Genomic DNA, 96937 nt, shown 5'->3' with positions numbered 1-96937 from the left:
GGCTACGACGATTGATGGGTGTAGCCGATCAGATCGTAGCTTCTAGATTTAGTTCCATCGATTTAAGCAACAAAGCCCCCGACATCATGCCGCCCACTGCACCAATAAGAACAATAGGCATAGGAACTTCGAGGCCGCGGCCAAGAATTAACGGCTTTAAGAAGTTATCTATTAAACTTGCAGCAAGGAGCAAAACCGTGAAGACAACATTATGAACCGTGCCGCTATCTCCTGCCCACAAAATACCGACGGCAACTAACGCGATAATGGTGACTGGCAGTTGCACAATCGCAAAGATCAACGCAATAAGCGTAAACAATGCTGCGGCAGGTACGCCGGATAACGCCACGACACCACCGAATGCCATTGCCGTTAAGAAAGCGATACCGATGATGCCCACGGCAACTTGTCTGATGGTGGCCGTGGTGAGTTGATGTAAATCTGGCCCTCTCACCTCATCCGTAAAACTAATGAAGATCTTACGTATCGACGTTGCAGCAGGTTGTGCCCAAGCTAGCATGACACCCGCAATGATAATAGCACCGATGAGCATGAATACACTTTTAGCGGCCCCCGTTGCACTATCGACAAACCAACTAAAGAAACCTTTAATTTGAGGCTGGCGTTTCTCGATAAATGTAGGTAAGTCATCCGCAGCTTCATACCAAACAGCATGAACTTTTTCACCAACTAAAGGCCAAGTTTTGACGCTGTCTGCAGGCTTAGCGATGACCAAAGTGCCATCTCGATAAGATTCAAATGCACCGAGTGTTTTCGATGCAAAAGAATTACCCACCATGGCCGTTGGCGTGCCAAGAATCAAGACACCAATGATGGCAATTAGTGTTGCAGCACGAGCCGAGCTTAATCCAAGCTTTCTTTCAATGACGAGTTTGACTGGATAGAGCGCAATGGCAAGCACCAGCGCCCAAAGTAAGATAGGAAGAAATGGTAAAAACGCCCACCAACAGACAATAACGATCAGCGTCGTGACTGAGAATCGAATCAAAGACGTGGTAAACGCTTTGGCCAGTACTTTCTCTAAATTTTCATTTGGATTGCTCAACTGTTTTTCCCTTTGGTTTCGCGCCATATTCTTATTTATCGGTAATCCGATAATCGATGACGCGTGAATAGACCCAACACAGTATTTATCCGCACCTAATGAAAGACCGATGGCTTAGATAGCCGCGGTCTCATAAAACAAGCGCTTATATAAAACCTAGTACACTTCCCCGTACATTCAACGGTTTAGTGAACAAGTTTGTGTTCAGTCACAAAGGGAAAATCAGAGTTATTGCTTATTCCGCTGAGCAAGTCACTTGGTTAAGCATTTCTGCTTCCATGATTGTGTTCGCGATAAGAGACTCGAATATCTCCAACTGCCCTGCTGGTATCAACTGGTTTTGGATTTCGCGTCGCTTATCAGAATCAAACAGGCGCTCTGCTAACCAACCAATGAGGTACATCAATGATAAACAACCTCCCGCCGTTGCAATATTACCCTCAATAACCAAAGGAACATCTTGAACGTCTCCTCCCATGCCCTTTAACACCGCTTTAGCATCTGGGTTGGTTGTGAGCTTTTTACCGTCAAGCAAGCCCAATTCATGCAAGATAAAAGAACCCGCGCAGATAGAGCCAATTAGCTGCCTGTCTGGGTTGAGCTTCATCGCGGACATGAACTCATTATTTTGAAGCGCTGCTGGTATGCCTTTCTTGCCACTCGCGATAAGCACAACGTCTTGCGTTGCAACTTCAGAGATATGACCGTCCGTCTTTACCGTCATACCTAGATGAGAAACATGCTCTGGCTTGGTCCCTAGCACTTTGACTGTCCAACTGTCTTGCGTCCTTCCTAACAGGTCATACATCAAGAAAAAGTCTACGTCTGTGAAATCATCAAACAACACAATCCCAACGGTATACATAAGCCAACCAACCTAACGAATGATAAAATGTGCGAACAGTGTAACGGCAACCTAAGCAAGTCGCGAATCATCAATTAGAAATAAATTCACACATTCGCACCTGCTTATTAAGTTATTGCTAATTAGCGTATTTTTGACATTCAAAGCAGACATAACATCAGTTGTATTGATATCAAACCATGACATTTGAGCACTCAATCACATCGAAAAAATCACCCAAATCAATCGATTTAATTCCTTATTAACTTTTATAAATCCGAACTACTATCAAGTGGAACCCTCGTTCAACATAAATAAGGTTAACAATAATGAAAAAGGCTTTCTCTACACTAAGCATCGCGGTCGCACTGTTTTCTAGTGCCGCATTTGCTGCAGACAGCTACACGCTTGATTCCGATCTATCTTCCCTAAGTTTCGCAACCATCAAAAAGCAATATATTGTTGAGCCCGCGACCATTGACACCCTTTCCGGCACACTCAACAGTGATGGGCAGTTTGATGTGGCTATCGACCTAAACAGCATCAATACAGGCATTCCAATTCGTAATACGCGCCTGAACGAGATCTTCTTTGAATCGGCAAAACATGCGCCAGTAACAGTAACAGGCAAAGTGGATTGGGCATCTCTGGGTGAAGGCTCACACAAAGTAAAAGTACCGGCTGAAGTCACGCTGTTTGGTAAGACGAAATCCGTCGAATTCCCAGTCGTGGTACTCAATGCAGGTAATACGGTAATGGTCAGTTCGAGTGCGCCTGTCATCATCGGTGCTGGCGATTTTGGTATCCCGACTGACAACTTAACGAACCTTGCAGCAACGGTTGGTGGGATTAAGATTTCAGACCGAGTTCCACTTACTTTGAATCTGATCTTTAAAAAGTAGTTAGATAGCCCAAAACGGCCTGATAACGCGAAACAAAGGCTTGGAGGCTCACCAAGCCTTTTTTCTCTCTATAGTATTTCAGCCAACCTTTCCGTTTGGTTTAAGATTGGCTTTGCTTGGATACGTTAAACGCCATGCTTCTTAATACATCATTCTTACTCACGAAGTGGTGTTTCAATGCCGCCGCAACGTGCAACACCACCAGCGTCGCTAATGTGGCACAACCAACTCGATGAACCATAAAGAAAAACTCATTCACTTCGGCATTAGAAATTGGGTTTGGAATAGTAAACAGCCAAAAGAATGGGTACTCGTGCTTAAGCATTAAAAAACCACTGACAAACACAACGAACATCACTAGATAGAGAACGCCATGTGCAAGTTTGGCCATACTTTTCTGAGTGTTTGGAATCGTGTCTGGTAGCTCTGGCGCATTACAAAAAAATGACCACCCCCACCTGACAATCAAGAGCACCGAAGCAATCGTTGCAAATGACATATTGAGCGTAGATAAAACGTGGAACAGTTGCGGCATGTCCATGACGAATAACATCCCGTAGCCTGCAATCGTTGCATAGATAATAATGACTGCCATTATCCAATGTAACCATTTACTAAACGCGTCATAGTGTTGTGACGTATTGCTTTGGCGTTGGGGTGAGTCATTTTTAGGTTTGAATGCCTTATTTTGGGCGTGCGGAATCGCTTTCTGGTGCTGACCAGAATCTAGTTTTGACATATTGTCACCACTGAATTTCAATTGGAATTTGCATGGGAATACGGCGAGCGAGAGGCGTTCCCATGATGAAGATTGAAGAAATAACGGAAGGCATGAGAGCCTTCCGTCGTTCAAGTAGATTACAAGATGAGGTGAGTACTACTTGCTAACACTGATCATGTCGTTAAAGTAGTTTACTTGTTCTGTCGTGCTCAAACCTTGGTTGTTAGAACCTAACGTCCACATAAAGAAACCACCGTAACCGTTATCTTTCTGCCATTTAGCACGGTTTAGGTTGTTCTGACGCGTTTCAACAAAGTTACCACCAGGTGCCCATTGGCTGTTGATCGTGTTACCTAAAACAATCTTCGACTTGTCTCCAATATATTCAGCATAGTTCGCCATCGCCACATCGTAGAGGAAGTTTCGACCAGCGTCGTAGGTCATTACGTTGAAGAAATCGAAGTCGTTCTTGGTTGCTTTCAGCAAATCGATAACTTCACCGTGGTGAGATGAACGACCTGATGGTTCAATGTAAGAACAATTTTCGAACACACTCGCATCCATACACGCAACTGGGTCTGCACCTACATGGTAAGTCGTCAGAGACAGCACTTTCGTATTGCCTACTTTCTCACGGATCAGTTTGATTAGAGCAGTTAGATCTTGGTTCTCTTTATCCGTGATTCGAGCGGCTTTTTCGAAGTCAAAATCTAAGCCATCAATGTGTACGTAGCCTGCTAGCTGGTATTTACTGTAATCACAACTACCATCAGGTTTTGATGCAAGACATTCACCTTCCATCTCTTCTGATGTCAGATTCTTTTTGTACACAGGGAATGGCGTATGTACCAAATCAACCAATCCAGTTGCGACCGCTTCACGGCTTTGTGGCGTGCTGATCGCTGACCAAATGCTTTCGTACGTTTGACCACCAAATGCCACCATCATAGTCACGTTTTCATTGTCATGCTTAAGCGTCGACCAAGCTAGGTACTGCGTTGGCATCCAATCCGGATTGTAATCAGGTGGCGTTAGCATGCCATCAGAGATCGTGATGTTACCGCTCGCGTCCCACTTACCAAATGACAATAGGTAACCGTCACCCTCTGAATTGAACAACTGCTCGTAGTCATTCAAGCCCCATGATGTTAGGTAACTGATAGAGCGATCTGGGTTGTCGACTAAACCACCGCCGCCAGTGCTTTCTTTCACCGTAATGTTAGACGTTGCCGAAGTTTGCTCTTGGCTTGCTGTGTTTACCGCTTTGGCCGTGATCGCGTAAGCGCCCTTCTGTGCACCTAGCCATTCGTATTCGTATGGCGCTTCGGTGTCTTTGAATAGCTCATTACCATTTGCAATAAAGCTTACTGAAGTAATATCTCCCTCGTAGCTCTTCGCGTCTGCTTTGATTGAAATCGCACGACCTTCAAAGTAGCTCGAACCATTAACAGGAGAGGATAGCGAAACCACCAAGTCTTTATCGGTGATCGCCAGAGAAATTGGTGCGGCTTCTGCACTTGCCCCTTGGTCATCGTAAGCGACGACGGTTAGCGTGTATTGACCTTCGTCCTGTGCAGGAACTGTAATAGTGTAGGTATCGCCTTGTGAAGGAGTGCTTGATGTTGCCACCACTTGACCATTCAATTGAACGTCAACGCGAGCAACTTCAGTATCGTCAGTCGCATCGACAATCACATCGAACGCTTGGTTTGGTGCAATTTTTTGTCCATCTTGAGGAGATTGAACATCCACCACTGGAACTGGGTTAGGATCACATTGCCCTACTTCGTCCCACGCGTCTTTCCACGCATCTGGATAATCTGGGTGACCTGTCCCCGGCGTCCAAACTGGGTTTCCACACCAACCGGCTACGGTACATGAATAGATGTTGTCGATATTGGTAACTTCATCACCCACCTTGTATGGCACGCCATCTTCGTATTGAGGAACATCGCCACAACTGGTGCCCGTGTCTGTCACAGTAATGGTTAGGCTCTTACGAGTAATATGTTGTTCGTCATCTTGGGCTTCTGCGCGAAGCGTTGCTGAACCCGCAGTTTGTGCAGTCCAATCACAAGAGAAATCTTGTGTCGTTTTCGCGTCTAACTGACATACTTCAGCATCGTTAGCGAAGAACTTAACCGTCGCTAAGTCATCATCCGCATCGGTAACATTAGCTGAGATCGAAATCGTGTCACCTTTTTGGTGAGAAGAGCCTGCATCTGGCGAGATAAACTCAATCACAGGAGGATTTGGGGCGGTAGATTCTGATTCAACCGTCACTTGTACCGATTGTTCAGTCAGCTTTTCACCGCTCTCATTGAACGCCATGACAGCAATTGAAGCAGCACCAATTTCCGCTGGTAGCCAAGCTTGTTGATACTCAGTCGTTCCTTCTACTACAGGTTGTTCTGCCAGCTTGGTATTGTTGATCCAGAACTCTAGCTTGCTTGCACCTTCACCCTCTACACTCGTGATGATGTCTACATTCGAGCCAGTGTAAACCACAGAGTTTTGTGCCGGCGCTAAGATATCCAATGAGAACTCTGGTGGAGGAACAACTTCACCATCGACTTTCACCACCACGGAATCTTCAAACGCATTGAGATCCTTCAGTTCGCCGCCAAAAGAGATAGTTAACGCCGCCGACTCACCAGATGCCAACTCACTGTCTACCCAAGATCCTGCTGGGAATTTGAGTGTTACAGCGTTCAACACGCCGTCAGCTTGTGTTGTATGAGCGATCTCCCATGATGGGTATGAAAGGTGATTTGATGCCCAACCAATGTCGTTAATTGCGACTGGCAGTACGAACTCAATCACCGCCTCACGCATGTCTGCGCTGTCTGAGCCCGTGTTTTTGATGTCTAACTTATAGGTGCTCCAGTATTCGCTTTCTGATTGTGCAACCGCATCGGTGCTGAACTCCGCCGCCATGGCTTGTGAAATCGGATTCAACAATAAACCAGAACAAAGCATTGTTAACCCTAACGTGCGATAACCAATGGAGTTTGTCTGCGTAGCACTGCTCTTTCTTAGATACATAATTAAGTCCTTAGTCTTATATTAATTATTTAGGTACTGCACAAAGACCTGCAATTAACGGTTCAATTATTTTTTGCAAGCACACTTAATTTATAAATAAAAATAACCAAGGCAAAAATTCCTTCTTACTTCTGGGATAAATATCAAACTTTATCTTTCATAGCGAATAACCACCCCATTTTATAAAACTAATTATTATATCAAGCGGTTTTAATTTCATGTTAAAGAATAAACTTAATTAGCTTATTTTAATTTAATTCACAGTAGCTTTGCCACAATCAAAAGAAAGGCGTTGTTTTTAGAAAATAGACAGCAACTTCTAGAGTTCTAACAGCAAGATAGCAACAAAACCCTCATTTTGCATTCAACACAAAGAACTCGCACTGAGTTAAATAAAACATTAAAAACATTAACTTAACTGTTTTTGATGTGGTATTTTTCGCACAATAAATAAGTAGAAAGTATAATTAAATTAATTTAATAATCAGTACAAATAGTAGGAGTGTAAAAGCGAAGAAAATCAAATAAATCGATTTTCAAAATATTATTTGGAATTAAAGTCACACATTTTTCATGCGCCACAACAAAAATACGAAAGAGAAAAATTAGAGCCTTAATTCTATTCATATTTCATAAAGGCCTTAATAATCCAGTTATCACTTAATGTCGTTAATTTCTGTACAAATAAAAGCCAAAGTTAAGCTGTTTTTATTTTACACCTGTATCACATTGATTTATTTTCGAACTATTATTGGGTATATAGCTCGTTTAAACGAAAAAAGAGAGCCCACAATGTGACTCTCTTTTTCGTGCATGTTGTCTTTAGATGCTATTTAAAGCCGAACTTACCATTGCCGTTCTTCCACTCTGACTTCGGTGGAATCGCTTCAATCGTGTCCCAATGCTCTACAATTTTGCCATTGTCGACACGGAATAAGTCATAGAACGCGACATGTTGGTTCATGAACTGACCTTCGCTCACTGATAACACGAAGTTCCCTTCACCGATAATCAAATGGTTCTTGCTGTATACCATCGGCATGCCCGCTTCCGCTAATTGCTTAAGTGCAACGCCCAAACCACTCAAACCGTCGGCCACCGCAACGTTGTGTTGGATGTAGTCACTGTCTTTATCACCGATGAACTTACTGATCTGAGACATATCCCCTTTCATCAAAATGGTTTGTACAAAATTAGAAACGATCGCTTTGTTCTCGTCCGTTTTGTTTACATCTGTAATTTCTGTTGCACCGTCAAATTGAGTGCGACCACTTGGATTAGGTTTCGCCACGTCTTGTAAGTTATCCCAGTGTTCGACGATCAAACCATCTTCAAAACGGAAAATATCAAAGCCCGCTTTCGGTCCGAAAAAGTCGTATTCCGTGTGCAATGCCACGTATTCGCCATCTTGAATGGTACGAATCACTTTCGCTTTAGCACTGCCTTCTGGCAGCATCTTCAATACTTCGCCAAAGCCCGCTAAACCATCTGCAACCGCAAGATTATGCTGAATGTACTTATTTGGATTGATGTATGAAATCGCGTTTTGGTCGCCCGTTTCAATGCTTGAGATAACCGTGACGGCTTTATCACGATTCGACAATTCATCGGCATTTACAGCGAAAGAAGCACTAGCAAAAACGGTGGATGCGATAACAGAGCTAGCGAAAAAGCGAGTCAATTTGTTCATATTATTTTCCTCTTGTTGGCTTGAGAACAATAATAGGAATGAATCAAAGACTCGTCTGTGTGGATGTGCGTCGGAAAATGGTCAATATCGAACATGAACACAAAAAGGCGTTCATACTCAACATCATAACTGTGGTTCGGCGTACTGCTTCTGGAATTGGCTTGGTGTCATATCAGTTTGATTTTTAAAATATCGAACAAAATTACTCGCATCTTCAAAACCAAAGTCAAAAGCTAACTGCTGTGTCGTAACGTTACTCACCACCAAGCGGCGCTTAATCTCTATTGTGACAAACGCGTCGATCATCTGTTTTGCGGTTAAGTTGGTTGCCAGCTTGCAGATAACATTTAACGTTTTATACGTTGACCCCATCTGCCCCGCATACCAGTTCGCATCACGGATATGTTCATAATTAACCTGGAGCAAATCAAAGAAACGTGCAAGCTTGTAGCTCTGCTCTTTGGTTAACTTATCGTGCCTCTCTTCAGGTCTTAGGCGATGCAGCATTAGAGCGAAAGAAGAGAAAAGATACATGACGATCAATGGGTCGGAATGCTGACTTTCAATTTCCTTGATAACCTCACCAATAAGCAGTTTGGCACTCTGGCAGGTAGCTTCGTCTAAGTTCAATAATGGTGAACGAGCTTGGTTTAAGTGCGTTGGTGTGTAGTTAGGTAAACGCATGTTGGCATGCACTTGGTCTAAAAACGCTTGGGTGAAAATGATCACTTTACCGAAGGGCTTGTTGGACAAATCGAAAGCTTGCACCTGCTCGCGACGAACAAAGAGGATGCTGCCAGATTCAAACGGATACTGCTTAAAATCCACCATGTGCACACCACTGCCTTTTTCGATGTAAACCATCATAAAGAAGGTAATGCGATGCGGTTTTTGAGGTGAGTGGCTTTTGTACTCTTGGCCATGCAAGCTTTCTAGATCGAAGATTTCAATCTCTGCTTGATTCGATTTTTTATGGTCAAAGCCTACGGTTGGTATTTGCATTCACCCTCCACTCGTTACTACTTGTATTTTGGTCAATTTCAGCAGGAATGCGAATCGAACTGTATCACATCGCGCAACCAAGATAGCGTTTGAGGTGGTGAATGTCTGTCTAATCTCCCTAAACCAACACGCTGCTTAAAATAAGCCAGTTCATAAAACACATGGCTCTTAAAACACAAAGGCAAGCCGAAGCCTGCCTTTGTTCATTGATCTATGCAAAGAGTCTAAGACGTCTTTTTACCCTCGCTCGCTTTTGCGTTGCTTGCATTTTGCTCGGTAGCAACCATGTCATCAAACTCAGAAACTCGTGCTAAGAACGCAGGTTTGTCTTTGTTTGGGATCGAACTCGCCAACGGCAAATCGGCTGTCATCGAATCTACGGCACGGTTGCGCACCAGTACCTCGAAGTGCAAGTGTGGACCTGTTAGACGGCCTGTCGCTCCCGAAAGCGCAATCTTTTGTCCACGCTTAACGTGGTCGCCTTTCTTGACCAAGAAACGGCTCAAGTGCAGATAACGAGTTTTGTACACACTGTTGTGCTCAATCACCAAGTATTTGCCTGCGTAAGGGTGGTTACGAACAGCAATCACTTTGCCATCACCCGTTGAGTAAACTGGCGAACCCACAGGCGTCGCGAAATCGGTACCGTTATGCGGTTGAATGCGGCCTGTTACTGGGTGTCTTCGGTTCGGGTTAAACGGAGACGTAATACGTCGGAATTGTTTGTCGATTGGATAGCGGTTAAAGGCTTGCTCTAAGCTGTTTCCATCACGGTCATAGAAACGACCGTCTTCAGCCAAAAACGCTTCTACATCTTTACCACGCATCTTGATGGCAATGCCCTGCACTTCTGTATTGCCTGTTAAATGGTCATCAACGTACTGACGACGCACCAACACATGGAAGCTATCACCAGCACGCAGTTCGCGGGCAAAATTCACTTTGTCACGAAGTACACGCGTAATGTTGGCAATCTGGGTGGTGGTTAGTCCTTGTCGGTGCGCAGAAGATGAGAAACTACCGTTGATCTCACCAGAGTACATTTCCTCACGCCATTCTCCAGGCTCTTCAACAAAGTCATAAGCGAATGTGCCATCGTCGTTCTGCGTGTAAATCGAGCGTTCGACAAGGCTTTCGTGGAAGATCACTTGCTGTAGTGTCTTGGTGTCTCTATCAACGACAAACTCAAGGTGGTCACCAGGTTTGATGGTGTCGAGTTTCAAGGAGGTTAAATCGGCTTCAAGAAGCTTTTGCGTGGTGTCGTATGGGACGCCCCATGAGGAGAAGATCGTGCTAAGTGTGTCACCTACTTTAACGAAGTAGTGAATACGTGCAATGTTGTCGTGATCTTGGTTTGCCTCTTCGGCGTTTGGTGCCGTGTCGCCTGTCTGAGCCTCGTGTACGTGAGTGCCCTCTAGCTCGGAATAAGGCGTGACCTTAATGGTGATTTCTTCTGGTTTCGTTTCTGCTTGATAGGTGAGATAGGCTGCAAGAGAGAATGCGGTAGCAGCGACAGCAATGAGTGAATAACGAACAAACTTCATAGTACTTGGGATAATCGGAAACAGTAATTGTTATGTTATAACATCTGAATCTCAAAATTTAAACATTGCGTATTTGAGAACTTTGTTTCTAAGCTTTTCTAGTCTCGCTAAGCGCCTATTTTGCTTAAATAAACCTTACTGTAAAAAAGGGTAAATTCCTCTTACCCTCTCTATGATTGCGTTATCCCGGTTTAGTTCACTCTACTAATCGTAACTTCTATGAATTCTATATCAACTGCCGATCTTTTAAGCGTTCGAGAATAAAATTCACACGTTGTTCGACACTCATCTTCGGCACTTCTATCAGTTCATAACCATATTGATGATATGCCTCTACCATGGCTTGATAAGTCCTGACGGCTTCAGCAAAGTCTTGTTTTCTTTCTTCATCATTAGCAAAAATGGCTTCCCAAGGTGGAAAGATAAAGACAGGGCTGGCGTAACGGATACGCTGACACGCATCCATTAATGCTTGTGGAATGGGTAAGTTTTCTAATTGGCTATAACCGTATGAATCCACAATACAACGGTCAAAGAAGACAAGCTCATTGAGTTCTTCGTAGGATTGATGGTGGTTTTTCTCTTCACGTACCATCTCATCACGAAAGGCTATTTTGTCTTTCCACGGTAAAGCATCACTACCCAGAGCAACTTGCTGTTTGATCACTTTGCGCCCCACTTCTGGCGCGCAAATGTAACCAAGCTCGATCAGCTTTTTTATTACAGAGGTTTTGCCCGCACCTGGGCCACCTGTAAATACGATTAGGTTGTTCATGTAGACCTCGATTGTTGAAGCATAATGTTCGCCTTCCGCCCTTTTTATGTCGGTCTTTGGTTATTCTCGAATCGGTGTTGTAGAAGAAGTTTGATCTCTGAAAGAAGCCAGTTAATCAATGGGGTATCTTGAGTTTGATAGAGGTAATAGGCGTACACATCCATATTTTGCTTGGGTAAGCCTGTGCTGGAATTAACCGTAGGATGAATAGCGACGATATCGTCTGGAAGTGTCGTCATGACACTCGCGACTGGGAAGAAGGCATCAGAATGTCGGATGGCATTAAAGTTAACCTCCGGCGAATCCGATTTCAACAAAATATCCGGAACATGACCGGCTTTTAACATGGTCTGCTCTGCCGTTTCGTGTCTTGTTTGCCAATCTGGAGTACGAATCAACACCATTGGATACTTAGCTAAATCATGAATGGTAACAACATCAAGTTGAGTGAGCGGATGCCCTTGCCTGACACAAAACATAAAGTGGTTCTTGGGCATCAACTCTTGTTTGATCTGTTTGGAATACCCTTCTGGACCGTAATCCAAAGCGACGTGGATTTTTCGAGATAGCAAAGCCGATTCTACTTGTGAACGCCAATCCATAATCTCAAATCTTGCGTTTGGAGCTTTCTCTCGCAAGGTGGAGAACAGATCCACACCAATTGCATTCGTCAGTGCATTGGTCAAACTAATAGAGACCTTTCCTTGATATTTAGAAGGATCAAATGCCGCTTCTAAGGCCAACAGTCCATCAATCTGCTCGACCAATTCAGGAAGACGGCGCTCTAATTCATAACAACGCTCTGTAGGCACTAATCCATAACGCTCACGCACGAACAATGCGTCATCAAAGGTTTCCCTTAATCGACTGAGCGCGTGGCTTACCGCCGATTGACTAAGGTTCAAACGTTCTGCTGCCTGCTTAGTATTTCTGGTTTCGAGCAGCACTCGTAATACTTTGAGTAGGTTGTAGTCAAACATACGCCATCTCTTTCATTACTCTTTGCATTAGATATTAATACAGTTAATTTCTAACATTCAACAGCTTCACTTCTGAACATATCTCGTTCTGCCTAATATGGGGTCAACGCTTCCTTAATCCTGAAAGGTCCTATTATGAAAAAGACGTCACTAGCACTGACCATGGCTCTGATTTCTTCGGCTGCTTTTGCTGCTGATTTGCCAACGACACAACAAGTGATCGACAGCATCGATTCCTCTAACTGGGCAGTAAATCCGCTTGATTACGGCATGACAGCAATGGAATACCAGCGCAAAGAAGCCGATTTGTTCGCACAAAAGATGCTAAGCCGTGGTGAGTTGAACCAGTTCATCCACTTCCCTGGCCTATCTCAAGCGGGTGATACTTGGGTAGTAACGCCGAATGTCGACAACGTCTATTCCCTTGCGGTTATTGATGCGCGCAAAGGCTTCAAGATTGAAATCCCAGACATGGGTGACCGTTTTGTCTCGCTTCACATCCAAGACCAAAACCATACTTTTGTTCAGTACACTTGGACACCGGGTGTGTATGAATACAAAGCGGGTGATATTGAGACCGACTACGTGTTTATTGGCGTCCGTGTAGGAACCGACGCAACAGCCGATGACTTGGCGTACATCAAGAACGAAATTCAACCCAAGATGAAGATTGAGTCAAACTCAGCCGTTCCATACGCCACTGACACCAAAGAGGAAGACATCGCTGAGCTGCGTTCTGCCCTACTTAAACAATGGGGTAAGTTACCTGACATGTACGACACGGTGCAATTCGATATTCATGATGTTTCTAATTGGGAGAAATGGACCTACACCATTGCTGGTTCTTGGGGTCTGAGCCCTGAATCGACGGCAATGTATGCTTCTTGGGCTCCTGAAAACACCAAGGCGAATGAATGTTACACCGCAACGTTTAACCATGTTCCGGCGAAAGCCTTCAGCTCGCTAACCATGTACAACTCAGACAACTACTTGATGACAAACGACCACAATATTGTGAGCACAAACCGCAAAGACTTTAAGAGTAACGAAGACGGCAGCTTTACGATCATTTTTGGTGGGGAACAATGTCATGCCATCGCAGACGAAAAAGGCGTGAACTACGCGAAAACACCAGTAGATGGATGGCGCGCACAGCTTCGAGCTTACGTGCCAGATGTGGAGAAGATGAAACACTACCAGTTACCAAAACTAGAAAAACTGTAGTGAGAACACTTTAGACAATTTCAATTAATAGTTTTTAAGGACAAGTTAACGCTTGTCCTTTTTTTTGTTGCTTGTCCCTTCTTTTTTAGCGCAACACAAATAATGGCATCAATGGCTAAGCACTTTCATGTTGGAACTCAAATATGCATCTAAGTGCATTATTTGGCCATTAATTAATGGAGAATTAAACGTAGTCACAAAAGAATGGAATGGCTGGCGAAAATGCCAGCGTTCTACTCGATTGTTGTGTTTTTCAAGATCTCCGAGTGATTAACCAAGCACTCTTATGTATCTAACAGTCATTGACTCGCGCGGATGACTCCAAGTCCGCGCCGTTTTTTTGTCTGATAAACCAAAATCGGACATCCAAAGCAACAAACGTAAATATCCTTACTAAAAACACTGTTTCTGTAATTTTATTTCAGAATTATCGAAACCATCATAAGGATAATTCGAACTAATCTTAATTCATGCAACTTCAGTTACATTTGCTTTCTTTTACTCACTTCTAGCGACTATTGGCGGCATTTTGAGACAATTTCCTACACTCCTTTCTTTGTCTTAATTGATATAAATCATGGTTAGAAGAAAACAGAATTACCTGTATTTCACGATACATGAATCCAAACTGCCCGATTTTTCGTAACTAAATTACAGATAGACACGATTTTTTAGCACGGCACGTTTTTGAGGAACCAAGATGTTAGATACCCTCATGTTGTCGCGGATCCAGTTCGCGGCCAATATCAGCTTTCATATTCTCTTCCCTACCATCACGATCGCACTGGCGTGGATGTTGGTGTTTTTCAAATGGAGATATATCCGCACTCAAGCCCCCGTTTGGCTTGATGTTTATTACTTCTGGGTCAAAGTCTTTGCATTGACCTTCGCCCTAGGCGTGGTGTCTGGCATCACCATGAGTTTCCAGTTTGGTACCAACTGGCCAGGCTTTATGGAACGAGTCGGAAACGTAGCAGGACCATTGCTCGGATACGAAGTGATGACTGCCTTCTTTATGGAAGCCACCTTCCTTGGCGTGATGCTTTTTGGACGAGGACGAGTACCGGAGTGGGTTCATACTCTCGCCACCGTTCTGGTTGCTGTTGGGACAAGTATGTCGGCATTTTGGATTCTGGTGCTTAACAGCTGGATGCACACACCAAGTGGCTATGAAGTGATTGACGGAATTGTGCATGTAACCAGTTGGAAGGAAGTTATTTTCAATCCTTCTTTACCTTACCGTCTTCTGCACACGCTATTAGCATCGGCGCTGACTGCCAGCTTTTTGATTGCGGGTATCTCGGCTTATCAAATAATGAAAAAGCCAGATCACCGCTCAGCCAAACTTGGCCTAAAAGTCGCGCTGTTTGCTGCGGCTGGATTCATCCCAATTCAAATCTTTGTCGGTGACCTTCACGGGTTAAATACGCTTGAACATCAACCTGCAAAAATTGCAGCAATAGAAGGCGTGTGGGAGACCGAGCAAGGCGCGCCTCTTCTTCTGTTTGCGATGCCAAATGAAGAAACTCGCAGCAATGATTTTGAAGTGGGCATCCCGAAGTTAGCGAGTTTGATTCTTACTCATGATTTAGAAGGCGAAATCCAAGGACTTAACGAGTTTGCACCTGATCACCCGCCAGTGAAGCCCTTGTTCTTTGGTTTCCGCGTGATGGTCGGTGTGGGTGTTCTTATGCTGCTGGTTAGCTGGTATGGCGCGGTGAAGCTGGCTCGCAAAAAAGCGCTACCTAAACCTTACCTGTACACGGTATTAGCCATGACGTTCTCTGGTTGGATAGCCACACTTGCGGGTTGGTATGTTACTGAGATTGGTCGACAACCTTGGTTGGTCAGCGGGGTACTACGTACATCAGATGCGGTCACCACGGTCGCGAGCAGTAGCGTGATGACTTCGCTCATAATGTATTTGGCCATTTACGCTGCACTGCTGGTTGCGTACATCCATACCCTGTTCTTTTTGGCGCGCAAAGACGTTACAGCCCATGAAGTCCCACTGACACAACAAGAGGCCTAATCATGCTCGACTATCTACCAGAAATTTATCTTCTGCTGCTTGGCTTCTCGGTCTTTATGTATGCCGTGCTCGACGGCTACGACCTTGGCGTCGGTATCCTTTTACCGAGCGACAATGAAGCGCAACGTGACAGAATGATAGCGTCTATTGGCCCTTTCTGGGACGCAAACGAAACGTGGTTGGTGTTAGCCGTTGGTATTCTGCTGATTGCCTTTCCTACCGCTCATAGCTTGATTTTGACTGAGCTTTATATGCCGACCGCCATCATGCTGATCGCTCTGATCATGCGTGGCGTGGCGTTCGACTTCCGCGCCAAAGCGAACTCGGATCATAAACCTCATTGGGATTGGTGTTTTAGAATTGGCTCGTTAGTCACTGCTCTGACTCAGGGTTACATGGTCGGTCGTTACATCATGGGTTTTGAGCAATCAACCGAAGCATTTGGCTTTGCATGGTTAAGCGCACTTTGTGTAACAGCGGCGTACGTTTACATTGGTGGCGCATGGTTGGTACTAAAAACGGAAGGTGATTTACAGATACGTTCGGCCCGTTGGTCTCGTCGTGCTGGTTGGTTGGCGGCTTTGGGAATCTTAGTCGTGAGCGTTGTAAACCCGATTGTAAATCAACAAGTCGCCCTGCGTTGGTTCAGCTTCCCAGAAGTCTTGTTGCTTGCACCCATTCCGTTGATTGTGCTGGCAACTATCTTCCTCGTTGATCGCTATTTGCGTCAGGTTCCAATGGTGAATGATCTGGGTGTGCGCTGGCCTTTCTTTGGTGTCACCGTCATTTTCGCCTTGAGCTTTCTCGGTCTTGCGTACAGCTTCTTCCCAGAAGTTGTGCCGGGGTTGATGACCGCACAAGAAGCTGCGTCATCGCCTGCGACACTAATCATTGTGGGTTACGGTGTGATGATTGTTATGCCGATGATATTGCTTTACACCTTCATGGTGTACCGAATTTTCAAGGGCAAAGCGACAGAGCTCAGCTACAAATAACGACCATAGTAGACATGCCGCTGATCTAGCGGCGTTTTAACAACACCCTTTCAAGCTTTGATAGCTCAACGATTAACTGGTGATCTCATGAAACGCTGATTACGTAAGATAAGCCTCTGAAAAGCAGACAATATTGGCTGCTTTTTGATTATACTCAAGTAACCTCAAAATTCTTGGGAAATAACGCTAGGACTTTAGTTCTTAAGTTTCACTTAATGAATAACACTCTCTGGCTTAAAATGACGACGGAATTACAGATATTACGAGGGACCGTATGACCCGCTTCTCTTCATTGACAGTTGCGCACCACCACTTGAAAAACCGCGTTGTTGTGCCACCAATGGCATCTCAAACCTCCACTACCGAAGGTCTCGCAACTTCAAACACCATAAAACACTACGGCAAACTGGCACAATCCGGTGCAGGTCTTGTTATGGTTGAATACAGTTTTGTCGATTTTTCTGGACGAAGTGAACCAAACCAATTGGGCGCGCACAGTGATGACTGCGTGGAAGGAATGAAAGCGATCGCCCAAGTGATCCACGATCACGGCGCAAAAGCAGGCTTTCAAATCACGCATTGCGGTGGCAAAGCAACGTTAGAAACCTGTCCAAATTTAATGGGGCCTTCCGGAATAACCGTACCCGCTTACGACCGTGTGTTACCGCAACCGAGAGCGATGACGTTGGAAGACATGCTTATTTGGCGTAAGCAGTTCATCGATGCAGCGCTTCGTGCCGACAAAGCCGGTTTTGATTTTGTTGAACTGCACTGCGCACACGGCTATGGATTAAACCAAGTTCTCTCCCCAGTCACGAACCAACGTGATGACCTATACGGTGGTTCATTAGAGAACCGCTCTCGTTTAGTGGTCGAGATCATCGAAGCAATCAAAGCCAAGAGCAATATTGGCATGATGGTGCGCATTCCAGGTCAGGACCTTTACCCAGAAGGATTAACGCAAGAAGACATGGTGAAAGTGTGTAAGTTATTCATTAACGCTGGCTTGGATTTGATTAACGTCTCATCGGGTATTGGTGGTTGGAACCGTCCTAAAGACCGCCGCGGCGAAGGCTTTTTAGTCTCAGAATCCGCTTTTCTAAAACAAGCTGACTTGGGTATCCCAATCATTGGTGTGGGTGGTATCGAGAGTGCCGAATACCTCGACCAAGCGGTCAACAACGGTTGGCTCGATTTGGCTGCCGTCGGTCGTGCCATATTGAAAGATCCCCTCGCCTTTAATCAGCAGATCATGCAAAAAGAGGTCAGTGCTTAACAGTAATTCAACACGTGGAGGCTCTTTTTTATCTCAAATCTTGGGCATGTCCCCAGCTCCAATCAACGTGGCTGAATGAAGTATAGCTCGTTGAAACGTTATCTTTCTTATGCCGCGCGGAGTGAACTTTTAATGATAGGAAGTGGTTCAAGTCGTCAATAAAGAATTGAAATTAAGTATTTGTTTTTCATCCACTCAGGCTCAATAATCAATTATGCCTTACAGAATTGGATTGGAAAGAATCGTGACGCCACCAAATACGCTTCAACTGCTATTAGTCGAAGACAATCTAGAGCTAGCAGAAACAACCGTTGAACACTTTGAACTCGAAGGTGTTGAATGTGATCACGTACCTAACGGTATTGCTGCTCTCGATTTGATTGCTAAAACACATTACCACGTGGTGATTCTTGACCTCAACTTGCCTCGACTCTCTGGTTTGGAGGTATGTCAAAAGTTACGGGAACAAGGTAACGATGTCCCCGTTATTATGCTGACAGCAAGAGATACGCTGAACGATAAGATCATCGGTTTTGAGACTGGCGCAGACGATTATTTAACTAAACCGTTCGCATTCGAAGAGTTGTTTATGCGCGTCAAGGTACTGTCTCGTCGACGCAGTGGCGAGGTAAATCTGCTCCAGCTAAAAGATCTACAAATGAACGTCAAAGAGCGCAACGTAAAGCGTGCCAATGATGAAATTAAACTCTCACCTACGGGTTATCGTATTTTGGAAGTACTACTTAGAGCGACACCCAATCCAATCAGTCGTGAAGAGTTAATCCAGAAGGTATGGGGAGATGAACAACCGGACACCAACAGCTTAAAAGTGCACATGTTCAAATTAAGGCATGCACTCGATGATAATTACGAAGAGAAGCTACTCCAAACCATCAAAAACTTTGGGTTCGTCTTAAAGTAACCTCTCAGACACTTAGCAAGCATCAGTCAGTAATCTTACTTCCGGAGTACTGATGTTTTGGTACATCACTTGGCATTGGACGTTGATGCTTTTCTTATCCAAATCAGAAGTGAAGAAAATATAGATTTGGTTGTTTGGCGTACTTTGTCAGTAAACAGATCGGCTGCGTGTCGATCTCTCTGAAACGTCGTCACAGAAACCACATCGGTTTCCATTATTCAACTCTATGGCGTCTTTCTGTGAATTCAAAAATCGAGGGTAACAGCCACCGAAAAATATGAAGAATCACAATCGCGATAACGAACTCGTTTAAGGTAAACCCTTTGCTATCGTCTTAATTCTCTTATGCAAACGTCACTTTCACGACTCTACCGTTGGCTAATACTTGTTCATCATATTGCCAGTAGTACTTGTCACAAATCTTTTTAATCAGTAATAGACCCAAACCAAAACCGGTTGTTTCGTGGGTCAGATTTGTTTTTGCATCAGTGTTGATGACTTCGACCTCTAAACCGGTTTGCTTAATAATCACTTTACCTTCTATGGTGTGCTGAAACGCATTACGAATTAGGTTAGTAATGACGATTTTGCACATGCCTGATAAGTGCAAGCATTCGAAACTGTCGACGTTGACCTCAACTTCAACGGCCTTCCCATCCAATAAGTAGCGTTGTTCATTCACCACCAGCTCCGCCAATACGCCTAGGCTTGTCATCGTTTCTTTAAGCTCAGTTGAGTTTTCATGATTGAGCCATAACAAGCTTTCACATAGGTCAGACATCGCCAGGCTGTTATTTTCGATTCTCTGAATATTTTTAAGTAATCGCTCTTTTGGCATATCGCTGGCGATCATTTTTTTCATTAACTCAGAATTGGAACGAATTACTGCAATTGGCGTCCGTAACTCGTGGCTCGCATAACGTATGAACTCTTGCTCTTTCTTCACACTTCTTTGAACTGCAGATAAAGACGAATTGATCACTCGGGCCATCATGTTCAATTCAGAAAACTTAAAGTCAGGTATGTTGGAACGATCATCTTTTTCACGAATATTCATCGCCCATGTTTTTAGTTCTTCGACTGGTTTTGTGATTTTGCGAAGAATAAAGAACACACCGATTAAAAACAGGGTTAACAATACCGCGACAAACAACACGATATAATTGAGTTGCGGTAACAAGTTTATGTTAAGTGTATCGGTGAAATCATCGAATGCGTTTTTGTTGATTTTGACTGCGACAAATTTGGTTTGAGCATCCACTTCGCTTTTTATCAACAAATAGATGAAGCGGTTGGCGTTTCTCCCTGCGCGATACTCAGTCTCTGTCGCTTTAAATAACTTCCCTACCGCGAGATCCTTTTCAACAAACTTGAGTTGAAATGCCAAAGGTAAGTCATCCCAATTGGCAGTAATGATAAATGGCGGGTTAATGATGGGTTTGCCTACTTTCGGCTCTTCCGTTTCCGCTTTCACCAGCATGACACCTTTGGTCATAAGATCGATACCAGTATAGAGGTTATAGGTGCTACAAGAGCCCGCAACAACGGCAAGGATTAACCCTAACACCGCAGAGACGGTGATTACGTACACTCTAAGGCTGTCTTTGATCTTCACCGATGACTTTCCTATTGATGCCGTGACTTGGACTTGAGCACATAGCCAAAGTTAGGAAGCGTATGAATAAGCTTGGTGTTTTGTCCCTTATCCACCGCCTGACGCAGCTTAAACATGTGAACTTTCAAGCTGTTACTTTCTGGTGACGCATCGCCCCAGACCAATCGCATTATCTTACTTCGACTTACTGGTGAAGGACTAGCGCTCATCATCACTTTCAAAATATTGTAGCAAGTCGGTGATAAATTGAGAGAATCTTCCCCTCGAAAGACCTCCCTACTGCTGATATCGAGTACCAAGTCCCCCACAACGAGCCGCTCTGGCGCGCCACTTCTACGTTTTAACAACACCTGTACACGAGCGAGCAGTTCTTCAAGGGCAAAAGGCTTGACCATGTAGTCATCAGCACCAACCTGAAAGCCTGCTAATTTATCGCTCAGATCGCTTCTCGCGCTCAGAATCAAAATAGGTAAGTCAATACCATCTAAACGCAACTCTTCACAGACTTTTAAACCTGACAATTGGGGTAAGTTGACGTCCAGAATGACCAGATCATAGTCATCTGAACGAGCTAACTTTAACGCCATCATACCATTGGATGCATGGTCACAATGAATCCCATTCATCTCTAAGTATTCCATGATGGTCTTTGCTAATTCAATATTGTCGTCGACCAACAAAAGGTGCTTGTGCATTACATCCATTTACCTACATTCCATCACTAACAATCTTCGGTCTCTAACGTTGTCATGCTTTTCCCAGTGCGGCTTGCCGTCGCTGGCACGTAATGAATGCGGCAATGAAACGAGGTTAAGTCGTCCCAATCACCATAAAACTGGGGAAAAACCCAAAATCCGCCATCGTAATCAGTTTCAAAATTCAGCGTATCTTCACCATGATAATCTTGATTAAGAGGTGAGACATCGGCATCAACCAACTCATTAAATTGTTCGTATGCTTGGCGCTGGAAGACATCAAACCAAGGATAGTTGTCTTCATTGGTTAAACGAATTTGTTGCCCATTTAGCACCAAACAACGCATTTGCTTGTGGTAATCACAAGGCTGGATATTAGCCGAAGGAAGTTGTGATTTGGCAGATGCCAACGCAAATGCAGACTCGATCGCCCCTTGAGTAGCCTTTAGAGTGGCAACTCTCGCCTCTGATTGTATTCCCAAGAATTTAGGCGCAGCAATAACGGCCAAGATACCTAAAATAACGATGACAACGACCAGTTCGATCAGAGTAAAACCTTTATTCTTCATAAAATCTCCAAACCGTTGAGACGTCCTTGTCTATAGATTTAAATAACGTAGTCAACGCTGCGCTGACGTTTAATATGACGTTTGGCTGTGTACATGTTTCTGTCGGCAATTTCGATGGCAGTATTGACATCGTGGTTGTTCACTTTTGATAGGCCGTACGCAAAGGACAAGTCGTACCCTTTTTCTGCAAAGTAACGCGTCATTTTCACGTTTAACGAATTGAGTCTGTTTTCGATATCGTCGTAAGTAGAGGTATCAAAAATGATTACAAACTCATCACCGCCATAACGAATCACCACGTCTTTATCTCGAAGTGATGATTTCAATAAACACGCAAAATCGACAAGGCAACTGTCTCCGACTCTATGACCAAACGCGTCGTTAATGGCTTTAAAGCCATTCATATCCAAAAAGGCAACGATCCGGTTTTCATACGCTCCTAAGTGGTACTTCAAAAACGAGCGGGTATAACACTTGGTTAGCTCATCTTTACTCACATCCACCAAACCAACGTTTGAGGGGCAAACGGTCGCAATGATGAATTTCTTGCCGTTGTAGACCATTTTTTCGCGAATCGTGTCGTACTCAATACCCTCGAAAAACTCTTTGTCTTTGTGGAACATAAGATGTTCGTCTTGCAGCAAGTTCTTATCTTTCTCTAAGCACAAACGGTAGCTTTCGTTTTCGTGAATGATCTCTTGCGGTTTCACACCAACAATACTGGTTCCGACCAACTCTCGGTGTGCCGCGTTATCAAAAATCACCACACCTTGCTCGTTTCTCATGATGACCAGCTTTTCAGCTGAATCGAGCATCGACACAACGCCATTCGCAATAATCGATGTATTATTGAAATAGATGTCTCTTAGGTTGCTCAGAGTCGTATTTACGTCTTCGTTGTGCACAACGCCCAAGATGTCATGGTCTTCAATAAAGCGATTCACTTCTTCGCTCTGTACATCTTCAATATTGTTTTCAATCAGAAAGTTATAAAGCTTGTAATCTAAATCCAAGCTCATTCGTAGCAGTGCTTCTACAGGTGCATCTTGCTCAAGGTTGGAAAAGCAATCTAGCTCAACAATCTCCTCTAACGGCATTGCTGGATAGAAATAGAAACCTTGAATCGTTGGCTTTTCGGCAAACAATTCGATCAGTTCTTTTTGACGCTTGTTCTCAACACCTTCAAAAACAACTTTGTGTGTACATAGCGTTTTGATCTTTGAGTACAAAAACGACAGATGCTTAAATTTGCTGTAGTTTTTCTCAATGTCATGAACCAACGAACGGTCAAATTTGACTTCATCCGCGCCGATAGTGAGCGCCAAATCCGCTCTCGCGAAATCTTTACCGAAATCATCAATAGACAGCTTGATGCCGTTGTCTTTTAGCAGTGCAACATGATTAAGAAATTCGTCGTTGAGCTCAACACCTTGATGCTCAACCAACTCTAAAGAAACGTTCTTTCCTTTTAGCTGCTTGATCGCACTGAAGACAAAGTAATCATTCAAAACACTGGTTGGGTAGATGTTGATGGATACCGGAATTTGAATGTCAAACTTCGCGATGTCTTCCAAACAACGCTTCATCACTGATAGATCAAGCGCCATGTTGTCTTTCACTTCGGCGAAAAATTCAGGCAGTGTTTTTTCAACGTCGACTGGTCGTAGCAAAGCTTCAAGACCAACGATCACGCCATCTTTTAGTTTTGGTTGGTACAACAAGTTGAAATCTGACATTAAGAGACCTTTATAAGTGTTTTTATTGAGTTGGTATTCACGTAGTTCGCTGACCAACACGTTTAATGACACTCGCCTCTACTTCCTGTTAATCATTAACAAGGTTAAATTCCATCTCAAAGCCAACGCTTTAAGAGGCATAGTGTGTGATATGAGTCATATCTTAAATTTCTCATGGTTAACGCTAAGTTAACGCCCGAACTTGTTTTGATGATTTGTTTTTATCGTCACCATAACGGTATGTTTTAAGCGACTTTTAAGGGAACTTTTTAAGGGAATACGCACAGCTTTTGAGCACAAAAAAAGCCACTTTAAAAAGTGGCTCTAAGAATCATTTTGTTAGCCCACTACACTCTACAGGGTCTTTGACGACCACGGTTGCGGCTGCACTAGTCGCACCGGCTTGTGTGTATTTGATACAAGTTTTGTCATAACCCGCAATGCCGAAGTAGATTGAATCGCCACCAGGGATTTCTTTGTGTGCCCAGTCTTCTCTCAAGCCTTGCACCACAATAGATAGGTCATTCAAGGTTGCTTTTGGGTACCCGTAAGCGATAGCCAAATCAAGCGTACCTGTACCATCAGTATCCAAGTTAGCCTCTTCTGCGCGTTCGACACCCATTAATGCCGCTTTGCCGTAAACAATGCCCATCGCACCGTTCATCGCCCCTCTAAACCCAGCAATTGCCGCGTTTCTTGCATCATCTTGCAAATTCAAGAATCGAGGCGCTGCTGTCACAGATAAAATACCTAAGATGACAATGACCACGACCAATTCAATTAAGGTAAACCCTTTCGCCTTCATTTTTTATTTCCCAACTACAAACGAGAGAAAAATCACGATGACAAGAGGCAGAAGCCCTGACTCTCCATCGGTTGACGGCGAATATACGACGAAGAAAGTTAACGCAGGGTTAACTCAAAACGGGCAGAAAAAATAAAGTTTAGGCAATCGATTAGCGCGGACAAAAACATGCGTGTAAGAGGAAGATTTAAGCAGTATCACAAGCAAAAGTTACGATTTAGACACTATTGCCACCGTAAAACAATTACGCTCCACTTGATGTGATACAGAAAACGCATCCGTCATCTGGGCAATGAGCATCAAACCTCGCCCTGAAGGCATCCAACTCTGTTCATCAAATAGATTTGGCGTCTCAATTTGCTTTGAGGTGTAACTTTGGAAGGTTTCATCAGAAATGCGATTGCCATAATCAGATACACGCACTTCTATGTTGTGCTGCTCACCTTGTGTTAGTTCGCACTCTAACTCGATCGTTTTTCCGGTTTGTTCTTGATAGGCATGGATGAAAGCATTGTTCATCAACTCAACCACACACAACTCTAGGGTTTGCATGGCATGAGAAGAAACCGAATGTTGTTGAAGGAACGCAACCAATTCGAGACTCGCTTGGCGTGAAACTTCTAAAGACGCTTGATAGGATTTCTGGAATACCGCACTCGGCGAATTGACGGCTTGCGACTGCCTAGAACCCAACCATTGCACTTTCAACACGCTCACATCATCGTCGAGTTCCGGTTTTCCTTGCCAGTTTTGCACTTGCTCCAAAACGACATTGGTTTGTGCCTTTTCTGGCATCGCTTGACTCCCTTCGATGTTGGATAGCAGTCGGTCAATGCCGTAAAGCTCCTCACCTTGCTTGGCTTCTATTAGGCCATCGGAGAAAAACCAAAGGGCGTCATTAGGCTTAAGTTGGATACTGCCACCTTGGTACATCATCGGCTCTAATGCCCCGACAATGAAGTTGTTGTCGCCAACAAGTTCCAAGCAGTTGTGTTCCGTCTGTTGCCAAACGAATTTAGGGTGCCCTGCAGTGCAATAATTCAGTTCACCGGTTTCGGTGTTCAACACGGCGTATTCGATAGTGAAATAGAGCTTGCTGTTCTGCGTTTGCTGGTAGCGTCGATTGAGCCTTTCAACGACTGCTACTGGCTCACTTATTTGATATTCATTTTGGTGCCAGTCTAACGTTATCGACTCCGATTGGTGACGTTGTGACAAAGTTTGCTGGACTGAAAATGCCATCAGTGCTGAAGAAATACCATGCCCCGATACATCAAATACGTAGAAAGCAACATGTTGCTCATCAAGCTCCACATAGCCCAACATATCCCCACCGATCTTGGTACAAGGGACATAAGTAAAGCTGAATTGTGCCGTGTGAATTTGTTCTCCCACTGGCAACAGTTGCCCCATTAACTCTCCAGCCGAATCCAAATCCTGCTGAATGGTTTGATAGGCTAAATCGAGCTCTTGGTTTTTTGTCGTGAGCGTATTGTGCAATTCTAAGGTACGAAAACCCGCTCGGATGCGCGCTTGTAGTTCCTCTACAGATGTCTTCTTGTCGACAAAGTCATCGGCGCCTGCATCCATGCCTTTGATGATGGATTCTTGATCGTTACGGGAAGAGAGAAGCACAAAGAAGATATAACGAGAAAACGCCGACGATTTAAGCTCACGGCAAAGCTCAATGCCACTGATGCCCGGCATCATCAAATCACTGAGGACAAACTGAATGTCAGTTCGGTGAGTCAGCACTTCTAACGCAGACTCACCATCTTCAACGGCAATGACCTCGTACCCTTGCTTTTGCAATGCGCTGGTCATATAGAGCAACACCGTTTTACTGTCATCGACCAACAAAATTGATTTCATAATGCTCCCTGCTTATGACGCAGTGCCTAATGAAGGATGGCGTTAGTGGACTGTTCGTCTCTAAATCGAGTGTAATCTTCTGATAATAGTTGGTGTTGGTAACGGGTATAAGACAACGCCTCATTCGAGACAACGATTTGGTTTTCTTTTTCCACCAGTTGCCCGCGCAGCAATTCAATTTGTTGATGTTGTTGAGTGTGGTTTTGATACATCGCAACTAATCCACACACAGACGCTACGAGCAGCGTACACAACACGCCATTGATGGTTTTACTTCGAACACGCATAACCTCTCCTTGTCGCTTGGTATCCTTCATTACTTGGTGAAGTCCAATAATGATTGGGACGTCTACAAACTAAGAACTCAAGGTTCCAAAACGCCGTGAGAGCCAATTGATGTTGTTTCATTAACAGAGTTAATTATAGGAGAAAGGCAGAAAAAGAAGAGAAAACCTGAACAAATTGAAGATCTTTGCGCTTAAAACGACAAAAAGCAGCAAGTCTACAAAAGCCTTGCTGCTTAGAAAAATCACGCTAGAAGTTAGCCTTGAAACGCTTCACGCACCGATACTTGTTCAAACCAACGCGCAATATTGGGGTAGGTTTCGAACACTTCAATACTCAAGCCATTTACGGCAAAACCAACAAAAATGTAGCCGGTAATGTCTACGATGGTGAAGTTATCCGTGGCGATATGCTCGCTTTCTGATAGGCGCTTGTCGAGAATTGGTAGGAATTCTAATACGCGAGATTTCGACTCGTCACCCCACGCAGCAACACAGTTTTCACGATCTTGGTAAATTGCTGTGATATTGCGAAACGCCTGAAAAGCCGTGTACAAACCTTGGAATTCGACAACGCGATGCCACATTTCCACCTGAGCACGTTCGAGCTGGTTAGCACCAAACAGCGCCAGATCATTTTCAAACGCTTCATCTAGGTAGCGACAAATTGCCACGCTTTCACAGATCGTCGTGCCATCATCCAGTTCCAGCAGAGGCACTTTGCCGTTCACGCTTTTCGATTTAAACGGTTCAGATAGGTTATCACCCTCACGAACGTTCAGCGCAATTCGCTCAACCTCGCCACCGATTTCCTTTAGAAAAATGCTAACTCGCTTACAACTTGGAGTCATTGCGGTTTCATAGAGCTTCATTTCACATCCTTTTATCTTTTTCTAACCGATTGGTTAGGATATACTGTAGCCAGTTTATAAACGATCAGTCAAGAACTTCACTATCAAAAATTTTCAAACAGTTGTGGGTCTGTTTGCTGAGCGAGATTTTTGATGCCGTTTGTGAGTTCACATGAATTTGGGGGCTGATACCCAAAAATAGATGGGTATTCATCATATTGGTTCAGTTCGAACGCTAGAGGTTCTCTGTACCATCCCTCCAAAGCAATTTAATTACCCGATAAGCAGACCCAGGCAGGTAATTTATGGCAAGAAAAGCCAACTTCGACCGAGATGAAAAGCTTCTCGTGGCTATGGATGTGTTTTGGCGCAAGGGCTTTGCGAACACGTCGATCTCGGATCTCACCGACGAGTTGAACATCAACCGCTTCAGTCTTTACAACACCTATGGTGACAAGCAACAGCTCTACTACGAAGCGCTCGATACTTACTTGAAAAAGGTCTCGCTACCGTCACTGAATGATTTGGAAAAAGACGACGCGTCTTTACCTGAGTTGGAATCGTTCCTTAAATCTTTTGCTGAGCTGCAACGCAAACGCAACTGTGGGTGTTTTATCCAAAATGCGTTGATTGAGCACGCTGGGGAAGACGATGATGTACTGCGCAAAGGGCATTTTTTGTTTGACCATCTTATCGACATCATTGCGGATGCGCTGACCAATGCGCAAAAAGAAACCTTAGTGCCGAAAACGCTGAAACCAGAAGAGCTCGCTCGTTTTGTTCTCAACAACATGCAAGGTATGCGCGTACTTGGCAAAGCCAAACGTTATGCCGACTTGGATACCGCGCTTTCCTGCTTGCTGGTTTTGATTAGGAAGTGACATGTCGATTGAAGTGATAGCAGTACGTCTTACCAAAGGCATGGACTTAAAGCTGAGCCTAGCGAAATTGGTCGAGCAGCATGGTATCAAAGCAGGCTCGATTGCCTCATGCGTTGGCTGTGTCTCTGACCTCAACCTTCGTTTGGCAAGTGCAGAGAGTACGTTAACCAAGCAAGAGCCATTTGAAATCGTCTCTGTGATGGGAACCCTAACGCCTGAACATCAACACGTTCATATCTCGGTGTCTGATCGTGAAGGACGAGTCTGGGGCGGGCATTTAATGGAAGGCACGGTTATTGATACCACCGCAGAATTGATCATCCATTCTTACTCAGAACTTGAGTTCACTAGAGCGATGGACGACTCGACTGGCTATACCGAACTACAAGTGAATCCTTCCAAATAGTAAAAAGCTCCAGAGCCATACTGTACTGTCTCTGGAGCTTTATTCGCTTGTCTCTTACGCCAATAACTTATTCATATCGAGCAAGCTAATTTCGAGGATCATTCCTCGGCTAAGTAACAAACCTGATTATCGTCGACTGTTACTTGCCACGTTTTTAGACAGTGCGCATCGTCTTCCAAACATTGCCCACTCTTTAAACTGAAGTGCTGTTTATACAGTGGTGATGCAACACACATCTCACCATCGATATCACCGACAATCCCTCGACTCATCACATAAGCCTTACCTATTGGGTCCCAATCTTGAACGGCGTAAACACCGCTATCTGGAATGTAGAATAACGCAACGTGCTCGCCTTCAATCAATACAGTAGCACCGATAAACGGCATTAAGTCATCAAGCTGACACAATTTCACTTTGGTTAAAGCTGCCATTTACACCTCCTGTTTCACGGGAATACGCTGACCGCGCACACGTTGGTACGGCAAGACTTTACTGCCCGACGTGCTGTTCAAGAAAGGACGGAAGCGTTGCAGTTTTTGAGGATTATCCAGCGTACTCTTCCACTCACATTGATAGGTATCTACGACTCGCGCCATTTGTTCATCCAAAGAATCACATAAATTCAGAGAGTCATCCAAAATCACTTGTTTAAGGTAATCTAGGCCCCCTTCCATGTTCTCCATCCACACCGACGTGCGCTGCAAGCGATCAGCGGTGCTGACGTAGAACATCAATACTCGGTCGATCATGGTGATCAACTCTGATTTGGATAGATCGGATGCAAACAAATCCGCGTGTCTTGGTCTCATGCCGCCATTACCGCAAACGTATAGATTCCAGCCGTTTTCGGTGGCGATCACCCCAATGTCTTTACTTTGCGCTTCTGCACACTCGCGAGTACAGCCCGATACGGCAAACTTAAGCTTATGGGGCGCTCGCAATCCTTTGTAGCGGTTCTCTAACTCAATGGCTAATCCAACTGAATCATCAACACCATAACGACACCAAGTAGAACCCACGCACGATTTCACGGTGCGCACCGATTTACCGTAGGCGTGCCCTGTTTCAAAACCGGCATCGATTAAGGTTTGCCAGATTTCAGGAAGCTGTTCTAACTGCGCGCCAAATAAATCCACCCGCTGACCGCCAGTGATCTTGGTGTACAGATCGTATTGCTGAGCAACTTCGCCTAGCACGATGAGTTTGTCTGGTGTGATTTCGCCGCCCGGAACACGAGGTACAATCGAGTAAGAGCCATCTTTTTGCAGGTTCGCCATAAAGGCATCGTTGGAATCTTGCAGAGATTGATGCTGTCGCTCCATAATGTGTTCATTCCACAAAGAAGCAAATACAGATGCTGCTGTCGGCTTACAGATATCACACCCATGCCCTTTGCCATGCAGTGCAATTAAGGTGTCGAAGTCTTTGATTTGTTCCACTTGGCAAATATGGAACATATCTTGGCGACTGAGCTCAAAGTGCTCACAAAGGTGGTTGTTAACCTCTACCCCCATAGCTGCCAATTGAGTATCCAATACCGACTTCACCATATTGCTACAGCCACCACAGCCAGTACCGGCTTTGGTATTGGCTTTAAGGTCCGTCAGGTTGGTAGTGCCAGCTTGAATCTCGGCAACTAAGTCGCCTTTTGTGACGTTGTGACAAGAACAGATGATAGCGCTGTCTGGCATCTCTCCGTCCAGCATTCCGGTATCAAACAGCAGGTTCGCGGCGTGGTCTGGCAGGACCGTTTTGTTCAAATAACACTGCAAAAGCGCATCGTAGTCACTGTTGTCACCAACGAGAATCGCACCAAGCAATTGGGTGCCGCTTGCATCAACCACCAGCTTTTTGTAGATGCCTGCGACCGCATCTTGCAAGACCATTTCTTGTGCGCCTTCGGTTTGCATTTGTGCATCGCCGATAGACGCCACATCCACCCCAAGCAGCTTGAGTTTGGTGCTCATGTCTGCACCTTTAAAACCTTCGCTTGGCATTCCAGTCAGGACATCGGCAGTGGTTCTCGCCATGGTGTAACCGGGTGCGACTAAACCAAATATCTTCTGCTCCCAAAGGGCACATTCGCCAATCGCGTAAATATTCTCATCGCTGGTTTGGCATTGGTTGTTAATCACAATACCGCCTCGCTCGCCTACTTCTAGCTCAGCCAACCCTGCCAACTCATCTTGAGGGCGAATCCCTGCGGAAAAGACTATGACATCTACTTCGAGAGGATCTTTGTCTTTAAACACCATACGATGCTTAGCCGTTTCACCATCGCAGATTCGTTCCGTACCCGTTGAGGTGTGAACGGTTAGCCCTAGCGCTTCAATCTTCTCTTTTAGCACTAAGCCAGCACCATCGTCTAACTGCACGGGCATCAGGCGAGGAGCAAATTCAATGACGTGAGTTTCTAACCCCAATAGTTTGAGTGCATTTGCCGCTTCTAAACCCAATAAGCCGCCGCCAATCACTGCGCCTGTTCTTGCGCCTTCACATGCCTTTTTGATTTGTGAAAGATCATCAAGCGTGCGGTAGACAAACACGTTGTCGCGGTCTTTACCTTCAATTGGTGGCACAAATGGGTACGAACCAGTCGCGAGCACAAGTTGGTCGTAACCCAGCACATCTTCACCATCAAGCAGAAGGCGCTTTTGTTCTCTGTCGATGCCTGTTACTTGGCTGCCAAGTACGAGTTGGATGCCATGCATGTCGTACCATTCTTGGTTACTCAGCATCAAATCATCATGAGACTTACCCGCAAACAAAGAGGACAACTGTACACGGTCATACGCGATAAAGCGCTCTGCACCAATAACGGTAATTCGGTGCTCCAAATGCGCGTTTTTCTGCACTAATTGCTCGACGAGGTGTTGCCCGACCATACCGTTGCCTACCACAACGATGTGGCTCAATGCGTTCTTTACTGGAATCGTTAAAGGACTGTTCATCGCTGCCTCCTTATGCAGTTTGCGCTGCGGTTTTGGGTTTGTCTTCTTTCGAAGCAGGAATCTCGACTTTGGATTGCTTCTCGTAAAGGAACTTCAGCACCGCTTGTCGACACTTCTGATACTGCGCATCATCCGCCAGTGCGACACGCTCACGAGGGCGCGGTAGATTCACTTCTAACACTTCACCAATGGTTGCTGCCGGTCCGTTGGTCATCATCACGATTTTGTCAGATAGCAGCACCGCTTCATCCACGTCATGGGTAATCATGATGACGGTATTGTTTAGCTCGGCTTGAATCTTCATCAGTGCATCCTGTAAGTGCGCACGTGTTAACGCATCCAACGCACCAAATGGTTCATCCATCAGCAAAACCTTTGGTTGAAGTGCCAGTGCTCTCGCAATGCCGACTCGCTGCTTCATACCGCCCGAGATTTCATCCGGCTTTTTGTGCGCAGCATGCTGCATTTGAATCAGCTCCAAATAGTGATTCACTTGCTCCTGAATCCACGCTTTGCCCTTTTTGCCGGCAATTTGTTTTACTGCGAGCTCAACGTTTTGATACACAGTGAGCCAAGGCAATAATGAATGGTTTTGGAACACCACTGCGCGGTCAGGTCCCGGTCCAGCAACTTCTCGTCCATCGACGATCACGCCGCCGTCTGTTGGCATGTGCAGACCCGCGACTAAGTTCAATACCGTTGATTTACCGCAGCCAGAGTGGCCAATCAGCGATACAAACTCGCCTTTATTGATTTGTAAATCGACGTTCTTAAGCGCGATGAACTCGCCATCTGGCGTTGGGAATCGCATCCCTAAACGCGTTAGATCTAATAATGCTTTTTCCATGATCTTTTCCCTTATCTCAACGCTTGTTGTTTATTCCAAGACAACCACTTTTGAAGTTGCAGCATGCCTCTATCGAGCATCAAACCGATAAAACCGATGGTGATGACAGCCACCATGATGCGCCCCAATGATGCTGAACTGCCGTTCTGGAACTCATCCCAAACGAACTTGCCTAACCCTGGGTTCTGCGCGAGCATCTCTGCTGCAATCAATACCATCCAAGCGATACCTAAAGAGAGACGTAAACCGGTGAAGATCATTGGAATGGCAGAAGGTAAAACGATGGTGCGTATGTGCTGCCACCACGAAAGTTGAAGCACTTTGCTCACATTGATTAAGTCTTTATCAACGCTCGTCACACCCACAGCGGTGTTAATCAGCGTCGGCCACAAGCTACACAGCGCCACTGTGATCAGAGAGTTAATGAACGACTTAGCAAACATCGGGTCATCACTCACATAAGTAGCACTCACCACCATAGTAACGATAGGCAGCCAAGCCAAAGGTGATACGGGCTTGAGCAATTGAATGATTGGGTTGAACGCTTGATACAGCCCTTGATTAAGACCAAGCACGATGCCAAGCGGAATCGCGATAACCGTCGCCAGCAAAAAGCCTGCAGTCACAGTTACTAAGCTTGTTATGATTTGGTCGAAGAACGTCGGTTTACCAGTGTAAGGACGAATCTTTACTTCGGCGTCTGGATTCTTGGCTAACTTCGCGGCATTGCGTTTTTCCTGACGCTCGATAAACGCTTGTCCCTTTTCTCGCTCTTGCCAATGGTCATCGACAAGGTTGCTGAACTGTTGAAAAGTTTGCACTGGCCCCGGTAGCGTACCTAATGAAGTTTGCACTTCTTTCGCTGCTAAGTGCCACATTGCCAAAAAGATCAACAAACCAATCACGGGCAAAAGCACCAACCGACTTCGGTTCACTACCTGCTTAGCAGGAAAAAGGGAAATGACATTACTAGACATACTCACTCCTAAGAAATTTACATCCTTGTTATTGCGGGCAGACTCACCTGCCCGCTGTATTTTTTGTAGGACTGCTAACCCTAAACTTTGTCTTTTCCTTTAAGCCCGATAGAGAACTTCTCTAGATATTTATTTGGCTCGCGACCGTCATAAACGATGTTGTCGATAAAGTGTGTTTGTGGCGCACGAAAACCATCTTCAGCACTGAAATCTGGGAAGTCTTTTTTGCTCAACACACCATCTTCAATCAGTGCTTGAGCCGCTTGTTGGTAAATGTCCGGACGGTAAACCTCTTTTGCCACATCCATGTACCAATCATCGGATTTCTCGCTTGAGATCTGTCCCCAGCGGCGCATTTGGGTCAGATACCAAATCGCGTCGCTGTAGTACGGGTACGTGGCGTTATGACGGAAGAACACGTTGAAGTCTGGCACGTCTCGTTTGTCGCCTTTCTCGTATTCAAATGTGCCCGTCATTGAGTTGGCGATAACTTCGGCATCCGCTCCAACGTATTCGCTTTTTGATAGCATCTTCACTGCTTCTTGGCGGTTGGCATTGTCGTTTTCATCCAACCAATGTGCCGCTCGAATCAAGGCTTTGACTACTCGAATGTGCGTGTTTGGATACTTCTCAGCCCAAGCTTTGGAAACACCAAACACTTTCTCTGGGTTGTTCTTCCAGATCTCGTAATCGGTCACGACTGGTGTGCCAATGCCTTTGAATACGGCTTGTTGGTTCCAGGGTTCGCCTACGCAGTACCCTTTGATCGTGCCCGCTTCCATCGTCGCTGGCATTTGTGGTGGCGGTGTAACACTCAATAGAACGTCAGCATCCAACTGGCCACTGTTATCGCCTGATTCTGGGGCATAAAAACCTGGATGGATCCCACCCGCTGCTAACCAGTATCGCAACTCATAGTTGTGCGTCGATACAGGGAACACCATGCCCATATTGAAAGGTTTGCCTTTATCCAGATAGCTGTCGACCACAGGCTTCAGTGCATCCGCTTTGATTGGGTGAACAGGTTTGCCATCTGGTTGTTTTGGAATGTATTGCTTCATCTGCTCCCAGGTATCATTGGAAACCGTGATTGCGTTGCCGTTCAAATCCATACTGAACGCGGTAATCACTTCTGCTTTTGTGCCGACACCAATCGTTGCGCCCAATGGCTGACCAGCAAGCATGTGCGCACCAGCAAGCTCACCATCGATGACTCGGTCTAAAAGCACCTTCCAGTTTGCTTGCGCTTCTAAAGTGACGTACAAGCCTTCGTCTTCAAAAAAACCTTTCTCATAAGCAACCGCCAGCGGTGCCATATCGGTTAACTTAATAAAACCAAACTTCAGGTCTTCAATTTCTGGCTCACCCAACTCTGCCTTTACGCTGACCGTGGTGAATACCGATAACGAAATTGCTGACACTTTCAGCATCGAACTCCATTTCATTGGTTTGCTCCCATAAAAAAAGCGCCACTACTCCGAAGAGCAGTAGCGCCGTTGCTAAGTCTACAATTACCGCCGTTGATAATTGAGATAAGCGATTCAACAATAAACCCAATTCTAACTTTTTCATTATTAAGACAATCAATTACTGTGCCAACTTATTTTTCACAGTAAATACAATGAATTAGTTTATTCCACCGTTTCTTATTCCCTGTTATTGCTTGCTGATAGTGCAACACGCACCACGTTAGAAAATGCACCCTAACCCCAAAGTGGTAGAGCAACTAATCCAACACTTCCAAAGTAGTTATCAAATTCTTGGCAACTTGTGCGAGCGTTTGGCTCGATTGCATGGCTGAATTTCTTAGCGCTTTATAAGCCTGATCTTCATCAACGCTGTGCATCTTCATCAGCAACCCCTTGGCTTTTTCCACCAGCTTGCGCTCTTCGATCTTATGGGTCAGCGATTCAATTTCCGATTGCATACTTTCGAATTTCGCTCTCACCAATGTCGCATGTTCAATCCAAGGCTGAAGTGCAAATTCACTATCGTGCGGCATGAGCACATAGTCCATTTTTTCTGATAACCGATTGATATCATTGGATGATAATTGCTTTAAGACGATAAGAAGTGGTGCCGATCTTCTGCGGCAGAAATCGACGATCAAACGCAGTTCTGCGGTTGGTTGCTGCCATCCGACCACAACGCTTGCTGACGGTTCTCGCTGCATAAGCGTTTCTAGTTGTGCCAATTGGCAACCGATGATGTTGTCGTAATCTTTGCTCAATAAGCCGGACAATCGAGCCTGCTCTTGGAGGCTATCACAGCACACTATGATAGGTGTTTTTGACGTTGATTGAGTCATGCACATTCCTTGTTTATATCTCACTCACTAAGAGAGACATAACAAGGAATGTGCCAACTAAAGCTGAAGCATTTTAACTAGAGGCGAGATGTTCTTTGAAGAAGCCGAGCGTGCGTTCCCAAGCGAGCGCTGCTTCTTCCGGTGCGTAGCGTGCCGTTGAGTCGTTATGGAAGCCGTGGTTGACGTTCTCATACATTAACGCTTGATACCGTGCGTCAGTTGCAATTAACTGCTGCTCATAGGCAGGCCATGTGTCGTTAACACGCTTATCGAGCCCTGCAAAGTGAATCATCAATGGCCCTTTGACTTGCTTTTGGATCTCTTGCGCCGCGGGTGTTCCATAGAAAGGCACACCTGCATCGAGCTCTTCTGGCATTACCGCTGCAAGCATGTTGACTATGTATCCACCGAAGCAGAATCCAACCGCGCCCAATTTACCGTTGCCACCCTCGTATTGTTTGAGGAAGTTAGCGGCTGCAATAAAGTCTTGTTCAATCTTGGCTCTGTCCATCTCTTTCTGCATGGCGCGACCTTCATCGTCGTTCCCCGGATAGCCGCCGAGTGGATAAAGCGCGTCTGGAGCGAAAGCAATAAAGCCGTCCTTTGCAAGTCGTCTTGCGACATCTTTGATATAAGGGTTCAGACCTCGGTTTTCATGAATCACCAACACAGTCGGCGATTTCAAGGTCTTCTTCTGTGGCATCACCAAATAACCACGCCCTTCTCCATGCCCATTTGGAGATGGAAAGGTTTCGTAAGTTGCTTTGATGTCAGGATCGTTAAATGAAACTTGTTCTGCGAGTGCGTAATTCGGGGTTAGTGCATCGACCAGTGCTGTCATGCTAAAGCCGAGCACCGCAAGGCCACCCAGCCTATTAAGAAACTCACGGCGCGAGATTTTTCCGTGGGCGTATTCGTCGTACCAATCGAAGGCTTCTTGCGGGATCGGATGAGAAGCCTTTTCACTAGGAGTGGTATGCTTTAGAACCATTATCCATGTCCTCTGTGTCTTACCATATGGGAATTTCTCATTCTCAAAAGCGCAGCGAGAAACGAACGCTATCGAGGCTAAAACTGCGGTTTCACCACTCTGATAAGGAGCAAGGTGGTGAAACACATCATTGGCGAGCTAGGATCTTTTACCTTCTTCAAACAATAGATAATGGATTCAGATTCAACAACTTTGCGTCGTTGGTTTTACATTAATTGACAATAGTGCGTTATTGCTGGCCGCAATAGGCTTGCCAGTAAGAGAAGGCGCGTTCGAATGCTTTTTCCCTGTCGTGCATTTGTGCAAATAGCACCACTGTCATTGTGGCAAGAACCGTATTTGCCATTTGGTTCATGTCATCTTCTGACGTCCCAAACGGGCAGTTCGCAGGCATTGGCACCTCAGACAGCATTTGCTCCGTCCAGTAGTGCGATGTCACGCCGCTTGTTTGGCTTAACCATACGGTTTGGCTTACTTTCGGGTTGTATTCTGACTCACCCGATTGTCCTTTGAATGACACAACGGCATGAGCGGTTTGACCAATCTCGAATTCGACTTCAGCATGAAGTTGTTGGAACCCAGGATGGAAGCTACCACGAATACCAACCGTCGCCTGCCCCGGATTCAATGCTCGAACCACGGTATTAATCGGTGTTCTAAGCCCATAACGATTCTTCCAACCGATCATGGTTTCTGCTTGAGGAGCAAACGCACTCAGCGGTAGATACACAATGTTTTGTGTGTCTAATACACGCTTTGCTTCTTCTACTGATTCCGCTTTCTCAATAGCAAACTTGTCGAGGTAATCTTCTGCGTGTAAACGACCAGATTGACGGTCGTGATAGCCGTGCATCAGCACTTTATGGCCATTATCGGCGAGGATCTTCGCTGCCAACAGATGCCAAGGCTGACCTGCCGCTTCACGTTTGCCTGCATAACATGGCCAATCAATATCTGCACCAATAGCTGGCATGCGGGATTGGAATGCTTTCACAAAGCCAGCGATTTCTTGTTGAGTCTCGTTCTGTACACGGATCAGCATCAATAACATTGCCATCTGACCGTCATCGCACTCACCGTTTAGGTATTCATCCATAACTCGAAACGCTTGGTCAAAGTTCAGTGGTTTTCTACCACGTTCGCCACGACCGACTGTTCTAATACATTCCAAAATGCTGCTCATATTCCCTCGTATTCCGTCACTGACTGTACGGTTTCTATTAGTTGTTCGCGCAGTTTGACAACTTCTCCCATCACAATCAATGCTGGGCTCACGCCTTTAAGTGTAATCGATAAATCATTGAGCTGATTGAGTTGGGTAACATGAACTTGTTGTTGAGGGCTGCAACCATGAGTGATGATCGCGGCAGGGAAATCTGCTCTCAAACCGGAATTGATTAAACCCGTTTGTATTTGCGATGACTTTTCTAACCCCATATAGAAGACTAAAGTTTGTCCGCTTTGCATCAGTTGGCTCCAGGCTTCAAATGCGCCTGTTACCACTTGCCCCGTAACAAAGGTAACGCTGCGAGCAACGCCACGATGAGTCAGCGGAATCAAGCTGTTTGCGGAACACCCAATCGCAGCAGTAATACCGGGGATGACTTCGTAAGCGATTGAGTGTTTGACGAGTGCTAACGCCTCTTCGCCTCCACGGCCAAATACAAAAGGATCTCCCCCTTTTAAGCGCACAACTCGTTTTCCTTGTTGAGCAAGCGACACCATCAAGTCACAAATTTCTTCCTGACCAATACTGGGTTGTCCGCATCGTTTGCCCACGTAAATCCAATCGGCTTGTGACGAAGCCAACTCCAAAATATCTTTGTTAACCAGACGGTCGTACAGCAGAACCTCTGCCGACATAATCGCTTTCACAGCCTTTACCGTTAACAAGTCAGGATCGTGCGGCCCTGCTCCAACAATCGAGACAAAACCTTTGTGGTTCGCATCTAGACTTGCGGAGTTATTTTCTAAAAGTTGGTTCAGTTTGCTTGCTTGATCATGCTTAGAAAAGCGAGACGAGCCTTCTTGTTTCTGACTCGCTTGTCCTTTCTTAAACCAAGACTTTTGATAAGGCGCTTCCATGTGCTTATCCTCTTTATGACTTACTTTATTTGAATAGCCAAACTTTGCTGGTTCGCTTGCTGTTTACCCTTTTGATGCTGATGACTGTCGACCATCTGTTTGATTTGAGAAACGCACGAGCCACAGTTAGTGCCGCATTTGAGTTTGTTTTGAAGTTGAGTCAGTGAAGTGCAGTCTTGCTTATCCATCGCGTCATGTATTTGTTTATCAGTGACACGGAAACAACTACAAACCAGTTTGGCACTGCTTTGCGATTGAGTGATGGTAAGCAGTTGCGATAGCTCCATCGGCTTGCCAATCAAGCCAGTAAAGTTGGTGTAGTCGGTTTGAATCGGTTCGCTAGACACCACTAAAACAGAGCGAATGATACGAACGTCTCCAACAAGGTCGTAATCCACCGCTAGCCAACCCTGGGCAATATCTATCGTAATTCTGCGGCTCTTTTCCGTTCGACAAAAACTCTGCTTCTTTGGTCGCTTATCGTGTGCAAAGCGCCAAATGCCCAAATTGCTTTCTGCTTGAAATGCGCTGTAGAGAAACTTGCCGGAATCAAACTGTGTACCGATGAACATACCGTAGGTTTTGACCGCTGCGTCTTGCACTTCAACATAAGATGACTTAAACGCAGGCTGCCCGGAAATAGGGTCTTTTGCGCTGTTTACTATCGCGTTAACACTACTTTCACCGCCATATCGACCCGCCCAGTGCATTGACATAAACAGCTCCTGAAAACCCAAACCCTCATCAATGGCAACTTTGGCATAAATACCGGTGTTTGAAGCAGGCTGAAACAGCTTGGTGAGTTGTCCTGCTTTTAAGCGGTTTTGAGTAGCAGAGAGTGTGTTCATGTACACGGTTGGTTCTAACTCAGAGGCGGCAAGGTGTGCGATATGCCCTGTGCGCGTCATGGTATGCCATTGGTCGCGTTGCCTGCCCGTATTGAGCCACCAGCTTTTTGTTCTCTCTAAACGCGTTGGAGATTCACTGGTCACGACAAAACGCGCTTTACCATCTGGGTGCGAATAGACGCCATCAGCAAAAGGACGCTCTCCTCCCCATTGTGTTGGCACCCACTCTTCGTATTCTTGCTCGGTTAAGTTCGCGTATTCAGACAGGTCGAGCTTCAATGGCGAATCTGCATTCATGCCTGTCATCGCCGCATATTCCCTGAATACCGCCCGCTCAGAAGTAAACGCAAAACCATTTTGTGTCTTTTCCAATGCACACAGAGCTTGTCCGACTTGGCTTATCGCCCACCAATCTGATTTTGCTTCACCGGGAGGCGTTTGAAACTGACGCTGCCTAGAAAGTCGACGCTCAGAGTTGGTCAGCATGCCTTGTTTCTCCCCCCAGCCAGCGGCGGGCAGCAACAGGTCCGCGTAATGCGCGACATCCGAATCCACTGTGATATCGGAAACAATCACAAACGGACAAATCTCTAGTGCACGTTTTACCAATTGGTTATCTGGTAAAGAGACGACGGGATTGGTTGCCATGATCCAGAGAACTTTAATCTCACCACGTTCTACCGCCTCAAACAGCTCAACGGCTTTTAAACCGGGCTGAGTGGCAATTTCTGGTGAATCCCAAAACGCCTGCACTTGCTTGATAGACTCTGCGTCAAAAGCGCGATGAACCGCTAATTGATTTGCCAAACCACCGACTTCTCGTCCGCCCATCGCATTCGGCTGACCTGTAATAGAAAACGGCCCGCAACCTGACTTGGCAATTTTGCCTGACGCCAAGTGTGCATTAATAATGGCATTGCCTTTATCAACACCATTTTCGGCTTGGTTAACCCCTTGGCAAAACAACGTGATTGCGGTTGGGCTTTGCGCAAACCATTGGAAGAATGTCGTGAGTTTTTCTTCTGAAATGCCAATGGAAGACGTTAGGTTAGTGACATCGTAACGCGAATCAGAAACTTCTTCTGCAAGCGCATCAAACCCGTCGGCATAAGAATTAATGTATTTAGAATCAATATATTGCTGCTCAATAAGAAACTTAAGCAGCCCATTAAAAAGTGATACATCCCCATCATTTTTAATTGGTAGATGCAAATCCGCTTGCTGTGCTGTGACCGTTTCACGCGGGTCAATAACCACCAGTTTGAGATTAGGATTGTTCTCTCTCGCTTGTTGAATACGTCGAAATAAAACAGGGTGTGTCCAAGCTGTATTCGCACCGCAGATAACCAACAACTCGGTATTATCAATGTCGTCGTAATTGACAGGAACGACATCTTCACCAAATGCTCGTACATGAGCCGCAACCGCCGAAGACATGCACAAACGGGAGTTCGTATCGATGTTAGCGCTGCCAACATAGCCTTTCATGAGTTTGTTGGCGACGTAATAGTCTTCCGTCAACAACTGACCAGAAACATACATAGCGACGGAATCCGGTCCAAACTCCGCTTTCGCTTGATGAATCTTTTCTGCAATCAGATCTGTGGCTTGTTGCCATTGTACTTCTTGCCCTTGAGGTCGCTGCTTGGTGACAAGCTTTGGATACAGCAAGCGCGAAGGCATATTCAAGCTCTCTGCCAGCGCGACGCCCTTTACGCACAGTGATCCCGCATTTGCAGGATGACACGCATCCCCAACGATTCCTTTCGCATTGACCTCGACACCACATCCAACACCACAATAGGGACAAGTGGTTTTTTTGCATCCTTGCGACATTCCGCCCCCTGATTCTTTCCTTAGAATGACGAGCTACAAGCGAAAAAAAACCTCTCCCGAAACGAGAGAGGCTGCATTGCCTATAAAAGCTCAAAAAAGTAATACCCTATCCGCTTAACCGCCTGCTAAGGGAAAGCGGCGCATCGAGTTAACGATGAACGTAATCTAAATTGCAAACCCGATGCCAATTATATATTGCGTTATATTTCAAAAGCTTAACAAAATCCACTTTCACTTTAAAATTGGCAATGCACTGATTAGGTGCGAGTTTGAATCACAGAAGTGCAAGATTAACGGGCTAGTGCCATAACCAGTCTCGGCTCTCCATCACCGAAATAATCTTCTTCTTTTTCCAGAACCTTAAAGCCTAACGAAGTGTACAACTTGTAAGCTGGCGCATTGTTTGGGTCGACAGTTAACTTAACGGTAGAGCCGGAACTTGCTTTTGTGATTACATTCTCCACAAGCGAACGTGCAATCCCCTTTCCTCGATGCTGACTATCTACCGCAAGTGACAAAATCCAATGGGTGTTTTGTTCATCACTTTGTGCCATCAAAACATAGCCTGTGACTTGCTCGCCGTGTTTGGAAACCACCAATCCCTGTTGCCAGCAATCAAATGCTTGTCTGAAGAAGAATCTTGGATATGCATGATGCCCAAACAGCTTGTGTTCGAGCTCGTATAGTGCAACTAAATCTTGTTTTTCTGCTGAGGTGATTTTCATTGTAGTCTCTTCTTTTTACGGCATGACGAACGAAATATAGTGGCGAAATGAGACGGAACCTAACGATTTCATGAACTTCTTGCGATTTTATTGATAGTCGTACCTCTAAATTGAAGTATTCTGCGCGACTTTCCATGAGAGCTCTTTCATATAAACGGAACGTCGTACCAGTTTTTATTTGATTGTTAGCGCTTTTTTGTTGAATAATCGCCGCTCTTATATACAAAAATAATAAAAACAATACAGGCGAACACCGTCCAACATGAGCAACAACGCTCATTTTGCTAGGCGAATCATCATGGAAATGAAGAACTCGCGTTTACGTCAGCGCTTCGATTTAGTTGTCAGAATTAGAGTGGATAATGTCGGTGTCTGGATTCGAGCAAATCAGCCCTTTGCTCGATTATAAAAATAAAAAGTGGTGGCAGTTTTTAGGCATTCAAATCCTAATCTTTTGCGCAATACAAGTTAGCTATAGCCTCTCCAATTTCTATGTGATTGCGCAAGACCGCGTTCACGTACTCTCTTTTACGGCTGCTTTCGTTGTTACCGTAACGCTGCGATACAGTTGGAGAGTCCTCCCGACTATCGTGGCAGGACTGCTGTTTTACTATGGATTCTTTTCCAAGCGTCCATGGGAAATGACGGTACTGTTTTCTGTGTTGCTCCCCGCATTGCCGCTGTTGTTTTGTCACCTCTACCGATCCGCATTAAAACGCGTTGCGGCGTATAACTTCACCTTAAAGCTCAGTTATTATGCGGTATTAATCGGCATTCTCTATCCTATTGCAAACACTGCTCTACTCATGCTGATTAGTGCCTTTTTAAGTGACGTGACAAACCTCTCTTTTGAGTTTATCGCTTACTCTGTTTTGAGCGCCATTTTGACACAAATGGTACTAACTCCTCTGTTGAGCCTTGGTTTAAGCTATGTCCTTGATGGAGAAAATGCACCGTATATTAAGCTCGATCGTGCAATGATGGCGGCCTACTCTGATCCATTCCACTATCGCTTATGGTTGATGGTATGTGCGCTATTTTTGGTCGCCAGCATATCCACACAAAACCCGCTGACACTTAATACGCTCAGTTTGATGTTACTGTGCCTAGTAGGCATGGGGTTAGGCAAATTAGGTTTACTGCGCCCCATGTTGATTGGTGCAACGACATTGCTCGTTTGTGTCGAGAACATCATCAGTCGATACAATCTTGGCTTTATATCTCGTGAACAAGTTTATGCGATGTTGCTGGTTTTGTTTGTACTGACCATGCTCACTTTCATGCTTGGTGCCCATACGATCAAAAACTACGTCACGACACGCAATGCCATTCGTAAGGAGCGCATCGACAGCTTCACTGGGTTATATAACCTCGCGCAATTAAAAGAAGATGTCGCCAAACAAACCCATGCAACACTTATCTACATCGATCTTGAACCAACCTTATCTAAACTTCATGGATTAGGACACCAAGGTCGAGCACAGTTAATGAAACAACTTAGCCAATACCTCGCGTATAAGACTGACCACCTAACTCGAGCTTATCTTCCGCCATTCGCTAGCGGTTTACTTTGTTTTGCACCACGCTTGCCAAACATGGAAGCAGAGTTAAACAAACTCATTGGGCTGTTAGACCGTTTTTATTTTTACTTCGACGACAGCGCGGTAAGCCTTGTAAAACGTACCATCCAGTGTGCTTCCATCTACGGAAACCACAATCTTGATCCTTTGATCTCCAAACTGTGCGAGCAACAAGGTCGCGACACCGCATGCGTGAACTGGGTAACACACAATCAAGAAGAAAATAAGACACTTAACCAGTTGAGCTTCATTCAACAGTGCTTTCGCGAAAACGAATTTGAGCTCTATTGTCAGCCTTATCGAGCGCTATCGGATAACGCTCAAAATGCCCACTTTGAGATTTTGCTGCGCCTTAAACCTAAACAGGGAGAGCTTATGTCTCCGGCTGAGTTTTTCCCTTTAATCAATGAGTTCGGTTTAGAAAGAGAGCTAGACAAATGGGTAATCGAACACACTTTCAAAGCGCTAAAAAACCATATTAAAGATTGGGACTCGATCGGACGATGTGCCATCAATCTGACCGCCAAAGCGCTGAATTCACAGGGTTTAGCGGAAGACATTCAAACCGAAGCGGAGCTACACCAGATCCCGATGAATAAACTGTGTTTTGAAATCACTGAGTCGGATGCACTTCGTAATGAACCAATTGCAATTCAAAACTTAAACAGACTTCGGGAAGCAGGTTCCACCATCGCACTGGATGATTTTGGCACCGGTTATGCGAGCTTCGATTATTTGCGTCGCCTTCCCCTTGACGTGCTTAAGGTGGACGGCTCATTCGTGAAAAACATTGTCGACAGTGAAAATGACAGAATAATCGTCCAAGCCATCAGCCAAGTCGCCAGCAGCATGCAGTTAGTCACGGTTGCCGAGTTTGTCGAATCAGAAGATCATATCGACACACTGAAAGCGCTAAATATCCAGTTTGCTCAAGGGTTTGGGGTCGCAAGACCACTGCCGCTTTCGGAACACCTTACAATGTTATCGAACAAAGCTTAACCGCGACATCTAAAACCATAAAATCGTAATATTTCGCGATATAATTTCAATTTATAAACACCGAACTGAAACTATATATCGCTTTTTTCAATTTTACATGGTTCGATAGTTTACACCTTTGCCTCTTCACTAGCATGATTCACCATCACCTCCATGTGATAACAATCACTAAAACAGTTAACATCCGCGCGATTATTATTTTTATAAAGGCGAGTTTTAAGTGAAAGAATCTCGAGATACATTAAATTTTAGTGAATTAAACACAACAAACGCTTGGACTAAACATGATACCCATTGGGTATTAAGTCTGTTTGGTACTGCCGTGGGTGCGGGTATTTTATTCTTACCGATTAACTTAGGTATTGGTGGTTTTTGGCCACTTGTCGTCATGGCGGTACTCGCCTACCCAATGACTTATTTGGCACACCGTGGCCTAGCACGATTTGTGCTGTCATCAAAAGTGAAAAACGCAGATTTTACCGATGTGGTTGAAGAGCACTTTGGCGCAAAAGCGGGACGCTCTATCTCTCTCTTGTATTTCCTTTCGATCTTCCCGATTCTACTTATCTATGGCGTAGGTATTACCAACACCGTTGACAGCTTCATGGTCAACCAAGCGGGTATGGAGCGATTACCGCGTGCCCTACTGTCCGGCGTATTGGTGTTCAGCTTAATTGCTATCATGATGGCGGGTGAAAAAGTGATGCTACGTGCGTTTGCTATCATGGTTTACCCATTGGTTGCGATTCTGGCGTTTCTTTCATTTTATCTGATGCCGAACTGGAGCATGCCAGTGATGGATGCGCCGGAAATGTCGTCCTTCGCAAGCACAATGTGGTTAGCGATTCCGGTTGTGATCTTCTCTTTCAGCCACGCAGCAGCAATTTCCACTTTTGCAAATGTTCAACGTCGTCATTATGGTGATGCGGCCGATAATAAATCAGAGCTAATTCTGCGTCGTACAAGTGTCATGCTGATTGCGTTTGTTCTTTTGTTTGTGTTTTCTTGTGTCTTGGCGCTTTCTCCAGAGCAACTGGCAGAGGCGAAATCGCAAAACGTATCAGTACTGTCTTACTTAGCAAATGCAACAGACAATCCATTCATTGCAACGCTTGGCCCACTTGTAGCATTTGTCGCGATTACCTCCTCTTTCCTTGGTCACTTCCTTGGTGCGCGTGAAAGCTTGAATGGTTTAATCACTAAGCATTCGGACATGCCAAAACGACGTGTTGATCACATCAGTGTCGTGGTGCTATTTATCTCGATTTGGATTGCAGCCATTTTGAACCCGAGCATTCTTGGCATGATGGAAGCGCTCTCTGGACCTGTCATTGCAATGATCTTGTTCATTATGCCGATGTTGTCGGTGTACAAAGTGAAAGCGTTAAAGCAGTATCGTGGAAAAGTATCGACGTACTTTGTCCTATTGACGGGGATTATTGCAGTAAGTGCGTTGGTTTTTAGCTTGTTGAGTTAAGAAAATAGACGTGGCTTTTATTTTCAGGGGAATACCTTATTTTTTATTAAGGTAATTCCCTGAATTTTGCTATGGTTTTCTTATTCGGTAATAGAAAGAGACTTTCTCATTACATGAATGTGAAAACACCTACGATCATTAGTACAGACGCGATGCAAGTACGACCGATGATACCAAAGTGGGAAGGTTGAATCATTTCATTGTGCATAGGCAATCTCCTTTTTAGTGAAAACAAGCCGTTTTCTCTTGGCTTACTAACACTATGTCGAAAAAAGCATTTTTCCACAACTCATACAAAGATTAAATTTTTATTACAGTCATGTGAACTTTTAGAGATCGAACGATTTTTTAAGATTGAATTATCATCAAACGGTGTCTTTATTTTTGAATCGGTCAGCGAAAATATCCCCACCAGTCTTCCGACCCTTCTTATATAAATAACCGCAGACAGACTCTACCTTCCTCCTCTACGACAAAACTGAACTTTTTAAACGTTTACCTTGACCATATGCCTAGTTTCATTGGCTTGGTGAAGAGAATAATAAGCAGAATAAAACCGCTAAATCTATGGGTAATCGCGGTTAAGAGATGATAAACTTGTTACGTGTTTCATTATAAGAGTCAGCTTTTCTATCAACAGTCTGATGCCTTTACCGTTAAAAACGCTGCGATTCCTTTTTCCTATTATATTTGGAGTGCTTTGCTCACTACCCAGCCTAGCCGCTGACGCGCCCAAAAAGGAAAGCTACCTAAAGCAACATCTTGCTCGCGCAGATTATCCAATGCTGGAGTTCTACTTCGACTCCATTGGTAAACCTCGTTCAATTAAATCTAGCGATCTGTCGCTGCCACCTAATGCTTCGCCAGAATCTCAAGCACTGTATTACTTTGCCCGTATCTATCTAGAACGCTATGAAGGGGTTCCTTTACCGAAACTTCCCAACCTTGTGGAGTTTGGTAAAAAGCACAAGTTGCCGTGGGTTATTGCAGAAGCCAAACTCAACCAAGCCGTAGAATTAGTAGAAGCAGACGAAGTGTGGCAAGGCGAACTTCTATTACACGAAGTCATCAACACCGCGCGTGAGATCGGTTATGACTCTTTGCAGGGCCGCGCCTATCGCTGGTTAGGTAATGCCGAAGTCCAACGCGCTCAAGTGCAAACAGGCCTAAGACACTACCGTACCGCTTACGATCTGCTTGAACACTCTGAGTTTGAAATCCAAATCGCGATGACACTCAATAATATCGCTTCTCTTTACATGGAACTGTCCGATTGGAAGCGAGCGAAAACCTACTTAGATCAAGCGATTGATGGGTATTTAAACAGCGATGATCAATACGACAACAGCCTTTTCCTAGCGATCATGTACGCTAACATGAGCGTGGTTTATTTTGGAATGGAAGAGTACCTTGAGTCTGAACACTATTTCGAACAAGCTGCGAAACTGTCGATGGAAACCGGCTCAGTAAGAATCAAACATAATTCTGTTTCCAACCTATCTCAGCTTTTGAGTACGCTTGGTAAGATAGATGAATCATTAGAGCTAGCAGAAGCCTGCTTAGCCTTACCTAACCCTCAGAATCATAAAAGTATCAAAGCCGCTTGTTATGAGGCGTATGCCGAAGCGTACCTCGCAGACAATCAGTTTGATCAAGCAATCTTAAATGCGAAGTTGGCACTCGATAGCTTAAATGAATCGGCTAGCGCTGAAACTAAACAAAAAATGGACCTTCTTCTAGTCATGGTTCGAGCGAATCAAGAGTTGAAGAAGTTTGAAGCTGCATTTGATTACTTAGGTCAGTTACGCAGTTTGGAGCGCAACTTTTCTAGCCATGTCCATGGTGAAGAAATGATTAACATCAAGCTCGATCTTGAGGCAAAGTTAGCGCAAAAAGAGCTGACCTTACTAGAAGCAAAAAATGCGTTGCAAGCGTCTGAGCTTGAATCTCAACGCTATCGTGAAATCTTCTATTTTTGTGTCGTTGCGGCTATCGGTTTTTGGTTGTTCCGTTACATCCGCCAGATGAATAAGATCAACGAAGAGTTGGCGCAACAGAACACAACGGACCCGCTAACTAAAGTCCATAACCGCCGCTACCTTCCTAGCTGGTTGGAAAATATGGCTCGTCGCAGTCCAGATAGAAAGTTTGCCTTAGCGGTCATTGATATCGACCACTTCAAATCGTTCAATGACCAATACGGGCACGACTTAGGCGATAAGATGCTGATACACGTCGCCACTATTTTGGATGAGGCGACACGCTCTGGTGATCTTTTGGTTCGTTGGGGTGGTGAAGAGTTTGTATTATTGTTCGAAATCCGTCACGTCGACGACTGTGCAAAAACACTCAACCGTTTGAGACTTGCAGTAGAAAACAACAATCTAGAGGTTGACTCACAGTCGCTAAGCGCCACAATCTCTCTCGGCGCGGTCAACGAGTTAAGCGCTCAATCGATCAAACAAGAGTGGGATAAGTGGTTCTTTGCCGCGGACCAAGCTCTGTATGATGCCAAACAAGCTGGTCGTAACCAGCACAAAATTCACTCGACGTCATAGAAAAGCACAATGAAAAAAATATGGATTCTTGCTGCATTTGCCCCTTTCTTTTTGGCTGCATGCAGTAACCAACAGGCTTCCCAACTTGGAATGCGAAGTAGCAGTGTTAATGTGTACGCTCAGCAAATGAGTAACATGCAATTATGCGAAACGCTCTACTACAATCGCGCCACAAATCAAACTCGAGTAGCAATCGGTGCTGAATTCAACCGTCGCGGTTTGAACAAGAAATGGTGCGATAAAGAATTTAAGAAGTTTTATGTTGAAAAGGTAGTTGACGGTCTGCTGTCTCGTAAAGAACAAGCCCCTACAGAACCTGAGGCAACCATACAACCTGCCATATAAATCACCCCATTCCATAAAAAGCAGGAAATTACTCTAGTTTTCCTGCTTTTTAAACACGCTATCTTCCAGTCAAATATCCAGAATCCCAAGTGACTTCAAGCAGTTAACGTCAAGATAATGTCGTGCGTCGAAAAATGAACGTAAATAAGATGTAAACAGTTTTCGTCTCCTTAGTTAACCGCTAGCTTTGTTTAGACCTGTTTAAAGGAGTATCGAACAGGGACAAAAATTCCAAACAAAGACAATGAGGTCACAAATGGAAACACGCATTAATCGCCTATTCGCCGCGATGTTGGCAGTAGGTATTTCTCCTGCCGTCTCGGCATACGATCCGCTCTATTCAGAGCAATGGCACTTAAACAACACAGGACAAACGGCGTTCGCGGCCAATCCTGCGGTTGCGGGTAACGATTTAAACACCAACCTGACACAAGCAATGGGTATTGCTGGCGTTGGGGTGAAAGTTGCCGTTATCGATTCTGGTGTTCAAATCGACCACCCAGACCTTGCAGGTAACGTAGTCACAGGCAGCAGAAACTTTGTTGAAGACTCTTCATTCCCAGCCGACTACCCAGTCGATGCAAATGGTCACGGTACTGCCGTTGCCGGTTTGATCAGTGCTGTCGGTAATAACGGTGAAGGCGTTCGCGGTGTCGCTTCTCGCTCTTCTTTGATGGGCTTTAACTGGCTCGCTAACCAAACACTTGAAGGTTGGTTAATTTCTCACGGTGCAGACGCGTCTACCAGCGACGTGCGCGTATTCAACCAAAGTTATGGCTTTAGCCCACTTACCCCTATTCCATTCGACGAGAACGATCCTCAGTTCAAACTCGAAATGGATGTCATGAAAGATGTGAGTGAAAGTAACGCATGGGGCCGTGGAGCAATCTTCGTTAAGTCTGCAGGTAACGGTTATCATTACTTCAATACTGGCCGATTCTTCGTTCTTCCAGGCGATTTCTTCGCCGGTGGTGGTAACAAAGGCTTACCAATGCACAACTCACAGCAGTCTTATGACAACGCAAGTTACTACAACCTAGTCACTAGTGCATTACGTGCCGATGGTACACGTGCAAGTTACTCGTCTGTGGGTACAAACGTTTGGGTTGCTGCACCAGCGGGTGAATACGGCCAAGACTTTCCAGCAATGGTAACAACGGACTTAATGGGCTGTGAAGAAGGTCAAAACACCAGCGCAGATTTGGGTATTAATGGCTTGCATGGCGGTACAGAGCAAGATCCAAACTGTAACTACACCAGCACGATGAATGGTACGTCTTCTGCTGCTCCAAACACCTCTGGTGCGATTGCCGCAATCATGTCGACAAACCACGCGTTATCAGCTCGTGATGTTCGTGCTCTTCTTGCAGAAACAGCAAGTGTCACGGACAAAGATCACCCAGGTGTTGCACTTGAATTTGTCAACAACCAAGGTGAAGTTGTCAGTTATGAAGCTATTTCACCATGGCAGAAAAACGCAGCGGGCGTTGATTTCCATTCCTTCTATGGTTTTGGTGCCGTTAACCTAGATGAAGCAATGAAGCGTGCACGTATGACAAACAACGTTCTACCTGCACAAGTCATTACGCCATGGGCAAACAATTCAACTGAAGTGAGCGTTCCAGATGCAAGCTTAACAGGCGGCTCTTCTGCTATTGCGATCACTGAAGACTTAACGGTTGAGTCTGTTCAAGTTAAGCTAACGCTGGAACACTCACGCCTACCAGATTTGGCAATTGAACTAATTTCTCCAGCAGGTACGCGTTCTGTTCTACAAACGCCTCGCAACGGCCTTGTTGGCCAATCACTTGATCCAACAGTGGCAGGTTACGAAAACCAACTAATGCTGTCGAACCAGTTCTACGGTGAGAATGCGAAAGGCGAATGGACGCTACGCGCGATCGATACCAACGGTGATGAAGTATTCTCATTCATTGCATATTTCAACTCTTCTGCTATCTATGATGTACCGATGGCAAACAACGCACAACCAGGGGTTATCAAAAACTGGTCTATGCGCATCTTCGGTCACTAAGGAGTCAATCACATGAAATTTATGACTTTTTCTATTCTGGCTCTTTCAACAATGGCGGCAACTGCAAGTGCACAGCAATTGGCAGAGCAACCAACTCCTGAGCTATTCGTCGCTTCTGACGCGTTAGAAGTTAACGGCCAAGACTACCGTCAGCTATCAGTCGATAACTTATCTGAAGCCGCTGAACTGCATGCAGGTGATGAGGTGTTTAAGAACGCGTTTAGTAACGTATCTAAAGCCACAGGCCTTATCTTTGTAACAGTAAAAAGTCCTACGGATGCAAAGGCTGTAGCAAAGGAGCTGAAACTTGAAGTTGTCTTCGCACAAGGTGAATCCGCGGTGTTTAAAGCATCAGAAGGCCAAGATCTTCTTGGCATCAGTGATTACCTAAATGCGGACAGTCGCGTAAAAGCGTCTAAAATTGAACTAAACAGCGGTAAATACCGTGCACAATAATTCTCTAGCAAGAGAAGTTGGCTGATAAAAATGCCTCAGCAATCGCTGAGGCATTTTCTTTACTAATCAGCTTCAATCTAATTTATTGAATAAACCCGATCAACTTCTTGGCAATATCGGTATTGTTCTGTGAGCCCACAAACTTATCAGCCCCTTTCCCGTAAGCGAACACTTGAACATCAACAGCGGTATGACCCTTCGTCGTCCAACCAGTAAAACTCTTCTTGTTGATGATGTCTTTCACTTCTTTATAAAGCGCTTTCGCTGGTTCTTCACTTAATTTCGCATAAGCGAGTTGTCTACCTTGCTCTTTCGACAATTCCCAATCCACAGAAGCATTCCATGTTTTGATCATATCGTGAGACTGCGCTAATGACATCGCTAAGGGCCATGCCGTTTGATGAACTCCTTTGATCGCCTCTGTATTCCATTGGTATTGTCCATTTGCACCGATAGTTAAACCGCCTGTGGAGTGGTCAGCCGTCACCACCAACAAAGTGTCTGGATGCGCATCGACATAAGCTTTCGCCAATTCAATCGATTTGGCAAAGTCATCCATTTCTGCCATCGCGCACGCAATGTCGTTCGCGTGGCCACACCAATCAATTTGACTGCCTTCAATCATAACGAAAAAACCGTTATCTCGACGTTGCAGCAGTGAGAGAGCTTTGTTGGTCATTTCCTCTAGACGAGTGGGATTCTCATCAAGCGCAAATGGAAATGCCTTATCTGCGAACAGGCCTAACGCAGGTAAAGTTTGCAATGCAGGAAGGCCTTTGAAATCGGTAATGTACTGGTAACCTTGCTGTTTAAATTCTTCAACCAAATTGCGATCTTCACGTTCAAAATAACGCACACCGCCACCAAGTAATAAATCAACAGGTAACTGATCATCGACTTTGTTATCAATGTAGTCATTGGCAATCTCATCATAGTTTCGACGAGATTCATTGTGAGCTGCAAAGCTCGCTGGCGTGGCGTGATTAATTTGTGACGTTGCAACTAATCCAGTCGTCATCCCCTGCTCTTTTGCCATCTCAAGCATGGTTTTAACTGGCTTTTTATCGACATCAACCGCCACAGCACCATTATAACTCTTAATGCCACTGCTCAGTGCCGTCGCGCTTGCTGCACTGTCAGTAACATAGGTGACATCATCAGGATACGTCTTTGCCATACCAACTAAGATCGAGTCAAACACCGTCGGTTCAATCTCTTTTGTGGCTGGGTCATCATGATAATAACGGTAGGCAGAGGTAAAGGCAGGCCCCATCCCATCACCAATCATATAGATGATGTTTTTTGGCGCCTCGCTGGCAAAGGCAGGACTGGCAAATAAGCAGGCAGTTATTAGAGGGGTTTTCAGTTTCATATCTCATCCATGACATAATGCGATGGTGCCAATGTGGCACTCATCAACTTGAGTATCGTTCTAATGTTAAAGCATTAACGAATACTATCATGCAGTTAGGATGAAACATGGCGTTAGTTCATAGTTTTACAACGCACATCATTTCTTAAATAAGATAACCTCAGTGCGCAGCTCAGCCTTCTCAGTATCATGCGGACTGTTTAAGTAGCGTTCAATACCCAAAGGTTTGTTTTTCACTTTAACACCATCATGCCGAGTAACACTCATCGCCATTGACCATGCATTACCCAGAAACCAATATTCACCTTTATGCTCCACAACAAAGGTGTCACTGGCAGGAATGGTTCCAGCAACAAAATCCCCCATCGCGGCAACGCCAGCTTTAACTGGTAAACAGGTAATAAATTCAAAGTATCCACGCTTCATGTCCATGGATAAGTAATAGCAGAAGAGCTCCCCGGTCACAGGTAGCTTCTCTTTTTCTACGAGGTCAAATAATCGTTCAATGTGATCTTGCATGATTGGTCCCAGATCATTCATCATGCCGGAACCCATTAAGCCAATGTAGTTAATTTCATTTTGCTGACGGCTACCGACTTCAACCAATTCAGATAAGACAGTTCCGGTCTCTAATTGGCGCTTCAGCATGCGCAGCCCACGTTCATAGTCCATCTCAATCATGCTTTTAAACATGCCTTTCAAGAAAAATAAAAACCACGGCACGCTTGATTGCATCTGCCATTCCACCACAGATCCTTTCTCTGATGGCGTGACGATTAACGTCACTTTCGCATGACTTTTAAAAGGGCGGAAAAAGTGCAATTCCATATCTAAACGATGTTCTTGTGTGCTCTCTAAGACCATTGCCCCAGTACCAACGCGCTTCCCGTTCCACTGATAGCCGGAACCGACCAGCCCCTGCTCATTGCTGTAAGTCAACTCGCAATCCGGCTCTAAAATAAGCCAAGGAGACCATTCCGGCCAATTCTTAAAATCTTTGAGGTAATCGATAATCTCGTTTTGTGTCTTTTCGATTTCAACGCTCTTACTGACGTGGTACGAAAGCATAGTCGCTCCTTGAGTTTCCCTTCCACTCCCTAGAGTCTAATTCATATCAGTGTTTTTTCTTTTTTCACTGACAGTTAGGTACAAAAAAAACCAGAGTGAAATCTCTGGCTTTTCGTTATTCACACCGTTCGAAGCACTCCCCTAATCGAAGTGCTCAATCAGGAAACAAAGTCGATTTTGGCCGTAAACCTTACGCCATCATCCTCTAATTCAAACGGCCAACTCATGCGCTCACAGATGCGTTGCACAATCACAAGCCCACAGCCATAACCGGCATTGTAGGTCTCATTACCATCATGGCGATTCACAACCACCAATTGAGTGCCATTCAGTTCAATCTCGATGTCACCAACGCTGTAACTGAATGCATTCTTAATCAGGTTATTGATCACAATGGTGATAAAACTCTCAGGCGCATGCACCACACCACTGTCTTTTTCCCTTAACTGGTACTCTGCACCTTGTTTAGCAAACAGAGGAGCAAGCTCTTCTAGCTGTTGATTGAGGCAAACAATCAATTCATGGTCGCCGTAGTGCTGCGGCTCAACATTCTCTTTCCCTAACAGTAAGAAAGCTTCCGTTAGAACCCGCATTTCTTCACTGGCCAGTTGAAGGCGCGCAATGGCTTTTTGCGCGACGCGTGGTTGATCTGGCACTCGGCTTAAAATATCTGCGGAGCCTTTTATTACCATGATGGGCGTTCGAAGTTCGTGTGATGCAAATCGGCTAAACTCTTGCTCTCGTCGGAAGTAACCTGCGATGTTGTTTTTACTGTCCAGCAAAGTTTGCTCAATATGTCGGGTTTCACTGAACTTAGTATCGACTTCAAACGCGGGTTGGTCTGGCGGCATACAGCCGATTTTGCCTTCAATTTTCGCCAGTGGACGAGAAAGAATTCGCACCATGTAAACACCGTAGCCAACCATGATGATGGAAAACAAGCCACCCAAGAAAAAAGTAAACTGATGCAACGAGCTTTCGTACTCATCCAAATAATCATCGGAATCATCTTGAAAGACGATGTACATCAATCCTTCACCAGATGGGTGCTCGAAGACAACAAAGTGCTTATCCTCTTCACCCAATAGGTATTCATAGAAGCCTGGAAACTTAAACGACAGCAGCCAATCAGGTGTCGGAGCTTTGCTCCAGTAGGAATCAAACTCCATCACGTTTGGCAAAGGGGCATCCCAACCCTGCTTTTTGTAATTCTCTTTGTATAGAACCACTTCAGTATCGAGCCAGTGATGCAAGCTCAACACTTCCAGTTTGTTCTCTGCCACATAAATTAATGACCAAAACAACGTAAACATCGCAAACGTCATAAGGCCAAAACCCCAACGAATTTTGCGATAAATGCTTGGGTAATCTTTATGCTTTAAGTCGGTAACCTTGTCCATGAATGGTCTCTAATCTAGAATCATCAAACCCTTTATCGAGTGCAGTTCTTAGCCCGTAAATATGACTACGCAACGCATCACTGCCCGGAGGTTCATCCCCCCAGACATCCTCAATAACTTCGGTTCGAGATACCGATGCCGGAGCCCGCTTTAATAACAGTTTTAAGATCTTAGTTTGAATACGACTCAGTTTGAGTGCTTTACCCATTCTTGTGACTTGGTCGGTACGCACATCCAAACTAATGTCGGCAAATTTGAGCGTGCCAACATCTTGTCTCGGGCCTCGATTTGCCAGTGCATGCACACGTAAACTCAACTCTTGCATTGCAAATGGCTTCATCAAATAGTCGTCACCCCCAGCTTGAAACGCGGCAACTTTGTCGTCTAACGTATCTTTGGCGGTTAAAAATAATATCGGCGTACCACATAGATACTCTTGACGCAGTTTATGGACGGTACTGATGCCATCAAGTTTCGGCATCATGATGTCCATAATGATCACATCATAATGATTTTCTTGAATTAAATTTAGCGCGGCCTCTCCATGATAAGCGCAATCTATCGTCATCCCTTCCAATTCCAGATAATCGGCAATAGTTTCTGAAACATTGTGATTATCATCGACAATTAATATTTTCATAGGCTCACGTTTCTTCACGAACACTTCACGATACGCATCATAAGATACAACCAAATTCATAAATAAGCTTTCAAAAACAGGTATAAATCATGAAAAAATTAGCGCTTGTAGCCGCAGTGGGCATGGCATTATCGGGTTGTGGTGGTTCTGGTGACGGTGGCAGCTCTTCAACTCAACCGGCAGCAAAACCAAGCTCAGCGATTGGTACGGTTGAGTCCGTAAACGAAGCGAAAAGCACCATTACAGTAAATGGCTACACCTACCGCGTTTCTGAAGTCATGTATGGTTCAAAAGAAACCAACCTTGGCGCCGTTCAGCCAAACATGATGGTTCAAGTGGGTTCTGGAACAGAAAAATCAACAGAGGAACCGGTTGTTGTTACGCTAGAACCGACCATGACTGGCACGGTGACCGCGATTGACCACATCAACAAAACGTTCACGGTAAACGGTGTTGAACTTCATTTTGAAGGTTTAAGTGATGAAATCGACCAAGGCGACTGGGTTATGGTGTCTTCACTACCAACCGCTGATGCGGGCTACAAAGTGCTATCCGTCGTTAAGTTTGATTTCGATTACAACGGTCCTGATGAAATTGAAGGTCGTATCTCAAGCATTGACACCAATAACGGTACATTCAAACTAGGTGCGAACGTCACAGTCTCTTATGACCGAGTTGATGGTTTGAGCGTTGGCGAATGGGTAGAAGCCGAAGGTACGATGCAAGGCGATGTTTTCATGGCTAAAGAAGTTGAAGTCGAAAACTACGACAGCTTGGTCGGTGATAACGACGTAGAAGGCATTGTTACTTGGGTCGCTAATGACTACAGCCAATTCTCACTAAACTACCGTGGTAACTTCGTTGTCGATAACGCGACCCGCTTTGAAGACGGGACTAAAACCGACTTGAAACAAGGCCAAGAAGTTGAAGTAACGTCTGTAATGAAAAATGGCGTTCGCACGGCGACCGAAGTCGAGATCGACGGCCCAGATTTTGATGGTGACCACGACAGTAACTGGCAAGGTAAAGAGTTTGAATGTGAAGGTGTGGTAACAAACTACAACGTAAACACGGAAACGTTCCAAGTTTCACGCTGTGAAAATGATGCAGACCAAGTCATGTCCAACAACACCGTTGTGATTGACGCTCAAACTCGCTTTGAAGGCTTAGAAAAGCACAATCTAAACGGCACTAAAGTCGAAGTTGAAGGTGTGATCATCAACAACCAAAACGTAGCACGTGAAGTAGAAGCAGAAAGTCACGACGACTAACGTAATGTAAATACACGCAAATATTTAAGAAGCATCACAATTTGATGCTTCTTTTCCTCCCGTATCGACTTTTCTTCTATCCTCTTTACAACAGATACGTATGACCAAATGAGGGATTAATAATGCGTAAAATAACACTGCCTCTAATGATGATTTTCAGCGCTTGTGCTTCAGCAAGCAGTTTTGCTGCACCAAAGGCTGATGCAACACCAGAGCGAGTTGAATCTTTTGAGTGCACCGGTTTAGTAAACAGCTATAACGCAGACTCCCGAACGTTTGTTCTTGCTTGCCAAAACGAGCATGGGCCTGAATTTCAAACCAAAACCGTCGTGATTGATAGCAATACTCAACTCGAAGGAGTACAGGAAGCCAACCTAGATGGTGCAATGATTGAGGTTGATGGTGTGGTTGTAGGTGATCAAAATATCGCAAGAGAAATTGAGCTCGCGAACGACTAAACTTCCGAAATTACAACAGAAACCCACAAGTGTCGCTTTGGCGGCACTTTTCTTTTCCTGCAAATCAGAATCCCTCAGTTACACTTAATGCATGTTTACATAAATACGGTAACTGGAATGAAAATACGTAATCTGGCCCTCCTTCTTTTCTTGTTTGTTTCTACAGCCAGCTATGCAGGCGTAATGGACCCCGACTGTGATGCTGAAAAAGCCGCGAAAGCAACGGCAACCAAAGCGGTTGTTGGTGTTGGTGGTCGTTGTACCCCAAAAGAAGCGTTGAAAGATACCACCGTAGAAGCGGGCAAAGACGCTCTGCCAGATGAGGGGATTGCAGGTAAAGCAGTTGATGCTGCAATGCCAGAAAAAGAAAAGAAACCTCTTAAGAACACAACCAAGAAAATCATCACGGATTAATGCTGTGTTTCCGCGTACAAAAAGAGCGACCAGATGGACGCTCTTTTGTTTTTCGCTCGAAATGCTTAAGCCGCTTCAGCTTGACCAATCCAATGGTAATGGTGATTCGCTTTCTTACCGACTAAACCAAGCTCAGCCAATTCTTCAAATACTTTATCAACTTCTTCTGCTGAAAGTCGGAACTGCTTCGCGACGGCTTTCTTAGTACATGTCACTTGATGCCCTTTTAGCGCATCACTCACTTGTTCTAATAACGTCTTTGGTTCTTCTGGCTCAATTGGCACAGACATTTCAGGTTGTTCTTCCTCTTTAATATGAGGTAAGTAACCCGCCGGTTCGAGTTCAATATCACGAACGTTCGCTAGCGTAATACCATCGTTTCTGCGGAAGTAATGACGGAAGCGGTTCTCTTCACCAATCAATCCAACGAAAAACGCGGCGAAGAAGTCCAACAAGATTGATAAGAAGACCACCAAACCCAGCTGCGCTTGAGACGATGTAGTACCGAATGCTTTCGCCAAGCTGTCAATCAAGCCGATCACCGAACCTTGCGCTACTGGCGGTAAGCTGTCGCGTTCCGTCGCTAGGCGTTGCTGTTCTTCACGCAATTTCTTGTTTTGCTCTTGAATACGAGAGACACCTGTCGCGATGCGCTCCATTTCGATGTACTTTTGCGCCGCCATGTTGTTCAGTTCAATCTGTTTATCGATTGATGCAATCTGACGGTTGTAGGCTTCAACTTTTGCCTGCTCTACCGAGATATGGCTTTGTGCACTGTTGGTCGCACTGTTGATACCACCGATACTGCCACCAATAGAAATGGCAGCGAGAACCAAATAAAACACCAATGCCGTTAAGGCACCTGCGTAGTTTCGATGGGCACGACGCTCACCGTATTCATACCAAGCGTAAAATTTACCCGCTTCAAATATGATGGCCAAACCGCCAAATAGCGCCTGCATCATTGGGTTTTCATCAATCGACAAAAACAATAAAAGAGAGAAAATAGTCGATGCTAAAATCGCTGCACCAGTAAACGCATACACGCTCACCATCGCAAAGCGACCTTTAGGATATCGATATCCGATCTGTTGTTCGTATTTCATTGGAGAAATTTCTTAAGATTCCGCACCCCTTATATGACGGGCGCTTCAGGCAACTACAAAGGTGCGGAGAATACCGTATCCTTTATTAAATTACTGTCATAATTCCGTTAATGGAAAACAAGTGAAGAATAGATAGTCACTTTGAATCGAATAAGCGCGATTCTAGCACGTAAAATCACCAATCAAATCCGCACCATTCAGCAAGCCAACAGGTTAAGCTGTGCTGTGAGCAACGCAATTTTAGATATTTATCTTTAGAACAATAATCCACAAAACAAATAAAACACACTCACATCACCTTTTTATAAACTACCAGTTACAATTTAACGCTCATTTGTTAGTATCCCGCGCCGAAACAATGAAGTATCGCGTCGTATGGAAACAGTCAAAATACAATCAGGAAAACCAACTATAAGTGCAGTAGCGATAATCATCGCAGTGCTGTTTCAGTTGTACCTGACATCCACCGTCGCGCTCAACCCTACGCAAATTCACGGTGAAAACTGGCTCAATCAAGTACAAGATGAGAAGGTGCTACTGTGTACTGCAGATGGCTTTAAATGGGTCGATGTTAACGAGTTAATTCAAGCGAATGCACTTCCCAACTCAGACTTCATTCAAGATCTCAATCTGCACGACAGCATCCAATTTGAATGTCCGTTATTGCAAGCCGCTCAATTCTTTATCTCCGTTGCGTTAGGGCTCTTTCTTGCCACCATCTTTTGGCTGCGACGCCGCAAGCACACATTAATATCCTACGACTTCGCCCTATGTGGTCGACAAGTGTATAAACACGTCGCACCAAAACAATCACCACCTCGTGCTTTCCTTGCCTAATGCTCTGCATGTGGCGCACAACAATAACAATTAATCCGATCGAACAAACGATTCGGAGAAGCAAAATTTCAAAAGGAAAACACTAATGCTTAAAACAATGAAAACCACAGCCTTCGCTCTTATTGCTCTATTAGCGAGCCCACTCAGCCTTGCTCACGAATACGAAGCAGGCAAGATTCACATCGATCATCCTTGGAGCCGAGAGGCGCCACCAAATGCGCCAGTGATTGGCGGTTTCTTCCAGCTAAGTAACCTAGGTGATGCTGATGACGCGCTGATCGCAGCTTCAACACCGATTGCTGACCGTGTAGAGATTCATACTCACACGAAAGAAGACGGCATGATGAAGATGATTAAGATTGATGAAGTCGTGGTAGAGCCTCAGCAGAAAGTGGAATTCAAGCCAGGCAGCTTCCATCTCATGATCTTCAACCCAACCCAAACGCTAAAAGAAGGCGACCGTTTCCCAGTGACTTTGACGTTCAAAAAAGCAGGTAAAGTGGAAGTAGAAATGGCGGTTGAGAAAAAAGACCACATGGAAAAGCACACGCACCACCATTAATCGCTTAAACGAAAAGAGCCCGCGACTTCAGCGGGCTCTTTTGCTTTTGGTGCTCAGACTTTAATTATGTGTACTTGAGAGATTCCCTACTCGCTCGTTCCCCGCTATAGGGAATGACCCCATTTAGTCTTCTATCAAAGTTTGAGTGGCTTAGTGCTCAACACATCAACCAAACTCCACCCTCGTCATTCCGACGAGCCTAGGCGAGATCAGGAATCTATTAACAGCTAACTCAGTCTTACTTAAAGCAAACCTCTGCCCAGCGCGCTAGACCTGCGGTGACCGAACCAAAGTAGTTACCACTCACCACCGGAATATTTGGCAATACTGTCTGCACTGCATCACGCAAAATAGGTGAACGTGCCGAACCGCCTGTCATAAAGATCGCATCCGGTTTTACGCCCGCTTGCTCTACCGCTTCAGTAACCAAAGCCGTCATCTTATTCTTAGGTGATTCAATCGCTTCAATCATCTCATCACGTTGAACATCGACTTCAATCAACTCAGACAACAAGTTAATGCCCGCACGGTAAGACGCTTGTTCAGAAAGCGCGACTTTCGCCTCTTCCGCACGACGGACAATGTTATAACCCAGAGACTCATGGTAAACCTCTAACAAGCGAGCAAGCTTTTGTGGCTCTTGCGCTTGCTTGTGCAGAAGTTTCAACGCCGAAAGGTTCTCACGAGAATAAAAGTCACTCTGCGCTTCTACGTTGTTGATCGCAATTGGGTTCCAGAACTGTGTGGTTGGCATAACGATGCCCGACTCCATCTTGCTCTCCATACCAAATGGGAACATCAGTTGTTTGAACGCCAATGCAATATCCAAATCGTTACCACCGACACGCTGGCCACTGTGCGCCAACAGACTTGCTGTGCGATCCGCTTTACCACGCCAAGATGGTCCCATTTGAATCAAAGAACAGTCTGTCGTACCCCCGCCAATATCGACCACCAGAATGGTTTTATCTTCCGTTAGCGTCGCTTCATATTCCAGACCCGCGGCAACAGGCTCAAATTGAAACTCAACATTTTGGAAGCCAGCACGTTTTGCTGCTCTTAAGAGAATACCTTCTGCTTGGATGTTCGCCGTTTCTCCTCCACGTCCGTGGAAATTGATAGGACGACCAATTACCGCATCAGTAATGATTTGCTGCGCATCGTTCTCAGCTTGCGACTTGATGTTGTCCATCATGGCGCACACTAGATCTTCAAAGAAACTTAACTGAACGTCACGCAGGCCAGATGCACCTAAGAAAGACTTCGGTGACTTCACATAGTAAATATCGCGAGGATCTTCTAAGTAACGATTCAGCGCCGCTTGTCCAAACGCCATATCTTCAGGCTCAAGTTCAATACTCTCTTCGCGGTTGAAGTTTATAGCGCGACGCAGAACTTGCTCACCCACTTTATCAAAAGGCTTGATATTACGATGACGAAATAGGTGTTCAGACACCGATTCACGCGTTGGTGACGCAAGGGTGGAAGGAATGTAAGGGCTATTCCCCTCAAGATTAAGCAACTGAGGCTCACCTTGTTCCATTTTCGCCACCGAACAGTTTGCGGTGCCATAGTCAAAGCCGATGTACATAAGTCCTCCCACTGACAAAAAAGGTCGGCAATCCTACCTCAACAGTCGTGGAAATTCTAGCGCAACAACTTGAATTGAATCTGGCTTTAGTCTTTCTCTACAGGCTCTTTTTTCATTGAGGGCAGTACAAACGCAAGAAGCAACGCCAAAAGCAGAAATACCGGTGTGAGCGTAAGCCCATGCCAAATCGAGTATCCATCGTGGAAGAGCCAAAAAATGCCTACTGTAAGTAAGTATGCAAAATAGCTACAAAACACTAAGCTAATCGCTACGAAACGAGTGCGGTTAATGATGAGTATGCGCACCAAATATTGGCTCATGATTCCTGCGCAATGGACAGCAAGTTGCCAATTTATAATAAAGCACGCCAACGCGACAAACCCTGAAACCAACAGCGCATCATGAGTATTAACGATGAAATAGCTACCAAAACGACTCATGATGATGGGATAGTCACCTTCATAAATGATCGACCACGAAATCGCATTCGCAGCCGCAACGAAGTTGGCAAAATAGGCGATGGCATAAAAGGTAGTTTGAGAACTGAATGGTTGAAAGACTTCTGAACAATAGCCTTGCCACTCTTCTTGGTTAGCGGTTGGTCCGACCCAATTGCGTTTTTTACTTGGCACACGCTCGGCAAATGCAGGGCCATTACGAAACAACAGCCAAAAGATATACAGCGCTAGTGCCACCAAGAGTATTGTTAGCATCCCCTTTCCCCTCTAGAAATGTCCTTTCCACTGCCAATGGCGTTGGGGTCGTATACTGCACTTCCCTGATTTATATGCTAAATCTTGTTTTAATGCGTTGCTAAACATCAAATATAAGAACATACGATGGTGACTCTTTTATCACTATCGTTATTTAGGTTTAGCACACGATGGACGGAATTGCTGAATCTGGGTAGGACGAACAAGGAGGGGAAACGTCGCCTACCCCAACGATTTACGCGTCGAGCTTTTCCTCAAATACTCCGAGTTCGCGCCCGAGCCAAATCGCATGTTCTGTGTGATCACGTAATTCGTTATCGCTGACTGGATGGATTAAGACAGAGAAGCCACCTCGAATGGTATCTAACCAAGCGATAAATTCCTCGCTCACGGATTCTACGTGCAGTTCAAACATTGGCATCTTATGGGGCCCAACCAATTTACACACTAACGGAAAAACGCGCAGCACGTCTTGGCGTTCTTGACGAATAATTTCATTCAAGGCTTGAGCTTTTTCCTGCTGCTGAAGCGGAAAATAAACATGAATGTGGTACATAACTTCTCCATGAGTATCACAGACTTTAATTATGGGTCACACTACATGCATTCCCCAACCTTGGGAAGTGACAAGTGACTCTATCTAGTCAAAGCGTGACGACGAGAATAACGTGTTACTGAATTATCACCTCAAAGTACTTAAAAACCATTCAAGTTGTGAAATTTCACAGCGTAATTTTGTCGCAAATTTCTGGTCAAAGTCAGTGATTCCATTCAATTCTGAAAACGTACAATTCTTAAAACCAGTGTTTTATCCTATAAAAATACACTGTAAGCGAAATTTTACTGTGGAGCATTGCGTAAATCAAAGCATAATTTAACATTTTGTTTACACTTACAGTATCTGGTTATATCAAGATTCATCACTGGATTAGGCGGTGTAAACAGCAGTATCAAGCGACGCCTTGTGTTTTTCCAGAACACAGTTTTGTTAGAGAGACGAACGACAGATGCGTCAATAACTATCAAAAACAACTGCAATCCTAGGTATGACCTTTTGCGCTGATATCAAAGCCTGAGTACCCATACAGGCTGAGATCGAAATAATGAGCAGCTGCAGTCCAAAAGACCCGCAGCGTCAAAAGGAGCTTGAGATGAACGTTCAGGCATTACCCATGCATCGGTTTATCGACCATGATGGGAACCTCGTCAGCCAACTACCCAACTGGGCTGATCTTGAAACTTTGGTCGGATTTTACCAAGACATGGTATTAACCCGGACCTACGATAACAAAGCCGTTGCCCTGCAACGCACTGGGAAATTGGGCACCTACCCATCACACCTTGGCTCGGAAGCTGTTGGTATTGCTGTGGGCAGAGCGCTTAACACCACCGATGTTTTCGTGCCTTATTATCGTGATATGCCCGCCATGTGGTGCCGTGGCATAGGAATGGAAAAGAACCTGCAATATTGGGGAGGCGATGAACGCGGCAGTGACTTCGCGCCTGAAGGCAGTCCTTTTCCTAGTAAAGATCTCCCCTTCTGTGTCCCAATCGCAACTCAGTGTACCCATGCCGTTGGTGTTGCGGCGGCACTGAAAATCCAAGGCAATCACGATGCCGCTTTGGTGATGTGCGGCGATGGCGGCACTTCCAAAGGCGATTTCCTTGAATCCATTAATTGTGCAGGCGCTTGGAACATCCCATTAGTCTTTGTGGTGAACAATAACCAATGGGCGATCTCCGTACCACGCAGTTTGCAATGTGCCGCGGAATTTCTCTCAGAAAAAGCCAAAGGTGCCGGTATCCCCGGCATTACGGTGGATGGCAACGATGTCGTCGCGGTGTTTGATGCAACATTGAGCGCTCTTGAACGAGCGAGAAAAGGCAAAGGCGCAACGTTAATTGAAGCAGTAAGCTACCGTTTGAGCGACCACACCACCGCCGACGACGCGACCCGCTATCGTAACGAGGACGAGGTTCAAACGGCTTGGCAATATGAGCCAGTTCGTCGACTTAAAGCCTTTCTCACCAATCAAGGCGTTTGGAATAACGAGAGAGAGCAAGAGTGGCAAGCACATTGCAAAGAACAAGTTGAACTCGCCGTTGAGCGTTATCTCAACATGCCAAATCAAGCGCCTGAAACGGGCTTTGATTTCCTTTATGAATCCCTGCCCCAAGAGCTTCATGCGCAAAGGGATGAGCTAATCAATAAAGCAATGCGAATGCAGGGAGGGAAACATGGCTGAACTCACGTTAGTTGAAGCAGTGAACCTCGCACTGCATCATGAAATGGAACACGACCCAAATGTCATCGTCCTTGGCGAAGATGTGGGTGATAACGGCGGTGTATTCCGCGCCACTGTAGGACTCAAACAAAAATACGGTCTTAAGCGCGTTATCGACACACCTCTAGCTGAAGCGCTTATTGGCGGTGTTACTGTCGGCATGGCAACGCAAGGTTTACGACCTGTAGCCGAGTTTCAATTCCAAGGCTTTGTCTTCCCTGCATTGGAGCATTTGATGTGTCATGCAGCGCGAATGCGTAACCGAACTCGTGGTCGACTTACCTGCCCTGCGGTATTCCGCGCGCCCTTTGGTGGCGGTATTCACGCACCAGAGCATCACTCCGAAAGCGTCGAAGCGTTATTTGCTCACACCGCAGGCTTTAAGGTTGTGATTCCTTCATCACCGCAACGCGCTTATGGTTTGCTCCTAGCAGCCATTCGAAGCAACGATCCGGTGATGTTCTTCGAGCCGAAACGTATCTATCGCACTGTGAAATCTGAAGTGGTGGATAACGGCGAAGCGCTACCTCTCGACACTTGTTTTACCCTTCGCAAAGGTCGCGACATTACGTTAGTGACTTGGGGAGCATGTGTTGTCGAATCACTGCAAGCGGCTCAAACGCTGTCCAATCAAGGTATCGAAGTTGAGGTGATTGATTTAGCCAGCATCAAACCCATTGATACCGCGACCATCTTCCGTTCGCTAGAGAAAACCGGACGCCTCTTGGTGGTCCATGAAGCCAGCAAAACCTGTGGTGTCGGCTCAGAACTGCTAGCCAGAACCGCAGAACATGCCATGTGCCTACTCAAAGCGCCACCAAAACGCGTCACGGGCATGGATACCATCATGCCGTACTACCGCAACGAAGATTATTACATGATTCAGGAAGAAGACATTGTGCTCGCCGCGCGCGAACTCGTGGAGGATTGGAAATGAAGACGTTTAACTTACCCGATCTCGGCGAAGGTCTCGCTGAGTCAGAAATTGTGAAATGGCATATTAGTGTTGGTGATATGGTCAAGCTCGATCAAGTGGTGCTTACTGTCGAAACCGCAAAAGCAACCGTGGATGTTCCTGCACCTTATGGCGGTCGTATCGTGAGTCGTCATGGCGAAGAAGGCGATGTAATCAACATAGGTGCTCTCCTGCTGGAAATCGATGAAACGGGAGCAGAGCAAACAGTCTCTGAACAGAAACAAACTGCCGATGCAGCGACCGTGGTCGGTAATGTATCCCAACATGCACACAGCGTGAATGTCGACGATTTCTGGATTGGAGGCGAACACAATCCATCACCTGATAACCTCATTATTGCGCTTCCTTCTGCTCGACTATTAGCGAAGAAGCTGGGTGTGGACTTGGAGTTAGTTAAAGGTAGTGGTCCGGACGGTTTGATTGTCGACGCCGACATTTACGACGAAGCTGGCAAACAGCGTCCCGGTACAGAAGTACTCAAAGGCGCACGCCGAACCATGGTGTCGACCATGGCGGAATCCCATCACAATGTCGCAGCGGTCACCATTACCGAAGAAGCGGTGCTGGAAGGCTGGGAGCAAAGTGAAGATATCAGTATTCGTCTGGTCCAAGCGATCGTGCATGCGTGTCAGGAAGAGCCCGCCATGAATGCATGGTTCGATGCAGAAACCATGACGCGTTGTGTCCACAGTACGGTGAACATTGGTATTGCCGTAGACAGTCGACACGGTTTGTACGTGCCTGTTCTACGACACGCTGATGAATACGAACCTCAAGAGGTACGTCGTTGGTTAGACCAAACGGTGCAAGGCATACGTAAACGTAAGATCGGGCGTGAACAGTTACAGCACGCCACCATTACGCTCTCAAACTTTGGTGCAATTGCCGGTATTTACGCAACGCCCGTGGTCACGCCGCCACAAGTCGCGATTGTCGGTGCAGGTCGAATCATTGAGAAAGTCGTAATTCGAGACGGGCAAGCTGTAGCAGTGAAAGCCATGCCGCTGTCGATTACGTTTGACCACCGAGCATGTACTGGCGGTGAAGCAGCAAGATTCACAAAAGTATTGGCAGAACACTTGAGAAAACCGAATGTTTAAGCAGCTTTTGCCATGAATAACAAAAGGGCTTCCGATTGGAAGCCCTTTGTTTTGAGAGTGAATTTAAAGAGAGATTCCCTATTCGTTCATTCTTCACTCTAAGGAATGACGCAGTTTGGTTTGCACTCAGCAAAATAGTCCTAATAATATGATTTTTAATAAGAAACTCCAGCGCGTCATTCCAGCAAGCCTAAGCGCGACTAGGAATCTAAGAACAACGCACACCGAAGGTCTTTCGCAGCAATGAGCCCACAGCGCACTTTGATAACAGATTCTGAATCACGCTCGTTCCTCGCTGTTCAAAATGACGACTTAAAGTAGCGAGCATGAAGGGATTCCCTACTCGCTCATTCTTCGCTCTAGGGAATGAGGCGGTTTGGTTTGCACTTAGCAAAAAGCGACTTAAGAATTTGAATCTTAGCAAGAAACTCTAGCGCGTCATTCCAGCAAGCCTAGGCGCGACTAGGAATCTAAGAACAACGAACACCGAAGGTCTTTCGTAGTAAGAACCCACAGCGCACTTTGATAGCGGATTCTAAATCACGCTCGTTCCTCGCTGTTCAGAATGACGATTTAAAGCAGTGATCAAGAAGGGATTCCCTACTCGCTCATTTTCGCTCTAGGGAACCGCGCCCGAAAAATACCGAACTTAAACCTTCTCCAACAACTCCGGCATAATCTCAAACAAATCGCCAACCAAACCATAGTCTGCGACTTGGAAGATTGGCGCTTCAGGATCACTGTTGATCGCCACAATCACCTTGGAATCTTTCATCCCTGCTAAATGTTGAATTGCACCGGAAATACCCACAGCAATGTACAGTTGAGGCGCGACAATCTTACCCGTTTGCCCAACTTGCAAATCGTTAGACACAAAGCCTGCATCTACCGCAGCGCGTGATGCACCAATTGCACCACCAAGCTTGTCGGCAAGCTGTTCCACCAGCGCGAAATTCTCTTTGCTGCCTAACCCACGACCACCCGAGACAACAACGTTTGCTGCTGGTAGCTCTGGTCTTTCGCTTTCCGCTTTTTGCTGTGAAACAAACTCACTGTGCTCCGCCTTAATGACCGTTTCTAACGTCACGACATTCTCGACTACTGGTGAATCAGACACAGCAATAGCGTCAAACGCTGAGCTTCGAATCGTCATCACTTTGGTTGTATCGTCCGAACGAACTCTGGCTAACGCATTACCGGCATAGATGGGGCGAACAACCGTATCGAGCGATTCGATCGCAATCACATCTGACAATTGCCCAACATCCAGTAAGGCTGCGACACGGGGCATCAAGTTCTTACCGAAGGTACTCGCGGGAGCTAGGATATGCGAATAATCCCGACCAACTTCGGCAATCAAAGTAGATAGATTTTCTGCCAGTGCATGCTGATATTCAGCAGCATCAATCGCAATGATCTGTGAGATACCTTGCACACACTTCAACTCATTCAATACTGAGCTGCATTGATGTCCGACTAACAACGCGGTGACAGGCAAAGAGGCACCGTCTTGTTGAATTTGAGAAGCCGCGCTCAGCGCACGTAACGTATCTGCTGAAAGTGATTGGTTATCGTGTTCTACAACGATCAAGGTTGCTAACGGTTTGTTTTCCATGGTTATGCCTCCTAAATCACTTTCGCTTCATTTTTGAGCTTGTCGACTAACTCGCTCACACTGCCAACCATCTCACCAGCTTTACGAGCAGGCGGCGTCATGACTTCCAGCACTTGCTGAGAGTGCTCAACACCCACACCAAAGAAGTCTGGCGTCATTACCGATAGCGGCTTCTTCTTCGCTTTCATGATGTTCGGTAGAGAGGCGTAACGCGGTTCATTCAATCGCAAATCCGTACTGATGATCGCAGGCAGAACCAGTTTGAGCGTTTCTAAGCCACCGTCGATTTCTCTAGTAACCAGAACCGTTTCCCCTTCTACTTTCACTTCCGAAGCAAATGTCCCCTGCGGACGATTAGTCAGTGCTGCTAACATTTGCGCGACTTGGTTGTTATCCGTATCGATTGACTGTTTACCCAGCAGCACCAATTGAGCCTGTTCTTGTTCCATCACAGCTTTGAGTAACTTCGCGACCGCAAGCGGTTCTGGTGCCTGTTCAACATCAATATGAATCGCACGATCCGCACCTAATGCGAGCGCTGAGCGCAATTGCTCCTGACAACTGGTATCACCAATCGACACCACCAACACCTCCTCTGCAACTCCAGCTTCTTTAAGGCGTACTGCCTCTTCCACCGCGATTTCACAGAATGGGTTCATCGTCATCTTCACGTTGTTGGTTTCCACACCGGAACCATCAGATTTCACTCTTACTTTAACGTAAGGGTCAATTACACGTTTAATCGCAACCAGTACTTTCACATTCCCTCCTAGCAGATCGCAAAGCGATACGCGTCCTAGCAATTGGGTCATACGTGACAAAAATTTGCGTTAAAGCTAAGTCTTTTCATTATCTTGCTAACAAAAAATACATTGTGACATTGTCACTCAAAATCTTTATCACGCCCTATGACGTTACCATTTGAGCTTAGTTTAGTTTACGTTTACGTCAACTGGACTATAGTTCTTTATACGAGCACTGCGTAATAGAAGAAGCACCTGAAACACAAAGAAAGGTTTCGCATAAAGGAAGCAAGAAGATGGAAAGAGAATGCATGGAATTTGATGTGGTGATTGTTGGCGCCGGACCTGCGGGTTTGAGTGCTGCATGCCGACTAGCGCAACTCAACCAAGAACGTGAAGGTGAACCGCTGTCTATTTGTGTGGTAGAGAAAGGTTCAGAAGTCGGTGCACATATCTTATCTGGCGCGGTATTCGAAACGCGTGCATTAGGCGAACTCTTTCCTGATTGGCAAAGCATGGGCGCACCGCTTTCCGCCGCTGTAAAAAACGATGCCTTCTTGTACCTAACCACGGAACTTAATCACATTCGTGTTCCCCACTTTCTTACTCCCAACCCAATGCACAATGACGAAAGCAACTACGTCATCAGCTTAGCGAACTTGTGTCGTTGGTTAGCAGAACAAGCTGAATCGCTTGGCGTTGAGGTCTATCCCGGTTTCGCTGCATCCACGATTAACTACGATGCATTTGGCGCTGTTACAGGAGTAAACACCAGCGACATGGGCTTGGACAAGCAAGGAGAAGCCAAACCCAACTTTGAAGCCGGTATTGAGCTAAAAGCCAAATACACCGTATTCGCTGAGGGGTGCCGAGGTCATTTAGGTAAAGAGCTCATCCAACGATTTGGTTTAGACGATGATAAACAACCGCAACATTATGCGCTTGGGCTTAAAGAGATTTGGGAGTTACCTACCGATGCCAAAGATCAATCAGGCAGCGTGATTCATTCTGCAGGGTATCCACTGAGTGGATCCAACACCACTGGCGGCGGTTTTCTCTATCACATGGAGAACAACCAAATCGCTGTCGGGCTTATTGTCGACTTGAATTACAGCAATCCTTACTTGAGTCCGTTCGACGAATTCCAACGCTTTAAGCACCACCCTGCTATCGAACAACATTTGAAAGGCGCTCAACGCATCGCTTATGGCGCAAGAGCCATTGCAAAAGGTGGACTGTCTTCTCTGCCGAGACAGCAATTCCCTGGCGGTTTATTGATTGGTTGTGATGCGGGCACCTTAAACGTCGCTAAGATCAAAGGCAGCCATACTGCGATGAAATCCGGTTTGTTAGCTGCAGAAGCCATTGCCGAAGCATTCATACAATCCAATTCGGAACCGGATTACCAAACCAAGTTTGAAGATTCATGGTTGTATGAAGAACTTAGTGACACACGTAACGTTGGTGCAAACATCCACAAGTTCGGCAGTGTGCTTGGCGGCGCACTTTCCACCTTCGAACACAATCTGTGGCAGCCTCTGGTTAAGAAACCAATACCGTGGACGATCACTGATCCTTCGCACGATCACGAACAGCTGAAACCAATTGATGAGTGCCAACCTATTCATTACTCGAAACCAGACGGCATAATCAGCTTCGATAAACCTTCATCGGTATTTTTGTCTGGTACGCAACACGAAGAAAATCAACCTTGCCACTTGCAACTCGCCTATCCTCATATTCCGATTCAAATCCATTTGAAGAAGTTTGATGAGCCAAGCCAGCGCTACTGCCCCGCTGGCGTGTATGAAGTGGTAGAAGTCGAAGGCGAGCGAATATTCCAAATCAATGCCGCAAACTGCGTGCATTGCAAAACCTGTGACATCAAAGATCCATCGCAAAACATCACATGGACAGCACCTGAGGGTGGCGGCGGACCAAGCTATCAAAACATGTAGCACTTATAAAATGTGATGGTGATTCGCTATCACGCCTCTTTTACCTGAACAATTGATAATTTAAATCCATCAAAAACCTAACAAATCAATCATGTGTACTATGCTTAGTTTGCCAATTCACTAAGCAGTTCACGGTCAATTTGCATCAATCACACCAAAAGAAATGAATTCTACTTATTGTCCAGGAGGACTCGATGAAGAGGATATTGAGGAAGTTTCTCGTATTGATGAGCGCGGTCGCGCCTGTCAGTCTGTTGGCAGCAGATAAACCCAATATTTTAGTATTTTGGGGCGACGATGTTGGTGTTTACAACATTAGCGCTTATCACAATGGCATGATGGGAGGTCGTACACCAAACATCGACACCATTGCCAAGGAAGGTGCCATTTTTACGGATGCTTACGCGCAACAAAGTTGTACGGCGGGTCGCGCATCGTTCATTCTCGGTCAGCACCCTTTCCGTACAGGCCTACTTACGATTGGTATGCCTGGAGCAAAAGAAGGGATTCAAGCAAAAGATCCAACCATTGCTGAGCTACTGAAAAACCACGGCTACGTTGCGGGTCAGTTTGGTAAAAACCACCTAGGAGACCAAGACGAGCACTTACCTACTAACCACGGTTTTGATGAATTCTTCGGTAACCTCTACCACTTAAATGCTGAAGAAGAACCAGAATCAGAATTCTACCCTAAAGATCCTGAGTTCCGTAAAAAATTCGGCCCTCGTGGTGTTCTTAAATCCACCGCTGACGGAAAAATTGAAGACACAGGCCCACTCACCCGTAAGCGTATGGAAAACGTTGACCAAGAGTTTATGGAAGCCAGTCTTGCCTTCATGGAAAAAGCCGTGAAAGACGACAAACCTTTCTTCATTTGGCACAACTCGACGCGAATGCACGTTTGGACACACCTAAGTGAAGAATACAAAGGGAAATCTGGTTATGGCCTTTATGCCGACGGCATGATGGATCTGGACGATCAAGTTGGCGTGATGCTTAAGAAGCTTGACGAACTGGGCGTAGCCGACAATACCATCGTGATTTTCAGTACCGATAACGGTGCAGAGAAATTCACATGGCCAGATGGTGGTACAACACCATTTAAAGGCGAGAAAGGTACAACTTGGGAAGGTGGCTTCCGCGTACCTATGATGGTTCGCTGGCCGGGTCAAATCAAACCGGGTACGGTCATCAACGACATTTTCTCTCAAGAAGACTGGATGCCAACGCTATTGGCCGCCGTGGGTGAGCCAGACGTAAAAGAGAAGCTACTTAAAGGTCATGAAGCCAATAACAAAACCTTTAAAGCGCACCTCGATGGCTATAACCAGTTAGACCTACTTACCGGTAAAACAGATACTGGTGCTCGTAATGAAATCTTCTACTTTGATGCTGGCGGCCACTTAAACGCTCTGCGTTATAAAGATTGGAAGATTCACTTCACCATCATGGAAGGGGCCATCAACGAGGCTTATCGTAAAACGCCAAGCTGGCCGTTGATCGTTAACCTACGTATGGACCCATTTGAAGTAGGACCAGACTCAGCGCTTTATGTCCGACACTTCTACGCAGACCAAATGTGGATGTTTGTCCCAGCGCAGGCTATCGTTCGAAAATTCCTTGAAACCTTTAAAGAGTTCCCTGCAACCAAAGGCAGCTCTTTAAGTATCGAGCAAGTCGTGGATGCCATGACGCAACCACAACGGAATTAATGTTTAACACTTAGTTTGATAAAGCACTAAGCCTACGGAGTACGGATATTATCGCTGGTATCTGTACTCCGTATTTTTATGTCTCAAGCCCTTATACCTCACCTCTAAGAGTCGCATAACCGACGTTCATCACGCTCGGATAGTTTTAGAGAAAAGCAGATATTGCCTGTCACCCATGGCACAGTTCATCGCTGCTTTATTTGCTTTCGAAATACCCCTCCCTACTCCTGCCAATCAGCAAAATGGTCAAGTAGAAAGTTGATGGCCAATCTGGCCCTTAGAGGCAGAAAGTGGCGATTCTGATAAACGATCCAACTGCTATTACCACTTCCCCAATAAGACTCTAAGATTGGTACCAATCGCCCGGAAGAAATGGCATCGTTAAAGCTACTCTTTGGTAGATACGCCACGCCTAATCCGTCTTCACAGGCTTGCAAAACCGTTTTAGCGTTGTTGCTTTTCCATCGTCCTTGGACTTTCACGCCATCTAGCGCCTTACCATCTTTTTCAAATAACCAAACGTCCTTGTTCGTGATGATGCAACTGTGGTGCTTGAGTTGTGTTGGATTAGTAGGAAAACCATGCTCGTCGATATAATTCTGACTCACCGCCGCTGCCATGGGGCGATCGACTAGCTTTCTCGCGACTAAACCAGAATCACTTAGGCGTCCGTAACGAATGGCAAAATCAAAACCATCTTCAATAAAATTGACCATACTTGTATTGAAGTTGACTTCTACCGTGAGGTTCGGATGTTGTTTCGCAAACGCCATCAACGCTGGTGCAACGTAATTTTCAGAAAACGCACCAGCAGCACTCACTCGTAACGTACCACTCAATTGAGTTTGCTGTGTGGTGAGTTGCTCATTGGCTTGCTGAAGCCCAATCACCAACTCTTTACATTGTTGGTAATACGCTTGCCCTGCTTCCGTTAAGCTTACCATCCGTGTCGAACGTGCTAGCAAGGCAACGCCTAAACGTTCCTCTAACTTTGTCACTTGTCGACTTACATGGCTGGTACTGCAACCCAATTGTTTCGCAGCAGAAGAAAACCCTAAGCTCTCCGCAACCGTAACAAATTCGTTGATACCTTCAAAGCTGTCCATAGTCACCTTTGCCATATGGCAATAATGTTTTGCTAATTACCTCTATTATCACCCATCTGATTAGCAATTAGTATGAAGGTGCTCAACAAAATACAGCAACCCAAAAGGACCCCATCATGAAGAAAGTACTCATTGTTGTAACGAATCACGCGACACTCGGCGAAACCGATCAAGCAAACGGCACCTACGCACCAGAGCTCACCCATGCACTTGCAGAATTACTTGGTGCGGGGTTCGATTACGACATTGCTTCTATCAAAGGAGGCCAAGCCCCACTGTATGGAACAGACATTGAAGGTGATGCGGTAAACACAAAAATCTTGGCTGATGATGATTTCCAAAACCGTGTCAACAACACGATTCCAGTTTCACAAATCAACGCTGACAACTACGATGCAATCTTCTACCCAGGAGGTTTTGGTCTACTTTCTGACTTAGCGACCAATGAAGATTTCGCACAAATCTCTGCAAAGCATTATGAAGATGGCGGCATCGTTGCAGCCGTTTGTCATGGTCCAGGCGCCCTACTGCCTATCACGCTTAGCAATGGAGAGAAACTGCTTGCATCTAAATCGGTGACAGGTTTTACCCGTGAAGAAGAAATCGACTTTGGTACCATCAATGATATCCCTTTCCTTTTGGAAGAATCCCTAGCACGTGGCGCGGCACGCTACTCAAAAGTACAGCCGTGGCAAGAGTTTGTGATTGTTGACGAACGTGTGATCACTGGTCAAAACCCAACTAGCGCACACGGTGTAGGGAAAGCAATTGTGGAACTATTGGGGTAATCAAACGATTGTTAAGCAGCGGATATAGAGCGTGGTAGATGCCATATAGCAACTTCCACGACTTTAATGTTCGCTGCTCAGTACTGCCATAAACCTGTGAAGTATAGTATTAGACCTGCGAAGTATAATGGTAGCTGTGCTTCACATGTTTATCCCGATATCAATTCGCCCCTTCCACGCCATAACCACCGACGTCACCTTGATCACCATTCGAAAACTTTAGATGAAAAAGCTAATAGTTCCGGTAGTTTACCTACAGTTTTATTTTGAGAAATTGCGTAAACTGCTAAAGATCTATTCAATGTTGCTCTATTCATTGTCGAAACCGTATTCACTAACGGCAAGGCAATTGAGCACCTAAAACTAAAAAGAAAATACTTCGAAAAGGATTCATGTATGAAGGCGTCAGTGGTAAACCGAATCCGGTTATCCGGTAAAATGGTGATGGCAACAAGTGGTTTGGCGTTATCCGGTTTCGCTTATTGTTCCACTCCAGAAACTATTGGAGACATTCAGTTCGTCGACCCAAACTTTGCTGATTGCTTTTCTGGCTACGAAGCGTCTTCACCAAATATTTTGACCGAACTCGACTGCTCCAACAATAACATTAGCTCTGTGGAAGAAATTAAATTTTTCCCTGCACTAGAAGACTTGATTCTCCTAAATAACAATATTAAAAGCGTCGATACTACAAATAATCCAAAGCTCAAACGCCTGATCTTGGCGAACAACCAATTGACAGATATCGACCTCTCTCATAATCCAGAGCTTGAAACTCTGACTATTTCAGAAAATAACCTGACACAGCTCAACATCAATAAGAACTCGAAGCTGAAAAGTCTCTACGCCTACAAAATGCCTATTGCAGAAATAGACGTTCGCCACCTATCACGGTTGCGTGACCTTGGATTCAGTGCCCATAAACTGACAGAACTTAACGTTAGCCAAAACTCCGAACTCAAGACGCTCTTTCTTGGAAGTGGCAGCCTAACTAAGATCGACTTAAGCCATAACCCAAAGCTTTCGCACGTATCTCTTCAATCAAACCAATTGCAAGAGATTGATTTATCGAAAAACGCGAATCTTAAGCACCTTAACGTACGTAATAATAAGCTCACCAGTTTGGACTTAAGCCAGCAGACACAGTTGCAAGAAGTTAAAGCAGACTATAACCAGTTAGCCGAATTCCAATTGGGTAAAAACCCAGACTTAACGTCACTAGAGCTAAACAATAATAAATTGACCAAACTGGACCTGACTCAACAACTGGCCTTGAAGAAGTTCACAGCATTCAACAACCCACTTTATGATATTACATTGCCTAAAGGTCATGAGTTTGATCTGTTTTCAGTCGAGGGTTCACCTTATGCCGCAGCTCTTACAACGACCTCTCAAGCAAGCGAAGAGAAAAACATCTCAAACCTACTATCTCCTCGTGTCAGCATTATTGAAGGTGGTGTAATAACGCAAGATGGAAAAGAGTACACCGTGACTCCGACACAAATGGTGATGCCAAAACTCGGCCAGTACATTGGCTTTCGATACTCGGTTACGTTGCCCAAGAATGCACTGGGTGAAGCAGAGCCTAGCCTTGCAAAAACCAACAAATTTCCAATTACCGTCCGGATGACTCATCCAAAGATTGTCGATCCTAAAACGGGCAAAGGGTTCACCGAATCTACTTGGCCTGACACCATGTTTAAGCATGATCGTAACCTCGCGATGTGGTATTTCGGCGATAAAAGCGAGCTGGTGTCCGGCCGTTGGAAACTCGAGATACTTTACCGCGATAGCGTGGTAGCAAAAAAAACCTTCCAGCTAGTCAATATGGATGATCCGAAAGAACTCACTTCAATCAAGGAAGCTCTGGTCATGCAAAACTTATTCAGCAAAGGTTCTAGTTATGTTTGTAAAGAAACCGCTTTTCAGCGCTGTTTTGGGTTCGATAGTACTAGTAAATGTGAGCAAGCACTTGAGCCTTATACCAAGAGCTGCCAGTCAGTAATGGCACGAGAAATCAAAAAACTAAAGGGCAAGTTTGACAGTAAAGACGCTCTGAAAAATGCTTTTCTCTTTTATACAGGGTGTTTAATGGGGACCTACGCAGAAGAAAATCATTTCGAGCGAACAGAAGTACTTCAATGTATGAAAGGTAAATAAGGTGTTTTTGAATAGAGCCTCCCATCAAGTGAGGCTCTAGTGCCGTTAAACCTCTACCCCTGCTTCATCCTCTTCTACGATATCCGTTTCTTGGCTCGCCTCTTCCAGCCATTGCTGTAAAGCTTCACTTGCTAGCACCTTCTGTTGGTAGGCTTTGGCACCTTCCGATAGCTCTATGCCATAAGTTTGGAAACGCAATGCCACTGGCGCATACATGGCATCGGCGATTGACCATTCTCCAAATAGCCAACCATTCGGATGCAGCTTGGCTTGTTCTGCCCAAATAGCGTCAATGCGTGCAATATCTTTACGTGCACCATCCGTTAGATCGACTTTTCTGCGCGCGCGAATGTTCATTGGGAGTTCGTTTCTTAAGTCAAAGAAACCCGAATGCATTTCTGATGCAATGGCGCGTGCTTTAGCTCGTTCTGCGGAGTTGCTTGGCCATGCTTGGCCTTGTAAGTATTGCTCGTTAACGTATTCCAAAATCGCTAATGAATCCCACACGGTTGCGTCACCATCCACCAAGGTAGGTACTTTCGCGGTTGGTGTAATATCTTCCAAGGTTTTATAAAAATCTTCCGTGAATAATTTGAGCTTGGTGACTTCGACATCCAGTTTGAATTGAGAAAAGATCAGCCATGCGCGCAGTGACCAACTTGAGTAGTTTTGATTAGCAATAAACAGTTTCATGACGCCTCCATGCGGTTCGTGTTTTGAGTACCAATTCACAATATCTGATTGTATTTAAGGGGACTAACGGATAGTTTTGATGGAACACTTCAACAAAAACGATGGATGAGTTTTAGATATGGATATCGATGCGTTACGCAGCTTTCTGGCTTTTGTCGAAACGGGCAGTTTCACTCGTGCAGCCAAGCAGATCAATCGCACCCAATCAGCGTTCAGTGCACAAATGCGTAAGCTAGAAGACGAACTCAGCGTTAGCTTGTTTGAAAAAGAAGGTCGCAATCTTGTCTTAAGTGAAGCGGGATTGGCACTGCGCTCTCATGCAGAGCAACTAGTCAGCTTACACAATCAAGCGCTGAAACAGGTGAAACGCTATGAAAACAAGCGTCCTCTTCGCTTAGGTTGTCCAGAAGATTACAACGACAATATCATGCCTAAAGTCATTCGTGTATTACAACAATCTGAACCCACGTGTTCGATTCAAGTCTTCAGTGAGCCCAGCATCACCTTGAGAGAAAAGCTGGATGAAGGAAAGCTAGACGCGGCGATTGTGACAAGAGCACCGGACAGTGAAGAAGGTTACTGGCTAGCAAGCGACAAAGGCGTGTGGATTGCTCACCCTGACTTTGACATTGATAACGCCCAACCTCTCCCTCTCGCCCTATTCCAAACCGACTGTAAATACCATGCGGCAGCGGTAGACGGATTAACCAAACGTGGTATCCCTTATCAACTACTGGCGTGTTGCAATACGGCCTCTGCACAACGAGCGATTGTACGTTCAGGCATGGCTATCGGTGCGATGGGCAGTATTAGCGTTAGCGAGGATCTTAAGATCTTAGACGATATGCCATCGCTACCTTCAGTGGATATCGTTTTAGTCACAAGTGTCGAGCCTCATCCAATACTGGATAAAGAATGCTTAACGCAATTGGTTGAATTAATGGCTTGAGCTTTAATACGATACAAATAAAAAATGCCCCTGCTTGAGAGTCAGTAAGCAGAGGCATCGTGAAATTGAATGTGACGTTAGGAATTACGCAGCTTCGAACGCCAATGCTTTCTTCTCTACCTGACGGAAAATGAGAGTCAGCACACCATTCACCGTTAGGTAGAACGCGCCTGCAATACCAAATACCGTCAACGTATCGTAAGTTTGCGCGTTAATGCGCTGCGCGTATCCCATCAGATCCATAATCGTAATTGTGCTTGCTAGTGACGTACCTTTGAAGACCAAAATCACTTCGTTCGAGTAAGCCGGAACAGCACGACGAATGGCGTATGGCAACAGCACTTTCAGCGTTGCCGTTTTGTTCATACCCAGAGCACGACACGCTTGCCATTGGCCAGAGGGAATCGCGTTAAACGCGCCTTTGAACAGCTGAGTACTGTACGCCGCGGTATTCAGTGCTAACGCTAACATCGCACAGAACCAAGGTTGGCTTAACCATGTCCAGAATACGCTTTCTCTTACTGCATCAAACTGACCCGGACCGTAGTACACCAAGAAGATCTGCACCAACAAAGGCGTACCTGTGAACAAGGTGATGACACCACGGCTTACCCAATGCAAACCCGGAGTACGTAGGATCAGAGTCAGCGTCATCATCAAAGCTAAGAAACAGCCCACCACCAAAGAAGCGGCGGTCAATTGAAGGCTAGTGCCTAAGCCATCCAGCATTTGCCAAACGTGTTGTTCGTTCATGCGGTCGCCTCCTGTCCCATGCTCATGCCTTGAATTGAGAACTTCTTATCAATCACTTTCACTGCACGTTGCGTAACAAGCGTAATCACTAAGTAAATTGCAGCGGCCGTTGCATACCATGTAAAGGCTTCGTGCGTGGCGGCTGATGTTAACTGCGCTTGCTTCAACAAGTCCGTTACACCAATCAATGATACAAGTGCAGTATCTTTCAGCAAAACCAACCATTGGTTAGTTAAACCTGGTAGTGCGTGTCTTACTGCTTGTGGCAAAACAATGCGAACGAAAGCGTGTGCTTGACTGATGCCGAGTGCACTTGCTGCTTCTCTCTGCCCTCTTCCAACGGCTTTTAATGCGCCACGTAGAGTTTGAGAAGCGTAGGAAGCGAAGATCAATGACAACGCCACCACGCCAGATAAGAACGGGCTAACTTCAATAAAGTCACCGGTGATTAAAAACAAAACCTGCGTCGAACCAAAATAGATAAATAACACGACAAGGATTTCTGGCAAGCCACGTACAATCGTTACAAACGCCGTCATTGGCCATTTAACGAAAACACGGCGAGACATTTCACCACTGGCGAATACCACTGCCAGAATCAAACCGACTAAAAGGCTTGTGAAGGCTAGCTGGACAGTCATCCAACTAGCTTGAACAAGCGATAAAGAATAACCCGTTAGTGCCATATTACTTACCGAAGTACTTGTTGTAGATTACGTCGTATTGGCCGTTCGCTTTCACTGTTTTCAGAGCCGTGTTCAGCTTGTTAACTAGCTCGTCGTTACCTTTGTTTACTGCGATACCGAAACCGTTACCGAAGTATTTAGGGTTAGTAACGTGCTCACCCACGTACGCTAGGTTATCTTCTTTCTTGAACCATTCTGCTACGACAGCTGTGTCACCGAATACAGAATCAATACGGCCATTCTTCATATCGATGAATGCGTCTTGGTAGCTTGAGTAAGGAACCGCTGTTACGCCTGGCATTTGCTCAATCAGGTAGCTTTGGTGTGTTGAACCGTTTTGAACACCAACACGCTTACCTTCTAGTGCTTTTTGATCAGCCACTTTTTCTTTGATAGAAACAAACGCGGCTGAGTTGTCGTAGTAAGGGTCAGAAAAGTTCACTTGCTCCAAACGCGCTTCGGTAATATCCATTGCAGAGATAGCTGCATCGTAACGTTTGAATTTTAATGCAGGGATCAGGCTGTCAAAAGATTGGTTGTGGAAGGTACATTTTGCTTCCATTTCGTTACATAGTGCGTTCGCCAGATCCACATCAAAACCTTGGATTTGGTTGTTTTCATCCATGTATTCGAACGGTGCGTAAGTCGCTTCCATCGCGAATTTGATCTCTTCTTGTGCTGCTGCGTTCGCTGAGACAAGACCGATTAGTGAAGCTAGTAGAATCTTTTTCATTGCAATACTCCGTGTGTACTTAGTGGGCTGACACTCGCAATGACAGCCGAGCTTATCTGTTAAATAGACTGAACTTTAAAAACGTAATTTAGTGATTTAGGTAATCGGCAAACTGAGTGGTTTGCGGATTAACAAATGCGTCGTGCGTGCCGTGTTCTACGATGTGTCCTTGTTCTAGGTATAGAACATGGCTAGCGATTTTCTTGGCGAAATCCACCTCGTGGGTCACAACTACTTGTGTAATTCCGGTTTCGCTTAAATCATTAATGATTTTGACCACTTGGTTCGTGATTTCAGGGTCAAGCGCCGCGGTAGGCTCATCAAAAAGCAAGACTTCTGGTTTCATCATCAAGGCTCGGGCAATCGCCACACGTTGTTGCTGACCGCCAGAAAGTTGCATCGGCCATGCATCCGCTTTGTCTGCCAAATGCAACGTCGCGAGAATTTGCATTGCCTGCTTCTTCGCTTCTTCTTTATCCATACCAGAGACTTTTACCGGAGCCTCAATCAGGTTCTCCATTACTGTCATGTGTGGCCATAGGTTGTACTGTTGGAACACCATGCCCACTTTACGACGAAGCGCTAAACCTTGCTTCTCTTTGATTTCAGTTGAAAAGTCGAATGCGTCATTAGCGATGTTTAACTGGCCGTTATCCGCTCCTTCAAGAAGGTTAAGAACACGTAGTAGAGAGCTCTTCCCTGCGCCACTTGGACCGAGTAACACCAGCGTTTCACCGCTTTCACAATTAAAACTGACATCGTGTAGAACTTGGGTATCGCCGTAAGACTTATTGATACTTTTAACTTGAATACTCATGCTGTCATACTGCATTAATTGTCATCTGGAGCTTATACTAGCAAGAAAGAGATTTTATGCAATAAAAATGTATAAAAATTTAGATTGTTAATTTTTTGTATAATAAATAACCAGCTCAGCAGAGTATATGACTGGTGCAATGAGTGAGGTTTTAACGGTATTTGTTGATCAAAAAAGCCCACAATTTCGCTAGCTTAGAATTCCATTGGAGACTTAAACTGAAGCTCTGCAGCGCTATTGATTGAGAGCATCATTCCGAAAGAAAGTGACTGGTTGCATAAACACCTTTCCCTCTCATTCTGAGAAAGATCTCGCGTAGCAAATCCCCTATCCTTCAAGATTCAAAATTGAGAATGCCCATACTTACTTTAGAAGAATCTGATCCACAAAGATTATTCGAACCATAAAGAATTTATAAAGCAGTTACATTCCGGCCATTTCTTGAATTGGTCATACCTATCGCTAATACTTTTCTCGTATTTTGACTCGCAATTTGAGTTATCGACGTTTTTGATAGGGACAAGTCAATGATGAAGCCATATCGTTCTGCGCTGCTTGCGCTTGGTTCTTTGAGCCTTCTTTCGCCTACTATTTGGGCCAGCACTGCGCTCATATTACCTGGATTACATGAGCAAGGTATCGATTTGCGAGATACTCCTGTTTCCGCTGCCGCGGCACTTGAATGGGAATTGGATAATGCCGATGTTGTATTTGGTGCTTATCAAAACAAAAGTGATAACGAACGCGTCAACGCCATTGGTTACATGTACAACCAAAAGCTAGAGCTCAATTCGAGTTGGCTGGAAAACACAATTCGTAATCAAGCAGACTTAAATGGCATCGATTACGAAGATTACTTTCTGCATTTTTCTGAAGACACCATCATTGCAGAAGTCGATAAAACCCATGGTGAAAACACATTGCTCAATCGAAAACCAATGATTGTCGGTTATACAGCAAGTGCCGACCATGCCGGTTTTTCGCTCTACCAGCAACCGCCTTGGGATGCAGATGTGTTTGAACAAACCAATAATGGTGGCGCATTGTATGTCTACCATTCCGAGCAGTTCGACCGCTTAGTATTTAAATTCTCTCAGTTTGCTCAAGGCGGCACTTTCAAGATTGAGTACCCCTCTGCCGCCAATGCATTTGGTCAAGTATCGCAATGGAAAAGCGTCAATATTAAGAAAGACAAAACCGAAAACATGACCAAAAACCAAACCGTCATTTGGTCGGTTCCTTCAGATTGGATTCGAGCTACCACCCATGATGGTAGCGGATTGAGCTATGGCGGTGGTCAGTATTTTGGCTCGACGTTTTTGCGCGATGGAGGGCGTTTATACGCGATTAAAATTACTTGGCAAGGTGACAACGTCGATCATCGCCCTCGCTTAAAAGAAGTGAAGTTAAAAAACACCTTCAAGATCGTTAACCTGTCCGATGCACCAACAACAACGTACAACGGTCAATCTATTGAAGGGTGGCGAAAAATCCGTGGTTTTGACAAATCAGCAGACTTAAATCAAGACAACTATCTCTCTTGGAGTGAGTATAAAAATCGCACGAACAAGCAAGCCACTGCCCGCTTCCGATGGGAATCTCGCGTGATCCCATTTGGTCGTATGTGGAACCAAAGCTCATCATGGGCACTGACCAATCTTGCCAATCCACAATTTGCTCAAGCAATGCATAATTATTATCAAACAGAGTGGGCACAACAAGGTTTGAATGGTGCTTACAATGACGATACGAACAAACTCATCGGTCCCAATCAGTTTTATGTTTACTCTGGTGGTACTGTTGAGGAACTAGGCTTTGTGGCCGGTAGTGAAGATGCCGATGAGCTCTATAAAGCGCAGTTCTCGGCATTTTTAAACAAACTCGCGACACTGCACGTAGATTCGTTGATTGGCCTAAACATTGGGACAGCAAATCTGTACGGAAGAAATGGTCAGTCACACTTAATCAACGCCGGTTCATTGTATCTACGTGAGCACTATCTATTTCCTTCTACGGGCTTTAGCGGCTATGCCGGTTTAGCCAAATTTTGGGATAATTCAGCTCTAGCCAAAGCCGATCAAAAGGTGATTTTTCAAGCGACAACTCGTCATGGTCGCGTTCAATACTTTGGTAACACGGAAGAGAATTGGAAACAGGACCAATATTCTGCACTGGCCGCGTTCTATTTAAACCATCATCCTGACCGTAGCTACTTTAACCAATGGAACAGCAGTTATCAGTACGGAAGTAATAACACCACAGCCGATAACTTTTGGAAAGCTGGTGTACCAAAGAATATTGCTTATCAACCTAGTGCATTGCTTGCTATCGATTTAGGAGCCCCAGCGAATCAAGTCCCAGAGAATATGATGGCGACCCCGTTAATGATGTCCACCAGCACGCCTACTCCTTCGGATTACACCGTCATTGGTGATTCAACTCTGAATGAAGTCGTTCATGCCGATCTTCCTGATGGGTTAGCTTACGTATTGCCTACCTATACATACTTTGCTTATCAGTCAGAAACCAATGTAGTCCCTCAAGGCCCAACAGAAATGGTGTTAGCTCGTGAGTTCAGCAAAGGCCGCGTGTTGTATCGCACTGACTTTTTCGGTAAAAGTGTAGACTATTTCTCAGCGCCGAAAATCACCATCCATTTGGATAAGCCAATGAGACCAGTAGATAGAAACGGCGACATTGGTGAGTATGTATCGCAAATCGAAATCGGTGGTTACGAAGGTCTGTTTTTGCTGTACTGATTAGGCTTGCAACGGCCTTTGGCTTATATACTCTCTCCCTCATATCAGCCTCATTATTCGAAGGGACTGATAAGAGCAAGCGAGTTCGCCTAGCAAATTAGCTCAGTTGTCGGGTTTAAAGAGTAATCGCTTGGCTAGATTGACTGAGTTAACAACAAAAAACTAAACAATAGCATGGCACATCCTGCAGCACGATTGACCCATTTTTTAAATCCCGCATTCTGAATATTATTATTCACTTTACTCATCAAAAATACGATCCCCGAAAACCAAATAAAGAGAATGGATGCATGGATGCCTGCAAACAGGTAGGCGTTAGCTATTGTAAAGTGTTCGGTATTTAAAAAGTTAGGAAAAGCAGCAAGGTAAAACAACATTCCCTTCGGGTTGGAACACTGTGTAAATAGCCCTTCAGCAAACAGCCTATACTTGCTCTTACTTTCTTCTTGCTCACAGGGGTTACTTTCTTTAGGACTTCGAAATGAAGCAATGATCATTTTTAACCCTGTGTAAAAAAGATAAGCTGCACCTAAGTCCTGAAGGATCATGAATCCATATTCAGAGTGCTGTAAAAGACTCGCAACACCAAAAATAACCAAACTTGCCTGTACGAATATTCCGGAAACTAAACCTACGATATTCAATTGTGCCTCTTTGTACCCACCTTGCGATGCAGTCTTAATCACAAGAATGCCATTGGGACCCGGCGACATCACCAGTAATGTCACAATCAATGAAAACAACAAATATTCAACCATGGAACCTCACTTCTTTATCAAGAGACTCACGCGAGTATCAACAACCAGCAGTAACCTTAGAAAACTTCTAAGAACAGATAAATTTTAAGCTAAATGTCGTAATGCAACGCGATGACAGTTAAAGGTCATCTTTACGTCATAGATTTTCGAACATTGGCAGAAACAATTAACTGTCGATTTATTGATTAATTTCAAGATTGAGTTTTGCGCCATTATCAAATCATTTTTGACAGTGACTCAAAGACAGCGCTGTTTATTCCTCTTCACCACAAGCCTACTATTTCCGTCACAAAGCAGTGCATGACTCTCCTTCGCACTGCTCTATAATAAGGATTTCAGTATGACTGGTACTCACGCGTCAAAAACGATAAAACTTGGTGTCACTAACCTTTCTTTCCACCGCGTTACCGCTTCTCTTGTTAGCCATGTACTCAATGATATGGGCTTTGAGGTTGAGCGCGTTTACTCTCCCCATGAAGAGAACTTTTCAAAACTCAAATCCGGTAAAATCGATATGCTTTCTTCGGCTTGGTTACCATCAAGTCACGGCATTTACAAAGCGTCGGTAGAAGAAGTACAACCCTTGCTAGAACTGGGCTTGCACTACGAGCCTTACGCGCTTTGGGGTGTGCCAGATTACGTGCCTGAAGAACTGGTATCAGAAGTAAGCGACCTGACGAAACCAGAAGTCGTAGCGAAGATGAAATCGGATATACAAGGCATCAACCCTGGAGCGGGCATTACACGCTTTTCGATTAAGATGATGGACGAATACTCGCTGACTGAAGCAGGTTACCGTTTCCACACAGGGACGGAAGAAGATTGCTTTACTGCATTTGAGAAGGCGGTAGAGAACAAACAATGGGTTGTCGTGCCACTTTGGAAGCCTCAATTTCTTCACTATAAGTACGCAATTCGAGAAATCGCAGAACCAAAAGGTTTGCTGGGTATTGTCGATAAAGCCGTTTTGCTATTGCGCCAAGACAAATCAGATAAATTTACTCAAGATGAGTTGAGCAGACTGGACGCGCTACGTTTCTCAAACGACATCATTGCGGAATTGGATTACAAAATCAGTCGTGAAGGACGAGAGTTAGACACGGTGACACGTGAGTGGTTAGACAACCAGCGCTAACAAGCTTTACGCGGTTTATAGTGCTTTGCCTTGTTTACATTGTCACATTACTACATTGCTAAATTGCATGGCAAAGCACGTTAAGTTAGTACATGGTGTTCCCGTTTGCTGACTCTTTCGGGATTTCTTGCAAGGCATCCCAATGCTCGACAATCTTGCCGTTTAAATCAAAGCGGAAGAAATCCATCGTTACGTATTCCACGTCATCAGGCCACGTTTGGTGCGTATGCAGCGCCACTAAATTGCCCTCTGCGACGGCGCGAACAAACGTAATGTCTTTCTCTGGGTACTCTTCCTGCATTCTCTCGAAGTAAGCGATAAAAGGATCAGGGCCATTTCCCACTAACGGGTTGTGTTGAATATACTCATCCCCGACGTAAAGCTCGACCGCTTTTCTTGGGTTTCCTCGATATGCCATCTCATAGAAAGCAATGGCATTGCGCTTGTTCTCTCAATATCGATTTGCAAGGTGCTCATGGATTTCTCCTATTCAACTCGCGATCGTCTACAAAGCGTAGTTGAGAATTAAAGCGTGGAGCATTTCCCTCGTAACGAATAAACAAAAATGCCGCATTGTGTCATGCGGCATTTTAGAGTTTGATGAGAAGTGCTCTTTACGATCAGTTGGTCGCTTTCTCAAACCTGGCAACAAGACTGGTTTGGTCGAAATTACGATAACCTCGCACCATAATGCTGAACGTCCCTGCCGGTTTATTTAGAACACATTGTTCATTGCTCCCATTTTGAAATGGACGACAATCAAAGTTACTGACTGACACTTGATCACTGTATTTCACAAAGAGATCCGCATCGCCACTTCTTGGCCCAGACAAAGAAATGGTCACCTGCCCCGACTCTTGAGTTTCAAAACTAAAGAACTGCTCCTCTCCATAGCCTGCGCGTAAATTCTCAACGGGCTCACCATCTTGTAAGGGGGTCACGCCAGTCGTGCTATCCATACTTGATTCAATCAAATAGGCGATAGCAAGCTTTGCAAAGTTACTGGCATGCGAGGCGGTCGGGTCTGAATTTTCCAACGTATCAAATTGGGTATGAATATTTGGGTTGTAGTCTTCAAACAAACTTTCGAATGGCATGGCCGCCGGATAGCCAGCATTGTGCCAAGAGGCATGGTCAGAACATGCATAGCCACAGCGATCAAACTGGTAGGTGATTTCAGGCGTGTACACATCAATCAACTCAGACAGAAATGCCGTCAAGTTACTATCGGTGTAATCGGTGATGAATGTAATATCATGCGCAGAACCGCTGTAGTTGGTCATGTCTAATTGCAACACGGATAGCACGTTGGCTTTTTTGTCTTTCAGCATTTCAACGATGTCTTGCGAGCCTCTCAGCCCTACTTCTTCCGCGGCATAGCCATAGAATTTGATGGTTCTATCTGGCTGGATACCGCTGGCAATCATTAAGCGAAGTGACTCAGTCACCGTTGCAATACCAGAAGCATCGTCATCGGCGCCCGGAGATATGGTTCCCTCTTCTGTCCATGCGCCAGCTGTAGAGTCTAGATGCCCACCCACGACAATAATTTCTTCAGGGTATTTCGCACCCAGCAACGTCACTTCAACGGATTTTTGTGGGTAGCCACGATGGGAAATTTGTTCCGCAGAAGCATAAGAGACTCCTTCAATCTCTTGGTTCCAACGCGCCAGCAACCAATCAGAGGCTTCAACACCCGTAACGGTGGTATAAAAGCGATTAGTAAATGACGTCATGCCTTCTATGGTCTTCACCAAGTTCGTCGGCTCTACTTGATTGATGAGAGCCTCAACCGTGTCATGATGGCTGATCATCGGTTTGTTAAACGTCTTCAATGTGGTTGGCATGGTTGCGGCTTTCAATGCACTGGCTTTGTCTGGGTGCACCATATAACCACCGCAGCGATGCTTTTCATGATGCATATGACTGGATAATGCCGCTAATTGATCTGGCGATATTTTTGCAACCACGGCGGGACGAGCACCAAAGAAGTCAGAATAAACTGTCGCTCCGTGTTTGGTAATAAGGTGCACCGCATCCGCATCGGTGGTGATCCAAATTTGGCCTTGATCGGTCAATTCGTTGGCGACGACGCTACTGTTCAACGTACAGCTCAACAATGCCAATGCTAAAAGACTCTTTTTCATGTTGGTATTTTCCTTTACTAACCTTACCTGACGAAAAAAGGGCTCCGTCTGGAGCCCTTTGCTATTGCGTTGTTATTTGTTTGGTTTGATGAATCGGTAACGCTTGGTTTCAGAACATACGTTGCCCGAAGTACACACTTGGTATTCCACGTCGATAGTGCCGTTATGCTCAAACTGGTCGACGTAAGACTTAAAGTCTGTTGCACCTACGTTCTTGCCATTACGTTTAACAATGAAGTAATCTTTGGTGTCATACTTCCAAGATAATTTCACGCGGGCTTTACCATTCGGGAACTTGTTACCGAAGTTGAGTTTGAGCGGGAACGCATCTGTTTGGCCTTCTTCAATCGTCACCGTTTGTGTGGTTGATGTCGCACTGCCTGCATCGTCAGTGACGGTTAACGTCACCGCATAATCACCAGCTGCCGCATAAGCGTGCGTCACCACTTCGCCAGTTTGCGCACTACCGTCACCTAGGTTCCATTGGTAAGAAACGATGCTGCCGTCGCTATCGCTACTGGTGCTATGAAGTGTCACCGTTTTGCCAGAGACAGACTGATCAAACGAGGCTACTGGAGGAAGGTTTGCACTGCTATCGTCGTACGTTGCCGTTAGCTCTGCACCGTCATACTCAGCGTAACCAAATACGTTCACGGTATAGCGACCTTGCTCTGGGTTCTCAATCACACAAACTTCATCACTAACAGACAAGCTAGAACAAATGTTTTCATTCGAGCTTGGTGCATAATCTAAACCAACGTAAATGTCTGGGTCACCGTTTGGCACCGTTAGATTGATCGTAAGTTGAGGTTTGCCTTCCGGCACTTCGATATCAAAATAGGTTTTCGACCCAGTTGCGCCATCTACGGTCACTGATTGACCGTTTTCAAGACGCTGATATTCTGGCTCTGGCGGCAGTGGCGGCTCAGCACATGGCTCAACACCGACAATGCCGAATGCATCCATAACCGCAGAGGAGTCATACCCTAAGTCGTTTGCTGCGTTCTTGACGCCACATGCGCCTTGCCAAAAGTCACTATCTTGTGACCAGTAGATTTGGTTCGCGAGCACAAACAATTCAAACGCCTTTTTGGTATCCCAACCCGATGTCGTTGCTAAGTGGTAGAAGGCTTTGTTGAAAACACCCGAGCTGTAATGCACATTCAAACCATCATAGTAGTCTTGTGCATGGTTGATGGAAGAGCCATCTCGTGAAGGATCATCCATGTAACGCAATGCACCATCCTCTTTAAAGATGTCTTTGCCGACCATCCAATCATTCTCGCCCTTCATATAAAACTCGGCAGCTTCGCCAGCCATATCTGAAAAGGCTTCATTCATACCGCCAGATTGATTGGCATAAACCAGCCCCGAGTTTTGCTCGGTAAAGCCGTGGCTCACTTCATGAGCTGAGACGTCAAGGCTGACCAATGGGTAGAAGTAACTCTCACCGTCACCAAACGTCATTGCTTGGCCATCCCAGAACGCGTTTTCGTAACCCGTTCCATAGTGAACACGCATCATCAGTTTAAAAGTAAGTGGCGCAGTATCGAACCAGTTTTTGTACATGTCGAATACGATATTGCCAAAGTAATGAGCATCGTTCAGTGGAGAGTAAGCACCGTTAATTTCTTGAAATTCATTGCGAGGACACTCATAACTGTATGGTGTAGAACCTTCAGTGACACCATTTAGGTTAACCGTGATGACGTTCTCCGACTCCATCACACAATTGTTACCATCTTCTTGTACATCGAGGTAATGGTAGTCGGTACCGTATTCATACATGCCTGTTTTTTCATTACCACCAGGACCAGTACCGATTTGCGCATGAGCAATCCCTTCCCAACGATCAATAACTTCGCCACTGTGCGCATCTAACATGGTAAATGGACGAGAAGGTTGAAGGCTGTTTGCTAGCAGATAAGAAACCACGTAAACCAATCGTGTTTGTTTGCCATCTTGATAAATGAATAACTCATCTTCGACATTTCTTAGAAACTTGCCTGCGATGCCTTTATTCTCAAGGTTCTTTGACGCAACCTTTAGCGCTTCTGCTCGGTTCAACTTAGGTTTTACAAAGCTTCGCTCTAAGTCATTTACACGCAAATAATTGCCTTGCACGGCTTTTAAAGCGCCGCCTTTAAAGCTTTGGGTCGCGTTCAGTGAATGTCCCCAAACAGGAATACCCCAGACATTTTGCTGGATCTTTACCTTATAAACACCGCGTTTTTTTAGGTGAATGCTCTTAACCTGTTTAAAGCTCGATGCATTATTAACACCCAATTGTGAATTAAGCCCAGAGAAGTTGGTAAAGTTCACTGGCTTATTTAGTGTGACTGATTCACCTGCATGTACTGACATCGTCATTACACCTGCAACAGCGATAGCTATCAGACGTTTCTTGATTTTCATTTATCTATCTCCTTGATGTATTCGAGTCGAATCTATCAGAAAAAAACACACCGAAGTCGATAATTAAAATCAATAAAATAGTTGTGATACATCAATTAAATAAATTCATGCAACTGGTAAAAATAAAAATTACAAATTTATGACAAGGTCTTTTTTTAGGAAAGAAGATCTCATTTATAAAATGAAGAAATATTATTTTTATCACTAGATATTTTTGTTTAAAAATATTGTTTGTTTTATCCAATTATGAATAAGGCATACTACTAACACTAAATGATTAGAAATACATAAGGAGGGGCAATACTGAACCAAGCGGTGAAGTTAGCATAATTGACTTTATAATTTCAAATACAAAAACCAATAATCAAATATCACTCTTAAATTCAGAATGAATGCCATCCCAATTAAAAACCACCACTGAAATTATGATTATAATCGCACTAAAGACTGTTTAATTTAAATGACTAAGTAATACTAAAGTAGATACCAACCACTATAATCCACATTAAAATAAAGGTCATAAGTCGAAAGTAGTCAACATAGAGAATATAAAAACAATAACTCTGAATAGATAAATTACAAATAAGATAATAACAAACAGGTTTTAAACAAGAGGTAAAAGGATAGATTTATTAAAACCATTAAAAACAATGACTATTTTTATTGGTAGGACAAAATCAAACAAAGTGGATATAAATATAACCACCCAAGTTCGTTATATTTAATAATATTAACAACGGTGGAGTTACCTAAGGAAGAGAGCAACATTAAGAAAATAAAAAAGGCTACCCTTGGGTAACCTCACACTTTTATTCGTTAATGCATCAATATCAAACTAATTCGCCTGCACCTTGAATAGAACGTTCACTGTTCTCCACAAGGAAAACCCTAGCAGTTTGCTTTAACGTCTCCCACTCAGTATCTTCGACAGCAATACCCTCGTCCCAAGATTGCTTTTGTGCACGGCTCAGTTCTTCCCCTTCTATGTGGATGGAGTACCCTTGTGAGCTTGCTTCGATATCAAAATCATTGACGGAGAGCTCAATTGTCATGCTGTGGTAATCCGTACTGTGATCTTCCACTTGGTCAGAGAAAAAAACCTCTGGTGCAATATGCCCTCGGTTAAGTACATACAAGGTGCGTTTTGGGCTAGTCCCGTTTACCCATTGAGCACGACAGGCAATCCCCTTTGCTGAAAGCCTTGCGAGCTCACTGTATGCTAACCATCGATTGTGACATTGTTTGAGTGTAATGGTGACCGATTTCGTGTTAATCATTTTCTCAAGTGCAAAGTCCAACACTGCAGGCAGATGACATGCGACACTACCATTATGCAATTCGATTTCGATGCTTGAATCCGTATTTCCTGTAATAGTCACTGCACAATCGGAGTCCAAATTAAGGAATAAACTCGCGTTGTTAAAGTGACGAACACCATTCAAACCAACCATCTGTAAATCGGCAACCATATTGGCAATCACATCGGCTTCACCACAATGGCGACGCATACCAAGAAAGGCTTTGTTTACTGCTGCTACCAGCTCGTTATGCGAGACGATCATAATGCAAAACCTCCACTGATTTTTTGATTGTCACTTTGCGCGAGTTCATCACGCTCGGGCATGATGGGAAAGATCCATGTATCGTTATAAGCTGGGTCACGAACCTCATCCAAGAGCGGCGCGCCTTGGAAGAAGGTTACGCGCACCCATCGGTCTGAACGCGGGTCAAACTTGGTCGCGCCAAACACAGCTAGCTTGCAGCGTAGCAAATGCATTGGCAGCGCATCTTCTCGCAGCACATTCATTTGAATGTCGCCCATTTCACGGTTACCAAGGGTCCATACTCGTCGTGTAATCGCTCGGTATTGCGGATTTTGCAATAAGAATTCCGCAAGTGATGTTTCAGGCAGACATTTCAACAATGCATGGTAGTAGCGATTAACTTGTCGACCTATATCCAGTGGTAGCTCTCGCTCTTCACCAATCTCTTCACCTCGAACTCCCATTCGTGGCTCTTCTTTATCTTGTGAACGATACCAAAACCAATAGTTATTTTCTGACAGTGTGTAATCGGCATCAATAGACCAACGATATTTGCTTTCTAGCACCTGAAGAACATCTTGAACACACTTCCCACCCGGAATCGACAAAGATTCATCGGTATTCATTTGGTTCTCAAATTCATCCACCAAAGACGGGTACAGCTCGATCAAACATGATGTTAGGATTTCTTGGGCTTCCAAACTCATTGTTGTCGTTTGTTCGATCAAGCCTCCCCAATTGATGTGATTCGAAATCAAAGCATTTAGATTAATTTGTAACGCTTTAATGTCTTCTATCGCTTTATAATTCAATTGGTCTTGATGTTGATTGATGGTAATCACTTGCTCTAAGTGGCGCTGCGCTTTTGCCAATAACGCGTTTAGTGGCGATTCTTGTTGAGTCTCGCACTGCATCGCAAACACTTGAGCAATTGCACGTTCGCGCGACGTCATCCATTGGTCAACGATACAAGGATGGTTAATAAGGTATGGTGCCATGCCCAGTCCTGTTGCGTTCCCCACACCAAGATAGCGCTGTAACCCACGATGTAGTGCGATGGCATTATCGCCACCCTGTTGTTGCGCTAAGTAATGAACCCAATCTAGGCTGAACTCACGCAATAGATACACGGCACACATTTGCGCACTGAACGACTGATTGAAATCGGGATTGTTCTCAAGCAACTTGAAATCTGCAATACCAAACTTACCATTTCCATACACCGCGGTCGTACGTAGGATGTAGCCTACTTCCGCCAGTTCTTTCGGCTCGGGTTGTTGACCTTTAGATAACGCCGCAACAATATGTTCAAACACGCGCACGCTCTTATTCGCTCGCGCTAAAACTAATACATTATTTGGGTTTCGTCCGGCTTCCTGCAAAGGAACGTTAGCTCTTAACTGCTCTAAAAGTTCGACATTTACGTCGCCTTTCACTAACGCGAATGTCACGTCCCATTTCTCTGCAATGACTCGGTCATTACGCTCTTCATCGGCAATTTCATCGCAGAAGACAACCAAATGATAAACGTACTCTGGTGTCGCCAGTTTGTAGATCACATGGCCAAACCCTCTAGGGCAAAGTTGCCATTCATGCTTGTTGACTTGCCACTCTTGGCTCGCCATTTTACGAATCAGGCTTCGTACAAAGCTAATTCGATTTTGGTGCATAGCCCCTAGCCTTTCTGGCGCCATGACAATAGCAGCGTCGCGTAGTGTTGTTTCAGTGTAAGTAGAACGATGTGCATCCATTTTGCTCACCACCTATTTTTTATTGTAAGAATATAGACTTATGCGGATGCAGGAGGAATCACCCGCACAAGCTCCACGTTATTGTTTATCAGTTATGGGTTATCGCTTTTTAGCGACTTATAACCCTTGTTCTTTTGCCATCTTGATAGCAATTTGTGGCGCGTTCCAAAGTGATGGCAGCAAAATAAGCGACACAGGAACTGCCGTAATGACAATGAAAGATTGCAAGGCAGAGATACCGCCAGACCCCAGCGAAATCAAAATCAATGCGGTCACACCCATCGCCACACCCCAGAAAGTACGAATGATGGCATTCGGTTCCGTTTCCCCACTGATGACGACGCTGATGGTATATGTCATCGAGTCACCCGTCGTTACGATAAAGATGGTGGTAAGAATCAAGAACAAGATAGAAATCAGCATCGGCATTGGCAGTTGTTGTGTTACCGCAAGCAATGCCCCAGGTAAGTTAAAGCCTTCAAACGCGGCACTGACACTGCCAGGGTTTGCGATCTCAAACGCTAGGCCAGAGCCACCGACAATGGTGAACCAGAAACACGTCGTAAGCGGCGCGATGATACTGATGGTCGTAATCAATTGACGAATACTTCGACCGCGGGAAATGCGTGCGATAAAGATCGCCATCATTGGCCCATAGCCTAAGAACCATCCCCAGAAGAACACTGTCCACCAGCTCAACCAACCTTCATCACCACGGTAGGTCGCCATTGGGATAAAGTTGTCCAACATACTACCTACACCTTGAATATAAGCATTAAAGATGAAATCTGTCGGACCGAATATCAGGATGTAAACCATCAACGCCATTGCCAATATTACGTTGTATCGGCTAAGCATTTGCATACCACGATTCAGACCACTTAATGCTGAAACGGTGTAAAGTACGATGGCAAACAAAATGATGATCAATTGCGTGGTAAAGCCATCTGGGATATCAAATAGCACATTTAACGCGTAGCTAACCTGCAAACCTAAGAAGCCGATTGGACCAATCGTCCCTGCCGCTACAGCAATGATGCAGCACGCATCAATCAAAGCACCTGTTTGACCTTTCAGTGCGCGTTCACCCAATATTGGGTAAAGTAAGATACGAGGTTTAAGCGGCAAGCCTTTATCGTAGTGAAGGTGCATCACCACGATAGACGTCAAGCTGCCAACAATTGCCCACGCTAAGAATCCCCAGTGCATGAAAGACTGTGATAAGGCATTCACCGCACCTTGCTGTGGATTTTCTTGTGGGCCATACAATGGCGGCGGACTCACGTAATGCGCAATTGGCTCTGCAGCTGCCCAAAAGACACCACCACCCGCTAGTAAGGTACAAAAGATGATTGCCATCCAGCGGAAGCCGTCCATTTCAGGCTTGGTCGTTCCACCTAACATCACCTTGCCTGTTCGCCCTGCTGCCAAACCAAGACCAATAAGAAAAGTGAGAAGAAGCAGTAATTGCCAATATGGACCGAAGACTTTTACCGACCACGCGAATCCAGTATTAACCAGTGTTGAAAGGAGTTCTCCATCATACAGTGCGATGGCAACGAACAGGGCAATAAAGCCGCCGCTATACCAAAGTGCGGGATTACTAAGCCCCAACTTATCAGGTGAGTTTTCTTTTGCTGTTGTGTCGTTGTGATTTGCTTGTGACTTCTTTGATGGCACGCTCATCGTTGAAGCTTTCACGCTATTGGTTAAATCAGACATACTCTGACTCCAGAGGTTCATTGCAGCTGCCATTGAACGGCTACAAACAGTGACTTTAACACCCGCCTATTATTGTTTTTTAACGGGCTATTCCTTGTTTAGTTGGGTTAGCTCTCTCTTGCCTCCAGACCTTCTGTGAGGAAGTTGAACCAGTTTTCACCCAGAATTTTTCCTGCCTCGGATTCAGTAAATCCGTGGCGCATTAAGCCGTTGTAAATGTTTTCCATGCCTTTGCTGCCGCTGAACCATGGCAACGCATCTGGCCAACCAGAGTTGTTTGCTGAGCCTTCGCCATAATCCATAGCTTTCGACCAACGACCGTTGCGCATCCACTCAAGCACTTGCTGTGGTTGGTTTAAACAAAGATCACTGCCGATACCTAAATGATCCACACCGAACAGGTCAGCAGTTTTCGCGACCATTTGGCAGAAATCTTCAAGTGTGCAC

81 protein-coding genes (1 of these 81 running past the window's edge) are annotated in these 96937 nt (G+C 45.1%); 29 read left to right on the top strand and 52 right to left on the bottom strand.

Annotated elements, in window-relative coordinates:
• Window positions 1–28 precede the first annotated feature (28 nt).
• Together OQJ86_RS07815 and OQJ86_RS07810 are read right to left on the bottom strand one after the other, a co-directional pair.
• Window positions 29–1066 (bottom strand): AI-2E family transporter, encoded by a 1038-nt coding sequence (locus OQJ86_RS07815; RefSeq protein WP_265987409.1) that lies wholly within the window; start codon window positions 1064–1066, stop codon window positions 29–31.
• A gap of 235 nt (window positions 1067–1301) precedes the next feature.
• A complete protein-coding gene (locus OQJ86_RS07810; protein ID WP_039977452.1) occupies window positions 1302–1931 on the bottom strand; it encodes a DJ-1/PfpI family protein in 630 nt (209 codons plus the stop codon).
• Window positions 1932–2239: 308 nt separating this feature from the next.
• On the opposite strand from OQJ86_RS07810, the gene OQJ86_RS07805 reads away from it, so the two are divergent.
• Window positions 2240–2812 (top strand): YceI family protein, encoded by a 573-nt coding sequence (locus tag OQJ86_RS07805; RefSeq protein WP_265987408.1) that lies wholly within the window; start codon window positions 2240–2242, stop codon window positions 2810–2812.
• A 100-nt stretch (window positions 2813–2912) separates the two neighbouring features.
• Here the strand turns inward: OQJ86_RS07805 and OQJ86_RS07800 are convergent, their stop codons facing one another.
• From OQJ86_RS07800 to OQJ86_RS07770, 7 genes are all read right to left on the bottom strand, one after another.
• Window positions 2913–3551 carry a cytochrome b gene (locus tag OQJ86_RS07800; protein ID WP_265987407.1) on the bottom strand — a complete coding sequence of 213 codons (639 nt, stop codon included), beginning with the start codon at window positions 3549–3551 and terminating at the stop codon, window positions 2913–2915.
• Window positions 3552–3689: 138 nt separating this feature from the next.
• A complete protein-coding gene (locus OQJ86_RS07795; protein WP_265987406.1) occupies window positions 3690–6578 on the bottom strand; it encodes an Ig-like domain-containing protein in 2889 nt (962 codons plus the stop codon).
• Between the two features lie 829 nt (window positions 6579–7407).
• Window positions 7408–8268, bottom strand: coding sequence for a hypothetical protein (locus OQJ86_RS07790; RefSeq protein WP_265987405.1), 861 nt, complete (start codon window positions 8266–8268; stop codon window positions 7408–7410).
• A gap of 123 nt (window positions 8269–8391) precedes the next feature.
• Entirely contained in the window at window positions 8392–9270 is an 879-nt protein-coding gene (locus OQJ86_RS07785) for an AraC family transcriptional regulator (protein WP_265987404.1), read from the bottom strand.
• A gap of 224 nt (window positions 9271–9494) precedes the next feature.
• The gene (locus OQJ86_RS07780) at window positions 9495–10814 is read right to left on the bottom strand and encodes a peptidoglycan DD-metalloendopeptidase family protein (RefSeq protein WP_265987403.1); all 1320 of its coding nucleotides are present in this window, start codon (window positions 10812–10814) and stop codon (window positions 9495–9497) included.
• A gap of 226 nt (window positions 10815–11040) precedes the next feature.
• Window positions 11041–11589 carry an AAA family ATPase gene (locus tag OQJ86_RS07775; protein WP_265987402.1) on the bottom strand — a complete coding sequence of 183 codons (549 nt, stop codon included), beginning with the start codon at window positions 11587–11589 and terminating at the stop codon, window positions 11041–11043.
• A gap of 44 nt (window positions 11590–11633) precedes the next feature.
• Window positions 11634–12569, bottom strand: coding sequence for a LysR family transcriptional regulator (locus tag OQJ86_RS07770; RefSeq protein WP_045477794.1), 936 nt, complete (start codon window positions 12567–12569; stop codon window positions 11634–11636).
• A gap of 135 nt (window positions 12570–12704) precedes the next feature.
• Here OQJ86_RS07770 and OQJ86_RS07765 point away from each other — a divergent pair, with 135 nt between their 5' ends.
• From OQJ86_RS07765 to OQJ86_RS07745, 5 genes are all read left to right on the top strand, one after another.
• Window positions 12705–13793: a DUF1254 domain-containing protein gene (locus OQJ86_RS07765; protein WP_265987401.1), complete on the top strand. Its 1089-nt coding sequence runs from the start codon at window positions 12705–12707 to the stop codon at window positions 13791–13793.
• A 700-nt stretch (window positions 13794–14493) separates the two neighbouring features.
• Window positions 14494–15825 (top strand): cytochrome ubiquinol oxidase subunit I, encoded by a 1332-nt coding sequence (locus OQJ86_RS07760; protein WP_265987400.1) that lies wholly within the window; start codon window positions 14494–14496, stop codon window positions 15823–15825.
• A gap of 2 nt (window positions 15826–15827) precedes the next feature.
• Window positions 15828–16820, top strand: coding sequence for a cytochrome d ubiquinol oxidase subunit II (locus OQJ86_RS07755; RefSeq protein ID WP_038878084.1), 993 nt, complete (start codon window positions 15828–15830; stop codon window positions 16818–16820).
• Between the two features lie 274 nt (window positions 16821–17094).
• The gene (locus OQJ86_RS07750; protein ID WP_265987399.1) at window positions 17095–18096 is read left to right on the top strand and encodes an NADH:flavin oxidoreductase; all 1002 of its coding nucleotides are present in this window, start codon (window positions 17095–17097) and stop codon (window positions 18094–18096) included.
• A 244-nt stretch (window positions 18097–18340) separates the two neighbouring features.
• Window positions 18341–19018: a response regulator transcription factor gene (locus OQJ86_RS07745; protein ID WP_265987398.1), complete on the top strand. Its 678-nt coding sequence runs from the start codon at window positions 18341–18343 to the stop codon at window positions 19016–19018.
• Window positions 19019–19361: 343 nt separating this feature from the next.
• On the opposite strand, the gene OQJ86_RS07740 is transcribed toward OQJ86_RS07745, so the two are convergent.
• From OQJ86_RS07740 to OQJ86_RS07705, 8 genes are all read right to left on the bottom strand, one after another.
• A complete protein-coding gene (locus OQJ86_RS07740; RefSeq protein ID WP_265987397.1) occupies window positions 19362–20633 on the bottom strand; it encodes a sensor histidine kinase in 1272 nt (423 codons plus the stop codon).
• 11 nt (window positions 20634–20644) lie between these two features.
• Window positions 20645–21337 carry a response regulator transcription factor gene (locus OQJ86_RS07735; protein ID WP_042604128.1) on the bottom strand — a complete coding sequence of 231 codons (693 nt, stop codon included), beginning with the start codon at window positions 21335–21337 and terminating at the stop codon, window positions 20645–20647.
• Window positions 21338–21354: 17 nt separating this feature from the next.
• Window positions 21355–21897: a prepilin-type N-terminal cleavage/methylation domain-containing protein gene (locus tag OQJ86_RS07730; RefSeq protein WP_265987396.1), complete on the bottom strand. Its 543-nt coding sequence runs from the start codon at window positions 21895–21897 to the stop codon at window positions 21355–21357.
• Between the two features lie 38 nt (window positions 21898–21935).
• The gene (locus OQJ86_RS07725) at window positions 21936–23633 is read right to left on the bottom strand and encodes a GGDEF domain-containing protein (protein ID WP_265987395.1); all 1698 of its coding nucleotides are present in this window, start codon (window positions 23631–23633) and stop codon (window positions 21936–21938) included.
• Window positions 23634–23964: 331 nt separating this feature from the next.
• Entirely contained in the window at window positions 23965–24438 is a 474-nt protein-coding gene (locus OQJ86_RS07720; protein ID WP_038878100.1) for a type II secretion system protein, read from the bottom strand.
• A gap of 210 nt (window positions 24439–24648) precedes the next feature.
• A complete protein-coding gene (locus OQJ86_RS07715; protein ID WP_265987394.1) occupies window positions 24649–26310 on the bottom strand; it encodes an ATP-binding SpoIIE family protein phosphatase in 1662 nt (553 codons plus the stop codon).
• 26 nt (window positions 26311–26336) lie between these two features.
• Window positions 26337–26597, bottom strand: coding sequence for a hypothetical protein (locus OQJ86_RS07710; protein ID WP_042602882.1), 261 nt, complete (start codon window positions 26595–26597; stop codon window positions 26337–26339).
• A 254-nt stretch (window positions 26598–26851) separates the two neighbouring features.
• Entirely contained in the window at window positions 26852–27466 is a 615-nt protein-coding gene (locus OQJ86_RS07705) for a glutathione S-transferase (protein WP_005450075.1), read from the bottom strand.
• 284 nt (window positions 27467–27750) lie between these two features.
• On the opposite strand from OQJ86_RS07705, the gene OQJ86_RS07700 reads away from it, so the two are divergent.
• Window positions 27751–28326, top strand: a complete 576-nt coding sequence (locus OQJ86_RS07700) for a TetR/AcrR family transcriptional regulator (protein ID WP_005375904.1) — start codon at window positions 27751–27753, stop codon at window positions 28324–28326.
• Between the two features lies 1 nt (window position 28327).
• Window positions 28328–28732, top strand: coding sequence for a PPC domain-containing DNA-binding protein (locus OQJ86_RS07695; protein ID WP_104027736.1), 405 nt, complete (start codon window positions 28328–28330; stop codon window positions 28730–28732).
• Window positions 28733–28830: 98 nt separating this feature from the next.
• Here the strand turns inward: OQJ86_RS07695 and nirD are convergent, their stop codons facing one another.
• From nirD to OQJ86_RS07640, 11 genes are all read right to left on the bottom strand, one after another.
• Window positions 28831–29166, bottom strand: a complete 336-nt coding sequence (gene nirD / locus OQJ86_RS07690; RefSeq protein WP_025788178.1) for a nitrite reductase small subunit NirD — start codon at window positions 29164–29166, stop codon at window positions 28831–28833.
• Entirely contained in the window at window positions 29167–31686 is a 2520-nt protein-coding gene (gene nirB, locus OQJ86_RS07685) for a nitrite reductase large subunit NirB (protein ID WP_265987393.1), read from the bottom strand. It abuts the gene before it with no gap.
• A gap of 10 nt (window positions 31687–31696) precedes the next feature.
• Window positions 31697–32533: an ABC transporter ATP-binding protein gene (locus tag OQJ86_RS07680; protein ID WP_005450080.1), complete on the bottom strand. Its 837-nt coding sequence runs from the start codon at window positions 32531–32533 to the stop codon at window positions 31697–31699.
• Between the two features lie 11 nt (window positions 32534–32544).
• Complete coding sequence (locus OQJ86_RS07675) at window positions 32545–33510, bottom strand: ABC transporter permease (RefSeq protein WP_265987391.1); 966 nt, start codon at window positions 33508–33510, stop codon at window positions 32545–32547.
• A gap of 80 nt (window positions 33511–33590) precedes the next feature.
• Window positions 33591–34955 carry a CmpA/NrtA family ABC transporter substrate-binding protein gene (locus OQJ86_RS07670; RefSeq protein WP_005387573.1) on the bottom strand — a complete coding sequence of 455 codons (1365 nt, stop codon included), beginning with the start codon at window positions 34953–34955 and terminating at the stop codon, window positions 33591–33593.
• Between the two features lie 281 nt (window positions 34956–35236).
• Complete coding sequence (locus OQJ86_RS07665; protein ID WP_265987390.1) at window positions 35237–35818, bottom strand: ANTAR domain-containing response regulator; 582 nt, start codon at window positions 35816–35818, stop codon at window positions 35237–35239.
• Window positions 35819–35891: 73 nt separating this feature from the next.
• Entirely contained in the window at window positions 35892–36809 is a 918-nt protein-coding gene (locus OQJ86_RS07660; RefSeq protein WP_105067271.1) for a dienelactone hydrolase family protein, read from the bottom strand.
• Between the two features lie 229 nt (window positions 36810–37038).
• Window positions 37039–37992, bottom strand: coding sequence for a glycosyl transferase family protein (locus OQJ86_RS07655; RefSeq protein WP_265987389.1), 954 nt, complete (start codon window positions 37990–37992; stop codon window positions 37039–37041).
• Complete coding sequence (gene cobA, locus OQJ86_RS07650; RefSeq protein WP_265987388.1) at window positions 37989–38894, bottom strand: uroporphyrinogen-III C-methyltransferase; 906 nt, start codon at window positions 38892–38894, stop codon at window positions 37989–37991. Before cobA ends, OQJ86_RS07655 begins: the two co-directional genes overlap by 4 nt.
• 20 nt (window positions 38895–38914) lie before the next feature.
• Window positions 38915–41578: a nitrate reductase gene (locus OQJ86_RS07645; RefSeq protein ID WP_265987387.1), complete on the bottom strand. Its 2664-nt coding sequence runs from the start codon at window positions 41576–41578 to the stop codon at window positions 38915–38917.
• A 290-nt stretch (window positions 41579–41868) separates the two neighbouring features.
• Complete coding sequence (locus OQJ86_RS07640) at window positions 41869–42303, bottom strand: GNAT family N-acetyltransferase (RefSeq protein WP_039839537.1); 435 nt, start codon at window positions 42301–42303, stop codon at window positions 41869–41871.
• A gap of 362 nt (window positions 42304–42665) precedes the next feature.
• Here OQJ86_RS07640 and OQJ86_RS07635 point away from each other — a divergent pair, with 362 nt between their 5' ends.
• From OQJ86_RS07635 to OQJ86_RS07610, 6 genes are all read left to right on the top strand, one after another.
• Entirely contained in the window at window positions 42666–44882 is a 2217-nt protein-coding gene (locus OQJ86_RS07635) for an EAL domain-containing protein (RefSeq protein WP_265987386.1), read from the top strand.
• A gap of 220 nt (window positions 44883–45102) precedes the next feature.
• Window positions 45103–46359, top strand: a complete 1257-nt coding sequence (locus tag OQJ86_RS07630) for an aromatic amino acid transport family protein (RefSeq protein ID WP_265987385.1) — start codon at window positions 45103–45105, stop codon at window positions 46357–46359.
• Window positions 46360–47003: 644 nt separating this feature from the next.
• Window positions 47004–48917, top strand: a complete 1914-nt coding sequence (locus tag OQJ86_RS07625; RefSeq protein WP_416236447.1) for a diguanylate cyclase — start codon at window positions 47004–47006, stop codon at window positions 48915–48917.
• 9 nt (window positions 48918–48926) lie between these two features.
• On the top strand, window positions 48927–49262 hold the full coding sequence (locus OQJ86_RS07620; RefSeq protein ID WP_038873503.1) for a hypothetical protein: 336 nt from the start codon (window positions 48927–48929) through the stop codon (window positions 49260–49262).
• Between the two features lie 256 nt (window positions 49263–49518).
• Window positions 49519–51297 (top strand): S8 family peptidase, encoded by a 1779-nt coding sequence (locus tag OQJ86_RS07615; RefSeq protein WP_265987383.1) that lies wholly within the window; start codon window positions 49519–49521, stop codon window positions 51295–51297.
• A 12-nt stretch (window positions 51298–51309) separates the two neighbouring features.
• Window positions 51310–51753, top strand: coding sequence for a hypothetical protein (locus OQJ86_RS07610; RefSeq protein WP_265987382.1), 444 nt, complete (start codon window positions 51310–51312; stop codon window positions 51751–51753).
• Window positions 51754–51835: 82 nt separating this feature from the next.
• Here OQJ86_RS07610 and OQJ86_RS07605 read toward each other — a convergent pair whose 3' ends face one another.
• From OQJ86_RS07605 to OQJ86_RS07590, 4 genes are all read right to left on the bottom strand, one after another.
• On the bottom strand, window positions 51836–53125 hold the full coding sequence (locus OQJ86_RS07605; RefSeq protein WP_265987381.1) for an alkaline phosphatase: 1290 nt from the start codon (window positions 53123–53125) through the stop codon (window positions 51836–51838).
• 138 nt (window positions 53126–53263) lie between these two features.
• Window positions 53264–54193, bottom strand: coding sequence for an SRPBCC family protein (locus OQJ86_RS07600; protein ID WP_265987380.1), 930 nt, complete (start codon window positions 54191–54193; stop codon window positions 53264–53266).
• Window positions 54194–54351: 158 nt separating this feature from the next.
• A complete protein-coding gene (locus OQJ86_RS07595; RefSeq protein ID WP_039974226.1) occupies window positions 54352–55593 on the bottom strand; it encodes a sensor histidine kinase in 1242 nt (413 codons plus the stop codon).
• A complete protein-coding gene (locus tag OQJ86_RS07590; protein WP_038873507.1) occupies window positions 55565–56233 on the bottom strand; it encodes a response regulator transcription factor in 669 nt (222 codons plus the stop codon). The genes OQJ86_RS07595 and OQJ86_RS07590 overlap by 29 nt, the downstream gene beginning before the upstream one ends.
• Window positions 56234–56322: 89 nt before the next feature.
• Here OQJ86_RS07590 and OQJ86_RS07585 point away from each other — a divergent pair, with 89 nt between their 5' ends.
• From OQJ86_RS07585 to OQJ86_RS07575, 3 genes are all read left to right on the top strand, one after another.
• Window positions 56323–57504 carry a DUF5666 domain-containing protein gene (locus OQJ86_RS07585; RefSeq protein WP_265987379.1) on the top strand — a complete coding sequence of 394 codons (1182 nt, stop codon included), beginning with the start codon at window positions 56323–56325 and terminating at the stop codon, window positions 57502–57504.
• A gap of 122 nt (window positions 57505–57626) precedes the next feature.
• Window positions 57627–57962, top strand: a complete 336-nt coding sequence (locus OQJ86_RS07580) for a hypothetical protein (RefSeq protein WP_265987378.1) — start codon at window positions 57627–57629, stop codon at window positions 57960–57962.
• 117 nt (window positions 57963–58079) lie between these two features.
• Window positions 58080–58376, top strand: a complete 297-nt coding sequence (locus OQJ86_RS07575; protein ID WP_038877133.1) for a hypothetical protein — start codon at window positions 58080–58082, stop codon at window positions 58374–58376.
• Between the two features lie 65 nt (window positions 58377–58441).
• Here OQJ86_RS07575 and OQJ86_RS07570 read toward each other — a convergent pair whose 3' ends face one another.
• Window positions 58442–59482 carry a hypothetical protein gene (locus OQJ86_RS07570; RefSeq protein ID WP_045405184.1) on the bottom strand — a complete coding sequence of 347 codons (1041 nt, stop codon included), beginning with the start codon at window positions 59480–59482 and terminating at the stop codon, window positions 58442–58444.
• A 375-nt stretch (window positions 59483–59857) separates the two neighbouring features.
• On the opposite strand from OQJ86_RS07570, the gene OQJ86_RS07565 reads away from it, so the two are divergent.
• Window positions 59858–60319 carry a hypothetical protein gene (locus OQJ86_RS07565; protein WP_038873475.1) on the top strand — a complete coding sequence of 154 codons (462 nt, stop codon included), beginning with the start codon at window positions 59858–59860 and terminating at the stop codon, window positions 60317–60319.
• Window positions 60320–60404: 85 nt separating this feature from the next.
• Window positions 60405–60881, top strand: coding sequence for a copper chaperone PCu(A)C (locus OQJ86_RS07560; protein WP_038873472.1), 477 nt, complete (start codon window positions 60405–60407; stop codon window positions 60879–60881).
• A gap of 238 nt (window positions 60882–61119) precedes the next feature.
• Here OQJ86_RS07560 and yegD read toward each other — a convergent pair whose 3' ends face one another.
• The 3 genes from yegD to OQJ86_RS07545 all read right to left on the bottom strand — a co-directional run bounded on the left by yegD (window position 61120) and on the right by OQJ86_RS07545 (window position 63741).
• Window positions 61120–62472 carry a molecular chaperone gene (yegD, locus tag OQJ86_RS07555; protein WP_186176641.1) on the bottom strand — a complete coding sequence of 451 codons (1353 nt, stop codon included), beginning with the start codon at window positions 62470–62472 and terminating at the stop codon, window positions 61120–61122.
• Window positions 62473–62558: 86 nt separating this feature from the next.
• Complete coding sequence (locus OQJ86_RS07550; RefSeq protein WP_038873467.1) at window positions 62559–63185, bottom strand: hypothetical protein; 627 nt, start codon at window positions 63183–63185, stop codon at window positions 62559–62561.
• A gap of 235 nt (window positions 63186–63420) precedes the next feature.
• Window positions 63421–63741 carry a DOPA 4,5-dioxygenase family protein gene (locus tag OQJ86_RS07545; protein WP_265987377.1) on the bottom strand — a complete coding sequence of 107 codons (321 nt, stop codon included), beginning with the start codon at window positions 63739–63741 and terminating at the stop codon, window positions 63421–63423.
• 595 nt (window positions 63742–64336) lie between these two features.
• Here OQJ86_RS07545 and pdhA point away from each other — a divergent pair.
• The 3 genes from pdhA to OQJ86_RS07530 are packed head-to-tail and all read left to right on the top strand — an operon-like array spanning window position 64337 to window position 67546.
• Window positions 64337–65431 (top strand): pyruvate dehydrogenase (acetyl-transferring) E1 component subunit alpha, encoded by a 1095-nt coding sequence (pdhA, locus tag OQJ86_RS07540; RefSeq protein ID WP_265987376.1) that lies wholly within the window; start codon window positions 64337–64339, stop codon window positions 65429–65431.
• Complete coding sequence (locus OQJ86_RS07535; RefSeq protein WP_009696326.1) at window positions 65424–66407, top strand: alpha-ketoacid dehydrogenase subunit beta; 984 nt, start codon at window positions 65424–65426, stop codon at window positions 66405–66407. The genes pdhA and OQJ86_RS07535 overlap by 8 nt, the downstream gene beginning before the upstream one ends.
• Window positions 66404–67546, top strand: coding sequence for a dihydrolipoamide acetyltransferase family protein (locus OQJ86_RS07530; protein WP_265987375.1), 1143 nt, complete (start codon window positions 66404–66406; stop codon window positions 67544–67546). Before OQJ86_RS07535 ends, OQJ86_RS07530 begins: the two co-directional genes overlap by 4 nt.
• A gap of 649 nt (window positions 67547–68195) precedes the next feature.
• Here OQJ86_RS07530 and OQJ86_RS07525 read toward each other — a convergent pair.
• Complete coding sequence (locus OQJ86_RS07525; RefSeq protein WP_265987374.1) at window positions 68196–69161, bottom strand: electron transfer flavoprotein subunit alpha/FixB family protein; 966 nt, start codon at window positions 69159–69161, stop codon at window positions 68196–68198.
• An 11-nt stretch (window positions 69162–69172) separates the two neighbouring features.
• Window positions 69173–69922: an electron transfer flavoprotein subunit beta/FixA family protein gene (locus tag OQJ86_RS07520; protein ID WP_265987373.1), complete on the bottom strand. Its 750-nt coding sequence runs from the start codon at window positions 69920–69922 to the stop codon at window positions 69173–69175.
• A 278-nt stretch (window positions 69923–70200) separates the two neighbouring features.
• Between OQJ86_RS07520 and OQJ86_RS07515 the strand changes: the two genes are divergently transcribed.
• On the top strand, window positions 70201–71862 hold the full coding sequence (locus tag OQJ86_RS07515; RefSeq protein ID WP_265987372.1) for an electron transfer flavoprotein-ubiquinone oxidoreductase: 1662 nt from the start codon (window positions 70201–70203) through the stop codon (window positions 71860–71862).
• Between the two features lie 194 nt (window positions 71863–72056).
• Window positions 72057–73574, top strand: a complete 1518-nt coding sequence (locus tag OQJ86_RS07510; RefSeq protein WP_039974214.1) for an arylsulfatase — start codon at window positions 72057–72059, stop codon at window positions 73572–73574.
• Window positions 73575–73795: 221 nt separating this feature from the next.
• Here OQJ86_RS07510 and OQJ86_RS07505 read toward each other — a convergent pair whose 3' ends face one another.
• Entirely contained in the window at window positions 73796–74680 is an 885-nt protein-coding gene (locus OQJ86_RS07505; RefSeq protein WP_265987371.1) for a LysR family transcriptional regulator, read from the bottom strand.
• 116 nt (window positions 74681–74796) lie between these two features.
• Between OQJ86_RS07505 and OQJ86_RS07500 the strand changes: the two genes are divergently transcribed.
• Together OQJ86_RS07500 and OQJ86_RS07495 are read left to right on the top strand one after the other, a co-directional pair.
• A complete protein-coding gene (locus OQJ86_RS07500) occupies window positions 74797–75468 on the top strand; it encodes a type 1 glutamine amidotransferase domain-containing protein (protein WP_038873439.1) in 672 nt (223 codons plus the stop codon).
• A gap of 396 nt (window positions 75469–75864) precedes the next feature.
• Window positions 75865–77628, top strand: coding sequence for a DUF3859 domain-containing protein (locus tag OQJ86_RS07495; protein ID WP_265987370.1), 1764 nt, complete (start codon window positions 75865–75867; stop codon window positions 77626–77628).
• Between the two features lie 45 nt (window positions 77629–77673).
• On the opposite strand, the gene OQJ86_RS07490 is transcribed toward OQJ86_RS07495, so the two are convergent.
• Complete coding sequence (locus OQJ86_RS07490; RefSeq protein WP_265987369.1) at window positions 77674–78321, bottom strand: glutathione S-transferase family protein; 648 nt, start codon at window positions 78319–78321, stop codon at window positions 77674–77676.
• A gap of 118 nt (window positions 78322–78439) precedes the next feature.
• On the opposite strand from OQJ86_RS07490, the gene OQJ86_RS07485 reads away from it, so the two are divergent.
• Window positions 78440–79270: a LysR family transcriptional regulator gene (locus OQJ86_RS07485; RefSeq protein WP_265987368.1), complete on the top strand. Its 831-nt coding sequence runs from the start codon at window positions 78440–78442 to the stop codon at window positions 79268–79270.
• Between the two features lie 84 nt (window positions 79271–79354).
• On the opposite strand, the gene artM is transcribed toward OQJ86_RS07485, so the two are convergent.
• From artM to artP, 4 genes are all read right to left on the bottom strand, one after another.
• A complete protein-coding gene (gene artM / locus OQJ86_RS07480; RefSeq protein ID WP_265987367.1) occupies window positions 79355–80023 on the bottom strand; it encodes an arginine ABC transporter permease ArtM in 669 nt (222 codons plus the stop codon).
• The gene (gene artQ, locus OQJ86_RS07475; protein ID WP_038866518.1) at window positions 80020–80709 is read right to left on the bottom strand and encodes an arginine ABC transporter permease ArtQ; all 690 of its coding nucleotides are present in this window, start codon (window positions 80707–80709) and stop codon (window positions 80020–80022) included. The genes artM and artQ overlap by 4 nt, the downstream gene beginning before the upstream one ends.
• Window position 80710: 1 nt before the next feature.
• Window positions 80711–81442: an arginine ABC transporter substrate-binding protein gene (locus OQJ86_RS07470; protein ID WP_104035768.1), complete on the bottom strand. Its 732-nt coding sequence runs from the start codon at window positions 81440–81442 to the stop codon at window positions 80711–80713.
• A gap of 88 nt (window positions 81443–81530) precedes the next feature.
• Entirely contained in the window at window positions 81531–82259 is a 729-nt protein-coding gene (gene artP, locus OQJ86_RS07465; RefSeq protein ID WP_009704632.1) for an arginine ABC transporter ATP-binding protein ArtP, read from the bottom strand.
• Between the two features lie 530 nt (window positions 82260–82789).
• Between artP and OQJ86_RS07460 the strand changes: the two genes are divergently transcribed.
• Window positions 82790–85018 (top strand): hypothetical protein, encoded by a 2229-nt coding sequence (locus OQJ86_RS07460; RefSeq protein WP_265987410.1) that lies wholly within the window; start codon window positions 82790–82792, stop codon window positions 85016–85018.
• 134 nt (window positions 85019–85152) lie between these two features.
• On the opposite strand, the gene OQJ86_RS07455 is transcribed toward OQJ86_RS07460, so the two are convergent.
• The gene (locus OQJ86_RS07455; RefSeq protein WP_265987365.1) at window positions 85153–85776 is read right to left on the bottom strand and encodes a LysE family translocator; all 624 of its coding nucleotides are present in this window, start codon (window positions 85774–85776) and stop codon (window positions 85153–85155) included.
• Between the two features lie 340 nt (window positions 85777–86116).
• Here OQJ86_RS07455 and OQJ86_RS07450 point away from each other — a divergent pair, with 340 nt between their 5' ends.
• The gene (locus tag OQJ86_RS07450; protein WP_265987364.1) at window positions 86117–86911 is read left to right on the top strand and encodes a glycine betaine ABC transporter substrate-binding protein; all 795 of its coding nucleotides are present in this window, start codon (window positions 86117–86119) and stop codon (window positions 86909–86911) included.
• 85 nt (window positions 86912–86996) lie between these two features.
• On the opposite strand, the gene OQJ86_RS07445 is transcribed toward OQJ86_RS07450, so the two are convergent.
• The 7 genes from OQJ86_RS07445 to OQJ86_RS07415 all read right to left on the bottom strand — a co-directional run.
• Window positions 86997–87329: a nuclear transport factor 2 family protein gene (locus tag OQJ86_RS07445; RefSeq protein WP_265987363.1), complete on the bottom strand. Its 333-nt coding sequence runs from the start codon at window positions 87327–87329 to the stop codon at window positions 86997–86999.
• A 202-nt stretch (window positions 87330–87531) separates the two neighbouring features.
• Window positions 87532–89058, bottom strand: a complete 1527-nt coding sequence (locus OQJ86_RS07440) for a M28 family metallopeptidase (protein ID WP_265987362.1) — start codon at window positions 89056–89058, stop codon at window positions 87532–87534.
• A gap of 72 nt (window positions 89059–89130) precedes the next feature.
• The gene (locus OQJ86_RS07435) at window positions 89131–91473 is read right to left on the bottom strand and encodes a M4 family metallopeptidase (RefSeq protein WP_265987361.1); all 2343 of its coding nucleotides are present in this window, start codon (window positions 91471–91473) and stop codon (window positions 89131–89133) included.
• Window positions 91474–92303: 830 nt separating this feature from the next.
• Complete coding sequence (locus tag OQJ86_RS07430; protein ID WP_265987360.1) at window positions 92304–93035, bottom strand: DUF3726 domain-containing protein; 732 nt, start codon at window positions 93033–93035, stop codon at window positions 92304–92306.
• Complete coding sequence (locus OQJ86_RS07425) at window positions 93032–94768, bottom strand: hypothetical protein (RefSeq protein WP_104028728.1); 1737 nt, start codon at window positions 94766–94768, stop codon at window positions 93032–93034. Before OQJ86_RS07425 ends, OQJ86_RS07430 begins: the two co-directional genes overlap by 4 nt.
• Before the next feature lie 117 nt (window positions 94769–94885).
• Entirely contained in the window at window positions 94886–96454 is a 1569-nt protein-coding gene (locus tag OQJ86_RS07420; RefSeq protein WP_373408386.1) for a BCCT family transporter, read from the bottom strand.
• A gap of 143 nt (window positions 96455–96597) precedes the next feature.
• Window positions 96598–96937, bottom strand: partial view of a membrane dipeptidase gene (locus OQJ86_RS07415; RefSeq protein ID WP_045402513.1) — the 3' portion only. Its footprint extends 653 nt past the window's final position; only the last 340 of its 993 coding nucleotides appear in the window; the start codon falls outside the window, past its right edge — the gene reads right to left on this strand; its stop codon occupies window positions 96598–96600.

This window comes from Vibrio sp. Sgm 5 (assembly GCF_026241575.1).
In the GTDB taxonomy this organism is placed as follows: domain Bacteria; phylum Pseudomonadota; class Gammaproteobacteria; order Enterobacterales; family Vibrionaceae; genus Vibrio; species Vibrio jasicida.
This window is presented reverse-complemented; position numbering and strand designations above follow the sequence as displayed.

Excerpts from the sequence above, each read along its gene's own strand:
- OQJ86_RS07470 (WP_104035768.1), bottom strand. The coding sequence starts at position 81,442 with ATGAAAAAGATTCTACTAGCTTCACTAATCGGTCTTGTCTCAGCGAAC.
- OQJ86_RS07505 (WP_265987371.1), bottom strand. The coding sequence starts at position 74,680 with ATGGACAGCTTTGAAGGTATCAACGAATTTGTTACGGTTGCGGAGAGC.
- OQJ86_RS07535 (WP_009696326.1), top strand. The coding sequence starts at position 65,424 with ATGGCTGAACTCACGTTAGTTGAAGCAGTGAACCTCGCACTGCATCAT.
- OQJ86_RS07500 (WP_038873439.1), top strand. The coding sequence starts at position 74,797 with ATGAAGAAAGTACTCATTGTTGTAACGAATCACGCGACACTCGGCGAA.
- OQJ86_RS07550 (WP_038873467.1), bottom strand. The coding sequence starts at position 63,185 with ATGCTAACAATACTCTTGGTGGCACTAGCGCTGTATATCTTTTGGCTG.
- OQJ86_RS07790 (WP_265987405.1), bottom strand. The coding sequence starts at position 8,268 with ATGAACAAATTGACTCGCTTTTTCGCTAGCTCTGTTATCGCATCCACC.
- OQJ86_RS07720 (WP_038878100.1), bottom strand. The coding sequence starts at position 24,438 with ATGAAGGCGAAAGGGTTTACCTTAATTGAATTGGTCGTGGTCATTGTC.
- OQJ86_RS07695 (WP_104027736.1), top strand. The coding sequence starts at position 28,328 with ATGTCGATTGAAGTGATAGCAGTACGTCTTACCAAAGGCATGGACTTA.
- OQJ86_RS07785 (WP_265987404.1), bottom strand. The coding sequence starts at position 9,270 with ATGCAAATACCAACCGTAGGCTTTGACCATAAAAAATCGAATCAAGCA.
- OQJ86_RS07700 (WP_005375904.1), top strand. The coding sequence starts at position 27,751 with ATGGCAAGAAAAGCCAACTTCGACCGAGATGAAAAGCTTCTCGTGGCT.
- OQJ86_RS07455 (WP_265987365.1), bottom strand. The coding sequence starts at position 85,776 with ATGGTTGAATATTTGTTGTTTTCATTGATTGTGACATTACTGGTGATG.
- OQJ86_RS07675 (WP_265987391.1), bottom strand. The coding sequence starts at position 33,510 with ATGTCTAGTAATGTCATTTCCCTTTTTCCTGCTAAGCAGGTAGTGAAC.
- OQJ86_RS07760 (WP_265987400.1), top strand. The coding sequence starts at position 14,494 with ATGTTAGATACCCTCATGTTGTCGCGGATCCAGTTCGCGGCCAATATC.
- OQJ86_RS07585 (WP_265987379.1), top strand. The coding sequence starts at position 56,323 with ATGAAAAAATTAGCGCTTGTAGCCGCAGTGGGCATGGCATTATCGGGT.
- yegD (WP_186176641.1), bottom strand. The coding sequence starts at position 62,472 with ATGTACATCGGCTTTGACTATGGCACCGCAAACTGTTCGGTGGCGAAA.
- OQJ86_RS07490 (WP_265987369.1), bottom strand. The coding sequence starts at position 78,321 with ATGAAACTGTTTATTGCTAATCAAAACTACTCAAGTTGGTCACTGCGC.
- OQJ86_RS07730 (WP_265987396.1), bottom strand. The coding sequence starts at position 21,897 with ATGAAGAATAAAGGTTTTACTCTGATCGAACTGGTCGTTGTCATCGTT.
- OQJ86_RS07655 (WP_265987389.1), bottom strand. The coding sequence starts at position 37,992 with ATGAGCAGCATTTTGGAATGTATTAGAACAGTCGGTCGTGGCGAACGT.
- OQJ86_RS07810 (WP_039977452.1), bottom strand. The coding sequence starts at position 1,931 with ATGTATACCGTTGGGATTGTGTTGTTTGATGATTTCACAGACGTAGAC.
- OQJ86_RS07805 (WP_265987408.1), top strand. The coding sequence starts at position 2,240 with ATGAAAAAGGCTTTCTCTACACTAAGCATCGCGGTCGCACTGTTTTCT.
- OQJ86_RS07495 (WP_265987370.1), top strand. The coding sequence starts at position 75,865 with ATGAAGGCGTCAGTGGTAAACCGAATCCGGTTATCCGGTAAAATGGTG.
- OQJ86_RS07795 (WP_265987406.1), bottom strand. The coding sequence starts at position 6,578 with ATGTATCTAAGAAAGAGCAGTGCTACGCAGACAAACTCCATTGGTTAT.
- OQJ86_RS07775 (WP_265987402.1), bottom strand. The coding sequence starts at position 11,589 with ATGAACAACCTAATCGTATTTACAGGTGGCCCAGGTGCGGGCAAAACC.
- OQJ86_RS07590 (WP_038873507.1), bottom strand. The coding sequence starts at position 56,233 with ATGAAAATATTAATTGTCGATGATAATCACAATGTTTCAGAAACTATT.
- OQJ86_RS07710 (WP_042602882.1), bottom strand. The coding sequence starts at position 26,597 with ATGCGTGTTCGAAGTAAAACCATCAATGGCGTGTTGTGTACGCTGCTC.
- OQJ86_RS07570 (WP_045405184.1), bottom strand. The coding sequence starts at position 59,482 with ATGAAATACGAACAACAGATCGGATATCGATATCCTAAAGGTCGCTTT.
- OQJ86_RS07665 (WP_265987390.1), bottom strand. The coding sequence starts at position 35,818 with ATGACTCAATCAACGTCAAAAACACCTATCATAGTGTGCTGTGATAGC.
- OQJ86_RS07485 (WP_265987368.1), top strand. The coding sequence starts at position 78,440 with ATGGATATCGATGCGTTACGCAGCTTTCTGGCTTTTGTCGAAACGGGC.
- OQJ86_RS07450 (WP_265987364.1), top strand. The coding sequence starts at position 86,117 with ATGACTGGTACTCACGCGTCAAAAACGATAAAACTTGGTGTCACTAAC.
- OQJ86_RS07525 (WP_265987374.1), bottom strand. The coding sequence starts at position 69,161 with ATGGAAAACAAACCGTTAGCAACCTTGATCGTTGTAGAACACGATAAC.
- OQJ86_RS07530 (WP_265987375.1), top strand. The coding sequence starts at position 66,404 with ATGAAGACGTTTAACTTACCCGATCTCGGCGAAGGTCTCGCTGAGTCA.
- OQJ86_RS07800 (WP_265987407.1), bottom strand. The coding sequence starts at position 3,551 with ATGTCAAAACTAGATTCTGGTCAGCACCAGAAAGCGATTCCGCACGCC.
- cobA (WP_265987388.1), bottom strand. The coding sequence starts at position 38,894 with ATGGAAGCGCCTTATCAAAAGTCTTGGTTTAAGAAAGGACAAGCGAGT.
- OQJ86_RS07735 (WP_042604128.1), bottom strand. The coding sequence starts at position 21,337 with ATGGATGTAATGCACAAGCACCTTTTGTTGGTCGACGACAATATTGAA.
- OQJ86_RS07460 (WP_265987410.1), top strand. The coding sequence starts at position 82,790 with ATGAAGCCATATCGTTCTGCGCTGCTTGCGCTTGGTTCTTTGAGCCTT.
- OQJ86_RS07515 (WP_265987372.1), top strand. The coding sequence starts at position 70,201 with ATGGAAAGAGAATGCATGGAATTTGATGTGGTGATTGTTGGCGCCGGA.
- OQJ86_RS07565 (WP_038873475.1), top strand. The coding sequence starts at position 59,858 with ATGGAAACAGTCAAAATACAATCAGGAAAACCAACTATAAGTGCAGTA.
- artP (WP_009704632.1), bottom strand. The coding sequence starts at position 82,259 with ATGAGTATTCAAGTTAAAAGTATCAATAAGTCTTACGGCGATACCCAA.
- OQJ86_RS07575 (WP_038877133.1), top strand. The coding sequence starts at position 58,080 with ATGAAAATACGTAATCTGGCCCTCCTTCTTTTCTTGTTTGTTTCTACA.
- nirB (WP_265987393.1), bottom strand. The coding sequence starts at position 31,686 with ATGAACAGTCCTTTAACGATTCCAGTAAAGAACGCATTGAGCCACATC.
- OQJ86_RS07620 (WP_038873503.1), top strand. The coding sequence starts at position 48,927 with ATGAAAAAAATATGGATTCTTGCTGCATTTGCCCCTTTCTTTTTGGCT.
- OQJ86_RS07660 (WP_105067271.1), bottom strand. The coding sequence starts at position 36,809 with ATGGTTCTAAAGCATACCACTCCTAGTGAAAAGGCTTCTCATCCGATC.
- OQJ86_RS07545 (WP_265987377.1), bottom strand. The coding sequence starts at position 63,741 with ATGTACCACATTCATGTTTATTTTCCGCTTCAGCAGCAGGAAAAAGCT.
- OQJ86_RS07645 (WP_265987387.1), bottom strand. The coding sequence starts at position 41,578 with ATGTCGCAAGGATGCAAAAAAACCACTTGTCCCTATTGTGGTGTTGGA.
- OQJ86_RS07725 (WP_265987395.1), bottom strand. The coding sequence starts at position 23,633 with ATGTCAGATTTCAACTTGTTGTACCAACCAAAACTAAAAGATGGCGTG.
- artM (WP_265987367.1), bottom strand. The coding sequence starts at position 80,023 with ATGAACGAACAACACGTTTGGCAAATGCTGGATGGCTTAGGCACTAGC.
- OQJ86_RS07750 (WP_265987399.1), top strand. The coding sequence starts at position 17,095 with ATGACCCGCTTCTCTTCATTGACAGTTGCGCACCACCACTTGAAAAAC.
- OQJ86_RS07635 (WP_265987386.1), top strand. The coding sequence starts at position 42,666 with ATGTCGGTGTCTGGATTCGAGCAAATCAGCCCTTTGCTCGATTATAAA.
- OQJ86_RS07780 (WP_265987403.1), bottom strand. The coding sequence starts at position 10,814 with ATGAAGTTTGTTCGTTATTCACTCATTGCTGTCGCTGCTACCGCATTC.
- OQJ86_RS07770 (WP_045477794.1), bottom strand. The coding sequence starts at position 12,569 with ATGTTTGACTACAACCTACTCAAAGTATTACGAGTGCTGCTCGAAACC.
- OQJ86_RS07510 (WP_039974214.1), top strand. The coding sequence starts at position 72,057 with ATGAAGAGGATATTGAGGAAGTTTCTCGTATTGATGAGCGCGGTCGCG.
- OQJ86_RS07440 (WP_265987362.1), bottom strand. The coding sequence starts at position 89,058 with ATGAAAAAGAGTCTTTTAGCATTGGCATTGTTGAGCTGTACGTTGAAC.
- OQJ86_RS07625 (WP_416236447.1), top strand. The coding sequence starts at position 47,004 with ATGCCTTTACCGTTAAAAACGCTGCGATTCCTTTTTCCTATTATATTT.
- OQJ86_RS07705 (WP_005450075.1), bottom strand. The coding sequence starts at position 27,466 with ATGAAGCTCTATGAAACCGCAATGACTCCAAGTTGTAAGCGAGTTAGC.
- OQJ86_RS07445 (WP_265987363.1), bottom strand. The coding sequence starts at position 87,329 with ATGGCATATCGAGGAAACCCAAGAAAAGCGGTCGAGCTTTACGTCGGG.
- OQJ86_RS07610 (WP_265987382.1), top strand. The coding sequence starts at position 51,310 with ATGAAATTTATGACTTTTTCTATTCTGGCTCTTTCAACAATGGCGGCA.
- OQJ86_RS07755 (WP_038878084.1), top strand. The coding sequence starts at position 15,828 with ATGCTCGACTATCTACCAGAAATTTATCTTCTGCTGCTTGGCTTCTCG.
- OQJ86_RS07430 (WP_265987360.1), bottom strand. The coding sequence starts at position 93,035 with ATGATCGTCTCGCATAACGAGCTGGTAGCAGCAGTAAACAAAGCCTTT.
- OQJ86_RS07600 (WP_265987380.1), bottom strand. The coding sequence starts at position 54,193 with ATGCTTTCGTACCACGTCAGTAAGAGCGTTGAAATCGAAAAGACACAA.
- OQJ86_RS07580 (WP_265987378.1), top strand. The coding sequence starts at position 57,627 with ATGCGTAAAATAACACTGCCTCTAATGATGATTTTCAGCGCTTGTGCT.
- OQJ86_RS07640 (WP_039839537.1), bottom strand. The coding sequence starts at position 42,303 with ATGAAAATCACCTCAGCAGAAAAACAAGATTTAGTTGCACTATACGAG.
- OQJ86_RS07605 (WP_265987381.1), bottom strand. The coding sequence starts at position 53,125 with ATGAAACTGAAAACCCCTCTAATAACTGCCTGCTTATTTGCCAGTCCT.
- artQ (WP_038866518.1), bottom strand. The coding sequence starts at position 80,709 with ATGGCACTAACGGGTTATTCTTTATCGCTTGTTCAAGCTAGTTGGATG.
- OQJ86_RS07425 (WP_104028728.1), bottom strand. The coding sequence starts at position 94,768 with ATGGATGCACATCGTTCTACTTACACTGAAACAACACTACGCGACGCT.
- OQJ86_RS07680 (WP_005450080.1), bottom strand. The coding sequence starts at position 32,533 with ATGGAAAAAGCATTATTAGATCTAACGCGTTTAGGGATGCGATTCCCA.
- OQJ86_RS07670 (WP_005387573.1), bottom strand. The coding sequence starts at position 34,955 with ATGAAATGGAGTTCGATGCTGAAAGTGTCAGCAATTTCGTTATCGGTA.
- nirD (WP_025788178.1), bottom strand. The coding sequence starts at position 29,166 with ATGGCAGCTTTAACCAAAGTGAAATTGTGTCAGCTTGATGACTTAATG.
- OQJ86_RS07715 (WP_265987394.1), bottom strand. The coding sequence starts at position 26,310 with ATGAAATCAATTTTGTTGGTCGATGACAGTAAAACGGTGTTGCTCTAT.
- OQJ86_RS07560 (WP_038873472.1), top strand. The coding sequence starts at position 60,405 with ATGCTTAAAACAATGAAAACCACAGCCTTCGCTCTTATTGCTCTATTA.
- OQJ86_RS07435 (WP_265987361.1), bottom strand. The coding sequence starts at position 91,473 with ATGAAAATCAAGAAACGTCTGATAGCTATCGCTGTTGCAGGTGTAATG.
- OQJ86_RS07595 (WP_039974226.1), bottom strand. The coding sequence starts at position 55,593 with ATGGACAAGGTTACCGACTTAAAGCATAAAGATTACCCAAGCATTTAT.
- OQJ86_RS07420 (WP_373408386.1), bottom strand. The coding sequence starts at position 96,454 with ATGAGCGTGCCATCAAAGAAGTCACAAGCAAATCACAACGACACAACA.
- OQJ86_RS07615 (WP_265987383.1), top strand. The coding sequence starts at position 49,519 with ATGGAAACACGCATTAATCGCCTATTCGCCGCGATGTTGGCAGTAGGT.
- pdhA (WP_265987376.1), top strand. The coding sequence starts at position 64,337 with ATGAACGTTCAGGCATTACCCATGCATCGGTTTATCGACCATGATGGG.
- OQJ86_RS07765 (WP_265987401.1), top strand. The coding sequence starts at position 12,705 with ATGAAAAAGACGTCACTAGCACTGACCATGGCTCTGATTTCTTCGGCT.